The organism is Nocardia aurea, assembly GCF_003123685.1.
Classification (GTDB): domain Bacteria; phylum Actinomycetota; class Actinomycetes; order Mycobacteriales; family Mycobacteriaceae; genus Nocardia; species Nocardia aurea.
The window spans coordinates 172,772-288,114 of record NZ_QCYJ01000103.1 but is presented as its reverse complement, the minus strand read 5'-3'; the positions used below and the strand labels follow the sequence as shown (position 1 = coordinate 288,114).

Annotated in this window: 105 protein-coding genes and 3 pseudogenes (2 of these 108 running past the window's edge); 51 read left to right on the top strand and 57 right to left on the bottom strand. The window is 66.2% G+C overall.

Features of this window, described 5'->3' with window-relative positions; translation table 11 throughout:
- A protein-coding gene (locus DAT37_RS22500) for a flavin-containing monooxygenase (protein ID WP_109526808.1) crosses the window boundary here: on the bottom strand, nucleotides 1-78 show its 5' portion. 1,434 nt of this gene lie to the left of the window's left edge; the window shows 78 of its 1,512 coding nt (coding positions 1-78); its start codon is at nucleotides 76-78; its stop codon lies off the left edge, out of view.
- 64 nt (nucleotides 79-142) lie between these two features.
- On the opposite strand from DAT37_RS22500, the gene DAT37_RS22495 reads away from it, so the two are divergent.
- Both DAT37_RS22495 and DAT37_RS46090 read left to right on the top strand, forming a co-directional pair.
- Nucleotides 143-808, top strand: coding sequence for a TetR/AcrR family transcriptional regulator (locus DAT37_RS22495; RefSeq protein WP_109526807.1), 666 nt, complete (start codon nucleotides 143-145; stop codon nucleotides 806-808).
- A gap of 143 nt (nucleotides 809-951) precedes the next feature.
- Nucleotides 952-1,524 carry a DivIVA domain-containing protein gene (locus DAT37_RS46090; RefSeq protein ID WP_109526806.1) on the top strand — a complete coding sequence of 191 codons (573 nt, stop codon included), beginning with the start codon at nucleotides 952-954 and terminating at the stop codon, nucleotides 1,522-1,524.
- Nucleotides 1,525-1,559: 35 nt separating this feature from the next.
- Here the strand turns inward: DAT37_RS46090 and DAT37_RS22485 are convergent, their stop codons facing one another.
- From DAT37_RS22485 to DAT37_RS22460, 6 genes are all read right to left on the bottom strand, one after another.
- Nucleotides 1,560-2,075 carry a GtrA family protein gene (locus DAT37_RS22485; protein WP_109526805.1) on the bottom strand — a complete coding sequence of 172 codons (516 nt, stop codon included), beginning with the start codon at nucleotides 2,073-2,075 and terminating at the stop codon, nucleotides 1,560-1,562.
- 107 nt (nucleotides 2,076-2,182) lie between these two features.
- Entirely contained in the window at nucleotides 2,183-3,265 is a 1,083-nt protein-coding gene (gene ruvB, locus DAT37_RS22480; protein WP_109526804.1) for a Holliday junction branch migration DNA helicase RuvB, read from the bottom strand.
- A 12-nt stretch (nucleotides 3,266-3,277) separates the two neighbouring features.
- The gene (gene ruvA / locus DAT37_RS22475) at nucleotides 3,278-3,880 is read right to left on the bottom strand and encodes a Holliday junction branch migration protein RuvA (protein ID WP_109526803.1); all 603 of its coding nucleotides are present in this window, start codon (nucleotides 3,878-3,880) and stop codon (nucleotides 3,278-3,280) included.
- Nucleotides 3,877-4,470 (bottom strand): crossover junction endodeoxyribonuclease RuvC, encoded by a 594-nt coding sequence (gene ruvC, locus DAT37_RS22470; protein WP_109526802.1) that lies wholly within the window; start codon nucleotides 4,468-4,470, stop codon nucleotides 3,877-3,879. Before ruvC ends, ruvA begins: the two co-directional genes overlap by 4 nt.
- A 106-nt stretch (nucleotides 4,471-4,576) precedes the next feature.
- A complete protein-coding gene (locus DAT37_RS22465) occupies nucleotides 4,577-4,990 on the bottom strand; it encodes an MmpS family transport accessory protein (RefSeq protein ID WP_109526801.1) in 414 nt (137 codons plus the stop codon).
- Between the two features lie 48 nt (nucleotides 4,991-5,038).
- Nucleotides 5,039-5,554: an O-acetyl-ADP-ribose deacetylase gene (locus DAT37_RS22460; RefSeq protein WP_109526800.1), complete on the bottom strand. Its 516-nt coding sequence runs from the start codon at nucleotides 5,552-5,554 to the stop codon at nucleotides 5,039-5,041.
- Nucleotides 5,555-5,627: 73 nt separating this feature from the next.
- Between DAT37_RS22460 and DAT37_RS22455 the strand changes: the two genes are divergently transcribed.
- Nucleotides 5,628-5,993 (top strand): metalloregulator ArsR/SmtB family transcription factor, encoded by a 366-nt coding sequence (locus tag DAT37_RS22455; RefSeq protein ID WP_109526799.1) that lies wholly within the window; start codon nucleotides 5,628-5,630, stop codon nucleotides 5,991-5,993.
- Entirely contained in the window at nucleotides 5,990-6,493 is a 504-nt protein-coding gene (locus tag DAT37_RS22450; RefSeq protein WP_109526798.1) for an SRPBCC family protein, read from the top strand. The genes DAT37_RS22455 and DAT37_RS22450 overlap by 4 nt, the downstream gene beginning before the upstream one ends.
- A gap of 51 nt (nucleotides 6,494-6,544) precedes the next feature.
- Here the strand turns inward: DAT37_RS22450 and DAT37_RS22445 are convergent, their stop codons facing one another.
- From DAT37_RS22445 to DAT37_RS22435, 3 genes are all read right to left on the bottom strand, one after another.
- Entirely contained in the window at nucleotides 6,545-7,300 is a 756-nt protein-coding gene (locus DAT37_RS22445) for a YebC/PmpR family DNA-binding transcriptional regulator (protein WP_109526797.1), read from the bottom strand.
- Nucleotides 7,301-7,459: 159 nt separating this feature from the next.
- A complete protein-coding gene (pdxT, locus tag DAT37_RS22440) occupies nucleotides 7,460-8,122 on the bottom strand; it encodes a pyridoxal 5'-phosphate synthase glutaminase subunit PdxT (protein ID WP_109526796.1) in 663 nt (220 codons plus the stop codon).
- A 58-nt stretch (nucleotides 8,123-8,180) separates the two neighbouring features.
- A complete protein-coding gene (locus DAT37_RS22435; RefSeq protein ID WP_109526795.1) occupies nucleotides 8,181-9,002 on the bottom strand; it encodes an acyl-CoA thioesterase in 822 nt (273 codons plus the stop codon).
- A 131-nt stretch (nucleotides 9,003-9,133) separates the two neighbouring features.
- Here DAT37_RS22435 and DAT37_RS22430 point away from each other — a divergent pair, with 131 nt between their 5' ends.
- Nucleotides 9,134-9,766: a nucleoside/nucleotide kinase family protein gene (locus tag DAT37_RS22430; protein ID WP_109526794.1), complete on the top strand. Its 633-nt coding sequence runs from the start codon at nucleotides 9,134-9,136 to the stop codon at nucleotides 9,764-9,766.
- A gap of 254 nt (nucleotides 9,767-10,020) precedes the next feature.
- Here the strand turns inward: DAT37_RS22430 and DAT37_RS22425 are convergent, their stop codons facing one another.
- The 13 genes from DAT37_RS22425 to DAT37_RS22365 form a co-directional block, all read right to left on the bottom strand.
- Complete coding sequence (locus tag DAT37_RS22425) at nucleotides 10,021-10,521, bottom strand: hypothetical protein (RefSeq protein WP_109527329.1); 501 nt, start codon at nucleotides 10,519-10,521, stop codon at nucleotides 10,021-10,023.
- A 261-nt stretch (nucleotides 10,522-10,782) separates the two neighbouring features.
- Nucleotides 10,783-11,703 (bottom strand): pyridoxal 5'-phosphate synthase lyase subunit PdxS, encoded by a 921-nt coding sequence (gene pdxS / locus DAT37_RS22420; RefSeq protein ID WP_109526793.1) that lies wholly within the window; start codon nucleotides 11,701-11,703, stop codon nucleotides 10,783-10,785.
- 509 nt (nucleotides 11,704-12,212) lie between these two features.
- The gene (locus tag DAT37_RS22415; RefSeq protein ID WP_109527328.1) at nucleotides 12,213-13,256 is read right to left on the bottom strand and encodes an NUDIX hydrolase; all 1,044 of its coding nucleotides are present in this window, start codon (nucleotides 13,254-13,256) and stop codon (nucleotides 12,213-12,215) included.
- A complete protein-coding gene (locus tag DAT37_RS22410; RefSeq protein WP_109526792.1) occupies nucleotides 13,256-14,380 on the bottom strand; it encodes a glycosyltransferase family 4 protein in 1,125 nt (374 codons plus the stop codon). Before DAT37_RS22410 ends, DAT37_RS22415 begins: the two co-directional genes overlap by 1 nt.
- Nucleotides 14,377-15,348: a phosphatidylinositol mannoside acyltransferase gene (locus DAT37_RS22405; RefSeq protein WP_109526791.1), complete on the bottom strand. Its 972-nt coding sequence runs from the start codon at nucleotides 15,346-15,348 to the stop codon at nucleotides 14,377-14,379. The genes DAT37_RS22410 and DAT37_RS22405 overlap by 4 nt, the downstream gene beginning before the upstream one ends.
- Before the next feature lie 61 nt (nucleotides 15,349-15,409).
- Nucleotides 15,410-16,120 (bottom strand): phosphatidylinositol phosphate synthase, encoded by a 711-nt coding sequence (pgsA, locus tag DAT37_RS22400; RefSeq protein WP_109526790.1) that lies wholly within the window; start codon nucleotides 16,118-16,120, stop codon nucleotides 15,410-15,412.
- Nucleotides 16,121-16,211: 91 nt separating this feature from the next.
- Complete coding sequence (locus DAT37_RS22395) at nucleotides 16,212-16,826, bottom strand: HIT family protein (protein ID WP_232839927.1); 615 nt, start codon at nucleotides 16,824-16,826, stop codon at nucleotides 16,212-16,214.
- Nucleotides 16,823-18,883 carry a threonine--tRNA ligase gene (gene thrS / locus DAT37_RS22390; RefSeq protein WP_109527326.1) on the bottom strand — a complete coding sequence of 687 codons (2,061 nt, stop codon included), beginning with the start codon at nucleotides 18,881-18,883 and terminating at the stop codon, nucleotides 16,823-16,825. The genes DAT37_RS22395 and thrS overlap by 4 nt, the downstream gene beginning before the upstream one ends.
- Before the next feature lie 148 nt (nucleotides 18,884-19,031).
- A complete protein-coding gene (locus tag DAT37_RS22385; protein ID WP_198654389.1) occupies nucleotides 19,032-19,667 on the bottom strand; it encodes a (2Fe-2S)-binding protein in 636 nt (211 codons plus the stop codon).
- Nucleotides 19,667-20,095: a TIGR02611 family protein gene (locus tag DAT37_RS22380; RefSeq protein WP_109526788.1), complete on the bottom strand. Its 429-nt coding sequence runs from the start codon at nucleotides 20,093-20,095 to the stop codon at nucleotides 19,667-19,669. The genes DAT37_RS22385 and DAT37_RS22380 overlap by 1 nt, the downstream gene beginning before the upstream one ends.
- Nucleotides 20,096-20,116: 21 nt before the next feature.
- Complete coding sequence (locus DAT37_RS22375) at nucleotides 20,117-22,363, bottom strand: SulP family inorganic anion transporter (RefSeq protein ID WP_109526787.1); 2,247 nt, start codon at nucleotides 22,361-22,363, stop codon at nucleotides 20,117-20,119.
- 312 nt (nucleotides 22,364-22,675) lie between these two features.
- Complete coding sequence (locus tag DAT37_RS22370; protein ID WP_109526786.1) at nucleotides 22,676-24,898, bottom strand: SulP family inorganic anion transporter; 2,223 nt, start codon at nucleotides 24,896-24,898, stop codon at nucleotides 22,676-22,678.
- Nucleotides 24,899-25,232: 334 nt separating this feature from the next.
- Nucleotides 25,233-26,054, bottom strand: coding sequence for a SigB/SigF/SigG family RNA polymerase sigma factor (locus tag DAT37_RS22365; protein WP_109526785.1), 822 nt, complete (start codon nucleotides 26,052-26,054; stop codon nucleotides 25,233-25,235).
- Between the two features lie 333 nt (nucleotides 26,055-26,387).
- On the opposite strand from DAT37_RS22365, the gene DAT37_RS22355 reads away from it, so the two are divergent.
- The gene (locus DAT37_RS22355; RefSeq protein WP_109526783.1) at nucleotides 26,388-27,845 is read left to right on the top strand and encodes an aldehyde dehydrogenase family protein; all 1,458 of its coding nucleotides are present in this window, start codon (nucleotides 26,388-26,390) and stop codon (nucleotides 27,843-27,845) included.
- A 171-nt stretch (nucleotides 27,846-28,016) separates the two neighbouring features.
- Here the strand turns inward: DAT37_RS22355 and DAT37_RS22350 are convergent, their stop codons facing one another.
- Entirely contained in the window at nucleotides 28,017-33,932 is a 5,916-nt protein-coding gene (locus DAT37_RS22350) for a non-ribosomal peptide synthetase (RefSeq protein ID WP_109526782.1), read from the bottom strand.
- Between the two features lie 97 nt (nucleotides 33,933-34,029).
- Nucleotides 34,030-34,488 carry a MarR family winged helix-turn-helix transcriptional regulator gene (locus tag DAT37_RS22345; protein WP_157978624.1) on the bottom strand — a complete coding sequence of 153 codons (459 nt, stop codon included), beginning with the start codon at nucleotides 34,486-34,488 and terminating at the stop codon, nucleotides 34,030-34,032.
- A 45-nt stretch (nucleotides 34,489-34,533) separates the two neighbouring features.
- On the opposite strand from DAT37_RS22345, the gene DAT37_RS22340 reads away from it, so the two are divergent.
- The 6 genes from DAT37_RS22340 to DAT37_RS22320 all read left to right on the top strand — a co-directional run bounded on the left by DAT37_RS22340 (nucleotide 34,534) and on the right by DAT37_RS22320 (nucleotide 37,478).
- Nucleotides 34,534-35,400: an SDR family NAD(P)-dependent oxidoreductase gene (locus tag DAT37_RS22340; protein WP_109526780.1), complete on the top strand. Its 867-nt coding sequence runs from the start codon at nucleotides 34,534-34,536 to the stop codon at nucleotides 35,398-35,400.
- Nucleotides 35,401-35,442: 42 nt separating this feature from the next.
- Nucleotides 35,443-35,589, top strand: a complete 147-nt coding sequence (locus DAT37_RS22335; RefSeq protein ID WP_198654388.1) for a hypothetical protein — start codon at nucleotides 35,443-35,445, stop codon at nucleotides 35,587-35,589.
- Nucleotides 35,590-35,780: 191 nt separating this feature from the next.
- The gene (locus tag DAT37_RS22330) at nucleotides 35,781-36,326 is read left to right on the top strand and encodes a superoxide dismutase family protein (protein WP_157978623.1); all 546 of its coding nucleotides are present in this window, start codon (nucleotides 35,781-35,783) and stop codon (nucleotides 36,324-36,326) included.
- Between the two features lie 107 nt (nucleotides 36,327-36,433).
- Complete coding sequence (locus DAT37_RS22325) at nucleotides 36,434-36,649, top strand: hypervirulence associated TUDOR domain-containing protein (protein WP_109526778.1); 216 nt, start codon at nucleotides 36,434-36,436, stop codon at nucleotides 36,647-36,649.
- Between the two features lie 226 nt (nucleotides 36,650-36,875).
- Entirely contained in the window at nucleotides 36,876-37,031 is a 156-nt protein-coding gene (locus DAT37_RS44955) for a DUF6131 family protein (protein WP_198654387.1), read from the top strand.
- Between the two features lie 48 nt (nucleotides 37,032-37,079).
- On the top strand, nucleotides 37,080-37,478 hold the full coding sequence (locus DAT37_RS22320) for a hypothetical protein (RefSeq protein WP_109526777.1): 399 nt from the start codon (nucleotides 37,080-37,082) through the stop codon (nucleotides 37,476-37,478).
- 209 nt (nucleotides 37,479-37,687) lie between these two features.
- Here DAT37_RS22320 and DAT37_RS46085 read toward each other — a convergent pair whose 3' ends face one another.
- The 3 genes from DAT37_RS46085 to DAT37_RS22305 all read right to left on the bottom strand — a co-directional run bounded on the left by DAT37_RS46085 (nucleotide 37,688) and on the right by DAT37_RS22305 (nucleotide 41,409).
- Nucleotides 37,688-39,412, bottom strand: a complete 1,725-nt coding sequence (locus tag DAT37_RS46085) for a protein kinase domain-containing protein (protein WP_157978622.1) — start codon at nucleotides 39,410-39,412, stop codon at nucleotides 37,688-37,690.
- 188 nt (nucleotides 39,413-39,600) lie between these two features.
- Nucleotides 39,601-40,479 (bottom strand): TIGR03854 family LLM class F420-dependent oxidoreductase, encoded by an 879-nt coding sequence (locus tag DAT37_RS22310; protein ID WP_109526775.1) that lies wholly within the window; start codon nucleotides 40,477-40,479, stop codon nucleotides 39,601-39,603.
- Nucleotides 40,480-40,638: 159 nt separating this feature from the next.
- Entirely contained in the window at nucleotides 40,639-41,409 is a 771-nt protein-coding gene (locus tag DAT37_RS22305) for a TetR/AcrR family transcriptional regulator (RefSeq protein WP_109526774.1), read from the bottom strand.
- A 91-nt stretch (nucleotides 41,410-41,500) separates the two neighbouring features.
- On the opposite strand from DAT37_RS22305, the gene DAT37_RS22300 reads away from it, so the two are divergent.
- Both DAT37_RS22300 and DAT37_RS22295 read left to right on the top strand, forming a co-directional pair.
- On the top strand, nucleotides 41,501-42,463 hold the full coding sequence (locus tag DAT37_RS22300) for an ATP-binding cassette domain-containing protein (protein ID WP_109527325.1): 963 nt from the start codon (nucleotides 41,501-41,503) through the stop codon (nucleotides 42,461-42,463).
- Nucleotides 42,460-43,278 (top strand): ABC transporter permease, encoded by an 819-nt coding sequence (locus tag DAT37_RS22295; protein ID WP_109526773.1) that lies wholly within the window; start codon nucleotides 42,460-42,462, stop codon nucleotides 43,276-43,278. Before DAT37_RS22300 ends, DAT37_RS22295 begins: the two co-directional genes overlap by 4 nt.
- Nucleotides 43,279-43,294: 16 nt before the next feature.
- On the opposite strand, the gene DAT37_RS22290 is transcribed toward DAT37_RS22295, so the two are convergent.
- Nucleotides 43,295-43,993, bottom strand: coding sequence for a hypothetical protein (locus DAT37_RS22290; protein WP_109526772.1), 699 nt, complete (start codon nucleotides 43,991-43,993; stop codon nucleotides 43,295-43,297).
- A 235-nt stretch (nucleotides 43,994-44,228) separates the two neighbouring features.
- On the opposite strand from DAT37_RS22290, the gene DAT37_RS22285 reads away from it, so the two are divergent.
- Both DAT37_RS22285 and DAT37_RS22280 read left to right on the top strand, forming a co-directional pair.
- The gene (locus tag DAT37_RS22285) at nucleotides 44,229-45,470 is read left to right on the top strand and encodes an amidohydrolase (RefSeq protein WP_109526771.1); all 1,242 of its coding nucleotides are present in this window, start codon (nucleotides 44,229-44,231) and stop codon (nucleotides 45,468-45,470) included.
- A 150-nt stretch (nucleotides 45,471-45,620) separates the two neighbouring features.
- On the top strand, nucleotides 45,621-46,061 hold the full coding sequence (locus DAT37_RS22280; RefSeq protein ID WP_109526770.1) for a response regulator: 441 nt from the start codon (nucleotides 45,621-45,623) through the stop codon (nucleotides 46,059-46,061).
- 48 nt (nucleotides 46,062-46,109) lie between these two features.
- Here DAT37_RS22280 and DAT37_RS22275 read toward each other — a convergent pair whose 3' ends face one another.
- Complete coding sequence (locus DAT37_RS22275) at nucleotides 46,110-46,409, bottom strand: ANTAR domain-containing protein (protein WP_157978621.1); 300 nt, start codon at nucleotides 46,407-46,409, stop codon at nucleotides 46,110-46,112.
- 204 nt (nucleotides 46,410-46,613) lie between these two features.
- Between DAT37_RS22275 and DAT37_RS22270 the strand changes: the two genes are divergently transcribed.
- Nucleotides 46,614-50,324 carry a SpoIIE family protein phosphatase gene (locus DAT37_RS22270; RefSeq protein ID WP_232839976.1) on the top strand — a complete coding sequence of 1,237 codons (3,711 nt, stop codon included), beginning with the start codon at nucleotides 46,614-46,616 and terminating at the stop codon, nucleotides 50,322-50,324.
- A gap of 16 nt (nucleotides 50,325-50,340) precedes the next feature.
- Here DAT37_RS22270 and DAT37_RS22265 read toward each other — a convergent pair whose 3' ends face one another.
- On the bottom strand, nucleotides 50,341-50,691 hold the full coding sequence (locus tag DAT37_RS22265; RefSeq protein WP_232839926.1) for an STAS domain-containing protein: 351 nt from the start codon (nucleotides 50,689-50,691) through the stop codon (nucleotides 50,341-50,343).
- 511 nt (nucleotides 50,692-51,202) lie between these two features.
- Here DAT37_RS22265 and DAT37_RS22260 point away from each other — a divergent pair.
- On the top strand, nucleotides 51,203-51,640 hold the full coding sequence (locus DAT37_RS22260; RefSeq protein ID WP_109526767.1) for an ATP-binding protein: 438 nt from the start codon (nucleotides 51,203-51,205) through the stop codon (nucleotides 51,638-51,640).
- A 36-nt stretch (nucleotides 51,641-51,676) separates the two neighbouring features.
- Here DAT37_RS22260 and DAT37_RS44210 read toward each other — a convergent pair whose 3' ends face one another.
- Nucleotides 51,677-51,907 carry a hypothetical protein gene (locus tag DAT37_RS44210; RefSeq protein ID WP_157978620.1) on the bottom strand — a complete coding sequence of 77 codons (231 nt, stop codon included), beginning with the start codon at nucleotides 51,905-51,907 and terminating at the stop codon, nucleotides 51,677-51,679.
- A 506-nt stretch (nucleotides 51,908-52,413) separates the two neighbouring features.
- Entirely contained in the window at nucleotides 52,414-52,593 is a 180-nt protein-coding gene (locus DAT37_RS22250; protein WP_109526765.1) for a hypothetical protein, read from the bottom strand.
- 802 nt (nucleotides 52,594-53,395) lie between these two features.
- Here DAT37_RS22250 and DAT37_RS46455 point away from each other — a divergent pair.
- The 8 genes and pseudogenes from DAT37_RS46455 to DAT37_RS46450 form a co-directional block, all read left to right on the top strand.
- Nucleotides 53,396-53,596, top strand: a pseudogene (locus DAT37_RS46455) (ElyC/SanA/YdcF family protein); the annotation flags it as partial.
- Between the two features lie 259 nt (nucleotides 53,597-53,855).
- Complete coding sequence (locus DAT37_RS45610) at nucleotides 53,856-54,329, top strand: hypothetical protein (protein ID WP_232839925.1); 474 nt, start codon at nucleotides 53,856-53,858, stop codon at nucleotides 54,327-54,329.
- 295 nt (nucleotides 54,330-54,624) lie between these two features.
- Complete coding sequence (locus DAT37_RS22235; RefSeq protein ID WP_109526762.1) at nucleotides 54,625-54,870, top strand: hypothetical protein; 246 nt, start codon at nucleotides 54,625-54,627, stop codon at nucleotides 54,868-54,870.
- 17 nt (nucleotides 54,871-54,887) lie between these two features.
- Complete coding sequence (locus tag DAT37_RS22230; protein WP_109526761.1) at nucleotides 54,888-55,718, top strand: hypothetical protein; 831 nt, start codon at nucleotides 54,888-54,890, stop codon at nucleotides 55,716-55,718.
- Entirely contained in the window at nucleotides 55,715-56,107 is a 393-nt protein-coding gene (locus DAT37_RS22225; RefSeq protein WP_109526760.1) for a hypothetical protein, read from the top strand. The genes DAT37_RS22230 and DAT37_RS22225 overlap by 4 nt, the downstream gene beginning before the upstream one ends.
- An 895-nt stretch (nucleotides 56,108-57,002) precedes the next feature.
- Complete coding sequence (locus tag DAT37_RS22220; protein ID WP_109526759.1) at nucleotides 57,003-57,332, top strand: hypothetical protein; 330 nt, start codon at nucleotides 57,003-57,005, stop codon at nucleotides 57,330-57,332.
- Complete coding sequence (locus DAT37_RS22215) at nucleotides 57,313-57,837, top strand: DUF6879 family protein (protein WP_109526758.1); 525 nt, start codon at nucleotides 57,313-57,315, stop codon at nucleotides 57,835-57,837. Before DAT37_RS22220 ends, DAT37_RS22215 begins: the two co-directional genes overlap by 20 nt.
- Nucleotides 57,762-58,607 (top strand): annotated as a pseudogene (locus DAT37_RS46450) (helix-turn-helix domain-containing protein); the annotation flags it as partial. The gene DAT37_RS22215 and the pseudogene DAT37_RS46450, both read left to right, overlap by 76 nt.
- Before the next feature lie 72 nt (nucleotides 58,608-58,679).
- On the opposite strand, the gene DAT37_RS46445 reads toward DAT37_RS46450, so the two are convergent.
- Entirely contained in the window at nucleotides 58,680-58,943 is a 264-nt protein-coding gene (locus tag DAT37_RS46445; RefSeq protein ID WP_353853560.1) for a helix-turn-helix domain-containing protein, read from the bottom strand.
- Nucleotides 58,944-59,907: 964 nt separating this feature from the next.
- Here DAT37_RS46445 and DAT37_RS22195 point away from each other — a divergent pair.
- Complete coding sequence (locus DAT37_RS22195; RefSeq protein WP_157978619.1) at nucleotides 59,908-61,155, top strand: tyrosine-type recombinase/integrase; 1,248 nt, start codon at nucleotides 59,908-59,910, stop codon at nucleotides 61,153-61,155.
- Between the two features lie 672 nt (nucleotides 61,156-61,827).
- Here the strand turns inward: DAT37_RS22195 and DAT37_RS22190 are convergent.
- The 3 genes from DAT37_RS22190 to DAT37_RS22185 form a co-directional block, all read right to left on the bottom strand.
- Complete coding sequence (locus DAT37_RS22190) at nucleotides 61,828-62,241, bottom strand: hypothetical protein (RefSeq protein WP_157978618.1); 414 nt, start codon at nucleotides 62,239-62,241, stop codon at nucleotides 61,828-61,830.
- A 906-nt stretch (nucleotides 62,242-63,147) separates the two neighbouring features.
- Nucleotides 63,148-63,291 (bottom strand): hypothetical protein, encoded by a 144-nt coding sequence (locus tag DAT37_RS44205; protein ID WP_157978617.1) that lies wholly within the window; start codon nucleotides 63,289-63,291, stop codon nucleotides 63,148-63,150.
- Nucleotides 63,288-66,059: an NB-ARC domain-containing protein gene (locus DAT37_RS22185; RefSeq protein WP_157978616.1), complete on the bottom strand. Its 2,772-nt coding sequence runs from the start codon at nucleotides 66,057-66,059 to the stop codon at nucleotides 63,288-63,290. Before DAT37_RS22185 ends, DAT37_RS44205 begins: the two co-directional genes overlap by 4 nt.
- Before the next feature lie 1,200 nt (nucleotides 66,060-67,259).
- Here DAT37_RS22185 and DAT37_RS22175 point away from each other — a divergent pair.
- From DAT37_RS22175 to DAT37_RS22165, 3 genes are read left to right on the top strand one after another with little or no spacing between them, the layout of a single operon-like run.
- The gene (locus DAT37_RS22175) at nucleotides 67,260-67,694 is read left to right on the top strand and encodes a hypothetical protein (RefSeq protein WP_109526753.1); all 435 of its coding nucleotides are present in this window, start codon (nucleotides 67,260-67,262) and stop codon (nucleotides 67,692-67,694) included.
- A complete protein-coding gene (locus DAT37_RS22170) occupies nucleotides 67,691-68,770 on the top strand; it encodes a tyrosine-type recombinase/integrase (protein WP_109526752.1) in 1,080 nt (359 codons plus the stop codon). The genes DAT37_RS22175 and DAT37_RS22170 overlap by 4 nt, the downstream gene beginning before the upstream one ends.
- Complete coding sequence (locus DAT37_RS22165; RefSeq protein ID WP_109526751.1) at nucleotides 68,767-69,636, top strand: DUF2637 domain-containing protein; 870 nt, start codon at nucleotides 68,767-68,769, stop codon at nucleotides 69,634-69,636. The genes DAT37_RS22170 and DAT37_RS22165 overlap by 4 nt, the downstream gene beginning before the upstream one ends.
- A gap of 504 nt (nucleotides 69,637-70,140) precedes the next feature.
- On the opposite strand, the gene DAT37_RS44200 is transcribed toward DAT37_RS22165, so the two are convergent.
- Nucleotides 70,141-70,317 carry a hypothetical protein gene (locus tag DAT37_RS44200; RefSeq protein WP_157978615.1) on the bottom strand — a complete coding sequence of 59 codons (177 nt, stop codon included), beginning with the start codon at nucleotides 70,315-70,317 and terminating at the stop codon, nucleotides 70,141-70,143.
- 620 nt (nucleotides 70,318-70,937) lie between these two features.
- Here DAT37_RS44200 and DAT37_RS22160 point away from each other — a divergent pair.
- A complete protein-coding gene (locus DAT37_RS22160) occupies nucleotides 70,938-71,393 on the top strand; it encodes a hypothetical protein (protein WP_157978614.1) in 456 nt (151 codons plus the stop codon).
- 196 nt (nucleotides 71,394-71,589) lie between these two features.
- Here DAT37_RS22160 and DAT37_RS22155 read toward each other — a convergent pair whose 3' ends face one another.
- Nucleotides 71,590-72,075: a hypothetical protein gene (locus DAT37_RS22155; protein WP_157978613.1), complete on the bottom strand. Its 486-nt coding sequence runs from the start codon at nucleotides 72,073-72,075 to the stop codon at nucleotides 71,590-71,592.
- Nucleotides 72,076-73,372: 1,297 nt separating this feature from the next.
- On the opposite strand from DAT37_RS22155, the gene DAT37_RS22140 reads away from it, so the two are divergent.
- Nucleotides 73,373-73,696 (top strand): hypothetical protein, encoded by a 324-nt coding sequence (locus DAT37_RS22140; RefSeq protein ID WP_109526746.1) that lies wholly within the window; start codon nucleotides 73,373-73,375, stop codon nucleotides 73,694-73,696.
- Nucleotides 73,697-73,839: 143 nt separating this feature from the next.
- Here DAT37_RS22140 and DAT37_RS22135 read toward each other — a convergent pair whose 3' ends face one another.
- Entirely contained in the window at nucleotides 73,840-74,505 is a 666-nt protein-coding gene (locus DAT37_RS22135) for an IS110 family transposase (protein WP_109526745.1), read from the bottom strand.
- A gap of 295 nt (nucleotides 74,506-74,800) precedes the next feature.
- Between DAT37_RS22135 and DAT37_RS22130 the strand changes: the two genes are divergently transcribed.
- The 3 genes from DAT37_RS22130 to DAT37_RS22125 all read left to right on the top strand — a co-directional run bounded on the left by DAT37_RS22130 (nucleotide 74,801) and on the right by DAT37_RS22125 (nucleotide 76,981).
- Entirely contained in the window at nucleotides 74,801-75,640 is an 840-nt protein-coding gene (locus DAT37_RS22130; RefSeq protein WP_109526744.1) for a hypothetical protein, read from the top strand.
- Nucleotides 75,641-75,659: 19 nt separating this feature from the next.
- Nucleotides 75,660-75,809, top strand: coding sequence for a hypothetical protein (locus DAT37_RS44195; RefSeq protein ID WP_157978612.1), 150 nt, complete (start codon nucleotides 75,660-75,662; stop codon nucleotides 75,807-75,809).
- A gap of 584 nt (nucleotides 75,810-76,393) precedes the next feature.
- The gene (locus DAT37_RS22125; RefSeq protein WP_109526743.1) at nucleotides 76,394-76,981 is read left to right on the top strand and encodes a TetR/AcrR family transcriptional regulator; all 588 of its coding nucleotides are present in this window, start codon (nucleotides 76,394-76,396) and stop codon (nucleotides 76,979-76,981) included.
- Between the two features lie 3 nt (nucleotides 76,982-76,984).
- Here DAT37_RS22125 and DAT37_RS22120 read toward each other — a convergent pair whose 3' ends face one another.
- The gene (locus DAT37_RS22120) at nucleotides 76,985-77,614 is read right to left on the bottom strand and encodes a TetR/AcrR family transcriptional regulator (RefSeq protein ID WP_232839923.1); all 630 of its coding nucleotides are present in this window, start codon (nucleotides 77,612-77,614) and stop codon (nucleotides 76,985-76,987) included.
- Nucleotides 77,615-77,883: 269 nt separating this feature from the next.
- On the opposite strand from DAT37_RS22120, the gene DAT37_RS22115 reads away from it, so the two are divergent.
- Entirely contained in the window at nucleotides 77,884-79,092 is a 1,209-nt protein-coding gene (locus DAT37_RS22115; protein ID WP_109526741.1) for an acetyl-CoA C-acetyltransferase, read from the top strand.
- 20 nt (nucleotides 79,093-79,112) lie between these two features.
- Nucleotides 79,113-81,275, top strand: coding sequence for a 3-hydroxyacyl-CoA dehydrogenase NAD-binding domain-containing protein (locus DAT37_RS22110; RefSeq protein WP_109526740.1), 2,163 nt, complete (start codon nucleotides 79,113-79,115; stop codon nucleotides 81,273-81,275).
- A gap of 9 nt (nucleotides 81,276-81,284) precedes the next feature.
- Here DAT37_RS22110 and DAT37_RS22105 read toward each other — a convergent pair whose 3' ends face one another.
- The 7 genes from DAT37_RS22105 to DAT37_RS22075 all read right to left on the bottom strand — a co-directional run bounded on the left by DAT37_RS22105 (nucleotide 81,285) and on the right by DAT37_RS22075 (nucleotide 90,283).
- Nucleotides 81,285-84,698 (bottom strand): serine/threonine-protein kinase, encoded by a 3,414-nt coding sequence (locus DAT37_RS22105; protein WP_109526739.1) that lies wholly within the window; start codon nucleotides 84,696-84,698, stop codon nucleotides 81,285-81,287.
- A 165-nt stretch (nucleotides 84,699-84,863) separates the two neighbouring features.
- A complete protein-coding gene (locus tag DAT37_RS22100) occupies nucleotides 84,864-85,400 on the bottom strand; it encodes a flavin reductase family protein (RefSeq protein WP_232839922.1) in 537 nt (178 codons plus the stop codon).
- Nucleotides 85,401-85,450: 50 nt separating this feature from the next.
- The gene (locus DAT37_RS22095) at nucleotides 85,451-86,092 is read right to left on the bottom strand and encodes a hypothetical protein (protein ID WP_157978611.1); all 642 of its coding nucleotides are present in this window, start codon (nucleotides 86,090-86,092) and stop codon (nucleotides 85,451-85,453) included.
- 70 nt (nucleotides 86,093-86,162) lie between these two features.
- Complete coding sequence (locus DAT37_RS22090; protein WP_109526736.1) at nucleotides 86,163-87,668, bottom strand: aldehyde dehydrogenase family protein; 1,506 nt, start codon at nucleotides 87,666-87,668, stop codon at nucleotides 86,163-86,165.
- 58 nt (nucleotides 87,669-87,726) lie between these two features.
- Entirely contained in the window at nucleotides 87,727-89,292 is a 1,566-nt protein-coding gene (locus DAT37_RS22085) for an AMP-binding protein (RefSeq protein ID WP_109526735.1), read from the bottom strand.
- A gap of 1 nt (nucleotide 89,293) precedes the next feature.
- Nucleotides 89,294-89,797 (bottom strand): ketosteroid isomerase-related protein, encoded by a 504-nt coding sequence (locus DAT37_RS22080; protein WP_109526734.1) that lies wholly within the window; start codon nucleotides 89,795-89,797, stop codon nucleotides 89,294-89,296.
- A gap of 33 nt (nucleotides 89,798-89,830) precedes the next feature.
- Nucleotides 89,831-90,283 carry a ketosteroid isomerase-related protein gene (locus DAT37_RS22075; RefSeq protein WP_109526733.1) on the bottom strand — a complete coding sequence of 151 codons (453 nt, stop codon included), beginning with the start codon at nucleotides 90,281-90,283 and terminating at the stop codon, nucleotides 89,831-89,833.
- A 289-nt stretch (nucleotides 90,284-90,572) separates the two neighbouring features.
- Between DAT37_RS22075 and DAT37_RS22070 the strand changes: the two genes are divergently transcribed.
- Entirely contained in the window at nucleotides 90,573-90,986 is a 414-nt protein-coding gene (locus DAT37_RS22070) for an SCP2 sterol-binding domain-containing protein (protein WP_109526732.1), read from the top strand.
- A 38-nt stretch (nucleotides 90,987-91,024) separates the two neighbouring features.
- Complete coding sequence (locus DAT37_RS22065; RefSeq protein WP_109526731.1) at nucleotides 91,025-92,263, top strand: acyl-CoA dehydrogenase family protein; 1,239 nt, start codon at nucleotides 91,025-91,027, stop codon at nucleotides 92,261-92,263.
- Between the two features lie 786 nt (nucleotides 92,264-93,049).
- On the opposite strand, the gene DAT37_RS22060 is transcribed toward DAT37_RS22065, so the two are convergent.
- Complete coding sequence (locus DAT37_RS22060; RefSeq protein WP_109526730.1) at nucleotides 93,050-94,222, bottom strand: helix-turn-helix transcriptional regulator; 1,173 nt, start codon at nucleotides 94,220-94,222, stop codon at nucleotides 93,050-93,052.
- 14 nt (nucleotides 94,223-94,236) lie between these two features.
- Nucleotides 94,237-95,388 carry a LuxR family transcriptional regulator gene (locus DAT37_RS22055; protein WP_232839921.1) on the bottom strand — a complete coding sequence of 384 codons (1,152 nt, stop codon included), beginning with the start codon at nucleotides 95,386-95,388 and terminating at the stop codon, nucleotides 94,237-94,239.
- Nucleotides 95,389-95,683: 295 nt separating this feature from the next.
- Here DAT37_RS22055 and DAT37_RS22050 point away from each other — a divergent pair, with 295 nt between their 5' ends.
- The 6 genes from DAT37_RS22050 (at nucleotide 95,684) to DAT37_RS22025 (ending at nucleotide 103,876) form a co-directional block, all read left to right on the top strand.
- Nucleotides 95,684-96,661 (top strand): NAD(P)H-dependent flavin oxidoreductase, encoded by a 978-nt coding sequence (locus DAT37_RS22050; protein WP_109526728.1) that lies wholly within the window; start codon nucleotides 95,684-95,686, stop codon nucleotides 96,659-96,661.
- A gap of 189 nt (nucleotides 96,662-96,850) precedes the next feature.
- Nucleotides 96,851-98,449, top strand: coding sequence for an acyl-CoA carboxylase subunit beta (locus DAT37_RS22045; RefSeq protein WP_109526727.1), 1,599 nt, complete (start codon nucleotides 96,851-96,853; stop codon nucleotides 98,447-98,449).
- Nucleotides 98,450-98,457: 8 nt separating this feature from the next.
- Entirely contained in the window at nucleotides 98,458-100,470 is a 2,013-nt protein-coding gene (locus DAT37_RS22040; protein ID WP_109527322.1) for an acetyl/propionyl/methylcrotonyl-CoA carboxylase subunit alpha, read from the top strand.
- Nucleotides 100,467-101,231 carry an enoyl-CoA hydratase/isomerase family protein gene (locus DAT37_RS22035; protein ID WP_109526726.1) on the top strand — a complete coding sequence of 255 codons (765 nt, stop codon included), beginning with the start codon at nucleotides 100,467-100,469 and terminating at the stop codon, nucleotides 101,229-101,231. The genes DAT37_RS22040 and DAT37_RS22035 overlap by 4 nt, the downstream gene beginning before the upstream one ends.
- On the top strand, nucleotides 101,232-102,044 hold the full coding sequence (locus DAT37_RS22030) for a TIGR03084 family metal-binding protein (RefSeq protein WP_109526725.1): 813 nt from the start codon (nucleotides 101,232-101,234) through the stop codon (nucleotides 102,042-102,044). It begins immediately after the preceding gene.
- Nucleotides 102,044-103,876, top strand: coding sequence for an acyclic terpene utilization AtuA family protein (locus DAT37_RS22025; protein ID WP_109526724.1), 1,833 nt, complete (start codon nucleotides 102,044-102,046; stop codon nucleotides 103,874-103,876). Before DAT37_RS22030 ends, DAT37_RS22025 begins: the two co-directional genes overlap by 1 nt.
- On the opposite strand, the gene DAT37_RS22020 is transcribed toward DAT37_RS22025, so the two are convergent.
- Nucleotides 103,855-104,175, bottom strand: coding sequence for a GYD domain-containing protein (locus DAT37_RS22020; RefSeq protein WP_109527321.1), 321 nt, complete (start codon nucleotides 104,173-104,175; stop codon nucleotides 103,855-103,857). The two genes, DAT37_RS22025 and DAT37_RS22020, sit on opposite strands and share 22 nt — an antisense overlap.
- A 368-nt stretch (nucleotides 104,176-104,543) precedes the next feature.
- On the opposite strand from DAT37_RS22020, the gene DAT37_RS22015 reads away from it, so the two are divergent.
- A complete protein-coding gene (locus tag DAT37_RS22015; RefSeq protein ID WP_232839920.1) occupies nucleotides 104,544-105,815 on the top strand; it encodes a cytochrome P450 in 1,272 nt (423 codons plus the stop codon).
- Between the two features lie 115 nt (nucleotides 105,816-105,930).
- On the opposite strand, the gene DAT37_RS22010 is transcribed toward DAT37_RS22015, so the two are convergent.
- Both DAT37_RS22010 and DAT37_RS22005 read right to left on the bottom strand, forming a co-directional pair.
- Nucleotides 105,931-106,974: an LLM class F420-dependent oxidoreductase gene (locus DAT37_RS22010; protein ID WP_109526722.1), complete on the bottom strand. Its 1,044-nt coding sequence runs from the start codon at nucleotides 106,972-106,974 to the stop codon at nucleotides 105,931-105,933.
- Nucleotides 106,975-107,017: 43 nt separating this feature from the next.
- A pseudogene (locus tag DAT37_RS22005) lies at nucleotides 107,018-107,219 on the bottom strand (NADH:flavin oxidoreductase); the annotation flags it as partial.
- Nucleotides 107,220-107,326: 107 nt separating this feature from the next.
- On the opposite strand from DAT37_RS22005, the gene DAT37_RS22000 reads away from it, so the two are divergent.
- From DAT37_RS22000 to DAT37_RS21990, 3 genes are all read left to right on the top strand, one after another.
- Nucleotides 107,327-107,899 (top strand): TetR/AcrR family transcriptional regulator, encoded by a 573-nt coding sequence (locus DAT37_RS22000; protein ID WP_109526721.1) that lies wholly within the window; start codon nucleotides 107,327-107,329, stop codon nucleotides 107,897-107,899.
- Between the two features lie 108 nt (nucleotides 107,900-108,007).
- Nucleotides 108,008-108,898: a tyrosine-type recombinase/integrase gene (locus tag DAT37_RS21995; protein WP_198654384.1), complete on the top strand. Its 891-nt coding sequence runs from the start codon at nucleotides 108,008-108,010 to the stop codon at nucleotides 108,896-108,898.
- A 560-nt stretch (nucleotides 108,899-109,458) separates the two neighbouring features.
- Nucleotides 109,459-110,748, top strand: a complete 1,290-nt coding sequence (locus tag DAT37_RS21990) for an IS256 family transposase (RefSeq protein ID WP_109526720.1) — start codon at nucleotides 109,459-109,461, stop codon at nucleotides 110,746-110,748.
- Here the strand turns inward: DAT37_RS21990 and DAT37_RS21985 are convergent.
- From DAT37_RS21985 to DAT37_RS21970, 4 genes are read right to left on the bottom strand one after another with little or no spacing between them, the layout of a single operon-like run.
- On the bottom strand, nucleotides 110,708-111,577 hold the full coding sequence (locus tag DAT37_RS21985) for an LLM class flavin-dependent oxidoreductase (RefSeq protein WP_109526719.1): 870 nt from the start codon (nucleotides 111,575-111,577) through the stop codon (nucleotides 110,708-110,710). The genes DAT37_RS21990 and DAT37_RS21985 overlap by 41 nt on opposite strands.
- 57 nt (nucleotides 111,578-111,634) lie before the next feature.
- Nucleotides 111,635-112,489, bottom strand: a complete 855-nt coding sequence (locus DAT37_RS21980; protein ID WP_109526718.1) for an NAD(P)H-binding protein — start codon at nucleotides 112,487-112,489, stop codon at nucleotides 111,635-111,637.
- A gap of 29 nt (nucleotides 112,490-112,518) precedes the next feature.
- Nucleotides 112,519-113,160 carry an NAD(P)-dependent oxidoreductase gene (locus DAT37_RS21975; protein ID WP_109526717.1) on the bottom strand — a complete coding sequence of 214 codons (642 nt, stop codon included), beginning with the start codon at nucleotides 113,158-113,160 and terminating at the stop codon, nucleotides 112,519-112,521.
- A 32-nt stretch (nucleotides 113,161-113,192) separates the two neighbouring features.
- A complete protein-coding gene (locus DAT37_RS21970) occupies nucleotides 113,193-113,564 on the bottom strand; it encodes a DoxX family protein (RefSeq protein WP_109526716.1) in 372 nt (123 codons plus the stop codon).
- A gap of 135 nt (nucleotides 113,565-113,699) precedes the next feature.
- On the opposite strand from DAT37_RS21970, the gene DAT37_RS21965 reads away from it, so the two are divergent.
- A complete protein-coding gene (locus DAT37_RS21965; RefSeq protein WP_109526715.1) occupies nucleotides 113,700-114,422 on the top strand; it encodes a TetR/AcrR family transcriptional regulator in 723 nt (240 codons plus the stop codon).
- A 498-nt stretch (nucleotides 114,423-114,920) separates the two neighbouring features.
- Nucleotides 114,921-115,343 carry the 5' portion of a hypothetical protein gene (locus DAT37_RS21960; RefSeq protein ID WP_198654383.1) on the top strand. Its footprint extends 276 nt past the window's final position, so the window shows 423 of its 699 coding nt (coding positions 1-423); the start codon lies at nucleotides 114,921-114,923; the stop codon falls past the right edge of the window.

Sequence of the window (115,343 nt, the reverse complement as noted above, 5' to 3'; positions counted from 1 at the left end):
GAGCCGGTCGAGCTGGATGCCCGCGCCCATGCCGCCGAACCCCGCACCGACCACGACCGCGTCGTACCGAGGTGCCACGTCGAACCTCCAAGGTGAATCAACTGTCAGGGGATCCAGCCTCGGCTGAATCATTCATCACAGAATGACACATCATTCCGTTTGTGACGACTGTATCATCGGCCTGGTGACGAAGCCACCGACGCGGGCCGAACGACGCAAAGCCGAATTGCGCCAGGACATCATCGACACCGCCTTCGTCCAGTTCGCCGAACGCGGCTATCACGCCACCGGAATCGCCGATATCGCCACCGAACTCGGCATCGGACACGGCACGTTCTACCGCTACTTCAGCAACAAGCGCGACATCATCGACCACGTCATCGACGATCTGGCCGCGCGGATCGTCGGCGCGCTCGGCACCGAGAACGCCCCGGACGCCGCGACCACCCTCGACGAATACCGCGCGCAGATCGACCGGATCGGCGTCGCGCTGACGCACATACTCGTCGAGGACCGTCGGGTCGCCCAGTTGTTGCTCTTCCACGCGACGGGAATCGACGACGAACTCACCGCGCGGCTGTATGGGCTACTGGACACCGCCGACACCCTCACCGCGGGCTATCTGGAGCACGGAGTCGAACTCGGTTATCTCCGAGAGGATCTCGACACGCTGAATACCGCACGGGCTGTCACCGGCATGTTGCTCGCGGGCATCGTGCACGGACTGCGCGATCCGGACGAATCGGCGATAGCCGCGCTGAACGTGGCCATCCGCAGATTGCTCGTCGACGGTGTTCGCAAGGACTGAGAAGCCGGGGCGGTGGAAGCTACAGTGTGGACACAGGCAGGACCGGTTCGCATGGGGGCGAAGTGTTCACAAGAGACCGTGCAGTACGAAATAGGGCCAACCGATCGGCCTCGGATGACGAGCCTGACACAATTACGCGAGTGATGACTCCCGAGGATGTGAGCCGGATCCACTTCGCCATGCCATCGGTGGGCCATCGCGGTTACGACGCGGACGAGGTGGACACCTTTCTGGAGTTGGTCGCGGCGACACTGGACGGGCGAGGCTCGATGACCGCCGACACCGTGCGCAATGTCGTCTTCGACGTACCCCGCTTCGGCGGACGCGGTTATCAGGCCGATCAGGTCGACGAATTCCTCGACCGGGTGCGCGTCGAACTCGAATATCGCCAGCGCGGTCTACGACCGGTGCCCGCGGGCGGAAGCGGATCGGATCGCCCTGCCCCGCTGCTCACCTACGACGATGTGCACCGCATGCGATTCAGCCAGGCTCCGGTCGGGCACCGGGGTTACAACGAGGAAGAGGTGGACGCGTTCCTCGATCTCGTCGCGGCCACCCTGGTACACGGCGGACCGGGCAGCCTGACGGTGGGCGATGTGCAATCCGTGCAGTTCACCGACGCGCGACTGGGGACGCGGGGATATCAGCGCGACGAGGTCGACGCCTTCCTCGACCTGGTCGTGATCGCGCTGGAGCATATGGGGCCGCGCCGCTGACCATCGCTCGCGCGGGCAGGCGAACGGCCCCCGATTCAGCCCTGGATGCTGTGCAGTTCGGCTTCGCGCAGATCGTCGGGGAAGACGTAGCGCTTGAAGGCCCAGAAACGGAACACCATCGCCAGCAGTACGCCGAGGATCTGGCCGGTGATGAAATTCGCGACCGCCTGGGTGACCGGACCGACGTGCGGCACGCGGATATTGAAGATATAGAGCGAAATCGCTTGTGGGAGCAGTGTCACACCGATGCCGAGCGCGCTGACGGCGAAGAACAGCGCGGCCTCGTGATGACGTTGCCTGCCGCCGCGGGTCCGGAACGACCACTCGCGATTGAGCACGTAGGACGCGATCGTGGCGATCAGCACCCCGAGAAGTCGTGCTGTCAGCGGCTTCTCGCCCAGGACGGTCAACTTCGTCGCGTACACCACACCGGTATCGATGAACCAGGTCAGTGCGCCGACCATAGCGAACTTGAGCTTCTCCCGATGCAGGATCAGCTGGGAACGAACCGGCTCGGGCACTCGCTCGAGGACTGTCTGGACCACCGCCACCCGATCGACTCTAGCCCGCCGGACCCGACTCGGCCGCCCGGCCTGCGAGGTCCGCCGTCGAAACGGACAGGCGGTGACATCGACGCGGGCGGGAGGGAACCCGAGATTCAGTCGAAGAGATCGAGAGTCGGGTGGGATTCGCGGCCACGAACCTCGATCGCGCCGAAGACGAGATCCGGGGGCGGAACCAGTCCGAGATGCTCCCAGGCCGCGGCGGTCGCGACCCGCCCCCTGGGGGTACGGGCGATCATCCCCGCGCGAACCAGGAAGGGTTCGCACACTTCCTCGACCGTCGCCGACTCCTCGCCGACGGCGACCGCGAGGGTGGAGACACCGACCGGTCCGCCACCGAAACTGCGGACCAGCGCGCCGAGCACGGCGCGGTCGAGACGGTCCAGACCGAGGGTGTCCACGTCGTACACCTCGAGCGCGGCCCGGGCGATCGCCCTGTTCACCCGCCCGTCGGCGCGGACCTCGGCGTAGTCGCGAACCCGGCGCAGCAGACGGTTCGCGATACGGGGCGTACCACGGGAACGGCCCGCGATCTCGGCGGCGGCCTCGACGTCGATCTCGACGCCGAGGATATGGGCCGAGCGTTGCAGGATCAGCAGCAGTTCGGGCGGCTCGTAGAAATCCATGTGGCCGGTGAAACCGAAGCGGTCGCGCAGCGGACCGGTCAGCGCGCCCGACCTGGTCGTCGCGCCCACCAGGGTGAACGGGGCGATATCGAGTGGGATCGAGGTGGCGCCTGGCCCTTTGCCGACGACGACGTCGACGCGGAAATCCTCCATCGCCAGGTACAGCATCTCCTCGGCGGGCCGGGCGATGCGGTGGATCTCGTCGATGAACAGGACATCGCCTTCGACCAGATTGCTCAGCATCGCCGCGAGATCGCCCGCACGTTCCAGCGCCGGACCGGAGGTCAGGCGCAGCGCCGTGCCCAACTCGCCCGCGATGATCATCGCCATACTCGTCTTGCCGAGTCCCGGCGGTCCGGAGAGCAGCACGTGATCGGGGGTGCTGCCGCGCTGCTTCGCACCGCGCAGCACCAGCGCGAGTTGTTCGCGGACACGCGGCTGGCCGATGAAGTCGTCGAGCGATTTCGGGCGAAGGCTCGCCTCGATCTCCCCGTCCGACCGCAGGTAACTCGCGGTGACCTGGGATTCGGGCGATTCGTCTTCGTATTCCATATCCGTCGCCGCCTAGCGGTTCTTACCGAGCAGATTCAGCGCCGCGCGCAACGCGACGGAGGTCCCCGCGGCCGGCTGTTCGGCCAGCACGGTGTCGACGGCCTGCTCGGCCTGTTTGAGCGGGAAGCTGAGCCCGGTCAACGCCTCGATCACCTGATCGCGCACCGGGGCGGTGGCCGGTGGCACCGATCCGGGCGGGCCCGCCTGCACCGGAACGAGATTCACCTTGTCGCGCAATTCGACGACCATGCGCTCGGCACCGCGTTTGCCGATGCCGGGCACCCTGGTCAGCGCCCCCACATTGCTCTCCGCCAGCGCCTTGCGCAGCGCCTCCGGTTCGAGCACGGCCAGTACCGCCATGGCCAGCCGGGGTCCGACGCCGGACACCGTCTGCAACAGCCCGAACAGGTCGCGCGCTTCGGTGTCGGCGAAGCCGAACAGGGTCATCGAATCCTCGCGGACGATCATCGAGGTGTAGAGCCGGGTGTCCTCGCCACGGGTCAGCGTAGCCAGGGTGGCGGGCGTGGCGTTGAGCCGATAGCCCACCCCGGCCGCCTCGATCACCACGTGGTCGAGCGCGACCTCGAGCACCTCACCGCGTACCGACGCGATCACCCGCCCACCGCCTTCCGTTGTTCGGCGAGCCGCTGTGCCTGCTGGGCGGCGAGCCGTTCGGTGTACCGCCGCTGTGCCGCGGCGGCCTGCGCCTCGGCCGCGGCCATCCGGGCCAGCAGCGGCGCCCGCCAACAATGACAGATCGCCAGGGCGAGCGCATCGGCCGCATCGGCGGGTTTCGGCGCGACCGCGAGTCCGAGGATGCGGGTGACCATCGCCGTCACCTGGGCCTTGTCCGCGGTGCCGCTGCCGGTGACCGCCGCTTTCACCTCGCTCGGGGTATGGAAGGCCACCGGGATGCCCCGGCGCGCGGCCGCGAGCGCGATCACCCCGCCCGCCTGCGCGGTACCCATCGCTGTCCGCACATTGTGCTGGGCGAAGACGCGCTCGATGGCGACCGCCTCGGGCCGGTGGGTGTCCATCCAGGACTCGGCGGCGTCGGCGACCTGGAGCAGGCGATGGGCCAGATCGAGTTCGGGCGGTGTCCGGACGACGTCGACGGCGATGGCGGTGACCTTACGTCCGATGCCGCCGTCCACCATGCTGAGCCCGCACCGGGTGAGCCCGGGATCGACGCCCATCACCCGCACGAAAACCCCTCTCGCAGACACGAACAACTGTTCGAGAGTCTAGTGGATGAGGTTCGGGCGGGTCACCAGCGACACGGACGACCGGCCGGGAGGGGCCGCGCCGCGGTCAGTCCGCGTAGGTGCAGGTCGCCGAGCCGATGGCCGTCTCCTCGTCGACAACCCTGCCGCCCAGCAGGATTCGGCACGTGATCTTGCCGGTATCGGTGCCGGATTTGACCCTGATGCCCGCCCAACCGGCCGAGTCGGTGATCGACTGCCGCCACGGTAGCGCGGCATCGGGGACCTCGGTGAGCTTGTCGGTGCCGACGTTGTAGCTGATATGGGCGGTTTCCGCCGTTCCGGAGACCTCGTAGACATAGGTGACCGTGTCTTCCTCGCCGCCTCCGACGGCGAAGATGATTCCGACCCCGGCGATCACGAGGACGACGGCGGCCGCGGCGATCACGATTACCCGCGTAAGCGGGTTGCGCGACGAATCCCGGGCTCGTTCGAGTTGACGTGGCGTATTGCGGTTCTCCATCGAGTTCCTCCCTGGGCTCCACTCGATCGAGGCGACTCTACCCCGGCGTCACGAGCCCGAGAGTTGATCTTCGAATATTCCAAAAGCGTTGTGGTCGAACACAACAAGGCGTACTTCGCGCACCTCCGTCGAGGTCGATCGAACGGTGTCGATCGCGATGCGCGCACCGTCATCGATGGGCCAGCCGTATATTCCGGTGGAGATGGCCGGGAACGCGACCGTCTCGGCACCCAATTCGTCTGCCACACGCAAGGATTCGCGATAGCAGGAGGCGAGCAGATCGGAGCGGTCCTCGGTGGCCGACCACACCGGACCGACGGTGTGGATCACCCAGCGGGCGGGCAACCGTCCCGCGGCGGTGGCGACGGCCTGGCCGGTCCGTAAACCCTTGCCGTAGTGAGAAGCTCTCAAAGCCCTGCACGCGGCGAGGATTTCCGGACCGCCTTTCCGATGGATCGCGCCGTCCACTCCCCCGCCGCCGAGCAGCGAGGAATTCGCGGCGTTGACCACGGCGTCGACGGATTGTTCGGTGATGTCACCGCGGACGAGCGTCACAGAGACCATGACCCCCTTCTGCCGATCGACATTCCGGCCGGACACACTCGACAAAGAGTAACCAAGTGGTTACGCTTCTGTCGTGGACGAGGTGGCTGGAGCGATCGCCGATCCGGTCCGGCGGCGGATCCTGGAACTGCTGCGCGCGAACCGGCTCACCGCGGGCGCCATCGCGGCGGAATTCCGGATCAGCAGGCCCGCGATCAGCAGGCACCTGCGGGTGCTGCGCGAAAGCGGTCTCGTGCGCGACGAACTGGAAGGCAGGCAGCGGTACTACACGCTCGATCGGGCAGCGCTGACCGAACTCGCGGACTGGATCTCCGCGATCACCCGCGCGGACACCTGGTCCGGGCATCTCGACGCATTGGAGACCGAGGTCTACCGGACCAGGCGCGAACACCGCGCCGCGGCGGCCGACCCGGATAGGACGAAGGAGAACACGGCATGACCACACCTTCCGGCCGACTGTTCGGCACCGAGGCGGGCGCCGACCTGGTTCTGCGACGCAGCTACCGGGCCCCGATCGAGGACGTCTGGGCGAGTATGACCGAATCCGAGCGCACCGCCCGCTGGTACGGACCATGGGAAGGGCAGGCGGGCCCCGGCCGGGTGATCAAGGTCCAGATGGCCTTCGAGGAGGGCGAACCGTGGACGGAGATGCGCATCGGCGCGTGCGAACCGCCGCGGCGACTGGAGATCTCGGCCGTCGACGAGGAGGGTTCGTGGTTGCTCGAATTCGCGCTCACCGAATCGGGCGGGGGCACCGAACTGCGGTTCACCCAGCACCTGAACAGCCCGAAAGAACTCGGGATGGTCTCCCACGTCGGTCCCGGCTGGGAGTACTACCTCGACCTGTTCGGCACCGCGCGCGACGGCGCGCCAGCACCCGACTTCGACGACTACTTCCCGTCGATGCGCGCCTACTACGAGGGCCTCATCCCGGAATAGACGCGAATCGGGGCGGTCCACACCATGCGGACCGCCCCGATTCGAGCGTGATCAGTCCTCGTCGAGTTGTGCGAGCACCTCGTCGGACAGGTCGACATTGGTGTAGACGTTCTGCACGTCGTCGCTGTCCTCCAGCGCGTCGACCAGTTTGAAGACCTTGCGGGCCCCGTCCGCGTCGACCGGCACGCTCACCGAGGGCTGGAAACCGGACTCGGCGGAGTCGTAGTCGATACCCGCGGCCTGCAACGCCTTGCGGACCGGAATCAGATCGGTCGGCTCGCTGACGACCTCGAAGCTGTCACCGAGGTCGTTGACCTCTTCCGCACCGGCGTCGAGTACCGCCAGCAGCACGTCGTCCTCGGAGAGACCGTTCTTCTCCAGCGTGACGATGCCCTTGCGGTGGAACAGGTAGGCGACCGAACCCGGATCGGCCATATTGCCGCCGTTGCGGGTCATCGCGACCCTGACCTCGCCCGCGGCGCGATTGCGGTTGTCGGTGAGGCATTCGATCAGGACCGCGACACCGTTGGGGCCGTAACCCTCGTACATGATCGTCTGCCAGTCGGCGCCGCCCGCCTCTTCACCACCGCCGCGCTTACGGGCGCGTTCGATGTTGTCGTTCGGGACCGACGACTTCTTCGCCTTCTGGATGGCGTCGTACAGCGTCGGGTTGCCATCCGGGTCACCGCCACCGGTTCGAGCCGCGACCTCGATGTTCTTGATCAGCTTCGCGAAGAGTTTTCCCCGCTTGGCGTCGATCGCGGCCTTCTTGTGCTTGGTGGTGGCCCATTTGGAGTGGCCGCTCATTCCCTACTTCCTTCAGGTCGGTAGCGCGTCTGGACGTCGGTGCGTTACCCGCGGCGCAGCGGCGAACCCGGAGGTTTCGGCCGTCGCGGCCGAACGGACAACTCCACCAGCCTAATGGACGCCGTCCGGCCCGATCCGTCCGCCGCCCACACCGGCGACTCAGCCGCCCGATCGCGCGGCGCGCACGATATCGACGAACATGCCGTGCACCCGCAGATCACCGGTCACCTCCGGGTGGAACGAGGTGGCGAGCACATTGCCCTCTCGCACGGCCACGATCCGGCCCGCGCACGGTCCGCTCGGCACGGTCGCGAGCACCTCGACCCCGGGTCCGGCCCGCTCGACCCAGGGCGCGCGGATGAACACCGCGCGCATCGGCCCGTCGTCCAGGCCCGCGAAGTCCAGATCGGTCTCGAACGAGTCGACCTGACGTCCGAATGCGTTGCGGCGCACCGTCATATCGACGCCGGATAGGTGTTCGGCATCGGGTCGGGTGTCGAGTACCTCCGAGGCCAGCAGGATCATGCCCGCGCAGGACCCGAAGGTGGGCATACCGTTTCGCAGCCGGGCGCGTAGCGGCTCGAGCAGGTCGAAAACGGTCAGCAGTTTGCTGATCGTGGTCGACTCACCACCGGGCAGCACCAGTCCGTCGACGGCGGCCAGCTCCGATTCCCTGCGCACCAGCACGGGGTCGGCGCCGCAATGGGTCAGCGCCGCCATGTGTTCGCGCACGTCACCCTGTAGGGCGAGCACGCCGACCGTGGGGCGCGAGGTCGGCGCGGCGGTGTCGACGGCGGGTTCGGTGACCGAGGAGGCGTTCACCTGGCAGAGCTTACGAGCAGCGTCGCTGTGTCCCCGCTCACGGTGACGCCGCCGATACTCAGTCCTCGCGCAGGTTGCGGATCAGGCCTTCCTGGACGACCGCGGCGACCAGTTCACCCCGGCGATTGAAGATCTTGCCTCCGGTGAGACCGCGGCCGAAACTGGCCGAGGGCGAGGACTGGTCGTAGAGCAGCCAGTCGTCGGCGCGGAACGGGCGCAGGAACCACATGGCGTGATCGAGCGAGGCGTTCTGGGTCGGCTCGTCCGGGTGGATCACCTTGGAGGAGCCGAGCAACGTCATATCGCTCATGTAGGCGAGGGTGCAGACGTGGAACAGCGGGTCGTCGGGCAGCGCGTGCCGGTAACGGAACCAGACCTGCTGCGGGGAGACGACGCCGTCACGGGCCGCCACCTCTTCCTGCGGCACCGGGCGGACATCCCAGTGCTCCCATTCGCGCATCGCCCACAGCCGCTCCGGGCTCAGACCGAACTGCACATCGGAGAGTTCGTCGGGCAATTTCACCACCGGCATCACGTCCTGGTGCGTCGGACCCGCGTCACCGACGTGGAACGAGGCCGACATCGTGAAGATCGCGTCGCCGTCCTGGACCCCGGTGACCCGGCGGGTACAGAAGGACCGGCCGTCACGGATCCGCTCGACCAGGTACACGGTGCGTTCCTGGGGGTTGCCCGGCCGCAGGAAGTAGCCGTGCAGGGAATGCACCTGGTAGCGCGGCTCGACGGTACGCACCGCCGCCACCAGCGCCTGACCCGCGACCTGTCCGCCGAACGTGCGCTCCAACTGGGTCTTCGTGGACGCACCACGAAAGATGTCCCGCTCCAGCCGTTCGATCTCGAGCGCCTCTTCGATTGTCGCCATGGGCTGAGATTAGCCCGCCGCGGCGCGTTCACCCCGGTCGGCCGCTGGGGCGGCGATCACACCGCAACCCTCGCACCGGCATCGGGAGTGCCGCCCGCGCCGTCGGGAAGTTCCTTTGTTCTGATGGTCGGGTGCCGAATTTCGTTGCGATCACCCAGGACCGACTGGCCGAATCGGTCACCGCCGCCGTCATCGATCGAACCGGGCACACGGTGATCGCCGTCGACGGCGCCGACGCCGCGGATCCGGTCGCGCTCGCGCGGCGTTTCGCCGACTCCCTGCGCGACGTCGGACGCGGCGCGGACGTCGTCGCGCTGCACGATTTCGTCCGCCCGGCCTCACTGCGGCTCGAATTCGGCCGCGACGACGAAATGTCCTATCGCACCGCGTGGTTCGACTACGCGGCACTACGGCGCGAAGTTCTCGACGCGTTACGCGACGACGACCGCTGGCTACCCGCGCTGTGGAACGAACGCGACGATCGTTCCGCGCGAACGCCGATCCGGCACGCGCGTCCCGGCACCGTGCTCGTCGTCGCGGGCCCGATGCTGCTCGGGCGCGATCTGGACTTCGATCTGACCGTTCGACTCGACATGTCCGAGGCCGCGCTTCGTCGCCGGACCCCGGACTCCGAGCACTGGACCATCGAGCCGCTGCTGCGGTATCGGCGGGAGAATCCGGTCACCGCGGATTTCTCCGTGCGATGGGATCATCCGGACCGGCCCGCGCTGCTGGACTCGCCCCGCGGAGAGAACCGACGGTGATCACCGCCGACCGGACTCTCGACGGCGAGCGCTCGCCGGGCCTCGACTTCGGTGACCGAACGCGGCTCGTTCTCGAACGCGGGGTTGCAGCGGTCGATCGGCATCGATGGAGATATCACCGGGGATCATGCATTGATGCGCATATCCGAGTAGGAAGATGTATCGCATCACGGCGCATTCGACACGGCAGGGGCCGCCGATGCGTTCCTCCCTCACCTCACGGTGAGCGCATCGGCGGCCCCTGCCGCACTCGATCAGCTACAGGCGACCGACTGCTGCCCCAGGTTGGTCAACATCGTGCAGGCCCATGCCTTCTGCACCTTCCACGTCCCGTTCTCCGCGACGAACGGGACGTCGGCGATGTTCTCCTGGCCGTTCAGGATCAGCTTCGCCTTGGCGTTGAGGGTGTCGCCGAACGCGGTGACCTCGGTGATCTCGACCTTCGCGTCGGTGCTCTTGTACGCCTCGGCCAAACGGTTGGGTAGGTCGGGATCGGCCTCGACGCCCTGCACCATCTCCAGCTTCTCCGAGGACGGGATACTCGGATCGAGCGCCTTCTGCAGTTCCGCGTTCAGTGCGGCGGGGGTGGGAGTCGGCGGGAGGTCGGCGGTCGGCGCGGCGGCCCTGGCACTGGTCGAGGCGCGCGAGGACTCGGCGTTGTTCGAGCTGTCGTCGGTGCCGCAGGCGGTGAGGCCGAGCGCGGCGGTGAGGGCCAGGCTCGCTATCGCGATACGTCCGGTCTTACGAAGCTTCAACTGCTCGTCCTTTGCGTTCGTCGGTCCGATACCCGTGCCGCGCCGTCCGGGGTGGACGTCACCGGATGTCCACGGCACCGGACCCGAAGCTATCCAGCGGTTCTGTGGGAACGGTAAGGCTCCGATGTGCCTGTCCGAAGAGTCGGCCCGCGACAGCGTCGGCCGCGACTCGACATCGTTCCCGCACCGCCACACTCGCGCCGGAAACGGCGAAACGACCGCCGATGATCGACGGTCGTTTCGCTGAGATCGTTGCGTGAGTTACCAGCCGCGCTCGGCCAGCCGGTGCGGCTGGGCGATCTCCTCGACGTTGATGCCGACCATCGCCTCGCCGAGACCGCGCGACACCTTGGCGAGCACATCCGGATCGTCGTAGAAGGTGGTGGCCTTGACGATGGCGGCGGCACGCTCGGCCGGGTTGCCGGATTTGAAGATGCCGGAGCCGACGAAGACGCCTTCCGCGCCGAGCTGCATCATCATGGCGGCGTCGGCGGGGGTGGCGATACCGCCCGCGGTGAACAGCACGACCGGCAGTTTGCCGGTTTCGGCGATCTCGCGCACGAGTTCGTAGGGCGCCTGCAACTCCTTGGCGGCGACGAAGAGCTCGTCGGCGGGCAGCGACGAGAGTTTGCGGATCTCCTGGCGGATCCGGCGCATGTGGGTGGTGGCGTTGGACACGTCACCGGTGCCCGCCTCCCCCTTCGACCGGATCATGGCCGCGCCCTCGGTGATGCGGCGCAGCGCCTCACCGAGATTGGTGGCGCCGCATACGAACGGAATCGTGTAGTTCCACTTGTCGATGTGGTTCTCGTAGTCGGCGGGGGTCAGCACCTCGGACTCGTCGATGTAGTCGACGCCCAGGCTCTGCAGGATCTGCGCCTCCACGAAGTGGCCGATGCGGACCTTCGCCATCACCGGGATGGAGACCGCGGCGATGATCCCCTCGATCATGTCCGGATCGCTCATCCGGGAGACGCCGCCCTGGGCCCGGATATCGGCCGGAACCCGCTCGAGCGCCATCACCGCGACGGCGCCCGCGTCTTCGGCGATCTTGGCCTGCTCGGCGGTGACGACATCCATGATCACCCCACCCTTGAGCATCTCGGCCATTCCGCGCTTCACGCGGGCGGTGCCGACGGTGTTGGTGGTTTCGGGCGTGGTCACGGCAAACTCCTGGGTCATTGGCGCCAATCGGGTCGCTCGGATGGAAATCGACCCAATTCTAGGCGTGCCGGAAATGCCACTTGATAGCCAGTTGGGGACCACTGGCCTGGTCGGTACGGGGCGCGAGCGGCGAAACCCTCGGCGCGAGGCCGCGGTGGACCTCTCCGGGGCGGGCGGCAACCACGGACCCCGGCCGGGCGGATCACGCCGCGACCGACGATCGCCGAGCGAATCCGCTTGTCCCGCAAGCGAACCGTCAGCTACACCGGATCGGTCAGATCGGATCGACGACCAGCAACTTCGCCCAGTACTCCGCGCCCTCGGCTCCGATGAGCGGCAGCAGGAAATCGAACAGCAGGTACGACATGAATCAGTTACCTCCACCTCACTGGACCCGCCCCACAGCGTCGGGGAGCGCCGACACCGGACATTCCGGTGACGTCCTGACAACAGGGCTACCCGTGCGAGCGCGATCCAGTCACGAAGTTATCACGATAGTGAATCACATCACAGTGGCCGATCCGACCCTACCGGATCGACCGCACTTCCGGATCCGACGCACCCGAGGACGCGGCGACGGCCTCGGTGAGCAATTCGTCCAGGTGATAGGGGTAGACGATCTCCCCCGAGGCCTCGAGCGCGAGGATATCGGCGGGGGCGCACCACCGGTGACCGGTGATGGACCGGCGTTCGATCGCGGTGAGATTCCCCGGCTCGGGCTCGTAGGACGGCACCCGCAACGCGAAGAACAGTTCCTCGGCGCGGATCAGCTCGCCGTTGAAGGGGAACACCGCGACCCGTCGCCAGATCGGCCCGCGCAGCGCCGCCGGATCGGCGCGGTGCCCGGTCTCCTCCCAGAGTTCGCGCACCGCGGCGCCGCGCAGCGTCTCCCCCGGCTCGACGCCGCCGCCGATGGTGAACCAGAACGAGATGTCCGGGGTGACCGGGTCGTGTCCGCGCATCAGCAGCACCCGGTCGCGCTCGTCGAGCAGCACCACCCTGGCCGAGGTTCTGATGGTGTCGACGGCCAGACCGGTCGACGCGGCGGGGGTGACGCGCTCGGTGATCTCGAAATAGGTCGGCAGCGGCGCGGTACCGCCCAGGTGCAGGATGCGGACCGGACGGCGCGTGCGCAGCGCCAGCGTGTCGCGGACGGCGTCGTTGTGGAAGCGGCGAGCGATCAGCACCCTGGCTTCGGCGTCGGCGAGTTCGGCGACCAGTTGCGGACGCAATTGCGCGATATCGACACCGGACAGCGCCACCGAGAGCTGGTTCTCGACCGTCTCGCGATCGGGACGCCCGGCGCGTTCGGCCCGTCCGGCGAGGGCGGTCAGCGCCCTGGCCTGTTCGGCGAGTGCGGGATCGGACACCGGCCCGGCGATCGCCATCGCGACGGCCCTGGCCACGACCGCGCGCCGCGCGAGCGCACCCTCCAGCGCCTGCCAGGACTGGTCCGAGCGCACGTGCAACCGGTCGAGCCGATTGGCGGTGGAATAGGCCCACATGCCGATCGCGACGATCACCGCCGCGATGAGCGCGAGAACGAGGACCGTGGTGGCGGAGAACGTGATCATCCGGCGGCACGCACCCTGACATCTCCGACGGCGACGGTCTCGTAGACGCGCAGGATCTGTTCGGCCACCACCGGCCAGTCGTATTCGCCGACCACCCTGGTCGCGGTGCGCACCAGTTCGTCGCGGCGCTCCCGATCGGTGAGCAGCGAATCGATCGCGGCGGCGAGCCGGGCCGAATCCCCCACCGGGACGAGCACACCGGCGGTGCCGTCGCGCAGTACCCGGCGGAAGGCGTCCAATTCACCTGCCACGACCGGGGTTCCGGCGGCCATCGCCTCGATCAGGATGATGCCGAAACTCTCGCCGCCCAGATTGGGCGCGACGTACACGTCGGCGCTGCGCATCGCGGAGGCCTTCTCCTCGTCGGTCACCTGACCGAGGAAACGCAGATGTCCGGCGAGCGCGCCCGCCTCGCGGCGCAGCCGCTCCTCGTCGCCGCGACCGACGATCAAGATCTCCAGCTCGGGATGGCGTCGCACCAACTCGGGCAGCGCGCCGAGCAGCACCGCCATGCCCTTGCGCGGCTCGTCGTAACGGCCGAGGAAGAGCACGGTCCGTCCCGGCCTCGGATATCCGGGCAGCATCGGCGCGCGCGCGAACGCGGCGACGTCGACGCCGTTGGGGATCTCCACCGCGTCGGAGCCCAGCGCCTCCACCTGCCAGCGCCTCGCCAGTTCCGACACCGCGATCCGGCCGCTGATCTTCTCGTGATAGGGCCGGAGCACCCCCTGAAAGGTGCTGAGTATCAACGACTTCGTGGTCGAGGTGTGGAAGGTCGCGACGATCGGCCCCTCGGCGATCTTGAGCGCGAGCATGGACAGACTGGGCGCGTTGGGTTCGTGCAGGTGCAGCACGTCGAAATCGTTACCGTCGATCCAGCGTCGAATCCTGGTGTAGGCCATTGGACCGAACGACAGCCTGGCCACCGATCCGTTGTACGGGATCGCGACGGCACGGCCCGCCGAGACGACGAAATCCGGCAGCGGCGTCCCGTCGGAGGCGGGTGCGAGCACACTCACCCGATGTCCGCGTTCGATGAAGACGCGGGCCAGTTCGACCACGTGGGCCTGCACACCACCGGGCACGTCGAAGGAATACGGGCATACCATCCCGATTTTCACGGTGCGCCCTCCTCGGTGCCCCCGGCGACCGGATTTCCCGCCGCGGCGCGGCCGTCACGCCGTACCTCGGCGATACGCGCCAGCCGCTCGGCGGACAGGTCACCCTCCCAGAGTGGCTGCAACATATGCCAGTCGGCGGGATGTTCGGCGATATTGGCCGCGAACCGGTCCGCCAGCGCCTGGGTCGCGACCTCCACTCCGCGCGAGACATCGATCGGCGCTTCGGTTTTCAGACCCCAGTCCTCGCGCCCGTCGGCGTCGACGGTGAACCAAGCGTGCACCGGAATCATGGCGGCCCCGGTCTCCACGGCCAGTTTCGCCGCCCCCGCGGGCATCCAGGTGCGCTCGCCGAAGAAGGTGACCGGCACACCGCGCCCGGTGAGATCGCGCTCCCCCAGCAGGCACACGATCCTGTTGTCCCGCAGGCGGGCCGCCAGTTGCGGGAACGGCGGTTCCTCGCCACCGGTCAGCGGGAAAACCTCGAATCCGAGGGTCTCCCGGTAGCGCACGAAACGTTCGAACAACGATTCCGGCTTCAGTCGCTCCATGACCGTGGAGAAGCTCTGGTAGTTCTGCACCAGCCACACGCCCGCCATATCCCAGTTGCCCGAATGCGGCAGCACCAGGATCACCCCGCGCCCGGCCGCGAGGGCCGCGTCGAGATGTTCCAACCCGCCGACGTGGTAGCGCACCTTCGTGTGATCCATCGACGGCAGCCGGAACGCCTCGCGCCAATACCTCGCGTAGGAACGCATGGACGCGCGGATCAACTCGTCGGGAACCGCCTCCGGGGCGGTGCCGATCACCCGGGCCAGATTGCGCCGCAACTGCGCCGGACCACCCTTGCGCACCGCCCGGTCCGCGCCTTTGTCGAACAGCGCGCGCGCCGTGCGTTCGGGAAGCGCGCGCACCAACCGCCAACCGGCCGCGTACGCCCGGTCCGACAGCACGGCCCTGACCTCGCTCATCCCCCGGATCCTCCTGTCGCGCCGAGCGTCTCGACGCTGCCCGTGCCGTGGCCCGGCGATCTCACGACGGCTGCCCCGCCGCGTCCGCCGCGCCGGAGGCCGTGTCGCCCGTGTCCGGACCACGCGGTTTCGCGGGCGGAATCACCTCGCGCGCGCCCGGCGAATTGCGTACCGCGAGCACCCGCTGGAAGACCGTGACGATGCTCAGCACCGCCAGGATCCACATCGCGACGTGCACCGCCCAGGTGAGCCACTCGATATCCCAGTATCCGCCGATTCCGGTGAAACCCGCGCCGACCAGCACGATGATCAGCCGGTCCGGGCGTTCGATCAGACCGCCGTCGGCGGAAAGCCCGCTCGCCTCGGCGCGCGCCTTGGCGTAGGAGATGACCTGCGAGGTCACCAGAACCACCAGTGTCGCGAACAGCAGTGCCCTGTTGTTCTCGTGGTAGACCGCCCACCACGCGAGCCCGCCGAAGATCGCGCCGTCGGCGACCCGGTCGCAGGTCGCGTCGAGCACCGCGCCGTAACGCGTGCCGCCACCGCGCGCGCGGGCCATCGCGCCGTCGAGCATGTCGAACATGACGAACAGCCAGATCACCATCGTGCCCCAGAACAGGTGCCCGCTGGGGAACAGCGTGAGCGCGGCCGCGATGGAGGCGGTGGTACCGATGACGGTCACCGCGTCGGGAGTGAGCCCCGTCTTGACCAATGCCTTGCCCAGCGGCGCTGTCGCCTTCGCGAACGCCTCGCGGCCGAAGAAGCTCAGCACCTCTAGTCCGTTTCCCGCTCGACTGTGCGGAGCGGCCGCGTACCGGGGTCGGGCATCCGGGCGGCTTCGATGACCGCGGCCACGCGATCGCTCACTCCGATTCCTTCCATGCCTGCGCGAGTAGCGCCCTGGTCTCCCGTAGCAACTGCGGCATCACCTTGACCCCGCCGACGACGGTGATGAAATTGGCGTCACCGCCCCAGCGCGGCACGATGTGCTGGTGCAGGTGATCTGCCAGCGATCCGCCCGCCACCCCACCGAGATTGAGTCCGACATTGAATCCGTGCGGCCGCGACACGCGCTTCATCACCCGGATCGCCCGCTGGGTGAAGGCCATCAACTCGGCGCTCTCGGCGTCGGTGAGATCTTCCAGATTGGCGACCACCCGGTAGGGCACCACCATCATGTGCCCCGGGTTGTACGGGTAGAGGTTGAGTACCGCGTAGACGAGTTCGCCGCGCGCGATGATCAGGCCGTCCTCGTCTGACATCAGCGGGATATCGGTGAAGGGATGTCCGGTCGAATCCGCCGGACGAGCGGTGGCCGCCTCGGCGATGTAGGACATCCGGTACGGGGTCCAGAGTCGTTGCAGCCGATCGGGTACGCCCGCTCCCCTGTCCACGATGCTGCCGTCGTCCACGGTGCCGTCCAGTTCGTCCAGTTCTGCTAGCTTTTTCAGGCCGTCCGGCGCGGGCCGCTCGCTCATATCCGCTCCGCCGACACGATCTCGAACCCCTCCGCCGTCGGCGAGGCGTTCTTGCGATCGGCGATCCACGCGATGACCGTCGCCACCGCGTCGGCCACCGGCACCCCGTTGACCTGGGTGCCGTCGCGGAAGCGGAAGCTCACCGCGCCCGCGTTCACGTCACGCTCGCCGGCGAGCAGCATGAACGGCACCTTCTGGGCGGTGTTGTTGAAGATCTTCTTCTGCATCCGGTCGTCGCTGCGATCGACCTGCGCGCGGATCCCCGCGTCCTGCAACCGTTCGACGACCAGATCCAGATGCGGCGCGAAGGCCTCGGCGACCGGGATGCCGACCACCTGGACCGGCGAGAGCCAGGCGGGGAACGCGCCCGCGTAATGCTCGGTCAGTACGCCGAAAAACCGCTCGATGGAGCCGAACAGCGCGCGGTGGATCATCACCGGACGCTGTTTGGTGCCGTCGGAGGCGGTGTACTCGAGGTCGAAACGCTCGGGCAGGTTGAAGTCGAGTTGGATGGTCGACATCTGCCAGGTGCGCCCGAGCGCGTCCTTGGCCTGCACCGAGATCTTCGGGCCGTAGAAGGCGGCGCCGCCCGGATCGGGAACCAGGTTCAGCCCCGAGGCCGAGGCGACCTTCGACAGGGTCTCGGTGGCCTCTTCCCAGATCTCGTCGGAGCCGACGAACTTCTTCGGATCCCTGGTCGAGAGCTCCAGGTAGAAATCGTCGAGGCCGTAGTCCTTGAGCAGATCGAGCACGAATCGCAGGGTGCCGGTCAGCTCCGCGTGCATCTGCTCCTTGGTGCAGTAGATGTGCGCGTCGTCCTGGGTCATGCCGCGCACGCGGGTCAGTCCGTGGATCACGCCGGACTTCTCGTAGCGGTAGACCGAGCCGAATTCGAACAGCCGCAGCGGCAGCTCCCGGTAGGACCGTCCGCGCGCCCGGAAGATCAGGTTGTGCATCGGGCAGTTCATCGGCTTGACGTAGTAGTCCTGGCCGGGTTTGCGGACGGTGCCGTCCTCGTTGAGTTCGGCGTCCAGGTGCATGGCCGGGAACATGCCGTCGCGGTACCAGTCCAGGTGGCCGGAGACCTCGAACAGGTGGCCCTTGGTGATGTGCGGGGTGTTGACGAATTCGTATCCGGCGGCCACGTGGCGGCGGCGCGAGTACTCCTCGAGTTCCTTGCGGATGATGCCGCCCTTGGGGTGGAACACCGGCAGTCCGGAGCCGAGTTCGTCGGGGAAGCTGAACAGGTCCAGCTCCAGCCCCAGTTTGCGGTGGTCGCGGCGTTCGGCCTCGGCCAGCAGGTGCAGGTGCTCGTCCAGCGCCTCCTGGGACTCCCAGGCGGTGCCGTAGATCCGCTGCAGATCCTCGCGCTCCTGATCACCGCGCCAGTAGGCGGCCGAGCTGCGGGTGAGTTTGAAGGCGGGAATGAATTTGGTGGTCGGGATGTGCGGGCCGCGGCACAGGTCGGCCCAGATCCGCTCGCCGGTACGCGGATCGAGATTGTCGTAGATGGTCAGCTCTTTACCGCCGACCTCCATGATCTCCGGATCGTCGATCCCGGATTTGTCGCTGATCAGTTCCAGCTTGAACGGTTCGTTCGCCAGTTCGACCCTGGCGTCGTCCACCTCGACCACGCGACGCGAAAAGCGTTGCGCGCCTTTGACGATCTTCTTCATCCGGGATTCCAGCTTCGCCAGATCCTCCGGGGTGAAGGGGCGTTCGACCCGGAAGTCGTAGTAGAAGCCGTCCTTGATGGGCGGACCGATGCCGAGTTTCGCCTCGGGGAACTCCTGCTGCACCGCCTGGGCCAGCACATGCGCGGCCGAATGCCTGATCACGCTGCGGCCGTCGTCGGAGGCGGCGGTGACCGCCTCCACCTCGACGTCGGTCTCGGGGGTCCAGGACAGATCGCGCAGCGCGCCCTCGCCGTCGCGCACCACGACGATGGTGTCGGGGCCCTTCGTCGGCAGACCGGCCTCCCGCACCGCGGCGCCCGCCGTCGTCCCGGCCTGCACCCGGACGAGGGCGGCAGGGCTGATCGGTGCTGAGGTGGTCACGGCAGCGCACTCCTTGACGTTCTCGTGGCGGGTCTTTCCCGCGCGCGTCATCACCGGAGACACGTTTGCTCCGGCGCGACCATGCTAACCGTCCGCGCTCCGCGCGCATTCACGCCGTACGGCTCGACGTCGCGAGGTTCGGGCTTCCTCAGCTCCCGGCGGCCGCCGCCTCGAGCAAGGCCGCGCGGTCGGCGGCGGGACGTTTGGGGCAACTGGTGCACATCTGGCAGCCGGGAACCTCGAAGACCAGGCAGCAGGAGATCCTGCGGACGAATGTGCGCCCACCGACGTCGACGAAACGCGGCGCGGGCAGTTTCCCGCCGATCTCGGCGGCGAGCCTGCTGCCCGCGGCGGGATCGCCCGCGTCGATGGCGCGATTGCCGATGGCGTCGGCGACGATCGCCCAGAGCGCGGCGGCACCGGCGCCGGAGACCTCGGCCACCGGCGGGATCACCGTCGCGAGCGTGTCGCGCAAACCCTCGGCGGGTGCGCGGACCTCGCAGCCGTCGGCGCGGGCGTCCCCGGTCGCCGCAGAGACCCGCACCCGCTCCACGCCGCCGTCGGGTCGCATGTCGCAGTCCAGGTTCCGCAATTCCGGCGTCGGCGTGGACTCGCCGTCGATATAGGCCCGCACGAGCTGTTCGACCAGCGCGGATGCCGCCATGCACCACCACAGCGTGCCCGCGATGCGCGGTGCGGTGGTCCCCCAGGACCGGCCCATCTCCGCGATCCGCGCGGTCAGCCACTCCGGGTGCGTGAGTGTGGTTCCTGGAACGGAACCCACTACGAGAGGGGACTGTGCAACCATTCCGATTCGACTCCGATCCAGCCGCCGACCATTCCGAATGTGCCGAGAATCCAAAGCGTCGCGATCACCAGTAACGCGGTGGCCAGTGCCGCGCTCACCCGCAGCACCGGGCCACGCGCGGTGTACCAGGCCATGACCTGCCGATATTTATCTCGCAACCAACCGAGCGCGTGGCGCGCCCAGGCGAATTCGGTGGCGAGGATGCCGAGCCCGGCGAAAACGATCGCCCAGCCGGGACCGGGATACGGAATGGCGGCGATCCCCACGATCAGCACCGCCGTGCCGACGAACCCGACACCGATCCGGTAGGCGAGGTTCAGCGTAGGCCGCGCGGCCACGCCCGCGCGGAAGGCACGCCAGCCGGTCGGCGGCGGCGTGGACCGGGGGTCGAGATCGGTACTCACACCGCCAGCGTACGAGGTCGCTCAGACGAGCTCCGGTGTCATCGGGTCCGGCGCGGTGTCGTCGATGTGGGCGAGCCCGTCGACGGTGACCTCGATGACCCTGGCACTGGCGATGTCGAAGAACAGTCCCGACACGGTGACCCCGCGTTCGGCGATCGCCGCCCGCACGGCGGGATGACGGTGCAACGTCTCCAGCTGCGTCGCCACGTTCACCATGCTGAGCTGGTCCACCTCGCCGAATCCGGCCTCGCGGGCCGCGACCGCCACCGGATGTTCGTCCCGGAACCGGTCCAGACTCGGCTCGGCGTGCGCGAGCCACGCGCTGATCCCGGGATCGGCCTGCGCGCCCGAGTACAGCGCCGCCATCGCGCCGCAGGAGGAGTGACCGCAGACCACGATGGATCGCACGTTCAGTTCCTGGAGCGCGAACAGCAGCGCGGCCTCCACCGAGGCGTCACCCTCGACGGGAACCAGATTGCCGACATTGCGGACGGTGAACAGGTCGCCCGGACCGCTGTTGGTGATGACATTGGGCACCACGCGCGAATCGGCGCAGGTCAGGAAGAACGAGTCCGGGTCCTGCCGGTCGCGCAGTTCGTCGAGATGCGGGCGCACGACGTGGGCGTGGCTGCGGTGGTAGGCGGCGACGCCGGCGGCCAGCGGATCGCGGTGACGATCCTCTCGCCGCCACGGTCCGAGGATCTCCTCGAATACCGCGCGGCCGAAACCGCGAGCGGGCGGACCCGTTGTCGCGTCGGCCATCCGGACGCTGCCGATCTCGACGAAATCGACGCTGCCGCCGTTGCCCTCCTGCTGACGCACCCATTCCTCGATGGCCTCGAAGGCCGCGTGGTCGAGGAAGTCGACGGTCATCTCGACGGTGACGTCGGCGTCGACGGGCACCTTGGCGAATTCCGCGGACAGCTTCGGCAGGGCGAGGAAGGTGCACGAGCCGTCGATGGTGATGAGCCAGCGTTGCGAGGCCGGGATCGGGGCGGCCACGATCGCCACCCGCACGACCCGCCACAGCAGCAGGCCGAAGGCGAGCACGAGTCCGATGATGACGCCCTCCAGCAGGTTGAGCAGGACGACGCTCACCACCGTCACCGCGTAGACCAGCAGGTCACCGGTGCGCCGCGCGAGCTTGATGTGGGCCAGTTTCACCAACTGGATGCCGATCACGATCAGCAGACCGGCCAGGGCGGCCTTGGGGATCTGTTCGACCAGTCCGACCAGCGCGACCGAGAACAGCAGGATCCACACGCCGTGCATGATCGCCGAGGCCCGGCTGCGGGCGCCCGCCGTCACGTTGGTGGCACTGCGCACGATGACGCCGGTCACCGGCAGACCGCCGACCAGGCCGGACAGCACATTGGCCGACCCCTGTCCGATGAGCTCGCGGTCGAAATGCGTGCGCGGACCGGTGTGCATCTTGTCCACCGCGACGGCCGACAGCAGGCTTTCGACGCTGGCGATCAGGGCGATCGTCAGCACCATGACCGCGACGGAGGACCAGCCGCCGTCGGGGATCTGCGGCAGCGCCACGGCGTCGAACAGCGAACCGCTCAGGACGAGTTTCTCGGCTCCGGTGGGCAGCACCGTCGCCAGGACGGTGGCGACGACGACCGCGACCAGCGGCCCCGGCACCACACGCACCTTGGCCGGGACGTAGCGCCAGCCGAGCATGATCGCGATGACCACGCCGCCGACGAACGCGCCGCCGCCGTGCAGCGACATCAGCTGGGCGGGCAGTTCGGTGATGTTGTTCCACGCCGAACTGTGCGACGACCCGCCGAGCAGCACGTGGACCTGTTGCAGCGCGATGGTGAGGCCGATGCCCGCGAGCATGGCGTGCACGACGACCGGCGCGACAGCCAACGCGGCGCGCGCGATTCGACTGAGCCCGAACAGGATTTGCAGCACACCCGCCGCGACGACGATGAAACAGGTGACACGCCAACCGAATTGGCTGATGGATTCGGCGACCACCACGGTCAGGCCCGCGGCCGGGCCGCTGACCTGCAAGGTGGACCCGCCGATGACGCCAACGACGATACCGCCGATGATCGCGGCCACCAGGCCCGCGGCGACGGGCGCGCCGGAGGCTACCGCGATGCCCAGCGAAAGCGGCAGCGCGACAAGGAATACCACGATCGAAGCGGGCAGATCGTGGCGCACGATGGATGCCAGACGATCGGATCGTGTTGCGGTAGTTCTATTTTCAGCCCCGGATCCCGGGGGGGCCAGATCGTTCTCGACAGCCATCATTACTCCTTCGCCGACTCGGCGGCGCGGGGCGGGAGCGGACGGCTCCCGACGGCCCGGCACCGAGTTCGGTTGACGATCGTTTGTCCAACTGGGCAATAGACCGCGAACCGGCATCTCGCGGTGAAGCAGGTCCCGATACGACATCGGATCGAGATGTAAACCAGATCAAGATTATTGGTAAAGACTTAGCAAAACCTGAGAATTTGCCGAGCAGTGTCTCGTTCGATACAAGAGTTCCGATGTGATCCGCTCCACACCGCCGTCCCGGCGTGACACCGGATCGAACAACACGGAAAGGTCACGGACAGGACCTCAGACCGGCTCGGCGATGACGCGGACGCCTCTGTCGTCGAAATCGGCGATCCCGTCCACGGTCACCTCGATCACCCGCGCGGTCGCCAGGTCGAAGAACAGCCCGGATACCGCGACGCCGCGTTCCTCGACGCCGCGGCGCACCGCCGGATAGGCCAGCAGCGATTCCAGCTGGACGGCCACGTTCACCATGCCCAACTGGTCCACCTCGCCGAAGCCCGCGAGAGCCGCCGCGGCCGCCACCGGATGTCCCAGCCGGAATCGGTCCAGACTCGGCCGGGCGTATGCCAGCCAGTCGCCGAAGCCGGGATCGGCCTGCACCTCGCGGTGCAGTGCCTCCATCGCCCCGCACCCGGAATGCCCGCAGACCACGACCGCGCGGACGTCCAATTTCTCCAGCGCGTAGATCAGCGCGGCCTCCACCGAGATATCGCTGCCGCCGACCGGCACCAGGTTGCCGACATTGCGGACGGTGAACAGGTCACCGGGACCGCTGTCGGTGATCACGTTCGGCACGATCCGCGCGTCGGCGCAGGTGAGGAAGAAGGAGTGGGCGTCGTGACGATCGCGGAGTTCGTTCAGATGCGGCCGCATCAGATGGGCGTGACCACGGTGATAGGACGCGATACCGGCGGCGATCGGGTCGACACGGCCGCCGCTGCGCCGCCGCGGGCCGATCACCCGGTCGAGCACCTGCCGGGAGTGACCGCGCTCGGGCGGTCCGGCGGGCGCCGCCGCCATGCGCGCGGTGCCGATCTCCACGAAATCGACCGTGCCGCCCTCGGATTCGCGTCGGCGCGCCCATTCGGTGAGTACCTCGTAGGAGGCGTGATCGAGGAAGTCGACCGTCAACTGCACGGTGACCGGCGGACCCGCGGGCACCTTCGCCAGTTCGGCGGTGAGTTTCGGCAGTGCCAGGAAGGTGCAGGTGCCGTCGACGGTGACCTTCCAGCGGCCCGTCTCCGCGACGGGTCCGGCGCAGATCGTCACCCTGACCACCCGCCACAGCAGCAGCGCGAACGACAGCGCGAGCCCGATCAGCATGCCCAGCAACAGATTCCAGAACACCACACCGAGTACGGTGGCGAGGTAGACGTACAGTTCGCCGGTGCGCCGCGCCAGCCGGATATGCGCCAGTTTGACCAACTGCGCGCCGATCAGGATGAGCAGTCCGGCCAGTGCGGCCTTGGGGACCTGCTGCACCACCGCGGCCAGGGCGACCGCGAACAGCAGGATCCACAGGCCGTGCAGCACGGTCGCGGCCCTGGTCTGCGCGCCCGCGTTGGCGTTGGTCACGCTGCGCACGATGACCGCCGCGATCGGCAGGCCGCCGAGCAACCCCGAGGTGACGTTCGCCGCGCCCTGCCCGACGAGTTCGCGATCGAAATCGGTCGCCACGCCGGGACGCGCCTTGTCGACCGCGACCGCCGACAGCAGGGTTTCGACACTCGCGATCAGCGCGACGGTCACCATCGTCATGCCGATCGCGAACCAGCCGCCGTGCGGCAGCGCGGGCAGGCCGATCGCGTCCACCAGTGAGCCGTCGAGCACCAACCGCTCCACGTGGGTCGGCAGCGCGAGCGACAGCACCGTCGCGACGACCACGGCGACCAGCGGTCCCGGCACCACACGCACCGGCCGCGGCGCGAATTTCCAGCAGATCAGGATGGCGATGACCACCAGTCCCATGCACAGGTCGCCCTTGTGCACCGACATCAGTTGATGCGGTAGCTGGATCACACTCTGGAGGGACGAGCTCAGTGAATTGCCGCCGAGCAGTACGTGCACCTGTTGCAGCGCGATGATGACGCCGATCCCGGCGAGCATCCCGTGCACGACCACCGGCGCGATCGCGAGGGCCCCGCGCGCGATCCGGCTGAGCCCGAACAGGATCTGGAGCAGGCCCGCGCCGACGGTGACGAAACAGGTGACGGCCCAACCGAAGTGGTGCACGGATTCGGCCACCACCACGGTGAGACTGGCCGTTGGCCCGCTCACCTGCACCGCCGATCCGCCGACGGCGCCCGCGACGACGCCGCCGACCACCGCGGCGATCAGTCCCGCGGCGACCGGCGCGCCGGAGGCGACCGCGATGCCGAGTGAAAGGGGTAGTGCGACAAGGAAGACGACCACCGACGCGGGCACATCGTGACGGAGCACCCGGTGGTGGACGAGAGCGTGGAGCCGCGACGTCCGCGGTACGGAATCGGTGTCGGTGGACATAATTCTCCTTCGCCGGATCGCGCGGATCCGGTTCATCGGTCGAACATGTACTGGCATCGAAGGCGAGTGGCGGGCGAAGCTCGAGCCTCTCGTGGAACGCGACCCGAGGGAACGCAGGTCGCCCAAATGGTAAAGACTTCGCAAAACATATGAAAAGCTTTTGAAGTCGAAGGAGACAACCGCGACCTAACTGTGATCTAAATCACAGCTCGGAGGACGCGCTCCCGACGCTGCCCGCGGACGTGATCACGACGTCCGAACGCCACGACGGCCCGGCGGGCACAGCGCCGCCGAGCCGTCGGTGGTGTTTCGGACGTGTGTGGAGGAGCCCCCGTCAGTCTCCGAGTGCGCGTTCGCGCAGATCCGCCAGTATCCGGGTCAATGTCCGTGAGATGTGCATCTGCGAGACACCCAGCCGTTCGGCGATCCGGGACTGGCTCTGCCCTTCGAAGAAACGCAGGCGCAGGACCGCGCGGTCGATATCGGACAGTTCGGCCAGTAGTGGGGCGACGGTGAGTGCGTCCTCGGCCAGGCCGTAACCCGGGTCGTCGTCGCCCATGGTTTCGGTGACCGGGCCGGCGTGGATCTCCGCGTCGGAGGTCTGGGCGGCGCTGTCGAGGGAATCGGTCCGATACGCGTTGGCCGCCAGCAGCGCCTGGGTCACCTCGGTCAGATCCGCGTCGAGTTCGACGGCGATCTCGACGGCGGTCGGCGGCCGCTCCAGGCGCTGCGACAGCGCTTCGACCGCGGGACCGAGGGTGAGCTTGAGATCCTTGATCCGTCGCGGCACCCGGACCGCCCACGTGTGGTCGCGGAAATGCCTGCGCACCTCGCCCATGATCGTCGGGACGGCGAAGGCGAGGAAATTCGATCCGCGGTCCGGGTCGAACCGGTCCACCGCGAGTACCAGACCGAGCGAGGCGATCTGATGCAGGTCGTCGTAGGTCTCGCCGCGGCCGGTGAATCTACGAGCGATGTGGTCGGCCAGCGGCAGACAACATCGCACGATCTCCTCGCGCAGCACCGCGCGCTGCGGATCGCCGGGCGGGATCGACGCCAGCCGCGCCAATCGCGGCTCGATATCGTCGTAGCCGTCGGCACGGGTTCGCCCCACCCGGGTCGCGGCGTCACTGTCGTGCACGATCGTCGATGCCATGAGTCTCCTCGTGCCGGACGGGGAACTCTGCGCGCTCCACGTGACCCGGACGGTTCGAGTGTTGTGTTCACACGGCGGCGGTGACGGCTTCAGCGCGTCCACCGATGACAAACCGGCGCATCGGGCCGGGCACATGATCATCCCACAGAGCGCGGTGCCGGTAAATGGCCCGCGACCGGGCGAAGCGGACCCCGCCCGACGCGCGAATCCCGGCCGCCGCACGGCGATCCCGCGCGCGGCCCGAAGACCTTGACCGGACCTCCACCGCGATGCTAAGCAAGTGCACAGCATTCGAATCGCATCGATTGCCTCGGCCACGAGAAGGAATCCGCAATGACGCTGCAGTCGATTTTGGACGAAATACAGAAGCGCCCCGGCACGGGTGATGTCATTCCGATCATCGATCCGGTGACCGAGGAGCAGATCACCGAGTTCACCGACTGCGGCGAGGACGCGGTGAACGAGGCCGTGGCCCGTGCGAAGGCGTCGTTCGAATCGGGTGTCTGGAACGGTCTGCCCGGGCGCGAGAAGGCCAAGATCATGTGGCGCATCGCGGATCTGATGGACCACTACCTCGACGAACTCGCCGAACTGGATTCCCTCAACACCGGCATGCCGCTGGCCCAGGCGAAGATGATCGTGCCGACCTGCGCGGAGTTCTTCCGCTACTACGCGGGCTGGTGCACCAAGGTCAACGGCACCGCGCACGAGGTGCAGATGCAGGGCGGCGTCTCCGGCGCGTTCGCCGAGATGCACGCCTACACCCTCAAAGAGCCCTACGGCGTGGTCGGCCTGATCTTCCCGTGGAACGGCCCGGTCTTCAACGCGTGCGCCAAGATCGCGCCCGCCCTGGCCGCGGGCTGTAGCACCATCGTCAAACCCGCCGAGGAGACGCCGCTGTCGGCGGTGCTGCTCGACCGGATCATTCGCGAGGCGGGCGTTCCCGACGGCGTCGTCAACCTGGTGACCGGCTACGGCCACACCGCGGGCGCCGCGCTCACCGCGCATCCCGATGTCGAGAAGATCGCCTTCACCGGCTCGACCGAGGTCGGCAAGAAGATCGTGCAGGCCTCGGCGGGCAACCTCAAGAAGGTCATGCTCGAACTCGGCGGCAAGTCGCCGGTCCTGATCTACGACGACGCCGATCTGAACATGGCCATCATGATGGCGGCGATGGGTATCTTCGTGCATTCCGGCCAGGGCTGCGTCTGCGGTTCGCGCATCTTCGTCCAGCGCGGTGTCTACGACCAGGTCGTGGAAGGTATCGCGACCGTGGCGAACAACCTCAAGCTCGGTGGGCCCAAGGAAGAGGGCTCGATGATCGGCCCGCTGATCAGCCAGAAGCAGCTCGAGCGCGTCATGGGCTACCTCGACGAGGGCAAGAAGGACGGTGTCGAGGTCGTCACCGGCGGACATCGGCTCGACCGCACCGGCTACTTCGTGCACCCGACCGTGCTCGCGAACGTCGATCCCGCGACCAGCAGGCTGTACAAGGAGGAGATCTTCGGCCCCGTGGTCACCGTCCTGCCGTTCGACAGCGACGACGAGGCCGTCGCGATGGCCAACGACACCACCTACGGTCTGGCCGCCACCGCGTGGACGACCAACCTCAGCCGCGCGCACAACCTCGCCAGGCGGCTCGACGCGGGCACCGTCTCGCTCAACTGCCAACTGGTCTTCGACCACGGCGTCCCCTTCGGCGGCTACAAGCAGTCCGGCTGGGGCCACGAGTTCGGCAAGGAAGGCATCGAGGGTTACATGAAGGCCAAGTCGGTCTGGGTCCAGCTCTGACCGACGCGGGACAGTTCGTCGCGGTGCACGCCCAGGTGCACCGCGACGGACCGTCGTGCACCGCCCTCGCGGCGGTGCTCACCGGGACGTCGCCGCGACGGCGGTGACGTCCCGGTGCTCGATGGGGTGCGATTCGGCCGGTAGCGCGGGTTCGGCTACCGGCCGAATCGGTTATCGCACCGCGGACCGGGCGGGCGCGAGCAGACCCGTTTCCTGGAATCTGCGCAGACAACGGTCGATCACGGCGCCGTCGACCCTCGGGCACCTGATTCCGGTGCCGCGCAGCGCGGCGCCGGTCGCGGTGTCGTCGAGTACCAGATCCGCCAGGCCGTTCGCGTCCACGTCGACGTAATTACCGACGAGCAGCGCGGCTCGGGCCAGATCGTCGCCTGCCACCGCACCGTGCGCGCCGAGTCGTTCGGCGAGTACCAGCTGGGCTTGTTCCGGGGTGACCGTGCGCATCGGGTAGCCCAGGCGCACCAGTCCGGCCAGCAGTTCCGCGACCGGGGTCGGCTCGGTGTTCACCAGGTGGTAGCGCTCGCCGTCCGGGATACCACGCACGACCAGTGCCGCGATCCCCGCGGCGACGTAGTCGACGGGTGCGAGCGACACCACCGCGTCACCCACCTCTGGCGCGGTCCCGAGCAGTGCCGCGGCGCGGACCATCGTCCACAGCGAGTCGTCGGCCGATATCGCGCCGGTGCGTGCCGAAGCGCCGACCAGGCCCGGGCGGTACACCGCGACCGGCAAGCCGCGTTCGCCCGCGCGCAGTACCAGTTGTTCGGCCACCCATTTGCCCGCGACGTAGCCGTGCCTGTTCACCTCGGCCGCCGTGATCTCGGTGTTCTCGTCGACGAAACCGGTGCGGTCCGGGCCGAGCACCGCGTCCAGGGTCGACACCAGGTGGACCGGGATCGCCCGCGTCGAGGCCGCGAGACGCAGCACCTCGCGGGTGCCGCCCACATTGGCGGCGCGCAACTGCCCGTAGGTCGCGAGATGGTTCACCAGCGCGCCGTTGTGCACGATGGCCGAGAGCCGTCCCGCCAGCATGTCGAAACTCGCCCGGTCCAGTCCGAGCCGGGGTTCGGCGAGATCACCCGGTACGGCGGTGACGCGATCGGGCAGATCGTCGGCGGCGAGGTCGTAACTCGCCAGGGCGGCGCGCAGCCTGCGCAGCCCGTCGGCCCGGTCGGTGGCGCGGACGAGGCAGAACACCTCGCGGGCGGTGTTGTCGAGCAGTTCGCGCAGCAGGTGGGCGCCGAGGAATCCGGTGGCGCCGGTGAGCAGCAGCGGCCCCTGCGGATCCGCGGGCTCCAGGCCGTCGACGGTGAATTCGTCGTCGAGTTCGGCGTCGGCGGACAGGGTTTCGGCGAAGCGACGCGGATCGGCGTCGTGCTCGGCCGAGGCGAGAGCGCGCACGGTCGCGGCCGCGAACAGCGCGCGCGGCTCGACGTGCAGGCCGAGTCGATCGGCCAGTGCGGTTCGCAGGGTGAACACCAGCAGCGAGGTACCGCCCAGTTCGAAGAAGTCGTCGTCGGGGCCCACCGAATCCAGGCCGAGCACTTCGGCGAAGACCGCGGCGATGGCGTGTTCGCGGGCGGTCGCCGGTGCGGACGGCACGTCACCGGTGGCCCGACTCGCCCGCGGTTCGGTATCGGCGCCGGTCCCGTCGAACTCGGCGATATCTCCCAGCTCGCGGACCGGGCGGTCCGGATCGGCGAGAGCGGCGGCGAGGACGGTCCGGTAGGCGGCGGCGAAATGGTCGACGTCGGCCGCGTCGAACACCGCGGTGTCGTAGCGGAAGGTGGCGCGGGGCGGGTTCTCCCGCACGGTGAGGGTGAGGTCGAACTGCGCGGTGTCCCGGGGCAGATCGAGCAGTTCCAGGCGCATTCCGTCGAGCACCAGCGGTGGTGGCGCGGGCAGGTTCTCGAAGGAGAAGACCGTGCGCAGCAACGGATGTCCGCCTTCCACGCGGGGTGCGTCCACGGCGTCGATGACGCGGTCGAACGGGATGTCGGCGTGGTCGAAGGCGTCGAGCGCGAGTGTGCGCACGGCGGCGACGAGCTCGCGGAAGGAGCTGTCCGGATCGATCCGGACCCGCAGCGGCACCGTGTTGACGAACATGCCGACCATCCGGTCCAGCGCGGGATGTCCACGTCCGGCCACGGGTGTGCCGATCACCATGTCGGTGCGGTCACTGAGCCGGTGCAGCAGCACCGCGTAGGCGGCGAAGGCCACCATGAACGGGGTGCTGTCACCCAGTGCGCGGCTCGGCGCGGCGAGGTCGACCGCGACGGCCGCGCCGCGCTCACCCCGCTCACCGCGCCGCCCCCGCCGCGACGGCAACGGGAGTCGGTCGGGAGCATCGGCCAGCACGGAACGCCAGTAGGCGAGGTGTCCCGACACGGTCGATTCCGGGTCGGCGGGGTCGCCGAGCAGCGCGTGCTGCCACAGCGCGTAGTCGGCGTACCGCACCGGCAGCGGATCCCACGTCGGCGCGGTCCCGGCTCGCGCCGCCGTGTACGCGGCGGTGAGATCGGCGATCAACGGACCGAGCGACCAACCGTCGGCGGCGATGTGATGGGCGACCAGGACCAGCACGTGCTCGTCGGTGACACCGGCGGACCGGAACAGGCGGGCACGCACGGGCGGGTCGACCGCCACGTCGAACGGTTCGGCGGCGAAGCGGTGCACGGCCGCGGTGAGATCGGCGTCGATTTCGTGCGGTACGAGATCGATGGCCGTCGCCGCGTCGGCGACGCTCGACAGGTGTTGGCGTGCGGAGGTCCCCGCCTCCGGGTACACGGTGCGCAGCGCCTCGTGCCGGTCCAGCACGGCGTACAGCGCGGTCGCGAGGGCGGTCCGGTCCACCGGTCCGGTCAGCCGCACCGCGACCGGCAGGTGGTAGGCGGCGGAATCGGGCAGCAGTTGGTTGAGCAGCCACAGCCGCAACTGCGCGGGTGCGAGCGGTACGAGTTCGGGACGCGGCAGCGCGACGAGTTCGGGACGGTGCGCCGCCGACGCGTCCGCGAGCACGGCGGCCAGTTCCGCGACGGTCGGCGCGTCGAACAACGTGCGGACGGTCACCGAGAGCCGGGCCGCGACCCGGGTGGCCGACAGCGAGGTACCGCCGAGGGTGAAGAAATCGTCGTCGGCACCGATCGGTGTCGACGGCTCGAGCACCTCGGCGAAGACGGCGGCCACGCGTTCTTCCGCGACTCCGGCCGGGGCACGGAATTCGTTCTGCCCGAAGACCGGCGCGGGTAGTCGCCGAGTGTCCAGTTTGCCGTTCGTGGTGAGCGGCAGCGTCTCCAGCACCTCGTAGGCGGCCGGGCGCAGATAGGAGGGCAGCAGCCGTGCGACCGCCGCCCGGACGGCGGGCCGGGCGATCCCCGCGCCCGGTGCGGCTACCAGGTAGGCCACCAGATGCGTTCCGGTGCGCGGATCGGTGTGCGCGGTGACGGCGGCGCGGGCGATCCCGGGCAACGAGGTGAGTACGGTCTCGATCTCACCGGGTTCGATCCGATGCCCGCGCACCTTGATCTGGAGATCGCCGCGTCCGTGATAGAGCAGCGCGTATCCCGAGCCGGCAGGGGTGACGGTCACCAGGTCACCGGTGCGGTAGAGCCGTCCACCGGGCGGACCGAACGGGTCGGCCACGAAACGGTCCGAGGTCAGCGCGGCGCGGCCGTGGTAACCGCGGGCCAGTGCGGGCCCGCCGAGGTACAACTCGCCGAGTACGCCGGGCGGCACCGGCCGCAGCGCCACGTCGAGTACCACCGCGTGGAATCCGCGCAGCGGCGCGCCGATGGTCACCGGCCGACCGTCGACCAGTTCGCCGATGGTGGCGATATCGGTGGCCTCGGTGGGACCGTAGCCGTTGCGCATGAGCCGACCGGGTGCCCACGCGTCGACCAGATCGGACCTGATCGCCTCACCGCCGACGCCGAGCACCGTCAGCTCGGGCAGCGCCGCCGGATCGAGGGTCGCCAGCACGGCGGGGGTGATGATCGCGTTGCTCACCCGTTCGCGTCGCATCAGTTCGGCGAGATCGGGGCCCGCGACGACGAAACGCGGGGCGACGATCAGCGTCGCGGCCCCGGCGAGGGCGCACAGCTGCTCCCCCACCGCCATGTCGAATCCGGGCGAGGCGTGGTGCAGTGCCACCGCACCGGGCCGCAGGGCGTAGCGATCGCGACGTTCGGCGGCCAGATTCGCCAATCCGCCGTGCGTCACCATCACGCCCTTGGGCCGACCGGTCGAGCCGGAGGTGTAGATCAGATACGCCGGATGCGCTGCCGACAGCGCCGCGGTGCGCTCGGTGTCGGTCACCGGGCCGCGATACTCGCCAGGAGGCGTCGAGAGCAGATCGTCGAGCAGGATCACCCGCGTGCCCTCGGGTAGTCTGTCCGCGTATTCGGCTGTGGTGAGCGCGATCTCGGCGCCGCTGTCGGCGAGCACGTAGTCGATCCGCTCGTCGGGGTAGCTCGGATCGACGGGGACGAACGCCGCGCCCGCCTTGGTGACCGCCCACACCGCCGCCACCGATTCGGCCGACCGCTCCAGCAGCGTCACCACCAGGCGCTCCGGTCCCGCGCCCGCCTCGATCAGCGCACGCGCCAATACATCGGTGTGGATATCGAAATCCCGGTAGGTCCAGCGTGATTCGCCGTACACCACGGCCGTGCCGTCCGGATCGCGGCGCACCGCGGAGGCGATGAGCGCCGCCAGCGTCTCGACGGGACCGGTCTCCGGACCGCGCCAGGGTACCAATGCCCGGCGTTGCTCGTCGTCGACCAGGTCGAACCCGCCGACCGTCGCGGACGGGTCACCGGTGAGATGGTCGAGCAGGCGCAGGAATCGCGCGTGATGCGCGGCCAATTCGGCGGGCGTGTAGCGGTTCGGGTTCCCCTCGAATTCGACGCGGAGTCCGTTCACGGAACCGGGATAGACATTGAGCGTCAGATCCGGCACCGGACCGGTGCCGAGCAGATGCAGGGTGCCGCGCGCCGGTCCGAGTTCCACCGAGGACTGGAAGTTCATGATGTTGACCGCCGGGCCGAAATCACGTGCGCCATAGCGCGTTCCGCCACCCTCGGCATCCCTGATCACATCCTCGCCGCGATAGCGCTGATGCCGCAGCGCCCCGCTCAGTTCGGCGCGCGCGTGGGTCATCAGATCGGTCAGCCGGGCCGACTCCGGCACCGGGAGACGCAGCGGCACCACATTGCTCACCAAACCGGCGGCCCGCCGCAGCGCCGCGGTCGTCCGGGCCGCCACCGGCAGACTCAGGGTGACCTCCGGCGCGCACGTCACCCGCGCGAGGTAGCCGCCGAAGACCGCCACCAGCACCGCCGCCGTCCCCGCGTCGCCGGAGGCCCGCTCCAGCGGCGTCGCGTCCAGGTCGGCGCCGACCACCACCGAATGCGCGGCGAGATCTCCGGGACGGGTCGCGAGACCGACCGCTTCCGGTGATCCGTCGACGCGTTCGGCCCAGTAGCGGCGGTCGGTCTCGAAGCGAGTCGACGACCGGTAGGCGCGATCGGCCTCCAGCAGTATCTCCGGGGTGCCGAGGGCGGGCGGCGCGAGTTCGACGCCTTCGAGCATCTGCTCGTAGATCTGCGCGTGCCGTCGCGCCAGCGTCATCGCGCCGTATCCGTCGAGTACGAGATGGTGCGCGCGGGTGTAGACGAGGTGGCGTTGCGGACCGATTCGCAGAATCGTCGACCACATGGGCGCATCGACGGTCACGTCGACCGGTTTACCCCGGTCCCGCCCGATCCAGGCGAGTGCCGCGGCGTGCGGATCCGGTTCCGCGGTCATATCCAGGAAATCGACGTCGTCGTACTGATCGAATTCGAGCCGTTGCCACGGTGTGCCGTCGTCGTCGACGCCGAATCCGAGGTAGCCACCCAACTCACGCGCCGCGTACCTGGCGGCCGCGGCGTACACGCCACGATCGAGCGGACCTGTCACATCCGTGTACTGGGTGATCGTGAGCGGCACATCGCCGTGGAGATTCTGGGCGAACCACACTTCGCGCTGGGCCGAGGTCAAGGGCAGCTTCGTGTCCCGATCCGGTTCCATGGCACTACCTCGAGCTTCCGATCAACGCCTTTTTAGGTAAGGCTTTCCTCACACCCTAGTCATGGGGCAAAGAGTGATACAGAATCGAGGCGGATCGCTACCGGTGCGACGAATCGGTCTCGGACTCGGGACCGGAGGCGCCGACCAGGCCCGCCAGCTCGTCCAACAACTCCACGATCCGACGCCGTTGCTCCGAGGACAGCCGAGGCATTTCCGCGGTCAGCGCGGTCTCGATCGGCGCGCGCCCGCGGGTCCGGAACACCTCGACCATCGTCGCGGGGTCGACACTCACCAGGACCCGGCGTCCATCGGCCGGATCGGGCGCGGTCACCAACAAACCCTCGTCGCGGTATCGGGCCACGATGCGCGACACCAGACTCTGCACGATGGCCGTCCGGTCGGTGATCTCGCGAATCGAGGATCCGGGATGCACCGCGACATCCTCGATGACCGCGTAGTCACTCGGTGCGAATCGGCGCGAGCCGGTATTGCCGGTCGCGGCGAAGGCGACAGCCCGCAAGCGACGAGCGAGAAGATGCAGGCTGGCGGCGTCCATTCCGGCAATGTACATCACTAGTTATATAAATTAGGATTCATCACTATGTATGGAATCGGCGAGCTACCCCACCTGATCAAGCACAGCCTCGACACCCAGGTGAGCCTGTCCCGGCTACGCAGGCGGCATACGCTCGACGAGCGGGTGGCGGGCCGGACCGTGGTGATCACCGGCGCGTCCTCGGGCATCGGCCGCGCGGCGGCCGTGCGCATCGGCGCGGCGGGCGCCACCGTCGCACTGATCGCCAGACGCGAACCGGAACTGCGCCAGGTCGCCGAGCAGATCGAGGGCCTGGGCGGCAAAGCGGCCGTATACCCCTGCGATCTCAACGATTTCGAGGCACTCGACGCGACGGCGACCCGGATCCTCGCCGATCACGGCGGCGTCGACATCCTGGTCAACAACGCGGGCCGTTCCATCCGCCGCCGCCTCGACGAGTCCTACCACCGCTTCCACGACTACGAACGAACCATGCGGCTCAACTACCTGGCCCCGACCCGCCTCATGCTCGCCCTGCTCCCCAGCATGCGCGAACGGCGCGACGGACAGGTCGTCACCGTCCTGTCGGTGGCCAACCTGTTCGGCGGCCCCGGATACAGCGCCTACGTCGCCTCCAAGGCCGCGCTCGATTCGCTGACCGCCAACCTCCAGGTCGAAATCCTCACCGAGAACATACGATTCACCTCCGTCTACATGCCGCTCGTCCGCACACAGATGATCGCCCCCAACCCGCTCTACCGGAACGCCGCCGCCCTCACCCCCGAGCAGGGCGCGCAGGCGATCTGCGACGCCGTCATCGACCGCCCCCGCCGTATCGGCCCCGTCCTCGGCCGCATCGCCGCCCTCGTCGATCGAGTCCTCCCCGAACGCTTCGACGCGGTCCGCAGCGCACGCTTCCAACTCGGCGTGTGAGTGCCGCCGGATTGGAACGTTCCGGCGTCCGGCGTCGGGTACGTGACCCGGTTCGAGTTCGCCGCCGGTTACCCCGTCCGGCAGGCGGGTGGCCGGACGATCCTCGAACTGCGGTTACCCGCCGAAGAACTCGACGAATTCAACCGGCACATCGTCGGACGGATCGACGTCGTGCGGGAATTCCGCTGAACGGAAACCCGTAGCGTTCGACATCACCGACAGCGCCGCGGGTCCGGTCGGACCAATCCGGAAGAACGACGGCTCCGAATCAGTGTCAGCGGGTCGAGGTCCCTGCAACGCCGGGGGTTTTCGACGGTCCCGCCTCACCCGTGCTTTCCCCTCGCACCGAGACGCTCGCGCTGATGTTCAACGGAGGCATGATGTCTGTACCCGGTCACCGATCGACGGCATTGTTCATCGCCGGTGTCGTCGTCGCGAGTTCCGCGACCGCCCTGGGGTGGACAGCCACCGCCTCCGCCGGGCCCGCGCCGAAGTTCGATCCCGTTGTCGCGCAACTGAAGAGCGGATCGCTGTCGGGCCGGGTCGAATTCGTCCCGCTCGACGAGACCGTTCTCATCGAGGCCTCGTTCACCGGCCTCGATCCTCGCGAGCAGTACTCCGCGTCCATCCACGAGTTCGTCACCGCCGCGGGAAAGGGATGCGAGGGCGTCGGACGTCTCCTCGATCCGATGGACCTGAGCAAATCCCCCGCGTATCGCCCCGATCCGGCCGACTTCGCGACCGCCGCCGTCGGAGATCTCACCGCCAAATTCGGCAGATTCGAGGCCGACAGGAACGGCGAGTTCGAATTCCGTGGCATCGATTCCACGTTCTCCGTCAACGATCTGGTCGGGCGTCGCTCGTTCATGCTCGACGGACCCGACGGGGCGACCTGCGCCACCATCGAACGGATGCCGCAGGGGTGATCGCGGGCGGTCGGCGGTTGTCACATTCCCCGACCCAGCAAACTTTCGGTTTCCGATCTCGTCAGCCGGGTAGAGCGTCCGTATCCGAGACGAATCAGGAGCCCGCCATGAAACGATCGTTGCGCCCAGGCGACGAAGTCGAATGGAACAGCCATGGCAGCACAGCCGAGGGAGAGGTGGAAGAAGTGATCACCTCCGATACCGAGGCCGCCGGGCGAACGGTGCGGGCGTCCGAGGACGAACCGCAGTACCGAGTGCGCAGCGCGAAAAGCGGGCGCGATGCGGTACACAAACCCTCAGCGCTCCGCCGACACGACGACTGAATACCCGACAGCGATGACGTTGACAGCCGCGCATCCAGCGGAGTTGACTGAGGGTCTACCCATGAAAGTCGCTGGTCACACGCCATAGACAATGGCATCCGGTCCGGCGACCGGATCACGGGCGACAGCGAATATGCGCGCGCCGAGTTCGAGGACATCTCTTTGTCACCGGCGCTCACCCAGGGCTCGCATTTCCGGGCCACCCATCTAGATACAAGAAGTCACCATGATCATTATCGGAATCATCCTGCTCCTGCTCGGGTTCTTCCTCGACATTCCGATCCTGTGGACCATCGGCCTCGTCGTCCTGGTCATCGGCCTGGTGCTGCTGCTCTTGGGATCGATGGGTCGCGCCGTCGGCGGCCGCCGCCACTATTACTGACCGGTCGGCGGCCACGAGCGGCCGCGACCGAACTCCGAGGAGTCGAAGATGGCCACGAGCACCATCGTTTGGATCATCGTCATCGTGATCGTCGCAGTCCTGCTCCTGGCAGCACTGGGATGGGCACTGCAACGCAGACGCCTCCAACAGCGCCGTGCCGAAGCCGAGCAGATCCGCGCCGAAACCGTCGCGGAGTCCCGGCAGGTCCGTCAGCGTGAAGCGATCGCCGACGAGACCGCCGCCGAGGCGCGTGCGGCCGCCGCGCAGGCCGACGCTCAAGCCGCCCGTGCCGCCGGATTGGAACAGCGAGCGTCCGAACACCGCAGCGCGGCGACGTCCTCGCGTGACGAGCTGGACCGGAAACGCGAATACGCCGACAAACTCGACCCGACATCCGAGACCGTCGACGAGGCGGACCATTCGACCGGCAGACATCGCACGACGTAGCGCACCCGAACGCCTCACCGGCAAGGTGCGGCCGCCAGGTTACGCATGCGCAAGCCGAGCACCGCACGTGCGGCGAGTCGATTCGAAACACCTCTGCTCGGCAACCGCCCGGCGCGTCGCCGATCGAACGCCTGTGCCGAGTGGATTTCACCGAGTTCGCGCGACGCCCGAGCACGTCATGCACGTCGTGAGGTCAGACGGTGCCGACGCTATTTTTTCGGTTTGCCCGGCTTGTCCTTGCCGTTGCCGTGGCCAGGATTTCCATGGCCCGAATTGCCTTGACCCGAGCCGTTCCCCTGCCCGGGAGGGCCGTCGACGTCGTCGTCGGGCGCCGGTCCGGCCTGAACGGTCTGCGGCACCGGCGACGCCCAAGTCGCGGTACCGCCGAAGTCTGTGCAGCGCAGCGCTACTCCGTCCCGGTCGAATCCGGTGCCCTGCACAGCCGGGTCACACGGCCGTCCCGCCACCGGAGTGAGCGCGATCGGCGGCGCGGCGATCGGTGCCGCGGTCGGCGGCCCCACGGTGACATCGGGCCGGGTTGTCGGGGTGGCGGAGTGTGGCTCACCGGCGCCGGGCGTGCCGAGCCAGAGCGCGCCGCCGATCACCGCGAAAAGAGCGGCCAATACCGCGGCGGCCGAGCGTGCCCGCCGGTTCGACGGACCGGATGGGTGCGTTCGGGCGGCCTCGACCCCGATGACGCCGATAGATGTCGCGGGCCCTGGCAGACGAGCTGCGGCGGCGGCCGGCATGTCGATCGTCGTGCCCGGCGGCCCCGGCACAGGGGATGTGCCGTCCTTCTGGCTACCGACCGTCGCGATCGCAGGGCCCGGCACACGGGTCGTGGCCGCTGTCGGCGCACCGATCGTCGCAGGCGCGTGACCCGGCGCACAGGCTGTGCCCGCTGTCGGCGCACCGATCGTCGCGATCGCCGATCCCGACAGACGAGCTGTGCTCACCGTCGACGCACCGATCGTCGCAGGCCCCGGCATAGGGAATGCCTGCCTGCCGACCGTCGCGATCACGGGTCCCGGCGTACGGGCTGTGTCGGCCGCAGGCATACCGATCGTCGCTATCGCGGGCCCCGGAACGCTCACCGGCCCGATCTCCACGGTCGGCAGATCCCGCCCCGTCACCGCGGCGTGGGCCGCGGCCGCGAATTCCCCCGCCGTGGACCAGCGGTCACCCGGCTCCTTGGCCATGGCGCGGGCGATCACCGCGTCCAACTCCGGGGGCACGGCGGCGACCAGGTCGCTCGCCATCGGCGGGGTCGACATCAGGTGCGCGCACACCTGCTGCGGCGCGTCACCGTCACCGAAAGGCCTTCGGCGGGTAAGTAGTTCGTAGAGTACGCACGCCAGTGAGTACTGATCCGAGCGAGCGTCGGCGGTGCCGCCGAAGCGTTCCGGCGCCACGTATCCGAGCGTGCCGACCATCTGGCCGGTGGCCGTGATCGGGCGTTGGCCCGCGCTGACCGCCGTGCCGAAATCGATCAGGTACACGAACCCGGTCGATGTCACCATCAGATTCGACGGTTTGACGTCGCGATGCACCAGTCCGATCCGATGCGCGGCGTCCAAGGCGACGGCGGCCTGCGTGACGATCCGGACGGCGGCGTCGGGAGCGAGCCGCCCCTCGCGGCGCAGCAGTTCGGCCCCGTCGACTCCCTCGATGAGCGCCATGTCCAGATAGAGCCGCCCGTCCAGTTCGCCGAAGCCGTGAATCGGCACGGTGTGCGGACCGCGCAACTGCGCGGCCAGGCGTGCCTCCCTGGTGAAGCGCTGCCGGTACGCGGGGTCGGCCCCGACCTCGGCGGTGAGCACCTTCAGGGCCACGTCCCTATCGGTGCGGGTGTCGCGCGCCGACCAGACCCGGCCGGTGCCCCCGCTACCGAGCAGACGTTCCAGGCGATAGTGACCGAACCACATATCGTCCATCTGCGAATCTCCCGCCTGCCTCTCCACCCGGGAAGAGTTACCCGAAATCTCTGCCGCTACCACGCGGCTCGATATTGTTCCGCCACGGTGGTCCGATCATTTCGCAGCCGGGCGCTTCGGCGTCGCGGAATCAGACGAACGCCCACGACCGGGACCTCGACAGCGGGCCGAGCTCCCGACGCGAACGGTCAGTTCTGGCGTGGCACCAGCTCGGCGACGAAGCGATCGACGAAACCGTCCATCGGCTTCCCACCCGCGGGTACCACCACGAATTTGCTGAGCCCGGCCGCGAGATAGCCGTCGATCAGCCGATGCAGCTCCGGCCAACTGCCCGCGATCAGATCGGCCGGGTCAACGCCGGGGCGCTGCCGCCCGATTCGCGCCGCCACTGGCGCGGGGACACCGTCCTCGGCCACCAATACGGTGATTCCGAAGTGATCGGCTTCGATCTCGCGTCCCGCCTCGGCCGCCTCCGCGTTGATCGCCGCCACCCCGGCCGCGGCTTCCTCGGGCGTCAGGAAACTGCCCAACCAGCCGTCGCCGTAGCGGCCGATGCGGCGAAAGGCCGCGGGTACCCGGCCGCCGAGCCAGATATCGAGCGGGCGCGCGGAACGTCGCCCCACTCCGGCTCCGCGCACCGAGAAGTAGTCGCCGTCGAAATCCACGTCGTCGGCGCGCAACACCGCGCGCAGCAGGCGCAACGATTCGTCGAAGACCGCGCCGCGCCGGCCCGGCACCGGGAAGAGGTCTCGTTCGTTGCCACCTGCGGGCTGCAACCCGAACACCGGTAGCACCCGCTTGGGCGCGAGCGCCGACAGTGACGCCAACTGTTTGGCGACCAGCACGGGATGGCGGCCGGGCAGGATCGCCACCGAGGTGCCGACTTTCAACCGGGTGGTCCGCGACAACGCGAACGCCATCCCGACCACCGGATCGACGGCCTGGGAGTAGACCAGTTCGGAGAACCACAGCGAATCGACGCCCGCGGCTTCGAGCCGGTCGACGAGTTCGGGCAGCGCCTCCGGGTCGGCGTCCGCGCCGGTACCGACCCCGAATCGAATCTTCACCGAGTTCTCCTCCCGAGCGGTCGTCCCGGCTCGCCGAATGCGATCCGAGGTCCGGCCCGCACAGCCGTGCACTTGCGGACAACGCATCCCGAGCCGCCGTCATTTCCACCGAATTCCGTCCGATCGGATGCCACTGCCCCACAACGGTATTCGATGACGCTACCGAACCTGCCGTTCCCGCCCCGCCTGCGCGCGACGGGCGACGAGAACTTCCAGACCGTCGAGGATGCGCTCGAGACCGAATCCGAAGTGGTCGACGTCCAGCCCGAAGGCGTCCTCGGCGAGTCCGGCCATCACCGGGTAACGCCCGGTGGCGAGCGCCTCCTCGAGGACCGGCAGTTGGGCTTCCCAGAATTCGGCGTCGGTCAGGCCCGTGGCCCTTTCCGCCTGCTCGGAATGCAGTTGGGTGCGCGCGGCGCCGAATACGTAGCCGTCGATCATGACGACCGCCGACACCAACTCCGCGTCGGTGAGACCCATGGGCCGGATCTGGGTGAGCACCACTTCCATCCCCTCGATCGCGCTCGGCCCCAGCACCGGCCGGGACTGGTTAACGTGGAGCAGCCAGGGGTGCTCGCGCAGCAGCGCCAGCGTCGCGTGGGCGAGGTGCTCGAGTGCGGCGCGCCAGCCGATGTCCTCCTGCGCCGTGCCGGACGGGCGCTGCACGCGGTCGAGCATCAGATCCAGGAGTTCGGCCTTGCCGGGGAGATAGCGGTACAGCGACATGGTGCCGGTGCCGAGTTCGGTGGCGACCCTTCGCATGGTCACCGCGGCCAGCCCCTCGGCATCGGCGACCCGGATCGCCGCTTCGACGATGCGATCGAGGGTGAGACCCGGTTTGGGACCGCGACTGGGACGAGGGCCACCGTGCCACAGCAGATCCAGGGTACGGGCGATATCACCGCTTCCACTGGTCTCGGTACCCGTCATGGTCGTCAGCCTAACCGCCGAGAAGAACTGGGTACGTTGTACTCGTTTGAGAGTACGATGTACCCAGTTCATGCTCGAACGGGAGGATCAGATGGACGACTACGCGGTCCGGGCCGAAGGTCTGGAGAAGAGATACGGAGACAAACGCGCCCTGGACGGCTTCGATCTGGTCGTGCGCCGCGGTACGGTGCACGGCCTGCTCGGACCGAACGGCGCGGGGAAGACCACGGCGGTGCGAATACTGTCCACCTTGATCCGCCCGGACGGCGGACAGGCGATGGTGGCCGGACTCGATATCGCGCGCCGACCGCACGAGGTGCGTGCTCGCATCGGGCTCACCGGCCAGTACGCCGCGGTGGACGAGGTGCTCACCGGCCGTCAGAATCTCGAGATGTTCGGCAGGCTCTTCCATCTCGGCGGCCGCCGGGCCCGGCGACGCGCGACCGAACTGCTCGAACGTTTCGATCTCGCCGCCGCCGCCGACAAGGGCGTCGGCGAGTACAGCGGCGGTATGCGGCGCAGGCTCGATCTGGCCGCCTCGATGATTCTCGCCCCGGATGTGCTGTTCCTCGACGAACCCACCACCGGCCTGGATCCGCGCGGCCGCGGGGAAGTCTGGGACGCGGTGCGCGCCCTGGTGGCCGACGGCACCACCGTGCTGCTGACCACCCAGTATCTGGAGGAGGCCGACCGGCTCGCCTCCCGCGTCACCGTCATCGATCAGGGACGGGCGATCGCCGACGACACCCCCGACGGACTGAAGAAGACGATCGGCGGCGACCTCATCGAGGTGATCGTCACGGAGGTGGCCGATCTGCCCGCCGTCGCCGCGGTGATCGAGCGGGTCAGCGACGGCGAACCCGAGACCGACGAGGTCGAACGGCGCGTCCACGCGCCCGTCGTCGATCGGATCGCCGCGCTCACCGAAGTCGCCCGCACCCTCCAGGACGCGGGGATCGCCGTCGAGGACATCGGTGTGCGCAGGCCGAGTCTCGATGACGTCTTCCTGCAATTGACCGGGCACCGCACCACCGTCGAGGAGGCCCTCCGATGAGCACCGCCGAAACCGTGCGCCGTCGCTCGCGGGCGTACTGGGCCGTGGCCGACTGCTGGAATATCGTGCGCCGGGGCCTGACCCACTACCAGCGTCAGCCGGTGAACATCGCCTGGCAGCTCGGTTTCCCGATCCTGTCCGTCCTGCTGTACGGCTACGTCTTCGGCAGCGCGATGACCGTGCCGGGCGGTGGCGACTACCGGGATTTCCTGATGCCGGGCATGTTCGCGATGACGATGGCGTTCGGGTTCATCAACACCGCGACGGTGGTCGTCTACGACGCCACCAACGGTGTGATCGACCGCTTCCGCTCGATGCCGATGGCGTCCTCGGCGGTGGTGTCCGGACGCGGGGTCACCGATCTGCTGGTGGCCTGTGCCGAACTGGCCATCCTGATGCTCACCGCGCTGGTGATCGGATGGCGGCCCGACGGTGGAATCCTGGGCGCCGTCGCGTCGTTCGGCCTCCTGCTGTGGCTGCGGTTCGCGCTGATCTGGGTCGGCGTCTGGCTCGGACTGCTGGTACCGAATCCCGAGGCCGCGGGCGGCCTTTTCGCGGTCGCGTTCCCGCTGACCATGATTTCCAGCATCTTCGTCGCACCACAGCTGATGCCGGACTGGCTCGGCTTCGTCGCGGCGTGGAATCCGATCTCCTCCACCGTCGCGGCCTGCCGCGAACTCTTCGGAACACCGGTGGGCAGCGCGGATTCGTGGGTGGAACAGCACGCGCTGCTGATGGCGGCGGTGTGGCCGTTGCTGATCACCGCGCTCTTCCTGCCGCTCGCGGTGCGCCGGTTCCAGCGTCTGAGCCGCTGACTCCGCCGGGAAGCGTTCAGGTCGGACCGGCGGTCAATTGGTAGTAGGCGGTGTCGAGCGGGATGTCGACCGCGAACCAGGCCGCCGGTCGGTCGTCGTCGCGGGGACACCACGCGGTCGCGATGCACAATCGGGCCACCTCCGCGGCGGCGAGGCCGGGCAGATGCCAGGCCACGCGGGCCGGATCCGCGTATCGCACACCGTATTCGGTGATGGTGTCGTCCACGTCGGTCGGCAGCAGGCGCGCCCAGCCGGAGGGGACGAGTCGACCGTCGGCGGCCTGCATGGCGAGCAGTTCGGAATCCGGGCCGCCGATCGACACCATGAAATGCTCGTTCTCGACACTCACGGCCGCGAGACATTCGCCGGGGTCGGGCCCGCCGCACGCGTCGGCGGGCAGGTCGGTCAGTTCGGCGGAGAAGACCAGTCCCGACACCTCCGCGGTCGCCCGCACCTGCCAGATCCCGGCCCACATCGGAATCGGTTCGCTACCGTCCCACGGCGGTGCGTCGATACTTCCGATCAGCAGGTCGACCGCCGCGTCCGAACGCTGCCACCGGTGCAGATGCGCGCCATTCGGCAAGCGCCACACCGCATTCGGCACCACGGGCAGAACTTCCGATCCGAGGGAGACGGAGAATTCGACGAGGCCGAGAGGCGTGTCGATCACGGCTGGGCGGCGGGCGGCCTGGACCAAGTCGTCGGTGGGAAGCATGCGCCCATCATGCAGGTCGGCGTTCGAGGGGTTTCAGCAAGGCGGACCCTCCACCGGGATCCGAAACCGTGCGACGAGCGACTGCTCGGGGGCCGGTCGGTGCCGTGTCCGAGAAATGTCCCCGGGCGTAGGCGAGCGTGGAAGAATCATGGTGCGTTTCCGCGTAGCCAGCTCCACGGAAAGACCTGATGGATGGGTCATCTGCCCGGCAGAAGACGACATCGAAGGAATTCCCATGACCGAATCCGGCATCGCGATCGATCCGACACTCGTCGACGTGTACAAGGACCTCCACCGACACCCGGAGCTCGGATTCCAGGAGCACCGCACCGCCTCGATCGTCGCGGAGCGGATACGGGCCTCGGGGTTCGAGGTCACCACCGGGATAGGGAAGACCGGGGTCGTCGGCGTCCTGAAGAACGGCACGGGTCCGACCGTCCTGCTCCGGGCCGATATGGACGCGCTTCCCCTCCGCGAGGACACCGGGCTCGACTACGCCAGCACCGCCACGGCCACGAACGAGGACGGCGACACGGTGCCCGTCGCGCACGCGTGCGGACACGACCTGCACGTCACCTGTCTGCTCGGCGCGGCACGCATCCTCGCCTCCGACGCCTCCGGTTGGACCGGCACCGTCCTGCTCGCCTTCCAGCCCGCCGAGGAACTCGGCGAGGGCGCGCGGGCCATGGTCGACGACGGCCTGTTCGACAGGTTTCCGAAACCCGATGTCGTCCTCGGTCAGCATGTGGCTCCCCTGCCCGCGGGCAAGATCGGCGGGCATCCCGGCCCGTCGTACGCGGGGTCGGATTCGCTGCGCGTGCGGCTCGTCGGCAGGGGCGCGCACGGATCGATGCCGGAAGCGTCGGTGGATCCCGTCGTACTGGCCGCCGCGACGGTTCTTCGCCTGCAAACCGTCATCTCCAGGGAGATCCCGAGCACCGCGACGGCGGTACTCACCGTCGGAGCGATACACGCGGGCGACGCGGCGAACGTGATTCCCGGTCACGCCGAGATCCGGTTGAACATCCGCAGCTACGACACCGCTGTGCGCCGTCGCGTCCTGGACAGCGTGGAACGCATCGTGCGCGGCGAAGCGGCCACCGCGGGCGCGCCCGAAGAACCGACGATCACCGAGATCGAACGTTTCCCCGTCGTCGCCAACGACCCGGAAGCACTGAGCAGAAGTCTCGCGGCTTTCGCGAGTTGGCTCGGCCCGGACGACATCCTCGATCCGGGAGCGGGCGCGGGGAGCGAGGACGTCGGCATCCTCGCCACCGAATCCGGTGCCGCACTGGCCTATTGGTTGCTCGGCGGCGCGGATCCGTCGCTGTTCACCACGGGAGATATAACCGACCCCGCGCTGCTCACCGTGCCGTCGAATCATTCACCCCGGTATGCCCCCGTCATCGAGCCGACGCTGTCGATCGGCGTGCGCGCGTTGGTATCCGCCGCCAGAACATGGTTGCCCCACCGGTGATCGAGGGGCAGGCGGGAATCCCGAATCGCCGCACGCGGCGAAGTTGTGATCTCGGTCTGGTTGACTGAGGGGGTCGACCTCGAAAAAGTCCGTATGGGCCGGGGTAGTACCGCTCCGCTTCGGCGGTGAACCCCGGAAGGACACCACCTGATGCGTGACCCGAGTCGAATCATCGATGTGCTACTGGTCGAAGACGATCCCGGCGACGAGCTGATCACCCGCGAGGCGTTCGAGACCCACACCCTCGGCAACACCTTGCACGTGGCTCGTGACGGCGAGGAAGCACTCGATTTCCTCTACCGGCGCGGCGCGTGGGACCAGGCGCCGCGCCCGGACCTGATCCTGTTGGATCTGAACCTGCCCAAGTACAACGGCCGCCAGGTCCTGGAACAGATCAAGACCGATCCGGACCTGGCCGCGATCCCGGTGGTCATGCTCACCACCTCGAGCGCCGAGGAAGACATCCTGTCCAGCTACCGGCTGCACGCCAACGCCTTCGTCACCAAACCGGTCGATCTCGATCAGTTCATGGACGCGATCAAACAGATCGACGGCTTCTACATCCAGGTCGTCCAGCTGCCCTCCAACTGAGCCGATGGGCCCTACCCGCACTTCGGGTGGGGCCCATCGCACAGGCCGCTATTCCCGGTGCGTGACCGTATTCGCGGCGAGCAGCACCCGGTCCAGACGGGCACGGGTGTGCTCGATCGCTTCGGGGTGTGCGCGGTCGGGAAGTTCGGCGAGCACACGGGCCGCGAGCCCGGCGAGTGTGCGGCCGGTGTCGGCGGCGCGGGCGGACAGGACCGCCGCCGCCGCCGGTTCGTCGAGACCGTAGACGAACATGATCGCGCCTTCGGCCTGTTCGATCACATGACGGCCGAACTCGGCCGGGATGGGTTCGGTCGTGTCCGAGTAGGTCGGATCGTCGATCTCGTTCACTGGTGCGCCTTTGCTCATCGCCGCGAAGCGACCGACTGGTGATGGGTGTGCCACCCGGGTACTGAACTACCCATGGTCGATGATTCCACGCAGGCTCGCCGAACCGGCGTGGCGCGGTTGTTACGCTTCGACGCGCGGGTAGCCGAGGGCCGTGATGCTCGGGCACGCCGAACGCGGGATGAGAGGTGGGCCGTCGTGGCTGCGATGTCCGAAGGGCCGTCATTCCCTCCGGAGATGCTCGCGTCGGCTCCCGACAGCGCCCTCAACGTGCTGCTCGCCGACACCGACTGGTCGGCGAGCGGACTCGGCCCGGTCGCGACCTGGTCGGCGGAACTGCGCACCGCGGTCGGCATATGCCTCAACTCCCCCTTTCCGATGTTGATCATGTGGGGCGCGGACCTGGCGATGATCTACAACGACGCCTTCGTCCCGATCCTCGGCGCCAAACACCCGGCGCTGGGACAGTCCTGCGCCGTGGTGTGGGCCGACGCCTGGCCCGTGGTCGGAGTCATGATCGACAACGTCATGGCCTGCGGGGAATCGAGTTACCACGAGAACCTGCCGCTGGTGGTCGACCGGCACGGCTTCGACGAGACGGTCTATTTCACCTTCGCCTACAGCGCGATTCCGACCGCCGCCCGCGAGGTGGGCGGCGTGTTCACCGTCGTCACCGAAACCACCGCGCAGGTGCTCGGCACCAGGCGGCTCCAGGTCCTGCGCGAACTCGGTGAGGTCCGTTCGGTGCAGGTGGTCGATGTCGAGACCGCCTGCGCGGCCGCGATCGACGTGCTCGGCCGATATCGCGAGGACGTGCCCTTCGCGGCCGCGTATCTGGTGGACCCCGAGCGCGACAGCGCGCACGCCGTCGCCTCGTTCGGGGCGCAATCCCCCGAGGGCCACCTCATCCCCGATCGCCTCATCCCCGATCGGATCGGCCCCGAGGGTGAGGGCGCGTGGATCTGGCGGGCCGCGACCGGTGCGGCGGCACAGTCGAATTCGGCGGGATCGGCCGTCACCGCGGTGGCGCTGCCGCTGGCGATCGACGCGGATCACCCCACCGGAGTGCTGCTGGCCGGTGTCAGTGCGCATCTGATGTTCGACGACGCCTATCGCGGATTTCTCGAGCTCGCCGCCGATCACCTCGGCTCCGCCATCACCGACGCGCACGCGCAAGCCGCGCAATTGCGGCGCGCCGAGGAACTGGCCGAACTCGACCGCGCCAAGACCACGTTCTTCACCAGCGTCAGCCACGAACTGCGCACGCCGCTGACCCTGATCACCGGCCCCGCGCAGGACGCGCTCGCCGACCGGGACGCACCGCTGGCAGCCGTCCAGCGCGCTCGCGTCGAGATCATCCGCCGCAACGCCGGACGGCTGCGGCGGATGGTCGACACGCTGCTCGACTTCAGCCGCCTCGAGGACGGTCACCTCGCCTTCGAGCCGGTGGCGGTCGAACTGGGCGGGCTGACGCGCGGGATCGCCGAATCCTTCGCCCCCGCGGTGCGCCGGGCCGGTCTCGGGTTCACCGTCGACTGTCCGGAGCAGCTGCGCGCGGTCATGGTCGATCCGGGTCATTGGGAACGGATCGTGCTCAATCTGCTGTCGAACGCGGTGAAGTTCACCCTCACGGGCGAAATCGGAATCGGCGTGCGCCTGCGCGATGACCAGGTCGTCCTCGAGGTGCGCGACACCGGTGTCGGTATCGAGGCCGAGGAACTCCCGCATATCTTCGAACGGTTCCGGCAGGTTCGCGGAGCGGCCGGTCGATCCCACGAGGGCTCCGGAATCGGTCTGGCGCTCGTGCGGGAACTGGCCGCGCTGCACGACGGGGATGCCGAGGTGGTGAGTCATCCGGGCCGCGGCACGACCTTCACGGTGCGCTTTCCGGCGCGCCACACCGACGATCCGGCCGTGCGCGCGCCGACCCATTCGGTCGTCGCCGACTATGTCGCCGAAGCGCTGCAATGGAGCGCATCCGCCGAAGGCGCCGACTCCGAATCCGCCCCAGCGACGGCCGATGTGGTGCTGATCGCCGAGGACAACGCCGACCTGCGCACCTACCTGTCGGGTCTGCTGCGACCCGAGTACACGGTGGTGATCGCCGTCGACGGTCACGACGCGCTGCGCCGCGCCCGATCCTCGCGCCCCGATCTCGTCCTCGCCGATGTGATGATGCCCGGCCTGGACGGACTGGCCCTGTTGCGGGAGTTGCGTGCCGACCCGGGGACCGCCCACACGCCGGTGATCTTCCTGTCCGCCCGGGCCGGTGAGGAAGCCGCCGCCGAAGGTCTCGCCGCTGGCGCCGACGACTACCTGACCAAACCCTTCTCCTCCGCCGACCTGCTCGCTCGGGTCCGTTCCAACCTCGACCAGGCACGCTTGCGCAATCACGAATCCGCGTGGCGCACCGCGTTGGTCAACGCGATGCAGGACGGTTTCTTCGTCGCGTCGGCCGACCTGTCGGTCATCGAGATCAATGACGCGTTCACCCGGATGCTCGGCTATCGGGCACCGCGATTGCCCTGGCCGGTCCCGCACCCGTGGTGGCCGACCGCCGAGCAGGACCCCGAGGGTTTCGCGCTCGTGACAGCGGCGCTCGAGGTGGTCGAGAACGAGGGCCGCGGCCGGTTCGTCCTCCCCCTGCGCCACCGAAACGGCCACAAACTGTGGGTCGACGTCTCGCTGGATTCGCTGCGCGACGACCGCAGCGGAGCCGTCCTGCTGGTCGGCACACTCCGTGATGTCACCGATCGACATCTGTCCGCCGAACGCGACGCCGCGGTCGCGCGCATGGCCGGACTGCTCGCCGGAATCGACATCGGCGCACAGGTTCTGAAGATCGGTCTGGCCGAATTGCGCGAATGCTGGCAGGCCGAGCGGGTATCACTGCTGACCTTCGAGCAACCGGGCGTCGTGACCGTCACCGCGAGTTCGCCCCCGCATCCGAGCAGCACGACCGCGCCCGCGAGCGCCGTCGAATACGTCCGCACCGGAAATCTGTGCGTCCTCTCCGAAGCCGGGACGCTCACCGATTTCGCCGACGCCCCCGCGCTGGCGGTCGCTGTCGGCGCGCCGGTCGATGACGGCGGCGACCGAGGCCTGCTGTGGGTCGAGTTCGCTCGCCCCCGCCCTTTCACCGACGCCGACCGCGGCCTGATGGTGCAACTGACCAGCCACCTGCAACGGGCGCTGACACGGGCCAGAGCCAATGACGAACAGCGCACGATCGCGCTGGCCTTGCAGCGCGCGCTGCTCGGCCCGAACGACCTGCCAGACGGCTTCGCCGCCCGCTACGAACCCGCGGGCACCGCACTCGAGATCGGCGGCGACTGGTACGACGTCATCGAGCTACCGGGCGAACGCTACGGCGTGGTCGTCGGCGACGTCGTCGGCCACGGACTGCCCGCCGCGACCGCGATGGGACAACTTCGCAGCGCCGCCAGAGCACTCCTGCTGGAAAACCACGGTCCGGCGAAAGTCCTGTCCGCACTGGACCGTTTCGTCGAACACCTCCCCGGCGCCTATTGCGCCACCGTCTTCTGCGCGAAGATCGACCCGCACGCCCGGACCGTCACCTACAGCAGCGCCGGACACCTCCCCGCCCTGCTGGCCGAACCCGGGAAGCCGGTCCGGCGCCTCGACCAGGCGCTGTCCTTGCCGATGGCGGTGCGCGCGGGTCGTGAACGCCCCGAAGCCACGAGCACCATCCCCGACGCCGCCACCCTGCTGCTCTACACGGACGGTCTGGTCGAACGCCGCGACGAAGACCTCGACACCGGAATCGCCCGGGCGGCCTCCGCCCTGACAGCCGCCGCGCACCTGAGCCCCGCACAGACCGTCGACGAAATCTCGCGCCGCCTGTTCGTCGAGGACCACCACGACGACATCGCCCTGCTCGCCTATCGCCGACCCTGACGAGCGGCGGTGGCGCTCATTCCGAGGAGCCCAGCGCCGCCTCGACCGTGGCGAACACATCGAGAATCTGATCCATCGCGGCCAACTGGATAGCGCGCAGCGGTCCCCCGGTGGCGACCACACGCAAAGCATGGCGCGGGTCGAGTTCGGAGGCCTCGGCCAGCAGACTCAGACCGGCCGAACCGAAGAACCCGACCTCGGACAGATCCACGACCAGCACATCGGGATCCTCCTGTCGCGCCTGCGCCAGCCCCGCTTTCAGCAACGGCGCCGAGGCCAGATCGACTTCACCGTCGACCACGACGATCACCGCGGCCCCCCGCGACCGTCGATCGACCCGCAATATCGCCGACCGTCGCTCATTCACCGCGCGACCCTCCCGCGTCGAAACGCGGTACCCACACGGTGGGCACACCTACCCGACGCGCACTCTCGAGGACGTCTCTCAACACCGGTGGCCCTCCGCTGAGTTGTCGATTCTCCTCTGCACCACAGCAGGCAGAGCGACAGAATCGTATACCGCCCGAAGCCCCGCCGGCCGAGCCGATCGAGACCGTGCGAAACGAGCCGTGTCGGTACCGCCGTAGAATTCTGGCACAATCGCCAGGCAGGAGTCCCTCCACGCAGCGTCGGTCCACCTGCTCGATCGACGACAGGCTGTCGTACGGTTCTCACCGTGCGATGTGGATACCTCGGCGCCGCACGGGTCGGGTCCTGGACAACGGATCTCGCGAGGAAGGACCACATGCTGGATCTGGGTGTCGACCGGACACGGCGCGGGGTATCGGTTGTTTCACACTTCTCGATCACGGGTGTACGCGCACCGATCCGGGGTAGGTCGCCGGTGGAGGAGATGATCTCGATACCGAAGGAACACCATGGGTGATGCCCAGAACGCGGCACGACCCCTGATCAGCGAATTCCCCGCCGCCGTCGAGGAGTTGTCGGCGGCGCGGCACCGGCTCCGAAATTGGCTCACCCCCCACGTCACCGACCCCGGACACCTCTACGACCTGCTCCTCGCCGCCGACGAAGCATGCGCGAACGCCGTCGAACACGGTCACAACGGCGACGGCGGCGTGATCCGTCTCAGCGCCGCCATCGAAGGTGACGCGATCCGGATCACCGTCACCGACCATGGGCGGTGGGTACCGCGAAACGATGGACCGGACGCTGTGCGTGGTCTGCCCGATTCACAACGGGGGCGCGGGTTGGCGCTGATGCGCGCACTTGCTCCCGATACCCGGCTCACGGTTTCCGAGACGGGCACGACCGTCGAATTCACCGTTCCCTTGAATCCACGCCGCGACAGCTGAAGGCGGGGGCCGCGCATCCGTATGTCGTCGGCAGGATCACTGGGGTTCGGCAGGCCGATCCGGCATTGCCGCGAGTGCGCGGCGGAACCGAGCGTGGGCTCGGATGAATACGAATCTCTCGTCATAGATCGGCCGGAACGTCACCGGCTGAACGACTTTCTTGCGCAGGCGGAAGTATATGACCAGACCGAGCAGTGATCCCGGAAATACACCGAGGACCAGGGCCGGCTGCACCGGGCAGACATCCGTCACGGCGATGAACACCACCGCGAACAAATTGGCTGCCATGATCCACAACAGCAGGCGGGACAGCCATCGGTGCAAGCCTGATCTCCGACGACACCGAGCACACGTGGGCCATTCTCCGACGACGATCGTCGACACCGGCGGAGGAACATACCTGGGCAGCGGCGACGCGGCATCGTACGGCCGCCGGCTCGGCACACGATGCGGGAACCGGGGATGCTGATCTGTGTCGTAGAAGCAGGATCGAACGAGAACGTGCGACTCGGCCGGGCGACCATGACGCGCGCACACCTCGGGCAGTGGGCGGGCGACCTCCAGTTCCAAGGGTTCCACCCGCAGTGGCCTGGTCGTCTTCACCCACAGCGTGCCGGTGTTCGCCAGCGGGTCACGGCAGCGGCGCAACGCAATCGTTTCATCGTGCTCGTAGGTCCATGGCCGCTGATAGGTCATCGGAGTAGCGGTAGAAGAGTCCGCTTCGACCTCCCCGCCGTTGTTCGGGCGGTAGTACCTGCCGGAGAAAATCCGCTTCATCGAAGCCAGCCGCCCCGGTTCCGCTCTCGGAAATAGTCATCGTCCTGGTCCTCGGCGTCGCTCGGACCGACAACGAGATCGCGGTTGGGCCTACGGGTTCCCGGAACGACAGGTTCGGCGGGCAGGTCGGGTCGCACCGAATCGGACGGAGCGGCGACCCTGAACAGTTCCGTCATCGAATTCCTTTCATGCCGAATTTAGATTTCCACGTGATACCTGCTGTGCACCACGAATTACCTCCGATATGGACCACTTCCGCCGACGCTCGAACCCGCGCACAGGACAGGGATGCGGTACCGGGCCCGAGAGCGTGGTGGAATAGGGTCTGCATGCTCACGGGCACTATGGAAGCGATCGGAATCGTCTCGACTGCCCCGCACCGACGTACAGTTTCAGCGGCTGGGCGGTCGAACCGGCATTCCGACAGCCGGCAACCTGCCCACCGACGACATCGCCCACCCCGGCCAATGTGTCGAAAGTGCTGTCTGCGGATCGGATTCGACCGTCGGCTCCGCTGCCACATGCCCCTCCTCCTGTGGTGACTGGCGACTTTAGCACGACGGTCGCAGGCGTGTGGCGCCTGCGACGGCGGGGTCGGGCACGGAAGAACCGGGGTCAGCCGTAACCACGTCCCGGTAGCCACCCGCCTGGTCGACATTCACCGAGGGTGTTGCCCAACAACGCCTCTCGGCGCCCCCGTCGCCGCCTCCGTCGCCGCCTCCGGCCGCAATCGTCGCGGCGCGCCACGCGTTCCCCGAGCAAGGCCGCCCGCAGGGACCACCCGCCTACCCGAATTCCAGCCAGATGAGAATCACCGTCGAAGGCATCGAGAAGACCTTCCGTCCGCTCCCCTGCGAGCGTCGCAGTTCCCACGGCCGAGAACCAGGACTTCCGCACTTGACGCTTCGCTCATAGGTAGTCGCATTCACAGGAGTCAACGCGCGGACGACGGCCGAACGATTCCCCAGCGGTAAGGCTGTGCACTTCCGTGAGAAGAACGTCGAACTGGGTGCCCCGCCAGAGGCGATTCTGATCGAACCCGACGCGACCGACACCGGCGAGAACATCGATTTCACCCGAACTCTCCTGCAGGACATGACATCAGCGCGGTCGATGTTTCTGGTCTCCCCGGCCCTACCACAGAGGCGCAGCTACGCGATCTGCCGCAAACGGTGGCGGGACTGCCCCGCCGACGCCACACGTGGGCGGCGGCCTTCCACACCCGCGAGAGCCTGGTCGCAACCTTGGACGGCGGGGAGGACTGTGCGCAGAGAGGGTGTGCGCCGTCGGGAGGTGCGCCCTGTTAGCCTGTCTAGACAGGGGATCGGGATGGGGGCGGAATCACATTGTGCTGCAAGTATTTGCGAACGACATATCATCCGGGGGCTTGCGGCGATCATCGTCCGGAGTCTTGCGATGCGCAGGCAAAAGGATATTGATGAAAGACGACCTGCCAACCGCATTCGGCCGGCTACACGCCTTCGCTCAAACCCTTTCGAACCTCATGAAAGAGGCACAGGAAGCGGGTGCCGAACAAGCGACCGGCCGCGACAATACCGACTGTGTCACGGTGACCGTAGATCGATCGGGCGCATTGCTGTCCATCGATGTCTCGGACAACTGGGCGCAGAAGCTGGATCCGCAAGATATCGGCCCGGCGGTGCTGCGCGCGGTACAGAATGCGCGAGTGCGGCAGCTGGAGAGCTCGATGGATTCGGTGGCCGAAAGTGGGCTGCTGGCAAAGATCGAGTCACTGAACATCGAAGATATGACGCCCACCGATATCGAGCCGCCGCGCCCATTGCGCGGACCGACGGTTCCTCCCGCCCAACTGGTCGATGAGATCCTCCAGGCGATCCAGAGTCGTGGTACGCAAGCGCACCGGCCACCTTCGTCGGCACCGAGGATGTAGACGACGACATCGCGGCGCGGGTGGTGCTGGATTCCACAGGGATCATCGACTGTACCGTCGGTATCGCCTGGGGAAAGAGCGTCGGGGGAAACACCATAGCCTGGGCCGTGCAGCAAGCGTATGACAAAGCCTACGAGGACGTGCTGGCTTCGGCCGCGCGCGGAGCGGGCTCGCAAAGTGGCTTGTTCTCGGAAGCGCTCCAGGTAATCAATTCATTGCAGACGCCGCGAGGACAGTAATGGGCCAAGAAGTATCGGTAGCCACAGACACCCTTCGTAAAGAGGGAAAGGTCTGGATGAACGAATCCGACTCGCTGGAAAAGGTCAGGGGCGATATCGAATCCATCGGATTCAACAGGGTGGAAGCGGGGATATTCCAGGCGATCGTCGACGCGCACTCCAAGATAATCGAGAAGATGATGTCGCTATCCGGGCAGGGGGCCACGCGCTTCGACCAGGTCGGCGAAGTATTGCAGAAATGCGCGGATACCTACTATGCAGAAGATACCGCAGGGAAGCACATGATCGACAACCTCTGGTGAGGTGAAAGGTTTTCGTAATGTCGAACGAATTCGATAGTGCTGCTTACCAGCAGGTCTGGGACAAGCTGGTCGAGTATGCGCAGGACGTCGATACGCTGTTCGCGCAGAGCGCGCCGAACGCGATAAACGACGGGCTGAACACCCCTTACGCCGACTGGATTCCCGGTCTCACCGAACTGATCAAAACCGCGGGCCGCAAGATGCTCCAAGCGCTCAAGTGGCTCTGGGAGAAGATCATGGATATCTTGGAAGGGGTTGCCGCCCCGCTCTTCATGGCGCAGCGAGCGTTCGAGTGGTCCGATGCGAAGGGTGCTTTCGCGAATATCTCGTCCGCCATCAACCCGGATCTCCTGCTCGCCCCGAAAGAATGGAAGGGTGATGCTGCGGACCAGTATGTGAAGACCGTCGGAAGTCAGCGGACCGCGATCGGCAAGATGGAAGAGATCTGCGAGACCTGCAGGAACCATCTCATCGCCGCGGCGATCGCGGGATTCGTACTCTATGCGGGCGTCGCGTCTGTCGTTGCTCAGTTCCTCACAGCCGTTGCTGTCGAGCTCAGCTTGATCGCGGCGGGCTTCACCGCAGCCGGAGGCTTTGCCGCATTCTGGGCCACGACAGGTATCACCGCAGCCGAACTCAGTGCCGCTGCGGCCGTGGCCGTTGTCTTCGTCGGAGATCAAACGAAGGCATGGAACGATATCGACGCGGCGGCCAATAACAACTCCGGCTTCCAGAAGGACCCGGACAGTGGGGCGGTCAACTGGCCGGACCCGAACACAAAGTACTTCGATGATGCCTCCGTGGACGATGACAACGAATCCAAATGGCGGTTGAATCCTGACAAATGACGATGGCGAGGAAAATCGTGCGCGACAGTGAGAAGGTTCGGCGCCGCACCCTGCTCCAAGTGGGGGTGACCTCGATGATCCTCAGCGGCGGATTTGCCTACGTCGCATTACTGCTCAGAGAATCCGGCGCTCTGGTGGTAGCGGCGGTCTTGTCGGTGACCTTCGTCGTACAGTTTGTCGGCATCGTCGTTGGGTGGCGATCAGCTCCGACCGGGGCGGTGCGCGTGGCGATATCCGGCGCTTTCGTCGCGGTAGGGCTGGCGATTCTGGGATTGGTGGTCGCTGCCTTACTGAAGGCGATCAGCCTGTTCATGCCGGGTATGTACCTCGCGACCCTGTTCCTACTGGTCCTGCAGGGATACCAGTGCATATGGCGAGGCCGTGCATGAATCGATCCTCCCGATCGCCCTGTCGACTTCGACAGGAAGATACCGCTTCTACCTCAACACAATTCGACGTTTGCGACAATCTTCGCCTACCTACTTTGATCAGGTAGAATAGCAATCCCCGACCAACATGTGAGTCATGCTGCTATGCAGTGGATTCGGGACAATCCGGGTGCAAGTTGGAAGTAAATTGGGAGTCTCACATATCCATCAGTGGTCGGTGTAGTCGCGCAGGTTGGAGGCTGTAGCGCGGAGCGCGGCGATAGGCGGCCGGGGTGCAGGGGCTCGCGCGACATCGAGTTCAGCCATCACAGCCTCTCTTTGTGTGTGGTCGGAGACATGCCGTAGCTCGCGCACACGGGGGTCGTCCCAACGGACCGAGCACCGAGCACCGAGCACACGATGTTGCCGTCCCTCCCGCGCACGCGGGGGTCCCGTAGTAGGCGGTGCCCTGTAGCGCTGTCATGCCTTCTCTCCTGCGCATGCGGGGGTCCTCCCGAAGGGAACGCCGCGAAGTGGATGCCGAAGGCCAGGTCCTCACCGGAGGCCCCAGGTTCCGCGACGACAGGGATGTCGTCCGGAATTCCTAGGGCGAGCAGTAGAAGTCGCTGTCCGAGCACTGCGCGGCGCAGGCGCGCTACGGTGCCGACCCACACGTGCTCATTGCGCTAGAGCATTAGCCTTGACCGGCGACTGCGGTGATAATCAAGCGCGCATCGGGGTGCGGAACTCCCCGGCATCGAGGGCTGTGAACGACGCTACGAAACCAGCCGATCCGTCCGCTACAAACTTGCGCTAACTTCCTTGACGATTCATTATTCCGCGACGAATTCACCTGCGTAGAGGACTATTGATGTGGTAGCGCAAGCTGCCGCACATCGCTATGACGTGAGATCAGATGCGGTTACAGTTCCTCGGCAAGGGCGGATCGAATGTCGGTGGGTGCCCGAGCCTGTATGCGACCGATCGGCAGACCTACGTCGTGCAAGGGTGGGTGACCGATGCACCGGAGACGGTCGAGATCCCGCACCTGCTGCTGGGATTCGCCGAGCCCGATACGTTCATCGGTGCCACGCTGACCGACACCGGCCGCGGAACGTTCCGGGTGACCGGAACACCGGTGTCCGACGTGGAGGCACTCGCGCGAATGGCGTTGCCGGACGGCGAGACCGGGATCGAGGTAGCGAAGTTGGAGAGGACTTCTTACGGTGCGACTCGTACAGGGTGAGACGTTCAACGACCTGCTGCGTTCGGCGCGGTCAGAAGCGTTTCACCTCGAGGTGCAGGACTCCTACGAGTGCCCGGAAGACGCCGAGCTGCTGCGTGCGTTCCTGGACGGCGAACCCGATGATTACGGATGGATGAGCGACTGGGCCGGATTCGTGCGCGAGCTCACCGCTAACGGCGTCGCTGTCCGCCGGGCGCGGGTCGTCACCGTGCCGCATGTCGCGTGGACGCGGTGGGGCCTCGAGGTGGCTGCGGTCAACATCGCAGCGGGTGAGGATATCCGCTACCTGCCGCGGCATCAGATCGGCGCCAGCGTCGGTTCCGACGACTGGTGGTTGATCGACGGCCGCGTGGTCGCCTACACAGTGTTCGATGAAGCGGGCACCTGGCAGGGCGCCGCGGTCACCGACGATCCCGTCCTCGCCTCTCGATGCTGCGAGATCCGCGATGCCGTCTGGGGCCGCGCGACCCCGCGCTCCGAGTACGTGCAGACCAGCCAGCAGTGACGGCCGCCCACGAAGCACGCGAGGCTCTCGGGCTCAGGCTCCGAGAACTTCGTCGTGACGCAGACATCACCGGGCGCGCGCTCGCGAGCCTCGCGGGCTGGCACGAGTCCAAGGTGTCGAAGATCGAGAACGGCAAGCAGACGCCGAGCGAGGCCGATCTGCGAACCTGGTGCGAGCTCACCAGATCTGGCGACCATCTCGCCGACCTGATCGCGACTCTGCGCAACCTCGAGGCCGCGTATATCGAATGGCGGCGCATCCTCGCCACCGGCACGCGACGCCGTCAGAAGCTCGCGGCGAAGCTGGAGGGCGAAGCGTCGTTGATGCGCTGGTATGAGCCGGGGATCTTCCCTGGCCTTCTCCAGACCCCCGACTACGTCACGGCGATTCTGAACGCCTGCCATGCCTTCTACGGCACACCCGACGACCTCGCCGAAGCCACAGCCGCCCGCATCGAGCGCCAGCGCGTGCTATACCACGGAAAGCACCGGTTCCACTTCCTCGTCGCCGAGCAGGCGCTACACACGACCGTTGGCGACGACGAGGTGATGTACGGCCAGCTCGACCGCGCGCTCGCCGTGATGGGCCTGCCGCGCGTGGTGCTGGGGATCGTGCCCTCGTCGGCGAAGTACGAAGGCCCGGTCGCGCCCGGCTTCGCTGTGTTCGACGCTCGGATGGTCCAGATCGAGACCGTCTCGGCCGAGCTGACCGTGACGCAGCCGCGCGAGATCGCCCTCTACGAAAAGATGTTCGCCATACTGGCCGAGCAGGCCGTCTATGGTGACGGGGCCCCGCGCCCTGCTTCACGGCGCGATGGGTCGGCGGGCGGCCGATGGGCATCATCACCTTCCTTCGGCAGGGCAAGACTTGGCATAGGACTCCAGTTCGGCGGAGTCGAAGAACACACGCCCGCCGTCGGTGCGAGCGATGAGGCGCCCGGTCCGGCGAAGTCGGTCGAGTGTGCTTACGGAGATCGAAAGCTGTGCGGCAGCTTCCAGCCTCGAGTATCGGATCCGTACACAGGGGCTGACGATCGGCGCGCTCACGGCCGGTCCGTCGGCAGCACGCAATGCGTTCCGTTGCTCGGCGGCGCGCTTCAAATCCATCAGGTCGTACGCCCGCATCAGCCGGATCGCGTCATCCGCGCAACCGGGGATGTAGTGCGAGATCTGCTCGTCGAACCAATCACGGTCGATGGGGACGCCGTCGTAGTAGACGGGCTCGCGCTTAGCCGCGCTCATGACGCCTCTGGTGGCAGTATCGGCTTCGCGACCCATTCGTCGCGTTCGCGCCGACATCGCTCGGTGTCGACGTAGCGGGTCATGCCACACCTGCTCGACGGTTGGCCCGACGGCGACTGGTGCGAGTGAGTCCCCATGGGTCCGGCTTCGCGCCGCCCGCGGGCGGCGTCGTCGACGCCGGTCGCCGATCGTCACCAGTCGATTTGCGCGTCCGCTCCTCGAGCCATACCTCGATCGCTTCCCAGCGGTACCGCACGCGACGGCCGATTTTGATGAATTCCGGGCCGGTGCCGAGGTATCGCATCTGAGCGGCCTGCGAGAGCGTGATTCCGACGTGATCGCAGTATTCTCGAGGAGTTGCCAGCGGGATGCGCGGCTCCGTGACGGGGTGCTTCGTCATGGTTCCCGATCCTCCACCGTGCACTCCAACGCGCACAGCGGAGGCGAGGTGGGCGTCCGGTGGTTGTCCGGTTCACAGTGGCATGTGTCGCTAGTCACATATTCCGCTGCAACTTTTCACTCACTGAGAGCGCCGCCCCGGCCGGACTGCCATTCCGAAAATCTCCCGTAGGGTGCAGTTTAGGGTGCAGCGCCCCAAACAAAGAAAACCCCCGATTCAGCTAAGCGCTGATCAGGGGCTATTTCCTCTGGTGGTCCCAGCTGGTTTCGAACCAGCGACACAATCATCCTCGATTGTTCCCTGAACTGCTCTAAAATGGTCTCTACCAGGCTATTTGATGCGCATCCGAGTTGCAGACAGCAGCAGGCATATGCAGAAATAGGCTGAGTTATTGCACGTATATTGCACGCGAAACCCGAGGGAGGACCAGTGAAATCCACCACCAGGAAGCCAAAGCGACGGGCACCGCGCCGTAGCTTCGGGCGGATCCGGCAACTTCCGTCGGGACGCTGGCAAGCGTCATATCTCGGACCCGATCTCCAAACTCACAAAGCGCTCGATACGTTCGATACGAAGGGGCGCGCGGAAGGCTGGATCGCCGAGGAGCGCAAGCTCATCGACCTCGAGATCTGGGCCTCCCCCGCTGCGCGCGCCGCCGCACTTACGGCCGAGCAGCAGCAAGCCGATGTGCTATTCCGCCAGTACGCCGAAAAGGTCGTCGCGACCCGCGTATCACGCAGAGGTAAACCACTCGCACGTCGCACCGTCGACTCCTACAACTACCTACTGCGAGAACACATCAATCCCACCTTCGGCGCGACCCCGGTCGCCGACATCACCCTGGAGATGGTCCGCGACTGGTACAGCAGCGTCTCCCGCGTTCGCCCCCAGGGCCGAAAATCCAAGAGCAGTGGGACGAACAGCGCCGATGTCCCCACCACACGGGCGCGGGCGTACGAAGTCCTACGCATGGTGTGCAACGTCGCCGTCGACGATGGGCTTATCGACAAGAATCCCTGCCGAATCAAAGGCGCCACGGCAGTCCAGCCCGCCCACGACGCCACCGTACTGGCGCCCGCCGAAATCGACGCACTCGCCACGGCTATGCCTCCGGAGTTATCCGCGTCTGTCCTACTGGCGGCGTGGTGCGGCTTGCGTCCCTCGGAAACGTTCGAACTGCGCCGCCGCAACCTCAACGCGGACTGCTCGGTAATGACCGTCGCATTCGCCGCGACCTACCGCAACGGCGAAATCGTCATCGACCGACCCAAAGCGGGTTCCGACGGCGACGTCGTGCTTCCCGACCACATACGCCCCGCAATCCGCCGACACCTCGAACGACACGTCGCCCCCGCCGCAGACTCACTTCTCTTCCCGGATCCAGCGACTGGCGAGACCATGCGCGAGTGGGTCTACCGACGTATCTTCAACAAAGCCTGCGCAGCAATCGGTCGACCCGACTTCCGCCCCGGCGAACAACGACACACCGGCGGAACCGTTGCCGCACAAGCCGGAGGAACACTCCCCGAAGTCATGGAACGACTCCGACACAAGACACCCCAAGCGGCCATGCGGTACCAAAAGATCGCCGCCGGACGAGCGAAGAAACTCGCCACCAACATCTCGGAACTGGCGAAGGCTACCGACAAGACGGACGCTGACCAGCGCAATCCGTAATCTCCCCGCATGAGAGCGGGCTGGAACAGCGCACGATGTTCAGTCGCTGGCCCGGAAAGGCCCAACGAGATTGATCAACCGTCGGCACACAGCAATGTGTTCTTTCGAAATCCGAACGGACGCTCACCTGACACAGGTTCTAGTTTTCCGGACAGGTCTCGATAGCACCGAAAAGTACTGAAATTAAGGACCTTTGACGGTTCGCACACTTCCCAACACTTCCCGAAAAGACCGGTCGATTCTAGCCAAAAGTGTGAGATTTTGGTGAGACGGCCAGGGCGGCTTCCGGCATTGCGGGCAGGTGGCGACATGCACATTTCGTCGCACAGAGTCGATTCAGAATGGATCCGGCGCAATCGAGTTAGTCAGTGCCTCGCCGAAGCATCTTCGGCGCGTCGTTCCACCGCCACGCCGATAGATTTCGGTGACAGCAAATATTCCGCTATTAAATTCTTCCAGCCCGACGACGGAACCCTCGAGCTGTTCACGCGGACGGCACTTCCACGCATGGGCAGACCGGTTCATGAGGGTTCAAATCCGAAGGGGCGCGGCCATTACGCACACGACCGCCGAGGAGGACCGCTCCACCCCCGGCACCAAGACCGAGCTGCCAGTTCGGGGGAGGATTGAAGAACACCGGTATCTCCTTCGAGTCAGTCCGGCCATCCGGGGTCAAGAACGAGTCCGTTTGTAGGCAAAGGCACCCACCAAGTTGACGGTCTTCCCGTTGGGTGCGCCGGAGTTCGAATCGCGGCCCCCGAGCCCAGTACAGGAGAACGTGCCCCGTCGCGCAATGTCGTCGATCGCGGTGATGGCAATGGTGCAACTACCCGCGATTTCGCTCTTGTAGTACTTCGACGGTGGCACGCTGATCTTGATCTTGCCGGGCGTTTCCCCGAGAGAAGGTTGCCGCTCGTTGTCCAGGCCGATATCGAGGTACTGCTCCCGGGCGCTGTCCCGTGGCCGATCAGGATTATCGAGGAACGACATGTAGTAGAAGGCTGTCGAGTCCGTGTCGTAGGAGATCCCGCCGTACTGGCGAAGACTCCATGTCGTCGGAGTCTCGTCGCCTCCGGTGATCGTCACGACCGCCGTCCCCGGGACGAGCCCGTCTGGCGATTGCGCCGCAGGCGAGGTCATGGACGGCACGGCCGGGACAGTCTCTGTCGCAGGTGAGGAACAACCTGCGACAGAGACTGCTGCCGCTCCCAGGCCTGTCGCGAGCAGGCAGCGAGTGATGCTAGCTGTCGATTCGCGTGTTTGCCGCTGGCGGCTGTCGATTCGCATAGCGCGATTCTCACAGCGCCGCAGGTACTTACACTCGGAATCGCGGCTCTGTCGTTCATTCGTCTGACACCCGACGAGGCTACTCGTCCCGCCTACCCCATGGCTCCGGCCGGCGCGGAAAGGTGCACGCGGTGTGTGGATGTTCCGGATGTCGACTACGCCGAGGACGGCTGTGTGCTGATCGAGCCCGTCTCGGAGGTCGCGCTCACCCGGTTTCCGGTGCCTCGTCCGGGGTCGGTGCTGGCACGTTCGATGCGGACGCCGACCCATTGCGAGAGAGGACCCCGACCACCTCCGATAGCCCGTTCTGGTGTTGCTGGGGTAGCGAATCACCCTGGTGTGGCGCACGGGGTGCTGGTGTAGTTGTGGCTGGCACCGGCGTGGCAATGGGCGAGACCGCATGTGCCGGGAGCGCGTTGCGCCTGGCCTACGGGCAGCCCCACGGCGTCGCAGAGGGAGGCGAGCGATGCGCGCCGCTCGCTGATGAGCCCTTGATCACCACCGGTGCGCACAAGCTGATTCGGGATTGTCGGTGCGTTTGCCGACAATGGCGAGATGACGGATTCGTCTTCTGAGCGGATATGGGACCAGGCGGTCCAGGTGGGGCTGCGTAATCGAGAGGTCGTCGAGCTCGCCCGGCGTCACTGTTTGGACCTGGAGTTCGTGCCGAGTGGAGGGCGCGGGGAAGTCGAGGCCCAGACCGGGCTACCTGTCGACATGCGGCAGATCCGCTGTCCGGTCGCGCTCGGCGATATGTCGTCGGATCTCTGGTGGATCGCCGCCGATTTCCAGCGCAAGATCGCCCGCGGCAGTCCCGGCAGTCCGTCCCGCTGCCTCGAGCATGCTCACGAGTCGGTCAGGCTACGCGAAAGGTCGCGGTCGAGTTCCGATACGCGTGTACAGAGGCACCCGAAGTAGTCCCGCAGACGTCTGGGCGCGGCCGGTCTTCCAGATACCTCGACAACGGCTTGAGCGATCTTGATGAGCCCTGCGCGCAATGGGCCGATAAGGTGGTTGCCGACCAATTCGATGGCGAGCACCTCGTCCATCTTCGCGAACGCTCGGTCGAAATCACCGGTGTGCAGTCGGGCCACCACCTCGAGTGCCACGAGGACGTAGCGGTCGTACGGCGATGTGTCGATTGCTGCTAGTCGCGGCAAGAGGTCGTCGAGAATTTCCTGATAGTGCCCGTCGGCGGCGAGGTCGTTGACGCGAGCGATCAGGCCGTGAACGCTGGCGGAAAGGTGCGGATCGCGGGCTGCCAGTTCCTGGAACTGCGCGGCGAGTTGCTGGAGCTGGCGGGATACACGGTAGGTGGCGGTCCGGCTCAGCATCAGCGCCGAATCTGCGGCGAACGCGTACGAGGCCGCGCTATAGCTGGTACTCGGATCGTGCTCCGCGGCTCGTAGCATCGGAAGAAGCAACCGGGCGGCGGCGGCCACTGTGCCCGGCGGTGCCTTCGCATCGGACAGGTCGGCAACGATCCCGGACATGGCTATGGTCGCGATTCCGTGGGAGTAGGGCTTGTCGAGCACCAGTACCCGCCGACTGGCTTCCGTCGCCAGCATGATCGATTTGTCGAAGCGAGAGGTCGAGGCGTAACAGGTGCTCAGTTGGAGCATCATCAGTACCAGCGCGGTTTTGAAGGTGGCATCGTATGGCTCGATCAGCCGAGGAAGTGGCGAGAGCTGCTCGATGAGATCGAAAAGTGCAGACGCATGAACGCGAACTTGTTCCAGGGCGAAGTACTGCTCGTGCGCACGCATATATTTGAGCCACGAGATCATATGGTGCATCAGAACCGTTGCTTCGAGCTGAAATGCGCCCGGCGGTAGCTCGCCGAGATGAATTGTGCGAAGGATCTCGTGAACGAGTGGATGTATCGATATGGTGTCGCTGGCAGGTGACGATCGGCTGTAGCCATCAAGGTGCAGGATTCGGTGCGCGATGGTCTGCGTTCTGAGTACGCTCACCAGGCCCCGCGCGACAGCTCGGTCGGCCTCGCAGGGTATCGGCGGCTTTGCCAGATCGACTATTTGATCGGACGAGGCGGCGATCAAGAAATTCAGCGGAAGCAATTCCGGTGCCAGTAGAGAACTGTGGCGCAGAGTAGTCTTCGCGAGGTCGGCGTAGGGTGCGGCACTCTTTTTGCCGAGATTGCTGACCGCGTGGTGGACTGCTGCGAAGAGGGTTCGATCGTAGGGTGCGGGCACCGCGAGTTTATCTTCAAGGGCTTCCAAGGTTCGGAAGTAGTCGGGAGCAAGCTCGGCGAGGTCGCCTTCGACATTGCTGAAGTAGACCCCGGCCATGCTCACCGCCAACGGGATCCGTCCGAGACGCTCGACGATTTCGGTGACAACGCCCTCGATGCGCGCGATCTCGTGCTGCGGTATTCCCGCGTACTGAGTGAAACACGCTATTGCCTCAGCCTCAGTGAATGTCTTGACGTTGAAGACATGCTTATGCGGGCGCCAACCCAGGCTGTTCGTCGAAGTGACGATTACCGCCCCGTGTCCGACACTCGGGAGGTACTTGTCGATGTCGTGTCTGTCCTCGACGCCGTCGAAGACGACCAGCCACGGTCCACTGTGGCGCGCCAACGCCGTGGTGAAGGCAGCGGCGGCGTCGTCTTCCGGCGCTATGGTTGTGCTGGTGAGCTGCGCCGTCTGACGAGCGACGTCGAGCCTGATCATGTCTGTATCTCGACAGTTGATCCAGCATGTGAACTCGTAGCAGTTGTAGTAGATGTGGAAATAGTCCACGGCAACAGTTGTCTTCCCGCTGCCGGGCTGTCCAGTGAGGACACCGACCAGCGGTTCTCGAGTATCGGCGCCGATATGTAGGGCCGCGGCGAGGTCGTCGAGTATCTCGATTCTGGGCACTGTCGATTTCACGTTGGGGATCGATGCGATCGGTACTCCCCAGTCGAATCCACCTGCGAAGTGGGCGATCTGCGGATCCGGCATCGATAGCATCTTCACCAGGTCGGTCCCGCTTATCTCGCTGGGATGCCTGCCGCTCGCGGCGTCGGCGATATGGTGGCGCACGATCGGGCCCACCAGCCGACATGATGTCGCGCCCGGGCCGAGAGCGCGATCTCGGCGAAACTCCGCGATCAGCGCCGCGAGCTCGTGTTCCAGTTCATTGACATTGCGAGAATCCACACAGATCCGGGCACCGAGCAGCTCCGGCTCCGTCTGGTCGGCCCACGAGAACCACTGGCCGGGGTAGTCGATCTCGGAGATCGGTTCGGCACACGTCCGCTCGAGTGATGGCCGCAGCGGCCGGTTCGTCAGCAACACCGACGTTTCCGGTGCGGTGCCAGCGCTGAGGCGGCGCAACACTTTCCGCACTTCCGCACGCCCCATAGCGTTAGCCATGGGCTCCCGCGATGCCTTCACTTGTACACGGTGAACAACCACGCCATCGACCGCGATCGCGAAGTCGACGATATCGTCCAGGTCACCGTCTACCCCTGACGCTGCTGGCTCGACCGACAGTACAGTCCTGTCCACGAATGCTCTGTCGGCGCTCATAATTCGCAACGTGAACACCGCCGACACGAGGTACTGGTAGCTGAAGCCGAACGCCGCCCTCGCTCCACCATCGACAACCACAACCGGACAGTACTCCACCTGGCAACCGAGCAGCCATCAGTCATGCCAGCCGACCGACGCCGCTCCGACGCCGCTCCGACGCCAAATCGTCAGCAGCAATTGCCGTGAGGGCCAGCTCTTCGCTGGCACCGGACTCATCGGATTCCCCACCAATCGGCAACAATATCTCGACGCGGTGCGCACCGAGTTCAGCCTGTCGTGGCCGCAGGCGCGGTATGGGCTATGGCAGTCCTCGCGTGATCGATCTCCCGCAACTCAGCGGGTCGCACGCGCCCCGAGCAGCACGTCGCCCTGGAGCGACATGCCGCCGTGCCGTCGGACTTGCCGCCCTGGTTGTACGGGGCGGCGGTCGATCATGGTATCGCTGAGGGCGAGGTCGAGATCTATCCGAGTTCGGAGCCGAAGAAGCATTGGAATTCGGCGACTACGGCAGTGCCGCCCGCGGCGATCAGTCTTGAGGTCACGTTGGCGTCGGTAAGCGATGACCAGAGCGACGAGACCGGCGACAACGGTCAACGCGACGCCGGTGACGTCGATCTCGGCGGCCCACTTGCTCGCGTCGACGGGGTGATCCAACGCAGGAACCTGTACGCGACCGCCACCCCGAGCTCGGCAGTCAGGGCGAGCAGGACCGCGGGCAGCAATCTGATCCGGCCCGCACGGGCACCCGATAGCCGCGCGGGAATCCTTGCTCAGTCGCGCCCTGTGCGGCGTATTTCGTACGTGCCTGTGCGCGAACCGCGCTCACCTTCCCGGCCATCGCACGATTCTGGTCGATACGGCCGTCCTATCATCCGGTAGTCCAACGCCCGCCTTGCGAAGCACCGTCGCGCACCGGTTCGCCGGATGTAGATCCGGGGGCGCTGTCTGCCGAAACATCGCACACAGGGGACGCGCATCAGATGTCCGCACCCTCTCAACTCCGCTCACGCCGACCAAGTCACGTCCGATGCCGACACGAGATTCGGATATCCGCCAGATTTTCGCCCCTGCACAACGCGTTCCTGTGTGCGGTAGTCCCCTCTCGCGCACAGATCTTTGTCATTCGTGACAGATATTCGTGCAGTGTGCGCGAGGGCCCTTTATCCCAGGAGCCTGAGCTGCGATTTCACCTTCTGACCTGCACTTTTCGGTGGCACGTCTGCCATCTTCCGTCACTCCTGCCGTATCCCGGATGTTTGCTGGCGGAAGCGATTCGCGGTGATCGCGCCGGTCATCCCGCCGCGGTCGCCGTTGCAGGAACTCGTTTCAGGACCGCAGGTCACGAACCGCTCGGTCCGTCCCCGAAACGTGCACGTCCAGTACGGACTGTGCACCGTCGGCGCGGGCGGACGGATCGTGGACCGGTCCGTCTTCGGTGCCCTCGGCCGGCAGCCGGGCATCCGCCTGGAATTGACACATCTGGATGCCGGTGTATTGCTGGCTCGCCCGGTTCCCAGCGCAGACACTGCGTTCGCCGACGGCGGCTACTTCCGTGTCCCCTACCGGTTGCGCCGTCGGATCGGGCTCCTCATCGGTGACCGCGCACTACTGATCGCGCACCGCATCCACCATCAGCTGCTGATCCACCCACCAGCCGCACTCGACGAATTGTGCGCGGCCAGTCTCGCCTCGGTGAGCGAGGTCCGCCGATGACGGCCTCCAGCCCCTCGCCGGTCACGGCCGAGACCCTCGCCGCCGCACGGTTGCTGCTGACCCAGATGGGGATCTCCCCTGCCGATCTCGTCGCTCCCGGCACCGCGGTGCCGACCTTCGCCGAGGTCATCCCGAGGGTGCGGGCACGGCTGTCGCCGGGGACCCTGCGTACCTACGACACACACTTCACCCATCTGCTCACCCACTGCGCCGAGCGGCGCCTGGACGAACCGGAGAAGGCCGAGTTCGAGGACATGGCCCGCCGCATCCAAACCGAAGCCCGCACCAACCGGGCCTCGCGCGGCGGCACCGGCGCGGCAGAGAACTTCGTCAGCGCGCTGCGCTGTATCTACCGGTTCGCCGAGGACTCCGGGTGGATCCGCCCGGTCGACAACCCGGCCCGCCGTATCGCCCGCCCGACACGCCGTCCGTCACACCGGTACGCGATCGGATCGGATCAGCTGGCCGAGATCTGGACCGCCGCCGCGACCACCGGCGACGACCCCGACTTCGACGCGCTGGTACTGCGCCTGCACATCGAAACCGCGTGCCGCCGCAGCGGTTCCCTCACGTTGGGTCCGCACGACCTCGACCCAGACCAGTGCCTGATCTTCCTTCGGGAGAAGGACGGCAGCGACCGCTGGCAACCGGTGTCACCGACGTTGATGCGCGGCTTGATGGAACATACGGCCGAGCGCGGGAGCCCGCGCGCGGAGCAGTTGCTGCGCTACCACGACGGAAGACCGATCACTTCCCGCCGCTACGACCACATCTGGCACCGAATCGGTGAGGAACTGCCCTGGGCTGCAGCCCAGGGCGTCAGCATTCACTGGCTGCGCCACACCACCCTCACCTGGGTCGAACGCACCTTCAGCTACGCCGTGGCCCGCGAATACGCCGGACACCGCGGCAAAAACGCCGGCGTCACCGCCACCTACGTCAAAGCCCACCTACACGAGATCGCCGCCGCCCTGGCCGTTCTCACCGGCGAAACCCATCCGCTCGCCCCCGCCGTCCGCCACAACCGGCCCGACCGACCGCACGCCGAGCCCACGATCGAAGGACCCCGCTCATGACCGACCGCGCTTTCAACTCGTCCACGCGCACCGTGCGGACGTCGGATCCCGACGCGAACGCACCGAATTCGCGTGCGCACGGCTTCTTCTGGACGGTGCTCGCAGCGGCGGCCACGGTCAGTATCACCAGCAACGCCATACAAGCCCTCCTGCACGACACTCCATTGCCGGTCGTGGCCGCTGCGGTCGCGGTCATCCCGCCGCTGTCCTTGCTCGCCGCAGTCCACGGGGTGACAGTCCTCGCGCGTGCGCACACCGCAATCCGCGCCACACGGTGGGTGGCGACCGCGATGACCATCCTGATCGCCACCGGCGCGTTCTGGCTGTCGTTCACCGCGCTCCGGTCCCTGGCGATCACCGCCGGGATCCCTCGGGCGGAGGCGTGGCTGTGGCCCGTCATCATCGAAGGGTCCATGGCACAGGCCACCGTTGCACTGCTCGCCCTCGCACACTCTGGTCACGGAGAACACGGTGCACACGAAACCAACCAGGCGAACGGTATTGCGTCGCCGCTGGACGAGGAACCCGTGGCGGTCAGGGGTCTGACTGTTCAGACTCGATCGGTGGTGGCCGGTTCCGTGCACACGCCGACACCTGCATCCGAGGACGCAGGTCGAGACTTTTCGTCGGAGGCGGCGCGACTGTGCGCACGTGATCCAGGCAGGCGCCGCGACCCTGCCCTGGTCGCCAGAGCACTGACACACCATTATCTCGACGGCTGGAATCCCTCTCGAATTGCCACCGAGTTGAACAAGAGTCGCTCCACCATCAGTCGAATACCCAGCGACGCCGCCAGTCTTCACGCTCACGACGTCGATAAGCAGACAGTTTCTGTCCATGACAGTTACCACCGTCGGGGTGGGTGACTTAGCCAGCGCAGCCGATTTGGAGATCAACACCCCAGTTGGTACGAATTGACAATCGCTTCGGGCCGAGACGCACGCTCGGCCCGAAGCGTCCCCGGCAACCACGAAATCTTCGACACTCGGCCCGTCCTTGACGCGGCACAGCGGGAAGTGAGCGCCGGTCTGCTGTCGGCCAGCACGTGAATACTGGCGTGCCTTTGACATCGGTCGCTGACGATCGCGCCTACGCGACGCTGTGAGGTTCCGACTTATCTGCCCGGTAGCGGCTACTTGGTCAGGCAGCGAGAGCGTGGGCGCGGACACCTGGTGTGACTCATGCGCCAGTTGGGGGGCCGTTCGGGGCAGTCGCTACCTCCTCGGAGAGCGATGGTCCGCAATCGGCGCAGATCGGAGCGAACCTGCTGGGGCATACTCGGTCGACAACGAGATGCCCGACGATCACGACAGAACCCTTCACATCGCCCCCTCGCGCGACCGATGCACCTATCTCGACAGCGCTGGCCTTTATCCGGGTGTGTAGGGATGGTGCGACTCCAGAGTTTGGGCGAGGCGAAGGATCTTGCGTGCCTCCGCGGTGATGCTGGGATCGACACTGCGCTCGATGATCCGACCTGCTGCGTACACGATGCCCGCGCGCACACTGTCCCTCTCGCAGCCGGTGACCTCCGTTGAGCCGTCCATCAGCGCCTCCCGCGACCCATATACGCCTGCTGGTGACGACCCGAGCGTCACCCTCTAGTCGGAGTCTTCCAGGACTCGTGACCGGCTGGTTCAACGACCTTCCGTCGCCCGGGGACGGGCTTGCGGGCGAGGTATCCAACTGAGCCGCGATGGTGTGAGTTGTCACACAGGTTTCGGCTAGGACAGTCCTTGGTCGGGCTGGCCGCACTTGCGGTCTGCCGGATTCCCCGGACGAGACCCGCCGCCAATTACCAGCTATTTGCCGACTCACAGCCGTGATCGCAATCGCCAACAGGAGTACTCGCTCACGCACCGTCGAAAGGAAACAGACCATGCGTTACGTAGATTCGCGTTATCGACACAGCAGTTCTTCCGGTGTTCAATACGATTTGCCAGAGGTTTCATCGCAGGCAGCATCACCGCGCCGCCATGACTGCGCGGTGGCTATACCGGGAGATCCGCGGATGGATATCGATATCACCTGCCCGAGTTGTGGACGGCTCGATTGGGTGCAGAGTGTGCCCGCGTTGTGCTCGGGCGGGACCTCGGTCTCGATGGGGAGCGGATCGTATTCGGGCTTCGGAGTATCGGGTGGTGGGCTAGTGCCGGTGTTCGGCACCATGACCGTCGATCGGACTCGAACCACCGCGCTGGCCGACAGTTTCGCCCGCGAGCCCGATTGGAAGCCGACGCGGCGTTTGACGCGGGTGGGCTGGATGTTGCTGGTTCCCGCGTTCCTGATGTTCCTCGTTCTTGCTATCGGCACGGTAAGCGAAGAACCGGGCCGAGCCCAGATGTCGATGGCGGTGTCGGGGGTGTTCATGGTCGGGGTCTACGCCTCGCCGGGCTTGTTGACGCTCGCGGCTGCGCGGGGCCGACGCCGTCACAACAACCGGATCCTGCGTGGACGCCCGCACGCGCACGGGCTGTGGCGGGCCGGGTTCTATTGCCATCGGTGCGGGGCGGCGTTCTGGCCGTACTCGCCCGTGATGGGGGTCCCGGTGCGACAGCCGTTGTCACCGCAGCAGTTCCGTTGGCATGTCTGGCAGGTCGGCCGCTACAACGACACCCGATAGCCACCGAGCGATAGAGACTATCCGACAGGTTAACCCACACTCCGATCACCCGGCGCGGTCGTCGTCAGGTCGGCGGGTGTCGCACCAATCGGCTCGCCACACTGCACATTTCAGCACAGACTGGCGCTGTCGAGGGACACGCCGCCGATCATGGTTCGCGCACAGCCGATCTCGATGGTCGGCAGCGATGCCGGTGTCACCGCGATTGTTCGGTCCGTTCGGCGAGCACGGTGGCAGTCGGTGGTTGCGTGCCGTGTGTGTCGGCGTGTTTTTCCTCCGTCGGCTGTATCTGCTCGCGCGTGGTGTCGGTCTGTTCGGTGACCTCCGGCGGGGCAGGCGGGGCGGTGGCGTGTGTCCGGGCGAGGGTGATGAGTTGGCGGGCTTGTTTCGGGGTGATCTCGAGCAGATCGGCGACGTCGTCGTCGGTGTAGCCGGGCTGGTCACGAATGGTCATGGCCGCACTGGCTTGGTCGGCGCGCAGACTCGCGATCTGGGCGGCGGCTTCGTTTTCGATGACGCTGATCTGGCGGCGCAGTTCGGCGATCTCGGCGTCGCGTTTGGTCTCGCGCGCGGTGATCGCCTGCCAGCCGGACAGATAGCGGCGCACCGCTGCGGCGATCGCGCGATCGCGTTCGCGGGCAAGTTCCCGGCGACGGCGCACACGATCACGTGAACGTTGCACTCGTTGAGTCATTTCCGGTGACCGAGCCGTTCGCGTTGAGCGCGGCGGTCGACGTGTAGCCATAAGCTGACCTCCAACAACAGCCAGCCTGCTGATCCTCCGCCAAAGATGCTACTCCCCACGCAGCCGGAGGCGAATCTCCTGGGCCAACTGCTCGAGCGTCGGCTTGGGTGCGGTGGACTTCACCGACGCGCGAGGGCGCGGTCCGAAGTGTCACGCCTGCCGGGGCGGGCACGCCCCTCGCCTCACCCTGGTGGCTTGGCCGAGCTACCGATCTCCCGGCGCCGATCCGACCACACTCTCGACACGATTCCCCGTTACCTGCCATGGGGCGACCCGCTCGGAGTCGGCGCGCACCGCACTCGCCACACGGCTCTCACACGGGTCGAGCGAGAATTCGGCATACTCATTGCCCGCGCCTACGCCGGACACAGCCTCGGCAATCCAGGACACGGCTCGGCCACCTTCACATACGTCCGCGCGTCGTTGGTCGAGTTGGCTGAGGCGGTCTCGGTCCTCACCGGCGAAGCCCACCCCCTCGCACCCGCACAACATCACCCCCTGGCAGGACAGCCGCCGACTGGACAATCCGCCCCGAAAACGAGCTATGGTCAGCGCTATGAACACATCAAAGTTGCGCATTCGCCGCATCTTGTGTGTTGTTGAGGTGTAATTCCAACACTGCACGATGGCGAATCCGCTGCCTTCCGAGTGTTGGTTCACCCTAATGACACCGGATCGATCAGCCGCCGACCGAACCACGGCCGACTCCTCCACGCAGGGACACGCCGGTGAGCGACGTGATTCCCGCCCCGAGCCTCACGCCGCTCCCGGATCGAGCCCTCGGGACGGCGCGCAGCCAGCCTGTCGGCGCCCACACAGTGGGCGCGCAGTGGCGTGTCCCGCTGCTGCTGCCCGCACTCACCGCACCTCCGCCGGCGCCGCGACCCACCACCTACGACATCCGCCCGATCGATCGAGCGGGGCGCGTGATCAACAAGCCGTTGTTCGACGCGCTGGGTTGGTGCGCCGAACAACGCCTCGGTGTCCACGCGATACCCGGTGCCCTCGCCATCGCCGACTCTGTCGAGGGAGAACTGCATCTGGACAAGGACGGGCCACCTGCGGATACCGCTGCGCGTGCGCCGCCGCGCCGGCATCCGGACCGGAGACCGACTTCTCCTGGCCGCCGACACCCGCGGCCGCCGACTACTCGTCTTCCGCACAGTTGTGGGGGAACCTTGCGGGAACACTTGGTTTTCTCGGTAAATGGACGGAAGCGGTCTGCTACCTCTGTATGGAAGAGGCTTGCCTCGAAAACCTTCCCACCCGTGACGTCAGCGATCTGCGGATTCAGTCGTTCGCGGCCATGACACGTGCCCTCTACAAACTCGCTGACCATTCACATCATGACGCGCCCCTCATCGTGGAATACCTGGAGAGACTGATCGCGATGATTCCTGTAACTGCCAGCGAACACCCCGAGGCAACCGGCGCGTCAATCCTGGCCGCATCTCATACCGTGCGCGATCTGCTGTACGACGGTGCGAATCATCCAAGGTTGGAGGCTATTGCTGTAGCCTTGCGTGACTTTCAGCGGATAGTCCCGCCATCTGGGTAGGGCCCGCCCTATGCACCGGAAACGCTCGCAGGAAGCATTGCGTTTCAGCATGGTCACCCGAAACCCTTTGCATGACCAGCGGGGTCGAGGTGAATACGAAGTCGTGTCGCGCTCAGATCGCCCATTCCAGGAAAAGCTGGTGATCACACTGTGGTCGGGTGTTGTTGAAACGTGTCCATGGTGACTTCGCCGAGCTGGTCGGCGTTGTCGCATTCGGCGTTGAGGGTAGCGACCAACGCAAGCGCGTGACCGCCCAACGCGTCCTCGACGAGCGGGCGCTGCCGCAGCTGCGGAACCCGCAGTGCCTGGTGGACTTCGGCAGCCAACGATTCGATGCCGCGTTGGCGTGAGTTTGGCACCAGCGGCCGGGGTCGGGCGAGCGCGAGCAGTTGGCGCGCCTCGGGGCTGGCGAGGTTGGTCACCCCGCCGCGACGGTATGCGGCGAGGAACCCTAGATAGTACTCGCGTAGAAGTGACCGCAGTTCCTGAAGGGCTCTGGTGCGACGCCTGACCGAGTCCTGGGCGGCGCGAGCCAAGACCGCGATAGTCCGAGCGAGCTCGCTATCGGCAGGCAGTGCCCGGTGGGCATGGGCGTCGGTCTGCAGGATGTTCGCCAGAACCATCGCGTCGGCATGGTCGGACTTCTTGCGGGAGACGGTGTTGCGTTCACGGTAGCGAACGACGGCCATCGGGTTGATCGCGTAGATCGCGCGTCCGGTCTCCCGCAGCGCGGCGACCAGAAGATCGCGTGTGGTCTCGATGGCGACTGGGATCGGATCCTCACGGCTGTCGCCTGCGTCGGCAAGCAAACGACATCAACTCGGCGAATCCGTCGGCGGATTCCGCGATTCGCCGCTTGGCCACCAGCTTGCCCTCGGTGTCGACCAGAGCGATATCGTGATGCCGTTCGGCCCAGCTGTCCCAATCCGGTCAGGCGCACTACCGGGTACGCCGGATTGCTCGCCCGCGAATCCCTCTCGAAAGGCCCACCCGTATGCCACTGAGGTGGGATGTGAGCGCTCTCGCGTCCGCTTAGCGTCGTAGATGTCGTCGACGGCCGGTATCGGCCGTGTCGACTCGGTAGGCGCAGCTTTAGGAGAGTCCATGGGACGAGTACCCGACGAGGTCAGACTGCACGAACTCGACTTGGTGTGGCAGAACATCTTCACATGGGCCAGTTGGGCCGTGGCCATCACGATGTTGATCATCGCGATCCGGATGTGTGCCCGGCAGCGGACGCCGTTCTATGTGATGGCCTGGCTCGCGGCCGGTGTCGCGGCATTCGCCGAACCGCTCTACGACGTGGCTTTCGACCTCTGGTTCTACGACGTGCACGACGGACAGCCCGGCGCTATGCAGTCGCATTTCACGGCCTTCGGTGTTGTGCAGCCGAACTGGACCCACAGCGGATACATCATCCTGTACGCGAGCGCGTGCTTGTATGCCGGGCGTCGCATGTACGAGGGGCGCCTCGGGCGGCAAGGACTGTTCGTGGTGTGGGGTATCGAGGTTCTCAGTTCGTGTGTGTTCGAGATGATCGGGACCGGCACCAACGTCTATACGTACTACGGGCCCTACGAACTGCGTATCTGGAACTATCCGCTGGTGATCGGGGTCTTGGAAGGCACCCAGGTCGTGTTGTTCACCGTACTGGCGGTTGCGATCTGGCGACGCGTGTCGACGCCCTGGGGACTAGCAGGCCTGCTCATGGCCTTCCCGATCACAATGTTCGGCGCCAACTTCGGCCTCGGCGCACCCCTCATTATCGCCCTGCACTTGAACGAACCTTCGTTCTCCAGCGGGTTGGTATGGACAGCAACGTTTTTCACGCTCGCACTGTGCGTCGTCGCGGTCAACGGCGCGCATCGATTCCTCCCCGGTCCGCGACAGGCCGCGAACCCCGACGGAGTCCCGATTCGAAGTAGTGCGTCGACTGTGGCGTGACACGGTGAGGAGGTCTCATGTGACGGCCGAAGGTTGGCTTCCATCGGAAGGGGATGTGCAGCTGCGCATCTGGCTGGCTGGCGTAGGCTTCAACTACGCCATCACCGCGCAGGCGGCACGGCATGTGATCGAGGATTGGGCGCCAAGCAGTGGTGCACACTGGAATTGATACGCGCAGCCGCCGATGATCTTCGGCGGCTGCCTCGCCTCCCGTGTGAGCGGCTGTTTCTGGGACCGTGACAGCGGCAGACAAATGGTTCCAGCGGCACGGCAGTCACGAGTCCTGCAGGCGACGTGACCGGATTCGGCTCCACGATCATCGAGCGGAGCCGCAGTGATTGCGGCGTCCAGTGCGAAGTAGACCGCGGATCCGACCTCGTCCCTGGCCAGTCTGGCCGCCGCCGGTGCGGGTTACCGTTCCGCCGACGCCGGCCTCTGCCGCAGGTACGGATGTACGGTGCTCGAATCCGGGCGAGCGTTCGCGCTGACACTTGCCTCGAGCGGTGATATCGGGAACAGACGCCCCCACCCGGATGGCCTAGTCGGCTATCGAAGGAAGAGTATCAGCGGACGATCGCGCATCAACACAGAATTACTACTGCTTGGCGACATGCCCCTTCCAGTACAATATTGGCTGTTCAGAGCGATTCTATCCGACCTCTACGTTCAAAGAGGTCGGAATTAGTCAACAGCCAATAACATGGGTGGGGGCGGTCGCGCCCGAGAAGCGGAGGTTTTGCCATCACCGAGCAGATGACCGACGAGGCCGAGCCTCCCGCCCGGGTCAGGGATCCGGCGCGGAAGGTGCGGATCCTGCATGCCGCTGCGGACTTGGTAGCCAGACGCGGTTTTCATTCGGTCTCCATGGCCGACATCGGAGGCGCGGCGGGGATCACCGGTTCGGGGATCTATCGGCATTTCGACAGCAAATCCGCGGTGCTGGTCGCTCTGTTCGATCACGCGATCGACAATCTGCTCCACGACCAGGAGCGCATCGTCGAATCCGTTCCGGACCTGCGGCAGGCACTGCACCGCCTGGTCGACGGACAGGTCGAATTCGTGGTGGCCGATCGCGAGCTGGCGCAGGTGTACCACAACGAGATCAACAATCTGCCCGAAGAAGACAGGCGCCGACTACGTCGCAAGCAGCGAATGTATCTGGAGGAGTGGGTTCACCTGCTGGGCGAACTCCGCGACGATCTCACCGACGGTGAGGCGCGCGCCGTGGTCCACGCCTCGATCGGCGCCATCCAGTCGACGTTGTTCCACAACACGGGCCTGCCCGGCGATCAGCTGCGTCGGATTCTCACCACCGCGGCAGTTGCTGTTCTCGCGGTCTGAGCCTCACCCTGCGAGGAGGGCGCGCGCTGTGTCATTCCACACGGCGATATGCGGATCTTTCGCGGGCTCGCGTGGGTCGAATCCGTAAGTCATCGAGACACCGCGCATGCTCGACAGAAGGACATCGACGGTGTGTCGATACAACGGGCGAGCTGCCCATACCGGTCCGAACATGATTTCGATCGTTTCGTAGATCGTATTCTGCAATTGGCGTTCGGCCGGGTGCAGCGCCTCTCGTAGCGTCTGGTTGTGCCGCGCGGCGAGCCAAAGCTCCACCGACGCCCAGAAGAACGGCTGATCGAAGTTCTTCCACATCTGCTCGATCGCTTGGTCGATGCGCTCGTAGGCTGCGGCGTCGGCGGTGATCGTCGCACCCACTTCTTGGCGTAGTTCAGCCACTCGCCCGGCCGCCAGATGCTGTACCGCACCGACGAGCAGCTCGTCGCGGGAAGGATAGTGGTGCAGCAGGCGACCTCTCGAGATTCCGGCGAGTTCTTGGATCCGCACTGTCGAGGCACCCGCGTAGCCGTAGCGCACCAGACATTGAACCGCCGCGTCGAGGATCTGCTGACGGCTGATCCGGCTGCGCTGCTCCTGTCGTTGAAGGTAGTCCTGCGCTCCGGTGCCGGTCATGGCGTCGATAGTAGTGCCCCGAACAGCGGGACACAGTCAGCCCTGACCGCGGACCTGGATGTCGGACGCCGATCAGGTGTCCGACCTACACGAAGTAGCTACAGTCAGTATTGACCGTAGATCGGTGACTGCGCTACCGTCGAGGCGGCCACAATCCGTCGTGGCCACCGATCACGCACCCGGAGTGGATGATTCACCATCCACCAGTCCGGCGATTCACCGCGGCCGAGCGACACCCCCATCCGTCCTCGGCCGAAGCGAGGAGACCCATGCCGAATCAGGCGATCGTGTACGAAGCCATCCGCACACCACGGGGCAAAGGTAAGAACGGCGCACTGCACAGCGTCAAACCGGTCGATCTCGTCGTCGGACTGATCGAGGAGATCAAGGTCCGCTTCCCCGATCTCGATCCGGCCGCCATCGATGATCTGGTGCTCGGCGTCGTTACCCCTGTGGGTGACCAGGGGGGAAATCTCGCCAAGGCCGCCGCCTTGGTCGCAGGTCTGCCGCATTCGGTCGCGGGTGTCCAGGTCAACCGCTTCTGCGCCTCGGGACTCGAGGCCACCAACCTCGCCGCACAGAAGGTACGTTCGGGATTCGAATCCTTGGTGCTTGCCGGCGGCGTCGAATCGATGTCCCGAGTTCCACTGGGAACCGACGGCGGTCCCCTGTTCAACGATCCCACCACCGCCCACGATCTGCATTTCGTCCCGCAGGGGATCGGCGCCGACCTCATCGCGACGATCGAGGGGTTCTCCCGCGAAGAGGTTGACGCCTATGCCGTCAGATCCCAGCAGCGCGCCGAATCAGCTTGGTCGGGAGGATATTTCGCCAAATCGGTGGTGCCGGTCACCGATTTCAACGGCTTCACCGTGCTCGATCACGACGAGCACCGCCGTCCCGGTACCACCGTCGAATCCCTCGCGAAGCTGCGGCCCTCGTTCGCCGCGCTCGGCGCGGCCGGATTCGACGCCGTCGCGTCTCAGAAATATCCTTTCGTCGAACGCATCGACCACGTCCATCACGGCGGCAACAGTTCCGGCATCGTCGATGGGGCCGCGCTGGTCCTGATCGGAGACGAAGCAGTCGGCCCGCGCTTCGGCCTGACGCCACGCGCCCGCATCGTCGCGACCGCGGTGTCCGGCGCCGACCCCACCATCATGCTGACCGGCCCCCGCCCCGCCACCGAGAAGGCGCTCGCCGTCGCGGGACTGACACTCGACGACATCGACCTGTTCGAACTGAACGAGGCCTTCGCCTCGGTGGTCCTGAAATTCCAGAAGGACCTGCACATCCCCGACGAGAAGCTCAACGTCAACGGCGGCGCGATCGCCATGGGCCACCCCCTCGGCGCGACCGGGGCCATGCTCGTCGGCACCGCCATCGATGAACTCGAACGCCGCGGCCAACGGCGCGCACTGGTCACCCTGTGCGTAGGCGGCGGCATCGGAATCGCGACCATCCTCGAACTGATCTGAGCGGGAACGGAATTCGAACCATGACCCATTCATCCACTATTCGCTGGCAGCGTGACGACGACGATATCGTCGTACTCACCCTCGACGATCCCGCGGCCTCGGCCAACACCATGAACGACGAGTTCCACCGCTCGCTCACCGCGACCCTGGACCGGCTGGAAACCGAACGCGACACCCTGCGCGGGGTGGTGCTCACCTCGGCGAAGAAGACATTCTTCGCCGGCGGCAACCTCGCGGATCTCATCGCCGCCACCCCCGCCGACGCGGCGCGCTTCCGCGACCTGTGCGACGGCATCAAACTCGAACTGCGGCGCCTCGAGACCCTCGGCCGACCCGTGGTCGCGGCGCTCGGCGGCGCAGCGCTCGGCGGCGGGCTCGAGCTCGCTCTGGCCACCCATCATCGCGTCGCCGTGGCAGACGGTGTGATCGTCGGATTACCCGAGGTCGGGCTGGGACTGCTGCCCGGTGTCGGTGGCATCGTGCGCACGGTGCGACTGTTGGGCATGCGGCGCGCGCTCGACGAGGTGCTGCTGTCCGGCGCCCGCTTCGATACCCGAAAAGCCTTGAAGACCGGACTGATCGACGCGACGGTTCCGACCGCCGCCGATCTGATCCCCGCCGCGAAGTCCTGGATCAGGGACAATCCCGAGCCTGTTCAGCCCTGGGATGCCCCCGGGTACAGCATTCCCGGGGGTACACCGTCCGATCCGGCGGTCGTGGCGATACTTCCGGCGCTGACCGCGAAGTTACGAGCCGACTCCAGAGGAGCGCCGGTTCCCGCGCCACGAGCGATCCTGGCCGCCGCAGTGGAGGGCGCGCAGGTGGATCTCGAAACGGCAGCGCGTATCGAGACCCGGTACTTCCTGCCACTGGTAACCGGCCCGATCGCCAAGAATATGATCCAGTCGGCCTTCTTCGACATCCAGACCGTCCGCAGCGGAGCCAGCAGACCCGACGCGATCGCCCCGTACCGGGCCACCAAGGTCGGCATCCTCGGCGCGGGCATGATGGGAGCGGCGCTGGCCTACGTCTGCGCCCGCGCCGGTCTCGATGTGGTTCTCCGAGATGTCACCACCGACGCCGCGCTGCGCGGTAAGCAATACTCCGAAGCGCTCGAGGCCAAGGCGTTGTCTCGCGGGGCGACCACCGAGGAGAAATCGAAGCAACTGCTCGACCGTATCGTCGCGACCGCGAACGTCCAGGATCTGGCGGGCGTCGACTTCGTCATCGAAGCGGTGTTCGAGAACATCGAACTCAAACAGCAGGTTTTCCGGGAAATCCAGGACATCGTCGCACCCGACGCCGTTCTCGGATCGAACACCTCCACACTGCCGATCACGACGCTGGCCGAGGGCGTGCGACGACAGGAGGACTTCATCGGGGTGCATTTCTTCTCACCGGTCGACAAGATGCCATTGGTCGAGATCATCACCGGGAAGAACACCTCGCAGTCCACCCTGGCCAAGGCCTTCGATTTCAGTAGACAGATCGGCAAGACGCCGATCGTCGTCGGCGACAGCCGCGGATTCTTCACCAGTCGCGTGATCATGACCTTCCTCGACGAGGCCACCGCCGCACTCGGCGAAGGCGTCGATCCCGCGGTCATCGAGCAAGCGGGGGCTCAAGCCGGATACCCGGCCCCGCCGCTGCAACTGTTGGACGAACTCACACTGACTTTGCCCAGGAAGATTCGTGAGGAGAAACGGGCCGCGGTGACAGCGGCGGGCGGCGAGTGGATCGCGCACGGCTCCGAAGCGGTGGTGGACCGAATGATCGACGGGTTCGGGCGTGGTGGTCGCTCGACCGGCGGCGGGTTCTACGACTACGACGAATCCGGTCGCCGACGCGGTTTGTGGCCGGGTCTGCGTGAATCGTTCGGCGCCGGCACCGACACCCCACTGCGTGACCTGCGCGAACGCATGCTGTTCGCCGAGGCGCTCGAAACCGTGCGCTGCTTCGACGAGGGCGTGCTGACCTCGGTGGCCGATGCCAATATCGGCTCTCTGTACGGCATCGGATTCCCTGCCTGGACCGGCGGCGTCATCCAGTACATCAACGGATATGAAGGCGGCACAGCGGGATTCGTGGCGAGATCCCGCGAACTCGCCCGACGGTACGGGCCTCGATTCACCGTTCCCGAATCGCTGGTAGCGGCGGCCGAACGCGGCGAACCGTACCGGTGAACGCGACGGTCACAGCGGCGCCAGCACCTCGCTGACGAACGCCCTCGGCAACGACGAAGCGTGGCCGGGGGCATCGACCATACCCCGTAGCAGGTCTCGCGCCGATGGATCGCCGAACCGCAGCAGCCCGACAAGCCCCAGCTCGGCGCAACGGCGTACCGCGACCAGCAATATCTGCTCGGCTTCGTCGCGCTCGCCCGACGCGATACAGGACACCGCCAGCAGCAGTCCCACGCGCAGCGCCGCCCGGGGCCGGGGCATCGACTCGATATGCTCGACCAATGCCGTCGATCGCACGCGGGCCTGCTCGGACGCGGTGATCGAGCCGCGTGAGAGCAGGCCCCGTATGGCCGCCTCCTCCTCGAGTTCGGCGGTGCGCAGGGCGATACCGTCGGCACCGTCGAGGGGCACCGGTTTACTCGAAGGGCTGGTGTCGGGTAGTGGGATTCCCGCCACGAAGCTGTCGTCGACCAGGTAGGCCGTGAGGCGAGGCAGCGACAGTTCCTTCGCCAGGCGCAGGCCGTCGAGCAGTCGTTGCCGGGCCGTGTCGAGGTCGCCGCGTATGGCCTTGACACGTGCACCGGTCCCGTAGGTGGCGGCCATGGAATCGACCACGCCGCCCTCACCTCCGAGGACGTAGCCCTCGTCGAGCAATCGCTCGGCCTCATCGATCTCACCCAGGTCGAACAGCAGATCACCCAGCAGCGCTCCGGCGATCCGGGCACTGTGGGAATGAGTACGGCCACCCCGCCGCGTCACCTGTACAGCCGTGCGAAAACTGCGCTCCGCCTTCTCGACATCGAGTTGTTCGTTGAAGGCCACTCCATCGAAGCAGTGCCCGTACATGACACTGAACGGCCCGCTCGTTCGGCGGTGGTAGGTGGCTGCCCACTGTTCGATTCGGTGGGCCTCGGCATAGTCGAAGTGCTGGATCGCGACGAACATCGCCATGTCCGCGGCAGCGGTCACCACCCAGGGGTGCAAGGACTCCGGGCGCGCCGAACACGGCTCGAGCAGCTCGCTCACACCGTCGATCCGATCGGCCGTGACACGCACCGCCGCGTCGAGTACCTGGGCCTCGGCTTCGAGCGCCACCGATCGCAGCGGTTGCGCGGCCAGCAGCGACCGGACCTGCCCCATGGCCGTCTCGGCCTGCTCCCGGTGCTGGAGAAGCAGGCCGGCCCAGGCGGTGGTGATCTGTAGTCGCAGGCTGGACTGCACCGTTTCGGGCGGGAGTTTCGCGATCAATCCGGGCAGAATCGCCATCCGGGACTGTTCCAGTAGTCGCACGCCGCCGTTTTCGACCAGTTCGACAGCCCGCGCCTGGTCGCCCGCGGCCACCGCGTGATCGACGGCTTCGCTGAGTAGATCGTGATCGGCGAACCATCGCGAGGCGCTGCGGTGCAGGTCGGTGATCTGTTCCGGGTGCTCACGAGCGAGGCGCTGGCGCAAGAAGTCGGCGAACATGTGGTGATAGCGCACCCATCCCGGAGCCGAATCGTCGCGGCCGAGGAACAGGTCCCTCGCCTGGACCTCGGCCAGCATCGCGGCCCCGTCGCCCGTACCGGACAACGCGCAGGCCAGGTCGGCGGACAGTCGTTCGGTGATCGAAGTGCGCAGGATGAACGTGCGCACACGTGGTTCCAAGCCGTCCAAGACATTCTCGGCGAGGAAGTTGGCGATGGCCCGATCGCTGCCGGAGATTCGTCCGATAAGCTTCCTCGGCTCCTCACAGTCACGCAATGACAGCGCTGCCAATTGCATCGCGGCCACCCAGCCGTCAGTCGATTCGGTCAGCTGGGTGATATCGGCGGGATCGAGGGCGAGACCGCCCGCGCCTTCGAAGAACAGCCGCGCCTCGGAGGGAGTGAAACGCAGCGTATCGGCCCCGATATCGACCAGTTCGTCGTGTACGCGCATCGCGCTCAGGGGCAATCCGGTGCAGTCACGGCTGTTCACGACGATTCGCAAGTGGTGGCAGCCGCGCTCGAGCAGATAGCCCAGCACCGCGACAGCGCGGTGATCGACGACACGGTGCCAGTCATCGATCACCAATACGACATCCTCACCGCCGTGGTGGATTTCGTTGATCAGTGTGGTCAGCACGTACGGTTCGGCACTGTCGCCGTGCAGGTCGAGAATTCGGCTCAACGGCTCGGCCAGGGACGGCAACGCCTGGCCCAGCGCTTGCGCGAGATGCGCGAGGAACCACACCGCGTTGTTGTCGTCGCGGTCGACACTGATCCAGGCGACCGGCACGCCGTCGGCGACCAACCGCGACCGCCACTGCGCGGTGAGTGTGCTTTTGCCGAATCCGGCGGGCGCGTGAATGACGGTCAGCCGACGGCGACGGCCCGCGCGCAGCGCTTCGATCAGTCTGTCGCGCATCACCAGCGATCGACTCGGCACCGGAGGCCGGAATTTGGTCAACGCGGCAGGCGGTGCGGACTGAGCTCGCCGAGTTTCGACCTGCGGCGTCGCGGACCGACTCGGTCGAGGATCGTCTGGCTCGTCGCCGGTTTCCACGGGCAGGTTCATTCGGTCGCTTACGAGGCCGTGTAGCTGCTGTATCTCGGCCAGACGGCTCCCCAGCGCCTGCGCGGACGGATACCGCTCAGGAGGATGCTCCGACATGGCGCGCTCGATCGCGCGACACAGCTCATCCGGTATGTCTCGTTCGCGCAGATCCGGAACAGGTTCGGACATGATGCGCAAGAACTGCGTCACCACCTTCTCACCCACTCGCCGCTCGAACGCCGCGTGCCCGGTCATCAGACAGAACAGGGTGGCGCCCAGACTGTACACATCGGAGGCCACGGTCGGCGCGCGCCCTCTCAGCACCTCCGGCGCCGTGAATGCCGGAGAACCGGTGATGACCCCCGTACTCGTCACGAAACCGCCCGACACATGAGCGATCCCGAAATCGGTCAATTCCGGCTCACCGTATTCGGTGGTCAGAATATTGCCCGGCTTCACATCCCGATGCAGCACCTCCCGACGATGCGCCGCCTCCAATGCGCCCGCTATCTTCACGCCCACCCGAAGCGCTTCGCCCCATGGCAACGGTCCGTCGCGTTCGATGCTGTCCTGCAACGACTTCCGCGGATGGAACGGCATCACGATATAGGGCCTGCCCGCCGTCAGGACACCACTGAACAGGATGCTGACGATATTCGGATGCCCGGACAGTTTCCCCATCGCGCGCTGTTCACGCAGGAAACGTTCCAGATGCTCGGCCTCCAGATCCGCCGTCAACACCTTGACCGCGACGGTCCGGTCCAGCGCTGGCTGCTCACAGCGGAAGACCACACCGAACCCGCCGCGCCCGATCTCGACGGCGTCGTCGAAACCCGCCGCGTCCAGATCGGTGGCTATCAGACCGGTGAGATCACCTTCCGTACGCGACAGGCCGTCGTCGACCATCAGCCGAACCCAACTCCCGACCACCTACCCCGTTGCGGTACCTCGCACGACGGGGTACCCGATCAACGTCCAGCATATGCACAGCATACGCGGATAGGCTGGTCACAACACCCGATTTCGACCGCGTACAGCGATCGTGGCATATCACGGGCTAACTTCTCCGGATCACTCGTGGAGCGGCATAGCGGCGGCGTAACCACCTTTGTGATATAGCAAGGGTGCGTGCAGCCCAGCGCCGTCTTCGTCCCAGTGCACGCGCACGACCCGACAGATCACCAGGACCGAGTCGCCTGCGGGGATCAACTGATGGACCCGCCCGTGAATCCATGTCGGCGTGCCATGCAGAACCGGCTCACCGGTATCGAGTGGGGACCACAGCGATTCATCGGCGAAGCGTTCGTCGGCGCTGCGGGAAAAGCGTTGGGCCAGCGGCGATTGATGGGCGCCGAGCAGGTGGATCACCACCGATTCGGCGACTTCGAGCGCGCCGATGCTCGAGGAGGTGCAGGTGATGTTGAACGACACCAGCGGCGGATCCAGCGACAGCGATGCGAAGGACGTCGCGGTGAATCCGACCGGCCGACCTCGAGAGTTCAGAGTCACGATGGTGACCCCTGCGGGATGTCGCCGCAGAGCCGCTCGATACTCGACAGCGCTCACGTTCTGGAAACGATCCGGCCGAGCTGACGGCTCGCCGGACATCTCCATCGAATTCGACATCGGTTCCTCCTGAATCTGCTCGCTCTGCGGTGCTATGCGGGCAAGCTTTCGCTGTGGTCGTGTGCGACGGGATCACCCCGCCGAAGCCCGAGTCGACGAAGCAGTCCGAGCTGCGTTCCCGACATCGGCACACCGGCGGATTCCAGCCGTGGCAACGTGTCGAACGCGATGTGTTCCAGTACCTCGGGCAGCAGCATCGGCTGCAACACCACGCCGTCCGCGACACCTACCGAGTGCAGGTCGGTGAGCAGTCCGGCGAGTCCTGTCGGAGTGCCCACATAGGACAGGGAATCCGGGATCCATGGTTGTTCGAGATACGCGTCCAGCCGCGCCAGGCGGTCCCGGGCGGCGGGAGCGTCACGCGCGATCATCACCGCGATCTCGACCAGAACGCTGACAGTGGCCGGACCGCCCGCGCTTTCGGCCGCTGTTCTGACATGTGCGCTGCGCTGCGCGGCCTCGACCAGGTCGGGCGCCTGGATCCGTACCGTGGACTCACGTCCACCGGCGCGAGCGGGCATCGCGAGTCCCTCGGTCAGGTCCACCCACCCTTCGATATCCGGCGGCCATCGGTCATCGGCAAGGATCGCGGCGCCCGGATGATGACCCGCACCGGCCAGCTCGACTGTCACGCGCAGCGGCCCTTGGGGTCGACCGATGTCGAAGCGGGACATGGTTATACCTCCTCGAGTGTGTCGCGCGGTCTCATCGTGACCACCTGGACCGCGCGACGATCTACTGCGCCTACCCGGCGACCGGATCGATGACGATCGCGAAGGCCTTGTTCTCGATACCGCCGGAGCGATCGAGCGAGATGAACTTCTGCTCGGTGTACTCGTCGAGTGCGTCGGGGCCGCCTTCGCGGCCGAGCCCGCTTTCCTTGTAACCGCCGAACGGGTAGGCGGGGTGGATGACGTGCCAGTCGTTGACCCACACCATGCCCGCGTCGAGCCGACGGGCCACATCGAGCGCGCGCTCCTCCGAACCCCAGACACCCGCGGACAGACCGTAGTTGGTGTCGTTGGCGATCTCGACCGCCTCATCGATCGAGTCGTAGGTGAGCACCGTCAGGACCGGACCGAACACCTCCTCGCGAACGATCCGCATGTCGTTGGTGACGTCGACGAAGATCGTCGGTTCGACCCAGTAGCCCTTCTCGAATTCGGCGCCGGGCGGCACGCGTCCGCCCAGTACGGCGGTCGCGCCCTCCTGCGCGGCGATGCCGAAGTACTCGACGATCCGGTCGCGCTGGACGGCCGAGGCGATCGGCCCGATATGGGTGGTCGGATCGAGCGGGTCGCCGAGTTTCAGGGTCGACGCGCGAGCAACCAGGCGTCGCACGATGTCGTCACGCTGGTCGGCCGGCACCAGAAGTCTGGTCCCGGCCTCGCACGCCTGGCCGTTATTGGCCATGCAGGCGAACAGCGCGCCGTCGATCGCGATATCGAGATCGGCGTCGTCGAGCAGGATGTTCGCGCCCTTGCCGCCGAGTTCGAGTGTCACCCGGCGGATGGTGTCGGCGGACTGGCGCAAAATGGCTTTGCCGACCGCGGTCGAGCCTGTGAAGGCCACCTTGCGGACATGGGGATGTCCGGCCAGGTGCGCACCGACCGGTTCGCCGTCACCGGTGATGACATTGAGAACGCCCGCGGGCAGTCCGGCGGCCTCGAACTCCTTGGCGAGTTCGAGTGCGAGCAGCGGCGCGTGCTCGTCGGGTTTGAGGACCACGGTATTGCCCGCGACGAGGGCGGGAGCGATCTTCCACACCGTGGTCAGAAGTGGAATGTTCCACGGCACAATGGCTGCGACCACACCGATCGGCTCGCGCCGGATGATGCCCACCGCCGGGATCGGGCCGATCTCGGGGCCGGTGGTCTCCCATTCGTAGTTCTCCGCCAGCGACGCCAGATACTGGATCTGCGCCGCGGACAATCCGACGTGCAACGCGCCGGTGATGCGAATGGTCGCGCCGTTCTCCCGAGTCTGCAGGACCGCCAACTCGTCCACCCGGCCCGCCAGTCGCGCGGCGACATCGTGGAGCAGGGCCGCGCGTTCGGCAGGCGGTGTCCGGCGCCAGCCGCCCTCCTCGTGCGCGGCCTTGGCCGCGGCAACCGCGAGTTCGACCTCGGCCACGCCGCCCTTGGCGACCGTGGCGACCAGTTCCTCGGTCGCGGGACTGCGGATTTCGTAGTGTTCGGCGGTGTCGTGCCACTTGCCGTCGATATACAGCGGGTAATGAGGCGTACTCATCGGATGCTCCTCGTATGGTGTGAATTGTCGGACCGGACCGTGCGGATTCCGTTGCGCCTCATCCGATCTGCCGTTCTCGCCCCTGCCAGTAGGGTGCGCGGATCGTCTTCTTGTCGACCTTGCCCGCCGGATTGACCGGAATGCTGTCGACGAATTCGACCGTCTTCGGTGCGGGGACGCTACCCAGTGCAGCCTTGACGTGATCGATCAATTCACCCTCGGAGACCGAGGCGCCTGCTCTGCGCACGACCACGGCGTGCACCGCTTCGCCCCATTTGTCGTGCGGCACACCGATCACCGCCGACAGCGCCACTGCGGGGTGGGTCGACAGCACGTCTTCCACCTGCCGTGGAAAGACGTTGAAGCCGCCGCTCACGACCATGTCCTTCTTGCGGTCGACGATGTAGAGGAATCCGAATTCGTCGAGTCGGCCGACATCCCCGGTGTACACCCACCCTTCACGCAGGGTTTCGAGGTTTCGGGCCGTGTCCAGATAGCCGAGCATCTGCCCGAGTTGGCTCGAACAGATCTCCCCCACCTCGCCGACCGGCAGTGACCTACCGTCGTCGTCGCGGATGCTCACCCGGACCGGAAACATGGGCCTGCCCGCGGACGCGAGGCGCTCGACCCAGATCGGATCGTCGACGCGGTGCTCGTTCTTGCGCAGGCACGAGATGTAGCCCTGCTCGGTACCCGCGTAGGTCTGGATGAAGATCGGGCCGAAGACCTCGAGCGCCTCACGCAACCGTTCCGGCGCGATGGGCGATCCCGCGTAGATCATCGTCTCGAGTGAGGACAGATCGAAGTATGTGCGCTGCGGATGATCCAGCAGCAGGTAGATGATCGTCGGCACCACCGCCGTGGCACTCACCCGGTCCCGCTCGATACTGGCAAGCAGGCCGTCGACATCCAAGCCGGGCAACATGACATTCGTACCGCCCCGAATGAACGTGGGCAAAACGAAAATCTGCGTGAAATGGGTCAACGGCGCCCCGTGCGCGAATATTTCACCGAAACGAATGTCACCGATCTCCAGGCCCGCCGAGATACTGTATTGCGCCCACGTCGCGTGGGAATTCACCACGCCCTTCGGTTCTCCGGTGCTACCTGAGGTGAACAGCACATACGCCTCGTCATCCTCCCCCAGATCGACGGGTGGCCGCTTCGTCGGCTGATCCTCGATCAGGATCCGGTAGTCGACGGCCTCATTCGAATTCGCTCCTGGGATACCGCCGACGCGTATCAGGTTCTGCAGTTTCGGCAACCGCTCTCGGATCCCGGCGACTATCTCGTCGAACTGAGCGTGGTAGATAAGCGTGGTCGCATCGGTCTGCGCCAGGTTGGAGCGCAATCCTTCAGCGGCGCTGCGCGTGGGCAGCTGGACCAGTACGCCACCGGCCGCCCAAATGCCGTGCTGGGTCGGAATGAATTCCAGGCAGTTCGGCAGCAGCAGGCCGACCCGCTCCCCCTTCTGCACACCCAACCCGACGAGAGCGTTGGCGACACGGTCACGCCACTCCCGCATTTCCTGATAGGTGATGCATCGTTCACCGTCGATGATCGCGACCGATGAAGAGTAATAGGTGCACGCCCGATCCAGGACGTCCGGCAACGTACCCCACATATCAGGAGCCGACGAGGCTGGACGGATCGAAGCCTTCGACCCAGTACTCGGGGGTGATGATCGGCAGCCCGAGCTCCTGCAACACGGGGGTGTCGTTCCAGTAGGTGGTCTCCCGCGTGATCTTGCCGGTCGCGTCGAGCTGGTGCCAGGTGATGCCCTCGGTGGTCAGGGTACGGCCGCCGGTCGCCACACCGCGGTAGGTGTGCAGGCCTTCACCGGTCCAGTTCCAGCGGATCACCACGGCGGGATTGCCTCCCTCACCAGCCAGCGCGAAACTCTCGAAGACCTCGAACCGATGGGTACCGACCCCGTTGGCCGCGTCGGTGTTGGCGAAAGGCGCAAGCCTCGGGGCGAGTTCACCCTTGGTGATCGCCGTCGAGATCACGTGATCGCGGTCGGCGTGGTCGTCGTAGACCAGATCGTCGGCGTACAGCGCGACCGCGGTTTCGGTGTCGGTGGTCAACGCCGCCGCCCAGCGCGCGGCGTGCTCGTCGTGAGTGCTCATGATTATCGGAAATCCTCTCGGAGAGTGCGTTTTTCAGACGAGCGCGGGCGACGCGGTCACCGCGTGCGGGGTGACCGGCTGGCCCAGTTCGGCGACAGCGGTGGCCACGTCCCACAGGCTCGCCTCTTTGAGGATCAGTCCCTGCTCGTCGTAGACGTGGAAGGTGATGCCGCGGGTTCCCGGCACCTTGCCACCGGTCGGGACGCCGACGAAGGCTGTCGCGGTCGGCGCTTCCCAGGTCCAGCGGTAGATCGCGGACTTCTCGTCGCCGACGACCTCGTCGATGCGGAAGTTGTTGATGCCGATGCCGTTCTCGGTGTCCTTGTTCGCGTACGGGGCGAATACGCGAAGGAGTTCGTCACGATCGGTGATCTTCTGGCCGAGAATCGGATCCTCGAAAAGGAAACCGTCGGCGTAGAGGGCCACTACGGCCTCGGGGCTCTCACGGAAGGCCTTCAGCCACTTGACGGCAAAGAAATGACTCATGGAAGTTCGCTCTCCCTCGGTTCGTCTGGAACGGTTTCAAACGTATTGCGCGCCGGCGAGGAGAACGACCTCCTCTCGGAGGAAAAGAACTGCTCTAAGGGGGGAGACGGAGCTCACATCGTCGGTTCGACCCCGGCGACCCCGGGTCCGCCCGGCGGAAGCCCCTCGGACCGTCGTCCGACGCTTTTCTCCCCCTTCGTCGGGGTGAAATCACTCTTCCGGGAGGTGTGGGCGCCCTCACGTCATTGCCAGACTGACTGGACATCAACCGCGAGCAAAGGGTCGATCCATGAGCACTTTCGCCAACGCCGACGAGGTCTACAAATACATCGGAGGAATCTTCGAAATCGCGACCAAGGAAACATCTTTCGTCGAGGCGACGAAAGGCACCGGCTTGGTCGTCACATTGATCCAAACCGACCCGGACGCGATCCTGGTCATCGACTTTCCCGGACAGACGGTCACGACCGGCGAAGCGGCGAAAGGGCTCACATCGTCGGTACAGCTGCGGATGTCATCGGACAACAGCAACAAGTTCTGGCAGGGCAAACTCAACTTCACCCTCGCCATGGCCCAGCGAAAAGTGAAGCTCGACGGCAAACGCTCGGTGGCCCTCAAACTGCTGCCGCTCACCAACGGACTGTTCGACGTGTACAAGAAACTCCTCGTCGACAACGGCCGCGAGGATCTGCTGATCCGCTAGCCATTCCTGCACCCCGAATCCCCACGCTAGGAGTATCCATGCTGAATTTCGATATGACCGAAGAAGAATTCGAACCGCACTTCGAGAAAGCACAGCAGGTCTCGCGGTTCTTCCGTGAAATCGGCCCGAAATACGACGTCGAGGACAGTTTCGCCTACCCGTCGATCAAGGCTTTCAAAGAGTCCGGACTCGGCGCCCTTCCGGTGCCGAAGGAATTCGGCGGCCTGGGCGGCGGTCTGCTCCACGCGTCCAAGGTGATCACCGAGTTGTCTCGCGGCGATTCCGCGATCACACTCGCCTACAACATGCACTACATCATGGTCGGTATCGCCGGTAGCTTGATGAGCGAGGAGCAGAACAAGTATTGGCTCGGACGGGTCGCCGAGGGTGAACTCGTCTTCGGACCGTTCTCCGAGCAGCGGGCCGGATTCAGCGGCCTGGCCGATATGAAGGCGGTGCCGCAGCCCGACGGCGGCTGGCGCCTCTACGGCAAGAAGACCTGGGGCACCCTCTGCGAGGCCGCCGACATCATCACCACCAATGCCACCATCACCGACGCCGAGGGCAACCTGCCCGAAGACTTCGAGGCCCGAGTCAGCGCCGAAAGTCTGTTCATCGGCGACTTCACGGTCGACGAGGACGGCAACGGCGACGGTATCCGGATCGAAAAGACCTGGAACGCGCTGGGAATGCACGCCACCGGCACCCAGACCATCCATTTCGAGGGCTACTACGTGCCCGAGGAAGGATTCATCAGCGAGTGGCGATCCGGCGCGTTCGGCGTTCTGGAATGGGCCTCGCTGATGTTCGCCAGCATCTACCTCGGCATGCAGCAGCGAGTACTCGAGGAGTCACGCGCGGCGCTGTCGAAGAAGACCCTCGGCGCGACCTTCGGCGCGATCGCCGCCGCCGAGACCAAAGTCGCCACCGTCGGTCACATCATCGACGGCGTCGGTGACATGGCCTCGCGTGTCGAACTCTCACGCCGGGTGCTGTACCAGACATGTCAGGAGGTGATGGACGGCAAGGACGATGCCTGGCCGATCGAGCTCCGCTTCCCCTACATCGGTCTTGCCAAGACCTTCATCGCCGACAATGTGCTGCACATGACCCGGCATGCCATGAGCCTGGTCGGAGGATCGTCCTTCCGCAAGGGCACGATCTTCGAGCGCCTGTACCGTGATTCCGCGGCGTCGATGTTCCAGCCCCTGAACGCGGACCAGTCACGCACCTACATCGGCGAATTCCTGCTGCAGCCCGAAGAACTCGAGGACTGACCTTCCTTCGGCGATGCCCCCGGCCGAGAGGTGGCCGGGGGCATCGCCGTGTCGAGAACCGGCCAATTCTCCGCTCTGCCGACCAGAGATCCGCCGCTGTCGTCCGAATCATCACGCGTCGACCTCGCGACCATGGTGACTTGATTGATGTAGACGATCACACTGGCCCGGGCGGAGGTCACGGACTCGATCGCGGCCCTGCGGGGATCGCCAGCATGGTGACCCGCTTTTCCTTCGCGGCGGGAGCGACCACGGTGTCCGCGAGCCGGGTATACGTATCGAGGAAGTCGCCGGTCAACAGAGTCGCGGCAACGGCGAGATCACGATCGACGTTTTCCGGGGTATAGGACAGAATCGCTACCGCGCCGTCCGAGCGACCCGTGTCACGGTTCCGCGCGCCGCGGCCAGCGCCCGATCGGCCGAGCGTTGGACCGATAGTTGAGACGAAACAGTAACCGCCGCAGCGATAATCGCTACGGCACCTGCCGGAGTACATTTCGCGTCATCGCGGAATGCACCGAACCTATGGGGTGAATCACCGATCCGCGCTATACCTCGGGGGGGAATCGCGGTACTCGTCCGGGGGATATCGATAGTGACGAGAGATGGCCCGAAAAGGCCCTGGAGGTCGTGCCTTTCGCACGTCGGCCGCACGTAGACGTGTCTTGTCGACGTGTTCGCCGAGTCGGACATACTCGGAGGTCCGGGCTCCCCCTTTCGCGGGAGTTACCACCCCCGATCGGAGAGGGATGAGTTGTCACGCCCGCGATGCGTTCCGAGGAGTCGCTACTTTCCGCCCAGCGACCACGCGATGGCCTGGGAACGGTTGGCCGCGCCGAATTTCCGCAGAATGTGCTTGACGTGAGATTTCACCGTTCCCTCGGTGATCACGAGACGCTCGGCGATCGCACGATTGGTAGCGCCGTCGATCATCAATTCGAAGACCTCGGCTTCCCTGGACGTCAGGTCTCCGATGTCTCCGTAGCTGGACGAGACCGTCGTCGGCGCGACGGACCGCTGCTCACCGTCGGCGGGCCGGGCCATGCTCATACCCGACTCGCACAGGTCGTCCATCCGATCCACGGCGGCGACCACCAGATCCCGCATCTGGTCGCGCTGTGTCCGAAGCTTTTCGAGAAGGACGGTCCGCTCGTAGATATGGTTGAAGCCATCGGTGAATGCCCACAGGATGTCCCGATCGGATTCATCGACGCGCCGGGCCGCTGAATTGTGGTCGGCATGGATGAACCCGACGACGGCGTCACCGTGCATCACGGGGGCGACGACGTAGGAATTGGATCTGCCCGCATCGATGATCAGCGGCCGGTACACGCGGGCGCTCGTAGTGTCGAGCACCAGCGACGGGCGCCGCTTGGTCAGCAGTTGCGACTCCGGGGCGCCCACGACGAGCGGGATATTCTCGTCGATCCAGTCCGAGAACCACGATTGCGCCCCGTCATCGGCGAAATGGGCCCTCCACGGCATCCACGCGCTGCCTTCGACACGCGAGAGCACCGCGCGCTGGAATCCACAGCGCAGCACGATCTCCTCGCACGCGACATCGAGTAGGCCCGCGGTATCCGGGATACCACGCATTCGGCTCAGCCCGGCAGCACAGTCGGCCAGCCGCTGATTGCGTTTGGCCGTATCGAACAAATAGAGGTCGATCGCCAGCTGTTGCAGGTCGACTATCAATCGGCACAGTTCGCCCGCCGTCGCGGTATCCGCCGATTTGATATCGCGAAGCCGATCGATGCACAGATGTACGAGATTCGCGACCACTTCCGCCGATCGCCACGGGCCGTCCCATTCCACTCGTGGGACCGCGACCGCGGTCTCGCTCGCGACGAATACCGCGTCACGCAGCGCAGACAGCCGACCGATCAGCTCGTTCTCCCGGCGGCGCCATTCCTGCCGCACCCGTCCGACGGGGCTGCTGCCGACATGTTCGCTGGCCATGGCAACCGCCACGATCACACCCGCCGTTCGTTGTTCTTGGCGCGTACATAGCGCGCGATCGCACCGGCACGATTCGGCGTGCCCATCTTGTGCAGAATGTGCTTGACATGCGATTTGACTGTGCTTTCGGCGACCGTGAGCCGGTCGGCGACCTGTGCGTTCGTCGCACCGCTTGCCAGCAGGGCAAGCACTTCTCGTTCCCGGCCGGTGAGTCGGGCGAGGATTTCAGGCGCTGACCGCTCGGGGGTGTCGATGGACGTGATCGCCGTCGCCACGCGCGCGGCGGGCCCCGGCAGACGTGCCGGTTCGTCCCGCGACGTATCGACTATCCGCTCGGCGGCGAGGAACACTCTCGACAGATGTTCCCGCTGCTCGATCAGCCTGGATTCGAGAACGGCGCGCTCGTAGATGAGCCCGACCCCTTCGGCGAAACCTCGGATGCTGTCACGGTCGGCGGCGGTGAGTGGACGCCGTGACAGATAGGTGTCGGCATGCAGCAGGCCGAGCACGGCACTGCCGGTGACGATCGGCGCTACCACATACTCCCCGGTCCGCGAGATGTCCATCAGTGGGCGGTAGGTCCGCGGCTCTCGCTGCGCGTCGCTGACCAGCGCGGCGAGCCGACGGCGTACCACCTCCGCCTCCACCATCGGTGAGGCGAGTGGTATCTCCAGGGCAGCGATGTACTCACCGAGTTCTCGATGGAACTCCCAGTCCAGGCCGTCCGACAGGAACAATCTACGTGGCGTCCAGATCGACCCGTTGATACCGGAGATCATCGCGCGATCGAATCCGAGAGACACGCACAATTGCGCCGGCGCCGAATCGAGGACATCTTGCGCGTCGGCCTTGTCACGAAGTCGCGCCAACGCCTCATAGATCCGGCCGGGCGCGTAACTCGGCTGCGCAGAACTGTGCTTGCGCAGAGTCGCCTGCACCGCGTTCAGGTCGCCGAGTAGCTCACAGAGTTCGGCGGTAGTGGCGGATCCAGTACCGACGGCGGCCAGTCGCCGACTCACCCGCTCCATGGTCCCGCCGAGCAGCAGCTGTGCGTATGGCTGACTCGCACTACTCCAGGACGCTTGTTCGGCCAATGCCACGACCTGCGCGTTCAGCTCCGCGATCCGGTCGACCACCGCGGCAGATCCCGAATGCGACACAGCCATCGTTGCCTTCATCGTCTTCGAGTTCTCCCAACAGCCGAGAGGGGCCATCGGCTCGACTTTCCGGGTTTCGGTCGAACTCGGCCGAAACCGTCCCAGAAACACACCCGCACTGACGATGTGTTCCGCGATTTACTTACGGAGACATGATGGGTGATCTGCATCACGCTGTCAAGCGGATCGGGATCTAACCATGAACCCACGGCACAGACATTTGTGATGATCGCCCGGCCGTCGCCACCAGGATTCACAGCAGGAAGCGGTTCACCACACTAGTGAACGATGATTTACTAACATCATGGCCTTGCACGACGCCCTAGCGGCGCGACTGACAATTCCCGCCATCGCGGCGCCGATGACCGCGGTATCCGGACCCGACCTGGTGATAGCCGCCTGCCGCAACGGCGTGATCGGCTCTTTTCCGACACACAATGCCGACAGCACGGCCGAACTCGACGCATGGATGCGCCACATCACCTCCGCGCTCCACGCCCCCTCCGACAGCCCCGTGGCCCCGGTCGCGCCGAATCTGGTCGTTCATCGCACCAATACCCGACTCGCATCCGACCTGGACTGCCTCGCACGACACGGAATCGAATGGGCAATTACCAGCGTCGGCTCACCGGCGCCGGTAATCGAGCCGCTACACGACATCGGTTGCCGAGTGCTCGCCGACGTCTCGAGCATGACGCATGTCCGCAGCGCCATCGACGCGGGCGCGGACGGGCTGGTACTTCTCAGCGCGGGGGCGGGCGGTCAGACCGGATGGGCGAATCCGTTGGCCTTCGTCCGTGCCGTCCGGCCACTTTTCGACGGCCCGATCGTACTGGCCGGAGGGATCACCGACGGCGCGTCCATCCTCGCTGCCCAAGTGCTCGGCGCGGATCTGGTCTACCTCGGAACCAGATTCATCGCCACTTCCGAAAGTCTGGCGTCCCCCGACTACCGCGCGGCGTTGATCGAAGCGACTCTCGATGACGTGGAGTTGTCCACCCGGGTCGGCGGCATCCCCGCCAGCCTGCTGACCAGCTGGCTGCGCAGAGACGACGCGACCACCGCGACCGAGGCCGACGGATTCCGCCAGGACCGCCTGCTACACAACCGGACGGCATGGAGCGCGGGACACAGCGTCGCGGGCATCGAGGCTGTCACCTCGGTCGCCGAGCTGATCGGCACGCTCGTCGCACAGTACGAACAAGCCCGCATCGATCTGGCGGAGTTCGCACCTCGGCCACAGGCCGGTATCCACCGACAATCCCGAGCCAACACGCACTAGTTATCCGGCAATCATGAACTCTTCATGAGAGTTGAGTGATTCAGCACGCGCTCGCGGCAAATACACAGCTCAAGGCTAATTGTTCCCACGTCGGCAGAATTGAGTTAGTGTATCGCCATTCACTAGTGGCGGAATCGGGGCTCGCTGCCCGGTGATCGCGACATACGAATCCAGACGAAAGGCGCACGGATGCCGGTACTCAAGTCCGAGATCGACACAACGTCGTCGGTATACCTCCACAATCACCGGGTGCAGTCCACCGCGGTCGCGGCCCTGGACGAACAACTGACACTGGTCGCGGCCGGAGGTGGGCAGCGGTACGCGACCCGCCATCACGATCGCGGCAAACTGCTGGTACGCGAGCGGATCGAGTTGCTCATCGACCGCGACGGCCCGTTCATGGAGCTGTCCGCGCTGGCTGCGTGGGGTACCGAGTTCAATGTCGGCGCGGCGATCGTGACCGGTGTCGGGGTGGTGTCAGGGGTCGAGTGCATGGTCATCGCGCACGACCCGACCGTGCGCGGCGGCACCATGAACCCTTACACGCTGCGAAAGAATCTGCGGGCGTTGGAGATCGCGCGGGTCAACCGACTACCGGTGGTGTATCTGGTCGAGTCCGGTGGCGCCGACCTCCCGACGCAGTCCGAACTGTTCGTCCACGCGGGACGGATCTTCCACGAGCTCACGCGCCTGTCCTCGATGGGGATCCCGAGTGTCGCTCTGGTGTTCGGCAATTCGACCGCCGGTGGCGCCTACGTGCCCGGTATGTGCGACTACGCCGTGCTGGTGGACAACGCCGCCAAGGTCTTCCTCGGCGGTCCCCCGCTGGTGAAGATGGCCACCGGCGAGGATGCCGATGACGAGGCGCTCGGCGGCGCGGATATGCATTCGCGCGTCTCGGGATTGGCCGACTACTTCGCGGTCGACGAACGCGATGCCATTCGCCTCGGCCGCGATATCGTCTCTCACCTGAACTGGCGCAAACTCGGTCCGGGCCCGAGCGTGCCCGCCGACGAGCCGCTCTACGACAGCGCCGAGTTGCTGGGGATCGCTTCCGGTGACCCCCGGGTTCCGTTCGATCCGCGAGAGGTGATCGCGCGGATCGCCGACGGGTCGCGATTCTCGGAATACAAACCCCGCTGGGGAACCAGCATCGCGACAGGCTGGGCATCGATCCACGGCTACCCGGTCGGCATCCTCGCCAACACACGCGGTGTCCTGTTCAGCGACGAAGCCAAGAAGGCCACCGAATTCATCCTGTTGGCCAACCAGACCGACACTCCGCTGATCTTCCTGCACAACGTCACCGGGTTCATGGTCGGCACCGAATACGAACAGGGCGGAATCATCAAGGACGGCGCCAAGATGATCAACGCCGTCACCAACAGCGACGTGCCCCACATCAGCATCAATATGGGCGGATCGTTCGGCGCAGGTAACTACGGAATGTCGGGGCGTGCCTACGATCCGCGTTTCATGTTCACCTGGGCCAACGCCAAACTCGCCGTCATGGGCGCGGCCCAGCTGGCCGGGGTGATGTCCATCGTCGGCAAGGCATCCGCCGCGGCGGCCGGACGCGAATTCGACGCCGAGGCCGACGCGGCGCGCACCGCCGCGATCGAGGCACAGATCGAGAACGAGTCACACCCGTTCTTCATCTCCGCCCGCATCTACGACGACGGCGTGATCGACCCGCGCGACACCCGCTCGGTGCTCGCGATGGCGCTGTCGGCAACCCATTCCAACACGATCGCCGGCCGCCGCGGCTTCGGCGTCTTCAGGATGTGAGCACCACGATGCCTGCTATCACCAAACTCCTCATCGCCAACCGCGGCGAAATCGCCTCACGCATCATCCGCACCGCGCGGCAGATGGATATCTCGACGGTGGCGCTGTATTCCGACGCCGACCGTGACGCACCGTATGTCCACGAAGCCGACGAATCGATCCACCTGCCCGGCACCGCTCCAGCCGACACCTACCTGCGTGGCGACCTGGTGCTCGACGCTGCCCGACGCACCAGAGCCGACGCGATTCACCCGGGCTACGGATTCCTCTCCGAGAACGAACAATTCGCACGTGACTGCGCCGCCGCTGACGTGATCTTCGTCGGTCCTAGCCCGTCTGCGATCGCGGCCATGGGGTCCAAGATCGAAGCCAAAACCATGATGGCTGCCGCCGGGGTGCCCGTACTGCCCGGCGCGACCGTCGAAACCGAATCCGACGAGGACCCCGAACGTCTGGGCGCGGCCGCGGCCGAGATCGGTTTCCCGATTCTGGTGAAGGCGGCATTCGGTGGTGGCGGGCGCGGTATGCGTATCGTGACAGAACAGGCGGAACTGCTGGAGGCGGTGCGTAGCGCACGCCGCGAGGCCGCTTCGGCCTTCGGCGACGGCACCGTGTTCCTGGAGAAGTTCGTGCCGTCACCGCGACATATCGAGGTGCAGATCTTCGGCGACAGCCACGGCACTGTCGTCCACCTCGGCGAGCGCGAATGTTCTATCCAACGCCGATACCAGAAGATCATCGAGGAATCCCCCTCCACCGCCGTCGACGACGCGCTGCGCGACGAACTCGGCCGAGCCGCCGTCGCCGCAGGCAAAGCCCTGGCCTACGAAGGCGCTGGAACCGTCGAATTCGTGATGGCACAGGATGGTTCGTTCTACTTCCTCGAGGTCAACACCCGATTGCAGGTCGAACATCCCGTCACCGAACTCGTCACCGGCCTCGACCTGGTGCGCGGTCAATTGCTCGTGGCCGCGGGCAATCCGTTGCCCGAAGAAATGCTCGACGCCCGGCCGAAGGGTCACGCGGTCGAGGTCCGCCTCTACGCCGAAGACGTCGCGGCCGGATTCATCCCGGTATCGGGCACACTCACCGTCCTGGAATTCCCGCACCTCGACGGCGTCCGCGTCGACGCCGGATTCACCTCCGGTTCCCAGGTGAGCACCTTCTACGATCCGATGCTGGCCAAAGTGATCGGTTACGGCCCAGACCGTGACACCGCATGTGCCCTGGTCGCCCGCGCGCTGGTCGAGACCCGCGTGCACGGCGTGACGACCAACCGGGATCTGCTCGTCGGCATTCTTCGCGAACCCGAATTCCGTTCCGGCGCAATCGACACCGGCTACCTCGATCGCCACGATCCGGTCGAGTTGATGGCGGCGGCAGCGCACGGCAGCGCCGAGACAGCCTCCGCGACCCATGCGCTGGTGGCCGCGCTCGCCGCGCAGGCGGATCGACGTGCGCGAATGACGGTACTGCCGGGCCTGCCTTCAGGGTGGCGGACGTTGCCCACCGCGGCGCAAACGGCCACATTCACCGTCGACGAGCACGACCTCGACGTCGAGTACCGATTCGGACGCGACCGGCTCACCGCGCGGGTCAACGCGTGGCAACCCCGCGAGATCGAGATCATCGACGCACGCGCGGACTTCCTCGATGCGAACATCGACGGAGTGCGACGGCAGTACCGCGTCAGCCAAGCCGGCGCGATCCACTACGTCGACAGCGCGCTCGGCTCGACCGAATTGCGCGAGACCGAACGATTTCCCGATCCCAGCGACATCCAGGAAGCCGGTTCCCTTCTCGCGCCGATGCCTGGCACCGTCGTACGCGTCGAGGTCGCCGAGGGCGATTCCGTGCGAGCCGGTGACACCGTGATCGTGCTGGAGGCCATGAAGATGGAACACGCTATCCGTACCCCGGCCGACGGCATCGTCACCAAAATCCCGATATCGGTCGCCTCCCAGGTCGACGCGGGCCGAGTACTCGCCGTGGTCGTCGACGAACAGGGCGAACACGCATGAGCGAGGTAGTGCGCTACGAGGTGCGCGACGAAATCGCCTGGCTCACGATCAACCGGCCCGAGGCACGAAACAGCCTCGACAAGGCTGTTCGAGAAGGGCTGTTCGACGGCGTGCGCCGGTTCAACGACGACGAGAGCGCCAAAGTACTCGTCCTCACCGGGACCGGTGACAAAGCGTTCTGCGCCGGAGGCGATCTCAAGGAGATGTCCCAGAACCAACTCACCATCCCGCCGATCGATTTCGTTCCGCAGTTCGGCCGAAATATCGAGGTCCTCAAGCCGACCATCGCCGCGGTCAACGGTGCGGCCTTCGCGGGTGGCTTCCTGTTGGCGCAGACCTGCGACCTGTGTGTCGCCTCGACCACGGCGACATTCGCCATCTCCGAGGTCAAGGTGGGACGCGGATCGCCCTGGGCCGCACCACTTCCGCTGATGATTCCGCGACGGGTGGCGCTCGAGATCGTGCTGACCGGCGAGCCGATGTCGGCGGCCCGCGCGCACGAGATCGGCTTCGTCAACCGACTCGCCGAACCCGAGCAGCTCCACAGCACCGTGCAGGCCTTGGCCCGTCGGATCGCGCAGAACGCACCCCTCTCGGTACTGGCAGGCAAGCGGACTGCCGCACTGACCACCGAATATCCACTCGGCGAAGCGTTCGAACGCGCCGAGCAGATCTGGGCGCCGGTGTATACCAGCGAGGACGCCCAGGAAGGTATGCGGTCCTTCGCCGAGAAACGTGCTCCTCGATGGCAGGGGAAATAGATGGCACTGGACTACCGAGGTCTGCTGAACGATCTCGAACAGGAATCCGCCCATCTGATCGCGCACCTTCGGCCGCTGGAGCAGCGGACATGGGAGACGTCGACCCCCGCAGCCGGGTGGGCCGTCCGTGATCAGATCTCCCATCTCGCGTTCTTCGACGATTTCGCTCACCTCGCCATGACCGACGCCGACCGTTTCCGGATCACGTCCGCCGAACTGGTGGCGCGGGGAGAGGATTTCCCCGATCGGGTGGCCGCGGACCATCGCCATCGGACACCCACCGACCTGCTGGACTGGTTCGCCCGGTCACGTTCACGGCTGATCGCAGAATTCTCGAAGGACGATCCGAAGCGGCGGTTGCCGTGGTTCGGCCCCGACATGAGTGTCGCCTCCTCGGCAACCGCGCGCCTGATGGAGACCTGGGCACACGGCCAGGATGTCTACGACACGCTGGGAGTCACCCATCCCACGAGCAATGGGCTGCGCAGCATCGCACACCTCGGCGTGAGCACCTTCGGATTCGCGTTCCGCCTCAATGGTCTCGAGGTTCCGGACGCAGCGGTCCGCGTGGAACTCCAGGCGCCGGACTCGAACGAGACCTGGACCTGGGGTCCTGAGACCGCCGCCGACCACGTGGTCGGGGCCGCGGAGGATTTCGTTCTCGTCGTCACCCAGCGCCGACACCTCGATGACACCCGCCTGACCGTCCGAGGAGCCGTCGCCGAGTCCTGGATGAAGATCGCCCAGGCTTACGCGGGCGCGCCCGCAGGCGGACGTCCGCGCCGGATGACCACTGCCCGAAGGGAACTGTGATGACCAATTCGACGACACCGCGCCGTCCAGTCCGTATCGGCAACGCCTCTGCGTTCTACGGCGACCGGATCGCCGCGTTCCGCGACCTGGTGGAAGGCGGTCCCATCGATGTGGTGACCGGCGACTACCTCGCTGAGCTGACCATGCTGATCCTCTGGAAAGCCAAGCAGAAGGACCCCGAAGCCGGTTACGCGCGAACATTTCTCACGCAGTTCACCCAATCCGCCGCACTCTGCGCCGAACGCGGGATCAAAGTGGTGGTCAACGCGGGTGGCCTCAACCCCTCCGGTTTGGCGGACAGGGTGCGCGCCGTCCTGCACGAGGCCGGAATCGATCTGTCCGTCGCCCATATCGAGGGTGACGACATCGCGCCTCACCTGCCGGAACTCTTGGCGGCCGGTCACGAATTCCGACATCTCGACAAGAACATCACTCTCGAAGAATCCGGCGCGCAACCGATTTCGGCAAACGTCTACCTCGGCGGCTGGGGTATCGCCGCCGCCCTGGCCGGTGGCGCCGACGTGGTCATCACCCCGAGAGTCACCGACGCGGCGTTGGTGGTCGGGGTCGGCGCCTGGTGGCACGGTTGGCAACGCACCGACTTCGACGCCCTGGCCGGAGCGGTCGTTGCCGGGCACATCATCGAATGCGGCCCCCAGGCCACCGGGGGAAACTACTCCCAGATCCACGAGATCACCGACCGCCGATACCCGGGTTCGCCGATCGCCGAACTCGCTTACGACGGCAGTTTCGTCATCACCAAACACGCCGATACCGGTGGACTGGTCGTCCCGGGAACGGTGATCGCACAGTTGCTGTACGAGGTTGCCTCCCCTGCCTACACCAATCCCGACGTCGTCGCGCATTTCGACACACTCGCACTCGCGCAGGACGGGCCCGACCGCGTCCTCGTGCGCGGGACGACCGGCTCGGCACCGCCTCCCACACTCAAGGTCGCCATGAACTACATCGGCGGCTACCGCAACACGATGACCCTCGTGCTCACCGGACTCGACATCGAGGAGAAAGCACGCTGGGCCACCGAGCAACTCTTCGCGACCCTGGGCGGACAGGAATCGTTCGACGAGGTCGATGTGCAGTTGCTCCGGTACGACACGGCCGCACCGACCCGCCTCAGCGAGGCGACAGCGCATCTACGCATCACCGTGAAGGACCGCGTCCGCGCCAGGGTCGACCGTGCGTTCTCCGACGCCGTCCTGGAGTTGTATGTGGGTGGATACGCAGGTTTTCACACGACAACCCCACCGACATCGGCCTCCGAATTCGGGGTGTACTGGCCTAGCTCCATTCCCGCCGCCGACGTCGAACAGGTCGTCGTACACGCCGACGGCAGCCGAGAGGAGATCCCACACAGCCCTCGTGCCGACCGACCGCCCACCGCCCACCGCCGGACGGGCAGCGCTAGGGGTGGCGTAGCGGATTTCGGACCGACCACACGCCGACCACTCGGGTCGGTGGTCGCGGCCCGCTCGGGTGACAAGGGCGGCAATGCCAACGTGGGGGTGTGGACCGACACGTCCGAACAGTGGGATTGGCTGCGAACTCACCTCACGATCGAGCGATTCCTCGAATTGGTCTCCGAGGCAAGAGGACTCGTCGTCCACCGCTACGAGTTCCCGAACCTGCGGGCCCTGAACTTCGTCATCGTCGGATTCCTCGGCGACGGAGTCGCTTCCTCGACCCGTACGGATCCGCAGGCCAAGGGACTCGGCGAGTTCCTGCGCGCGACCTACACCGATATACCGGACAAATTCGTTCCAGACGCCCGGTATCCCGGTTGTTCGCCCTCTCAGCTCCCCGGCGGCCTGTAGTCCGGTGCGCGACGCACAGCGTCGTCGACCTGTTCCGGTGTCAGCAACGGGATCGAGTGCGACGACGCGGCACCGGAGGCAGCCGTTCGTATCGCCAGAGCAGCGGCTGCCTCGTTGTCGGGCACCGTGCCGGTGACGTACAGATCATGCGCGCCCAACGCGAAGTAGCAGGACTCCACTGTGCCACCGACACTTTCGACCGCGCGCACGATCGCATCGCGTCGCGCCGCCCCTCCCTCCTCCACCAGACCGCCCGCGCCCGTCGACGAGTAGGTGACCTCCCACAGAAATCGCTGCATATCACCCTCCAGAGTCAGATGAATACATTCGCGGTCATCGTCCACCCGGAAGTCCCGCGTGAACAAGCACCGACTCGGCGCGGCGGCCCAACTCCGCGCAGACCTGCGCGGAGACCCTTCGGCATCGCAACCCGCCGCTGGTTCGATCGACATGAGCGCCGGTGCGAGAGGGTGACACAGCAATTCCTCGTGGGGCCGACCTCGGGTTCCTCCGATGTAGGCTTCGATCACAGCCTGGATAGTCGCATCGACACAGCGACCCCGCGCACCAGAGCCCCACGCCTTCGCCGCGACGGTTTGGTGAGGGGTTCCGCAGAACGAGCCTCGATTCAGCTGCGGCACCGACGCCTGCTGTCTAGAGTCGCCCTGTGACATCGCCACCGGCTTCGCTGTCACACCAGCGAAAAGATCCGGCTTCTCAGCGCTCCCCGCAGATCCCAGCCGCCGATGGCTCGTGCGCGCCGCTGTACGCCACCGAGTTCATGACCGACCCCCACCGCGTCTACCGCGAGCTACGCGACAACTATGGTGCGTTCGCGCCCGTCGAATTAGCACCTGGGGTCCCCGCGACTCTCGTCTTGGGCTACCGCGAGGCACTGCGCATTCTGGACGACGAAACGCACTACCCGGCCGACCCCCGGATCTGGCAGCAACAGATGCCCACCGACTGCCCTGTGCTGCCGTTGTTGCAATGGCGCCCGATCCCGTTGCGCAGCACAGGTGAGGCACACGCGCGACTGCGCAGCTCGTGCACCGCGGCACTCGATCGCGTCGATCTGCACGCATTGCGTTCTGTCGTAGAGCGGACCGCCACCCCGATGATCAACACGTTCTGCGAATCCGGGACAGTCGAAATACTCGGACAATACGCGTTGCCCCTCACATTCCACGTGCTCAACGACACGCTGGGTGTCCCACCGGAAGCCGGGCAGCGCGCACTCGCCGGGATGGCCGCCGTCCTCGACGCAGCGGACACCGCGACGGCCCAGCGCGGCAACGCGATATTCGAAGCCATACTGCTCGAGGTCGTGCAGCGGAAACGCGGAAGCCGCGGAAACGACCTCATCTCCCATCTGATGACTCACCCAGCCAACCTCGACGATACGGAGATAGTCCATCAGACAGCGCTGCTGTACGCCGCCGGCACAGAGCCCACCTGCGGCCTGATACTCAATACGCTGCTGCTCATGCTGACCGATGACCGATTCGGCGGCAATGTTCTCGGTGGCGCGATATCGACCCGCGACGCGATCGAAGAAGTGTTGTTCAGCGACCCTCCGTGGGCCAACTTCTGCGTACGCTATCCGCGCCAGCCGCAGATTCTCGACGGCAAATGGTTGCCCGCCCACCAGCCCGTGGTCATCAGTTCGGCCGCCTGCAACAACGACCCCTCCATCGCGGGTGACCGCACCGGAAACCGCTCCCACCTTTCGTGGGGCGCGGGCCCACACACCTGCCCAGCACAACCACTGGCGATGACCATCGCTCACGAGGCGATCGAACAGCTACTCGACGCTCTGCCGGAAATCACATTGGCGGTCTCCCCCGACCAGCTGGCCTGGCGACCGGGTCCACTGCACCGAATGCTGGCCGCACTTCCTCTGACCTTCCCATCGACACCCCCGCTGGTCGGGCGATAGCACAGGACATGCGTGCTCAGAATTGCCTCGCAGGCACCAGATTCCGGATTTCCGCTCAGACGAAATGCCGATCGGCCTCACGAAGCTCGGTCACGGTCGCGGTGCCGCCACGGTTTCACGTAACAGGCCGTCGGTGCACGGCATCGACGACCCTGGCTCGAACGGAATCAGCCATCGGGTACGGCGTGTACAGCGTGAATCGGTCTACGAGTCCATCGAATCTGCGGCGAATTTCGGCACCGACATGCTCGGGATCACCAACCACCGCAAAAGTTCCCAGCACGGTGTCATCGATCAAATCCGGCATCGTCGACCATTGGCCCGCTTTCGACATGCGGTGCAGTTCAGTGTGTAGATCCCCCCAGCCATGCAGGTCGAGCACCGCTCGGTAGGCGGGTGTGGCGCCATAGAACGCAATCTGTTCGCGCACGGCACGCACGGCGACTTCGAGTGCACGATCATCGGACCCCGTGGCGACCAATCCCGGTAAGCTGATAGTGAATTCGCCACGCTCACGACTTGACTTCCGCAAACCGCCGGACACGATCGGCATCGTCACCTCCCGCAAGAAACGCTCCGAGGTCAGCGCGTGGACGATCAGACCGTCACCGACCTCGGCCGCTGTTCTCGTCATTTCCGCCCCCACAGCCGCCAATAGCACCGGCGGAGTTCCCCACGGACTCAGCTGCGGACGAAACATCGGTGTCATCAGGGTGTGCTGGTAGAAATCGCCGCGGAAGTCGAGTTCGGTGCCATGCTCCCAGCAGGACCAGATCGCCCGCACTGCCAGGACGAACTCCCGCATGCGTGCCGCCGGTGCGGACCACGGCATGCCGAATCGGCGCGTGATGTGCGCCCTGACCTGAGTACCGAGACCGAGCACGAACCGGCCGCCGCTGAGACAGTGCAGATCATTCGCGGTTACGGCAACAGTCATAGGGTTACGGGCAAAGGCGACCGCGATGGCAGTTCCCAATGTGAGCCGCGTCGATTGTCGCGCGGCGAGCGCCAACGGCAGGAACGGATCACGACTGATCTCAGTCGTCCAGATTCCGTCGAGTCCCGCCCGGTCCGCTGCCGCGATCTGCTCGTCGAGATCCGCCAGATCCCCGCCGGCGGTGCCGTCGATGACACCGCCGAAGTTGCCGTCCACCAGCATCTCATCACCTCTTCGTAGGTACAGTCAGATTTGACTGTACCTACCCGGGATGGTTGAGTTGCACCCAGATCGGCACGCCGAAGTCGTAGCTCGCCTTGACCCAGCGCGTGAGCGCGTCGCGCGTCAAGGTCACGCTCGTCCTCGATCACGACATTGCCGAACGCCTCGCCCATCGCCGCCTTCATGATCCGCGTGGGCAGAACCTGCCCGCACGGCAGCGAGAGGGGGTCGTTCACAGAATTCATCGATCGGGCCTTCATACCTCGACTGATTAGCTGTCGTTCATAATATTATGATTGGCAGCCTATTTGCTGGAGTGAGGGACCGCAAGGCTCAACGAGAGGCAAGACGGGTGGCGCGATACAGCACCGAGCACAAACACGCGACGCGTCAGCGGATCATCGAGACCGCCGGGCGCAGGTTCAAACAGCACGGGATCGACGGTTCGGGCATCGCGACACTCATGGCCGATTCAGGCCTGACCAACGGCGCGTTCTACGCCCACTTCGAATCCAAGGACGACCTGGTGGCCAACGTCGTCGCCGGAGAGCTCGGCGTCCAGCGTGCAACTCTGGACGCGCTCGAGACGAGCAATGATGCCCTGGAAGCTTTTGTGCGCGAATATCTCTCACGCCAGCACCGGGATCTCCGGGGCGACGGATGCCCCTCCGCGGCGCTGCTCGATGAGATCGGGCGCTGCGACACTGCCACAAGGCGCGCCTACACCGACGGTGCCCGCTCCATAGTCGACGTGATCGCCGCCCATCTCGCGCCGGAGGATCCACAATCCGCACGCGGCAAGGCGCTCGGCCTCTACACCCTCATGGTCGGAGCCTTACAGCTGTCCCGTGCAGTATCAGACGAGGAATTCTCCGAGGAGGTTCTCGAAAAAGGCATTCAGAACGCTCTCGGCTTCATTCGCTGACAACGGTCCAGCCAACCAGGACGGGTCCCGTCGCGTCAGTTGGTAAGGGATCCGCATAGTGCGTCGCGCGCTGCGGGGCTGCTGCGCGCTGCGGTTCCTGCCACCACCGTGACCAACTACGACAGTTACTGGCGGATCATCGAACGCCTCTGGGCTCAGCGCAGACTCGATGAACCCACCGCCACCGAGATCGAACAACTCGTACAAGCACACCGAGCCCACGCGGTCGTGCGATCCAACTCACGCGAAGGACGCGCCGCGGTATCCCACTTCGTCTCCGCCATCCGATGCGTCTACAAGCACGCCGAACGCGACCGATTCATCCACCCACTCGACAACCCCGCGGCCGCCGTGCAACGACCACAACCACTTCCCGGATCCCGACACGCGCTCACACTGCAACAGGTCCAAGAACTCGCCCACATCGCGGCCACCACGGGCAACGACCCCGCGCTCGACGCACTGATCGTACGACTGCACATCGAGACCGCCTGCCGACGCGCAGCCGCACTACAACTGCGAACCCGCGACCTCGACATCGCGGACTGCCTGATCAAACTCCATGAGAAAGGCGGCGTCGTGCGTTGGCACCCCGTCTCCCCCACACTCATGACACGCCTGGTCGAACACGCCGCCCAACGCGGCGGCGAGGCATCGGAGCGGCTCCTGCGCTCACGCAACGGTCGGCCGATCTCCCGACGCCGATACGACACACTCTCGACACGATTCCGCACCCACCTGCCGTGGGCCGACGCACTCGGAGTCAGCGCGCACTGGATCCGCCACACCACCCTCACATGGGTCGAACGAGAATTCGGCATCGCCATCGCCCGCGCCTACGCCCGACAGAGCCTCGGCAACCCCGGACACGGCTCGGCCACCTTTACCTACGTCCGCGTTGGTCGAGTCGGCAGAGGCGGTCTCGGTTCTCACCGGCGAATACCATCCCTTGCACCCGCACTACGTCACCCGCTGGCACGACGGGCACCGACTGGATAATCTGGCCCGGAACAAGCTGTGGTCAGCGCTATGAACACATCAAAGTTGCGCATTCGCCGCGTTTTGTGTGTTGTTGGAGTGTTTCCAACACCGCACGATAGCGAATCCGCTGCCTCCCGGAGTGTTGGTTCACCCTAATGACACCGGATCGATCAGCCGCCGACCGAACCACGGCCGACTCCTCCGCGGAGGGACACGCCGATGAGCGACGTGATTCCAGCCCCGAGCCTCACGCCGCTCCCGAATCAAGCCCTCGAGACGGCGCGCAGCCAGCCTGTCGGCGCCCCCGCTCTGGGCGCGTAGTGGCGTGTCCCGTTGCCACTGCCCGCGCTCACCGCACCCCACCTCCAGTACCCCGGCAGTGAGTTCACAGCCATGGTGGCTGCGGGAGGCGGTAGTTACCGAAGGCGGCACCCGGCAACCCAGCGGCCCGCATCACCCGCTCAACCTGTTTGCGCCCGACCGAGAGGTCGCCAGCGGGTCAGCATCGCGTGCAGGGACTGTGGATTCATCGGTGTTTCCGGCCTGATTCGCTGAGTGATGCTCAGCGGGAAGGTGCAGTGATGGCGACACTTGATGCCGTGACGAGGAAGAAGAAGCCATCCGAGGCTTCGGCCGAGGAGTTGGCCGCCCGGGAACTGGTCCGGATGGCCAAGGAACAGGGCTTGTCGTTGACCGGTCCGAACGGACTGCTCAAACAGTTCACCAAGACCGTCCTGGAGACGGCTTTGAACGAGGAGATGACCGAGCACCTGGGCTTCGACAAGAACGAGGCTCCCGCGGATCGGGACTCGACCAACGTGCGCAACGGAACACGGTCCAAGACGGTGTTGACCGAGGCGACCGGTCATGTCCCGATCGAGGTGCCCCGCGACCGCGACGGAACCTTCGAACCCCAAATCGTCAAGAAACGCCAACGACGCCTGACCGGGGTCGATGAGATCGTGTTGTCGTTGTATGCCAAAGGGCTGACCACCGGGGAGATTTCGGCGCATTTCGCCGAGATCTACGGGTCCTCGGTGTCGAAGGAAACAGTCTCGCGGATCACCGACAAGGTGATCGCCGAGATGCAGGAATGGTCGGCTCGGCCCCTGGACGAAATCTATGTGGCCGTGTTCATCGACGCCATCGTGGTCAAGGTGCGTGATGGTCAGGTCGCCAACCGACCGATCTATGCCGCGATCGGCGTCACGGTCAACGGCGAGAAGGACATCCTGGGGTTATGGGCCGGCACCGGCGGTGAGGGCGCCAAATTCTGGCTCAGTGTGCTCACCGACATCCGTAACCGTGGGGTCAAGGATGTGTTCTTCCTGGTCTGCGACGGATTGAAAGGCCTGCCCGACGCCGTCGGCAATGTGTGGCCGCTGGCCACGGTTCAGACCTGCATCATCCATTTGATCCGTAACACGTTCCGGTTGGCGGGCCGTCAGGATTGGGACGCGTTGCGTCGGGATGTGAAACCGATCTACACCGCCGTCAATGCCGCCGCGGCCCGGACGGCACTGGACGAACTCACCGAGAAGTGGGGAACCAAATATGCTGCGATCACGCGTCTTTGGGAGAACGCGTGGGAGGAATTCATTCCTTTCCTCGACTACGACGTCGAGATACGTCGGGTGATCTGCTCGACGAACGCCATCGAGTCCTTGAACGCCCGTTACCGGCGGGCGATCAAGGCGCGTGGTCATTTCCCCACCGAGCAAGCCGCCCTGAAATGCCTGTATCTGGTAACCCGATCACTGGACCCGACCGGGACGGGTCGGGCACGATGGACCATGCGCTGGAAACCCGCCGTGAACGCCTTCGCGATCACCTTCGCCGACCGCTGGCCCGACGCCCAAACCTACTAAAAGAAACCGCCGGAAACACCCTTGGCGAAACAGTCCCCGCGTGCACGGTGTGGGGTCCGCCGATGTCCATTTGCAGGATCTGGCGGTCGTGGCCCAGGACTTGATGTGGGTCGATGATGCGGTAGCGATTTCGTCGAGGCTGCCTGCGAAGACCATGCCGCCGGGTTGGAGGTCGTCTTCGCGGCCGGTCGGGGTTATGGGTGGGCGTCGGGCTTCGGCGGCGCCGGTGGCGAACATGGCGAGTTCGTGGCGCAGGTAGGTGGCTTTTGGCTTCGGTGTTGTCGGGGCCGACGAATCCGTGCACGGCTACCGCGATGCGGCTTTGTTCAGCAGGGCGACCGGTTTGTGTCCAGGCGTGGCGGTAGGCGTGGCCGTATCGGGCCCAGTGTTGGGGGGTGCCGCCGAGGATGCCGATGAACATCGGGACGCCGAGTTCGGCGGCGCGGATGACGGAGTTGGGGCTGCCGCCGGTGCCGAGCCAGATCGGTAGGGGTCGGGCGGGGCGTGGGTAGACGGTGTTGTCGCGCAGTGGTTTACGGCGGTGTGGCCCGGCGAAGTCGATGTTCTCTGTGGTGTTGACCGTGAGTAGTAGGTCGAGTTTGGAGGCGAAGAGCAGGTCGTAGTCGGCTTCGTCGTGGTCGAACAGGTCGAAGGTGATGGTGGATGATCCGCGTCCGGCGACGGCGTCGATGCGTCCGGGTGCGATGGCGTCGGCGATAGCGAGTTGTTCGAAGGCCCGGATAGGGTCGTCGGTGGACAGAACCGCGACCGCGGTGCCGAGTTTGATGCCGTCGGTGGTGGCCGCGGCGGCGGTGACGAGTTGATCCAATCGTGAGGGTGAGGCGCTACCGTCGCAGGCGGCTGGTAGCGCGTCGGAATACGGTTTTCAGACGAGGGTGCGCAGGGTCTCGATCAGCGGGGTGGTGGGGCGCCCGATCAGCCGTGACAGGTCACCGCTGCGGAATCCCATCGCGCCCGCCCCGAGTCCGGCGTCGACCGCGACTGCCATGTCGACGAACTGCTCGGGGACCCCGGTACCGGTGAGGATGGCGCGGTGTTCCTCGGTGGTGACGTTGTGGTGGGTGACCTGGCGGCCCAATGCCTCGGCGAGGGTGGTGGCGAGGTCGTCGTAGGTCCAGGCGGTGTCACCGGAGAGTTCGTAGGTGGCGTTGTGGTGTCCGTCAGTGGTGGCCACGGCGGCGATGGCTTCGGCCAGGTCCCGGCGCGAGGCCGAGGCGACGGTGCCGTGTCCGGTGCTCGACAGCAGGACACCGGTCTGGGCGACGGTGGGGATGTCGCGGGCGTAGTTCTCGCTGTACCAGCCGTTACGCAGGATCGTGAACGGTACACCGGCAGCGCGTAGCGCGTCTTCGGTGGACAGATGCATCGCCGCGATCGCCAGCGCGGTGTCGTCGGCTTTCAGGCCACTGGTGTAGACGATCCGCGCGGCACCGGCCTGCACCGCGGCGGCGATCACCTGCGCGTGCTGACGGTCGCGGTGGGCCAGGTCGTTGCCCGAGACGAGCACGAAAACGTCACCCGGCGACACGGCCTTCTCGACTGTGGCGGGGTCGTCGTAGTCGATGACCGCGGTCGGCACACCGCGCTCGGCGAGGTCGGCGATCTTGGACAGGTCGCGGGCCCCGGCGACGATATCGCCGGGGGTGGTGCCACGGCCGAGGACGGCCAGGACCGCGAGGCGGCCGAGGTGGCCGGAGGCGGCGGTGATGACGATGGACACGAGATGCTCCGATTCGGTTGCGGGAGGGGTCAGTTGCTGATGGCGGGGGCGCGGCGCAGGTAGCGGGTGTCTTCGACCTGGTCGGCGGTGAACGCGGTGATGTCGGCGCGGGTGATCGCGAAGCCGAGTTCGTCGGTGCCGAAGAACCCGGCCCTGACGCGGCTCTTGGGGTCGCCGTCCTTGGGGGCGATGAACCGCACGATGGTCCAGTCCAGGCCGGAGTCCTTGATCAGCGCAGACAGGCCGGTGATCTCGTCGTAGGCCCGACGCAGGAAAGTGCGCGGCATGAAACTGGTGAACCGGGTGACCAGGGTCGGTTTCTCCTGCGGATCCAGCACCGCCGGAGTCGCGTGGCCGACGAAGCGACGCACCCCGTGGCGCTTGCTCGCCTCGAGAATGTTGGCGGTGCCCTCGATCAACGGCGTGCCGGTGGCTTTGCGGTCCATGCTCGGACCGAGTGCGCTGACGACGGCGTCGGTGCCGTCGACAGCACTGTCGATGGCCGCGGCGTCGGACACTTCACCGATGACCAGCCGCACCCGGTCGCCCCACCGGTCGGGGACCTTGGCCGGGTTGCGGGTATAGGCGGTGACGGTGTGTCCATCGTCGAGCAGTCGGTCGACGGTGAGTGAGCCGATGGCGCCGGTCGCGCCGAAAACGGTGACCTTCATGAGGGATCTCCTCCGGGAGGCAGGCTCGGGGGTCAGTAGGCGTAGGGGCCGAAACGTCCCCAGGCGACGAACACCGCCGCGGCCAGCAACACGAGGTTGAACACGATCGCGGCCGGTTCCTTCCGCCGGGCGTGGGTCACCACGGCCAACGCCATGATCACGGCCAGGCCGGTCGCGGCGATCGGGGTCAGGATCGCAGCGATCCCGGTCCAGGCGGGCAGGATCAAACCGAGCGCGCCGAGCAGTTCCGACACACCGATCAACCGCAGTGTGGGCAGCGATACATCCTGCACCCACGGCAACTTCTCAGCCAGCTTGTCCTTGGGCTGGGTGGACTTCATCACCCCGGCCATGGCGAACATCGCCGCCAACACCCCGGCCACGATCCACAACGCAACATTCATCGGCAGGCATTCCTTGTCGGTCATCGAGGCAGGTCAACCCACCTGGACTCTGTAAGTGGAACGGGCTACCCGTTTCCTTCGGAGAGTGTAACAACACAAGTGGGTAGCCTGTTCCATTTAGCTAGAGTGGGGCGGGTGACACCCTCGCCGACACCCCGATCCGCTCCCGCCGAACTCCCCGAGCACGAGCTGCGCGCCGATGCCGAACGCAACCGTGAACGCATCATCGACGCGGCCCGGCAGCTGTACGCGCGCGAAGGCCTGGGGGTGTCGATGGCCGCGGTCGCCCGCGAAGCCGGGGTCGGCAAAGCGACCCTGTCGCGGCGTTTCGCCACCCGCGAGGACCTCATCGCCGCGGTGTTCGCCGACCGGATGGACGGCTACGCCGCCGCCGTCGAGACCGCCCTGGCCGACCCCGACCCCTGGACAGGGTTCACCGGCTACGTGCGGGCGGTGTGCGCGATGCAGTCCGCCGACCGCGGGTTCGCCGACGTGCTCACCATGACCTTCCCCGCCGCCAAAGCCCTGGAAACCCGCCGCGCGCACGCCTACCACGGCTTTCTCGAACTCATCACCCGCGCCAAGGACAGCGGACACCTGGACCCGGAGTTCACCGACCAGGACATGCCCATGCTGCTCATGGCCAATGCCGGAGTCATCGCCGCCACCGCCGACGCCGCCCCCGACACCTGGCAACGCCTCGTGGCCTACATGCTGCGCGCCTTCGCCACCCCCGGCACCCAAACACCCCCGCTGCCACCAGCACCCAGCCCCCGCGCCCTCTACCGCGCCATGGTCCGCCTCGGCCGCAGCACCCCGACCCACGCGCCCCACGAAGACGACTCTCCCGACCCCTGAGCAGACACGATCGAAGGACGACCGCCCCGATCGGTCTGCGTCGTGCCGTGCCGGATCACGCGGGTCGCGAGGACGCCGCAGCGGTGGCCACGTTCTGGTCGTGCTCGCGCAGCAGCCGCAGAACAGTGGCTGGCGAGGGGTGACGGCCCTAGTTGCCGCGAGTGACGACCAGGCGAGCGGCGATGTCACGCAGGCTGTGGTTCTGCTCGCGCAAGTGCAATGCCATAGCGAGCATGGCCTCGTCGGCGACGGCGCCGCCGCCGATGGTCTTGCCGCGCTGGCGGGCGGATTCGTGGCCTTCAAGGATGCGGTCACGGATGTATCCCCGACAGGGCGGCCTGGACCAGCCCGTCGCCGTCTATTGATGCGTTCGGCGCCGCCAGTTGCGGACGGGACGGCTTCCGGAACGGGACCTCACAAGACGGATAAGTCCGGGCGTGGGAACCGGGGCAACCGACGGAACCGCTCACACTGGACGGGCTGCCGGCCAGTACTTGCTTGAGCCCCTCGCGCTGCTTCGGACGATGGAGGCATGTCATGGAGATTGACGAAGATCGGTCTCATCCCTCCGGGGCCGAGCCGCCGAATGACCTCTCCGACGCGGTCCAGCAGCAGATCCGAGTCGCCTCACGCAACGGGCGCTACGCGTTGACGGTCGCAGCCCTGGCCGCGGTGGCCGCCCTGCTGTCCTCCGGAGTTTCCGCGTGGACATCGCTGCACGTGAGCAGCACCGAGATAGACCGACAGGAAAGGCTCGCGCGTCATCAAGCGCTCAGAGCTGACCGGTTGCGCGCCTACGCGGACTTCGTCAACGCCTACCTGGGCATCGAACTGCAACTAGGCGATCTGAAAGGGATTCTGATACGCCCCGCGAACAACGACCTCGTGCAAACCGCTATGACCGGACTGCACGATGCGCTG

Coding starts and splice junctions, on each gene's coding strand:
- DAT37_RS22085 (WP_109526735.1), bottom strand. CDS start 89,292: ATGTGGGGTACGTTGCCGGACGTCCTGGATCGGGCGTGCACCTATTAC.
- DAT37_RS22260 (WP_109526767.1), top strand. CDS start 51,203: ATGGGTGATGCCCAGAACGCGGCACGACCCCTGATCAGCGAATTCCCC.
- DAT37_RS22330 (WP_157978623.1), top strand. CDS start 35,781: ATGTCTGTACCCGGTCACCGATCGACGGCATTGTTCATCGCCGGTGTC.
- DAT37_RS22230 (WP_109526761.1), top strand. CDS start 54,888: ATGTCGAACGAATTCGATAGTGCTGCTTACCAGCAGGTCTGGGACAAG.
- DAT37_RS22120 (WP_232839923.1), bottom strand. CDS start 77,614: ATGACCGGCACCGGAGCGCAGGACTACCTTCAACGACAGGAGCAGCGC.
- DAT37_RS22350 (WP_109526782.1), bottom strand. CDS start 33,932: ATGGAACCGGATCGGGACACGAAGCTGCCCTTGACCTCGGCCCAGCGC.
- DAT37_RS22170 (WP_109526752.1), top strand. CDS start 67,691: ATGACGGCCTCCAGCCCCTCGCCGGTCACGGCCGAGACCCTCGCCGCC.
- DAT37_RS22060 (WP_109526730.1), bottom strand. CDS start 94,222: ATGGCCAGCGAACATGTCGGCAGCAGCCCCGTCGGACGGGTGCGGCAG.
- DAT37_RS22460 (WP_109526800.1), bottom strand. CDS start 5,554: ATGGTCTCTGTGACGCTCGTCCGCGGTGACATCACCGAACAATCCGTC.
- DAT37_RS22020 (WP_109527321.1), bottom strand. CDS start 104,175: ATGCAGCGATTTCTGTGGGAGGTCACCTACTCGTCGACGGGCGCGGGC.
- ruvB (WP_109526804.1), bottom strand. CDS start 3,265: ATGGAATACGAAGACGAATCGCCCGAATCCCAGGTCACCGCGAGTTAC.
- DAT37_RS22300 (WP_109527325.1), top strand. CDS start 41,501: ATGGACGACTACGCGGTCCGGGCCGAAGGTCTGGAGAAGAGATACGGA.
- DAT37_RS44200 (WP_157978615.1), bottom strand. CDS start 70,317: ATGGACGGCTCAACGGAGGTCACCGGCTGCGAGAGGGACAGTGTGCGC.
- DAT37_RS21975 (WP_109526717.1), bottom strand. CDS start 113,160: ATGAAGGTCACCGTTTTCGGCGCGACCGGCGCCATCGGCTCACTCACC.
- DAT37_RS22450 (WP_109526798.1), top strand. CDS start 5,990: ATGACCACACCTTCCGGCCGACTGTTCGGCACCGAGGCGGGCGCCGAC.
- DAT37_RS22235 (WP_109526762.1), top strand. CDS start 54,625: ATGAACGAATCCGACTCGCTGGAAAAGGTCAGGGGCGATATCGAATCC.
- DAT37_RS22140 (WP_109526746.1), top strand. CDS start 73,373: ATGGAAGAGGCTTGCCTCGAAAACCTTCCCACCCGTGACGTCAGCGAT.
- DAT37_RS22090 (WP_109526736.1), bottom strand. CDS start 87,668: ATGAGTACGCCTCATTACCCGCTGTATATCGACGGCAAGTGGCACGAC.
- DAT37_RS22115 (WP_109526741.1), top strand. CDS start 77,884: ATGCCGAATCAGGCGATCGTGTACGAAGCCATCCGCACACCACGGGGC.
- DAT37_RS22495 (WP_109526807.1), top strand. CDS start 143: ATGACACATCATTCCGTTTGTGACGACTGTATCATCGGCCTGGTGACG.
- DAT37_RS22445 (WP_109526797.1), bottom strand. CDS start 7,300: ATGAGCGGCCACTCCAAATGGGCCACCACCAAGCACAAGAAGGCCGCG.
- DAT37_RS46445 (WP_353853560.1), bottom strand. CDS start 58,943: ATGGATTTGAAGCGCGCCGCCGAGCAACGGAACGCATTGCGTGCTGCC.
- DAT37_RS22280 (WP_109526770.1), top strand. CDS start 45,621: ATGCGTGACCCGAGTCGAATCATCGATGTGCTACTGGTCGAAGACGAT.
- pdxS (WP_109526793.1), bottom strand. CDS start 11,703: ATGACCCAGGAGTTTGCCGTGACCACGCCCGAAACCACCAACACCGTC.
- DAT37_RS22030 (WP_109526725.1), top strand. CDS start 101,232: ATGGCACTGGACTACCGAGGTCTGCTGAACGATCTCGAACAGGAATCC.
- DAT37_RS22100 (WP_232839922.1), bottom strand. CDS start 85,400: ATGTCCGGCGAGCCGTCAGCTCGGCCGGATCGTTTCCAGAACGTGAGC.
- DAT37_RS22095 (WP_157978611.1), bottom strand. CDS start 86,092: ATGTCCCGCTTCGACATCGGTCGACCCCAAGGGCCGCTGCGCGTGACA.
- DAT37_RS22035 (WP_109526726.1), top strand. CDS start 100,467: ATGAGCGAGGTAGTGCGCTACGAGGTGCGCGACGAAATCGCCTGGCTC.
- DAT37_RS22025 (WP_109526724.1), top strand. CDS start 102,044: ATGACCAATTCGACGACACCGCGCCGTCCAGTCCGTATCGGCAACGCC.
- DAT37_RS21970 (WP_109526716.1), bottom strand. CDS start 113,564: ATGAATGTTGCGTTGTGGATCGTGGCCGGGGTGTTGGCGGCGATGTTC.
- DAT37_RS22285 (WP_109526771.1), top strand. CDS start 44,229: ATGACCGAATCCGGCATCGCGATCGATCCGACACTCGTCGACGTGTAC.
- DAT37_RS22355 (WP_109526783.1), top strand. CDS start 26,388: ATGACGCTGCAGTCGATTTTGGACGAAATACAGAAGCGCCCCGGCACG.
- DAT37_RS22105 (WP_109526739.1), bottom strand. CDS start 84,698: ATGGTCGACGACGGCCTGTCGCGTACGGAAGGTGATCTCACCGGTCTG.
- DAT37_RS22070 (WP_109526732.1), top strand. CDS start 90,573: ATGAGCACTTTCGCCAACGCCGACGAGGTCTACAAATACATCGGAGGA.
- DAT37_RS22110 (WP_109526740.1), top strand. CDS start 79,113: ATGACCCATTCATCCACTATTCGCTGGCAGCGTGACGACGACGATATC.
- DAT37_RS22305 (WP_109526774.1), bottom strand. CDS start 41,409: ATGACGGGTACCGAGACCAGTGGAAGCGGTGATATCGCCCGTACCCTG.
- DAT37_RS22370 (WP_109526786.1), bottom strand. CDS start 24,898: ATGTCCACCGACACCGATTCCGTACCGCGGACGTCGCGGCTCCACGCT.
- DAT37_RS22395 (WP_232839927.1), bottom strand. CDS start 16,826: ATGAGCGAGCGGCCCGCGCCGGACGGCCTGAAAAAGCTAGCAGAACTG.
- DAT37_RS22130 (WP_109526744.1), top strand. CDS start 74,801: ATGGGACGAGTACCCGACGAGGTCAGACTGCACGAACTCGACTTGGTG.
- DAT37_RS22345 (WP_157978624.1), bottom strand. CDS start 34,488: ATGGACGCCGCCAGCCTGCATCTTCTCGCTCGTCGCTTGCGGGCTGTC.
- DAT37_RS22325 (WP_109526778.1), top strand. CDS start 36,434: ATGAAACGATCGTTGCGCCCAGGCGACGAAGTCGAATGGAACAGCCAT.
- DAT37_RS22225 (WP_109526760.1), top strand. CDS start 55,715: ATGACGATGGCGAGGAAAATCGTGCGCGACAGTGAGAAGGTTCGGCGC.
- DAT37_RS22045 (WP_109526727.1), top strand. CDS start 96,851: ATGCCGGTACTCAAGTCCGAGATCGACACAACGTCGTCGGTATACCTC.
- DAT37_RS22050 (WP_109526728.1), top strand. CDS start 95,684: ATGGCCTTGCACGACGCCCTAGCGGCGCGACTGACAATTCCCGCCATC.
- DAT37_RS22320 (WP_109526777.1), top strand. CDS start 37,080: ATGGCCACGAGCACCATCGTTTGGATCATCGTCATCGTGATCGTCGCA.
- DAT37_RS22040 (WP_109527322.1), top strand. CDS start 98,458: ATGCCTGCTATCACCAAACTCCTCATCGCCAACCGCGGCGAAATCGCC.
- DAT37_RS22160 (WP_157978614.1), top strand. CDS start 70,938: ATGACCGTCGATCGGACTCGAACCACCGCGCTGGCCGACAGTTTCGCC.
- DAT37_RS22270 (WP_232839976.1), top strand. CDS start 46,614: ATGTCCGAAGGGCCGTCATTCCCTCCGGAGATGCTCGCGTCGGCTCCC.
- DAT37_RS22295 (WP_109526773.1), top strand. CDS start 42,460: ATGAGCACCGCCGAAACCGTGCGCCGTCGCTCGCGGGCGTACTGGGCC.
- DAT37_RS22435 (WP_109526795.1), bottom strand. CDS start 9,002: ATGGCGACAATCGAAGAGGCGCTCGAGATCGAACGGCTGGAGCGGGAC.
- DAT37_RS22250 (WP_109526765.1), bottom strand. CDS start 52,593: ATGACGGAACTGTTCAGGGTCGCCGCTCCGTCCGATTCGGTGCGACCC.
- DAT37_RS44955 (WP_198654387.1), top strand. CDS start 36,876: ATGATCATTATCGGAATCATCCTGCTCCTGCTCGGGTTCTTCCTCGAC.
- DAT37_RS22075 (WP_109526733.1), bottom strand. CDS start 90,283: ATGAGTCATTTCTTTGCCGTCAAGTGGCTGAAGGCCTTCCGTGAGAGC.
- DAT37_RS45610 (WP_232839925.1), top strand. CDS start 53,856: ATGAAAGACGACCTGCCAACCGCATTCGGCCGGCTACACGCCTTCGCT.
- DAT37_RS22375 (WP_109526787.1), bottom strand. CDS start 22,363: ATGATGGCTGTCGAGAACGATCTGGCCCCCCCGGGATCCGGGGCTGAA.
- DAT37_RS22055 (WP_232839921.1), bottom strand. CDS start 95,388: ATGGCTGTGTCGCATTCGGGATCTGCCGCGGTGGTCGACCGGATCGCG.
- DAT37_RS22220 (WP_109526759.1), top strand. CDS start 57,003: ATGCGGTTACAGTTCCTCGGCAAGGGCGGATCGAATGTCGGTGGGTGC.
- DAT37_RS22165 (WP_109526751.1), top strand. CDS start 68,767: ATGACCGACCGCGCTTTCAACTCGTCCACGCGCACCGTGCGGACGTCG.
- DAT37_RS22010 (WP_109526722.1), bottom strand. CDS start 106,974: ATGCTGGTGGACGGCAACTTCGGCGGTGTCATCGACGGCACCGCCGGC.
- DAT37_RS22340 (WP_109526780.1), top strand. CDS start 34,534: ATGTATGGAATCGGCGAGCTACCCCACCTGATCAAGCACAGCCTCGAC.
- DAT37_RS22290 (WP_109526772.1), bottom strand. CDS start 43,993: ATGCTTCCCACCGACGACTTGGTCCAGGCCGCCCGCCGCCCAGCCGTG.
- DAT37_RS22405 (WP_109526791.1), bottom strand. CDS start 15,348: ATGAGCGAGGTCAGGGCCGTGCTGTCGGACCGGGCGTACGCGGCCGGT.
- DAT37_RS46085 (WP_157978622.1), bottom strand. CDS start 39,412: ATGGACGATATGTGGTTCGGTCACTATCGCCTGGAACGTCTGCTCGGT.
- DAT37_RS46090 (WP_109526806.1), top strand. CDS start 952: ATGACTCCCGAGGATGTGAGCCGGATCCACTTCGCCATGCCATCGGTG.
- DAT37_RS22365 (WP_109526785.1), bottom strand. CDS start 26,054: ATGGCATCGACGATCGTGCACGACAGTGACGCCGCGACCCGGGTGGGG.
- DAT37_RS22080 (WP_109526734.1), bottom strand. CDS start 89,797: ATGAGCACTCACGACGAGCACGCCGCGCGCTGGGCGGCGGCGTTGACC.
- DAT37_RS22125 (WP_109526743.1), top strand. CDS start 76,394: ATGACCGACGAGGCCGAGCCTCCCGCCCGGGTCAGGGATCCGGCGCGG.
- DAT37_RS22465 (WP_109526801.1), bottom strand. CDS start 4,990: ATGGAGAACCGCAATACGCCACGTCAACTCGAACGAGCCCGGGATTCG.
- DAT37_RS22065 (WP_109526731.1), top strand. CDS start 91,025: ATGCTGAATTTCGATATGACCGAAGAAGAATTCGAACCGCACTTCGAG.